We start from the raw sequence: 97,249 nt of genomic DNA on the forward strand, positions 1-97,249 counted from the left end.
CGCGCCCCGCCGGGCGGGCGTGCGCGCTCGGCGTGAGCGCGGTGCGGCGCCACGAGCGCGCCCCCGCGGGTCGGGTCCCGGCCGTCGACGCCACCTCAGCCCCCGAGCGCCTGCGTCGCGGTCTGCGCGGCCTGCTCCAGAGCCGGCCCCGGCTCGCCCTGGCCCTGCAGCACCTGCGAGATCGCGGTGCCGATCGACTCGGACAGCTGGACGTACCCGTCGACCGTCGGCCGCGCGTGCTTCGCGTTCGCCATGTTGGCCGCCATCACGTCGAGGCCGGGCATCGCCTTCACCTGGGCCTGGAACTCGGGCGACGAGGTCTCCGAGTCACGCAGGGGCAGGTTGCCGTACGCGACGTTCCAGCGGACGTCCTGCGCCGGGTCCGTCAGCCACCTGACGAGCTCGTACGACCAGTGCGCGCGGTTGGCGTCGTGGTGGTCGAACAGCACCCACAGGTCCGGCCCGGAGACCGTCTCGTGGTTCCCGCCGGTGCCCGGCAGCGGCACGACGCCGTACTTCGTGCCCTTCGTCTGCAGGTCGTAGAGGGTCCACGGGCCGGACGTGATCATCGCGATGCGGTCGCTCGCGAACAGCTCGGCGGCCTTGATGTCGGTCTGGTCGAGGTAGACGCTCCTGTCCTCGACGGCCATGTCGCGCAGGAACGTCAGGGCCTGCACGCCCGGCTCCTCGTCGAAGGTCGCCGTCTTCTGGTCCGCCGAGAGGATCTCGCCGCCGTTCTGCCACAGGTGCGGCCAGAACTGCCACGTCGTCTCCTCGGAGCCCGACACCGAGTAGCCGTACCCGAACGTGTTCGTCGACGTGTCGGTCAGCTGCTTCGCGGCGGCGCGGAAGTCCTCCCACGTCCAGTCCGCCGTGGGGTGCGCGACGCCGGCGGCGTCGAACACCGTCGTGTTGTAGATCAGCGACAGGTTGTCGACGACCGCGGGGAAGCCGATCGTCACGCCGCCGCCGGGCTGGGCGGTCTGCCGGGCGGCGGCGGGCAGCTCGTCCCAGCCGACCGACGGGTCCTTCACCTGCTCGGTGATGTCGAGGGTGCGCTCCGAGCCGGCCAGCTCGCTCGCCCACGAGCCGTAGGCGTAGGAGACGTCCGGGTAGGTGCCGCCCGCGAAGCCCGCGGACAGCTTCTGCAGCAGGTCCTCCGTCGAGGGTGCGCCCGACGAGACGTCGATCGTCACGTTCGGGTGGAGCTTCTCGAACTCGTCGGCCAGACCCTCCAGGATCGTCTCGGCCTCGTCGGCCTGCCCCGTCCACCAGGTCAGCGTGACCTTGGCGTCGGGGTCGAGCGTCGCCGCCCCGGTGGGCGTGCCGCCGGAGCACGCGGCCAGCGCGAGCGCCGAGAGCGCGGCGACGCCGCCGGCGACGGCGATCCGTCTGCGCGTGGGTCGAGGGTGGGACATCGTGACCTCCTCGGTGAGGGTGTGCCGGGGACAGGGTGCTGGGTGTCAGGACAGGACGACGGAACGCGTGAGGTGCCGGGGCGTGTCGGGCTGCAGGCCGCGGCTCTCGGCGAGCGCCACGGCGAAGCGCTGCGCCTGGACGAGCTGGACCAGCGGGTCCGCCTCCGAGGTCTGGACGCGGGCGCCGGTGACCTCGATGTCCGCGACGATCGTCGGGTCCGCCGTGCCGAGGATCGTGACGAGCGAGCCGGGGTGCGCGACGGCGATCGGCCCGTGGCGGTAGTCGAGCACGGGGTACGACTCCGACCAGGCCTGCGCCGCCTCGCGGACCTTCAGCGCCGCCTCCTGCGCCAGGCCGTAGGTCCAGCCGTGCCCCAGGTAGACGACGTGGTCGACGCCGTCGACGGGCACGGGCAGCGGCGCGGCGAGCGCGCGGCGCAGTGCGTCGGGGAGCCCGGTGACGTCCTCGCCGAACGACTGCCGCGCGAGCGCGAGCACGGTCGTGGGGAACCGGGTCTGCACGACGGACTCCTCGTCGGCGAAGTCGAGCACCAGCGCCTCGTCGACCGCCTCGGCGACCGGCGTGCCGGCGACCGCGACGACCGCCGTCGTCGGCGTGCCCGGCGCGACGCGGGTGAGCGCCTCCCCGACCTCGGTCGTGGTCCCGGAGCGGCTGATGACCACGACCCGGTCGTACGGGCGGCCCGGCTGCCACTCGGAGGCGTAGGCGGCGTCGGTGACGCCGAGCCCGGCGCGCTCCCGCAGCACGGCGAGCGACTCGGCGACGAACTCGCTCGTGCCGCACCCGAGCAGCAGGAGCCGCTCCCCCGGCCGCCCGAGGACGTCGCCGACGGACGTCTCGCGCAGGGCGCGCTCCCAGATGTCGGGCTGGCTCGCGATCTCGCGTGCGGTGGTGCTGGTGCTCACGTGGGGTGCCTCTCTGCGACCGGTGCCGACGACTCGACGTCCGTGCTGCCATCGTGGTGAGCGGACTGAGCGGTTCGCAATGAAACTGAACTACTCGCTCACTATTTCTGATCGTTCGCCTCAGCCGAGGTGGAGCAGACGGCGGGCGTTGCCGCGGTAGACCGCCTCGAGCACGTCCGGCGGCAGGTCGAGGCCGCTCACCGTCCACCGTCCCTGGGGCGGCACCGGCTCCCCCGGCGCGTAGTCGAACGCCTCGTCCGCCGTCTCCAGGAACCGGTAGTGCGTCGTCAGCGACGCGTCGTCGAGCGGGAAGACGTCGGTCCCGAACAGGACCCGGTCGGGCCAGCGCTCGACGAGCCGACGGGCACGCCGGGGCTGGCGACCGAGCTCCGCCATCCGGCCCGCGACGTCGACGTGCCAGTTCGGCGCCGCCGCCAGCAGGCGCTCGACCCGGTCGAGGTCCTCCGCGACGCAGCCGACGTGGGCGCCCACGTAGGTGGTCCCCGGGGTCGCCAGCACCAGCGCCTCGAGCGCCCCGAGCAGCCGGTCGAACGACGGGTGCACCGCCCGGTCGCCGAACCACCACTCGGGGTGCTCGCCGAGCTCCTCGACGCGCTCGTTCGTCGCGTCGAGCGGGTCGAAGAAGGCGACCGGGTCGGCGACGTGGATCGTCACGGGCAGGCCCAGCTCACCCGCCAGCGCCAGCGTCCGCACGACGCGCTCGTCGTCGGGCAGGACGAGCGCGCCCGCGGCGTCGCGGTGGTGCAGGCCCAGCGTCTTCCAGACCTTGACGCCACGGGCGCCGCGGCGTGCGGCGTCGCGCAGCTGCCGCGCGAGGCGGGCCTGCGCGTCGTCGGCCGCCAGCACCGACCAGTCCAGCTGGCAGTACGTGACGAACCGGCCGGGGTGCGCGCGGTCGTACCGGTCGAGGTTCGCCTCGAGCTCGTCGCCGAGCATGCCGTCGAGGTTGACGACCGTCTCGACGTGGCGGCGGTCCATGAGCGCGAGGAGCGCGTCCACGTCCGGGGCCGTCCACCCCGGCGGCGTCAGCCAGCGGCCGAGGTGGTTGTGGGCGTCGACGCACGGTGCGGCGGGCACCGGGACGTCGGTCTCCTCGACGACGAGCCGCCGCCGTGGGCGCCAGTCGGCCAGGCGGAGGTCGCTCAGGCCCGGCGTGCCCGTCCCCACCGCCACCGCCTCAGGCCGCCAGCACCACGGCGCACGTGGCGGCGACGGCGTCGGCGACCGCGTCGCGGCCGGCCGCGAGGTACCGGCGCGGGTCGGTGACCCGCTCGTCGTCCCGCAGCACGCGCCGCACCTGCTCGGTCAGCACCACGTTGAGGGCCGTGCCGACGTTCACCTTGCGGATGCCCGCCCGCACGGCCTCCTGCAGCACGTCGTGCGGGACACCGGACGACCCGTGCAGGACGAGCGGCACGGGCACCGACGCGGCGAGCCGCGCCACGAGGTCCAGGTCCAGCGACGCGGTGGCGGTCACCATCGCGTGCGACGAGCCGACGGCGACCGCCAGCCCGTCGACGCCGGTGGCGGCGACGAAGCGCGCGGCCTCGTCGGGGTCGGTGCGGACCCCGGGTGCGTGCGCACCGTCCTTGCCCCCGACCTCCCCGAGCTCGGCCTCCACCCACAGGCCCGCCGCGTGCGCGTCGCGGCCCCACGTGGCGGTGGCGGCGACGTTCTCGTCGTACGCGAGGTGCGCGGCGTCGACCATGACGGACGAGACGCCGTACCGCCACGCGGTGGCGATGCCCAGGCGCAGCAGCGCGGCGTCCTGCACGTGGTCGAGGTGCAGCGCCACCGGCACCGTCGCCGCGGCGCCCAGCTCCTGGCAGGCGGCCAGCAGCGGCTCGTGGTGGCCGTGCCGGTAGCGGACCGCGTTCTCGCTGACCTGCAGGAGGCCGGGCACGCCCGCGCGCTCGAGGCCGGTGACGACGCCCTCCGCGTGCTCGAGGGTGATGACGTTGAAGGCGAGCACCGCCGACCGCGACGCCACGGCGGCGTCCACCAGGTCGCGGGTGCGGGCGAGGGTCACAGCGACCCCGCGGGCAGCGCGGCGCGCAGCGGCTCGGGCAGCAGGTCGCCGTGCGCGGCGACGAGCTCGTCGCACAGCTCCCACACCTGCGCCGGCGTGAGGCTCGACGACGCGTTCGGGTCGACGAGGACGGCCCGCCGGACCAGCCGCGGGTCGCCCGTGCGCGCCGCCTCGACGGCGAGGGCGGCGACGGACAGGTACGTGCGGTTGAGCGCCGCGCACTGCTCGGGCAGCGGCCCCATCGGCACGGGGTGCACGCCGTCCGCGTCCACGGTCGCAGGAACCTCGACGGCCGCGCCGGCGGGCAGGTTGTCGATGAGCAGGCCGCCGCCGGGCGCCGCGTTCGGCACGTTGACGTGGATCTCGCGCGGGGTGCCGGTCAGCACCGAGTGGATCACCTGCGGCGCGTACTCGGTCGCGCCCTCCTCCAGCGGCAGCGGCTCGCCGGCGGCGAGCAGCTCGCGCGTGCGCTCGTACTCGGCCACGTTGTCCCGGCTGATGCCGATGTACTGCAGCGGCTCGATGCGGAACCGCTCGACCTGCGCGTCGTCGTGCAGGAACCACGACAGGTACTCCGAGGAGTGCTCGCTCGTCTCCGTCGGGTAGTAGCCGATCCGGCGGAAGATCTCGACCCGGACCCGCCGCTCGAGCTCGGGGTCGGCCGCGATCCGCTCCCGCAGGCGCGGGTAGAGGTCCTCGCCCTCGTGGGTCCACTGCGTCAGCCACGCCTGGTGGTTGACGCCGTACGCCCGGTACCGGGTCTGCTCGACGTCCAGGCCGACGAGGGCCGCGAGGTCGTGCGCCGTCCAGTACACCGAGTGGCACAGCCCGTAGGTGCGGATGTCGGGCGCGGCGAGCGACGCCCACCACACGTTCATCGCCATCGGGTTCGTGTAGTTGAGGAGCACCGCGTCGGGGCAGACCGCGCGCATGTCGTCGAGGATCGCCGTGAGCACCGGGAACGTCCGCAGGCCGCGGAAGACGCCGCCGACCCCGGTCGTGTCGCCGATCGTCTGGCGCAGGCCGAACCGCGCCGGCAGCTCGAGGTCGGTGATCGTGGCGTCGATCCCGCCGACCTGGATCATGTTGACGACGAACTGCGCACCCTCGAGCGCCGCGCGCCGGTCCAGGCTGGCCCGCACCCGGGCCGGTGCCCCGAGCTGCTCCACCAGGCGACGCGCCGTTCCCTCGGCGACGGCGAGGCGCTCGGCGTCCACGTCGTGCAGGGACAGCTCGAGGTCGAGGTCGCCGAAGCCGAGCAGGTCCGCGACGAGCTGGCGGGTGAACACGACGCTGCCCGCGCCGACGAAGGTGATCGTGGCCATGCGGCGATGATCGACGCGCCTGAGCGAACCGTGCAAGAATTCGTGCACGACTCGACGAAACCGCTCAGTCTGGCTGAGCGAGCACAGGGGGCCACCATGACGGTGCAGGAGATCCCGCACGCGACGTCCCGCAAGCGGTCCGGGCGCATGCTCGCCGTGCTGGACCTGCTGGAGTCACGCGACCACGTCTCGCTGTCCGACCTGGTCCGGGAGCTCGACGTCTCGCCCGCCACGGTGCGGCGCGACCTCGCCGACCTCGAGGAGCAGGGCATGCTCGTGCGGACCCACGGCGGCGCCCGGGCGGCCTCGCGCGCCGAGGTGCCCGTCCGGCTGCGCGACTCCCAGTACCGCGAGGCCAAGCAGCGCATCGCCCGCCGGGCCGCCACGCTCATCCCGCCGGGGCCGTACAGCGTCGCCATCTCCGGCGGCACGACGACCGCCGAGGTCGCCAAGGTGCTCGCGACGCGTCCCGAGCTCGCGATCGTCACGAACGCGCTGACGACCGCGATGGAGATCGCCTCGCGCCCCAACCTCAAGGTCATCCTCACCGGGGGCGTCGTGCGGCCGAGCTCGTTCGAGTCGGTCGGCGTCATCGCGGAGAACACCTTCAACGCCATCAACGTCGGCACCGCGATCCTCGGCACCGACGGCATCAGCGCGTCGGGCGGGGCGACGACGCACGACGAGACCGAGGCGCGCACCAACAGCGCGATGGTCCGGCACGCGCAGCGCGTCGTCGTGGTCGCCGACGGGTCGAAGGTCGGCCGGGTCACGCTCGCGCGCATGGCGGAGATCGACGAGGTGCACGTGCTGGTCACGGACGCGAGCGCGGACCGCGAGGAGCTCGCCCGCATCGAGCGGCGGGGCATCGAGGTGCTCGTCGTCTGAACCGCGGGCGCCGGAGGCGACGAGACCCGCCCGGCGGCGCACCGGGCGGGCCTCGTCGTCGGGCGGGGTCAGCGGCAGGGCTGGAACGTCGAGCCGTCGAGGTCGAGGGAGAAGTTCACCGCGTTGACGTTCAGCGCGTTGGCCTGCGTGCAAAAGCCCGTCGTCCTCTGGTACTCCGCGACGAAGACCGGCTTGCCCGCCTGGACGAACGGCACCAGCAGGTCGCACTCGTCGTACTCGAAGCACTGCTCGTTGAGCGCGCCGTCCGCGTACGGCAGCAGCTGGCGCACCTGGTCGAGGTCGTTCTTCAGCAGCACGCTCATGCCGTACGCGTGGGTGTTGTTGAACAGGAACTGGTTGTAGATCAGCTGGTCGCGCGCCTTGAGCGAGAACCCGGACGCGTTCTGGTAGCCGTCGACGTTGTCCCACTCGACCATGTCGAAGCCCTTGTCCTTGCACATCTGGAGCCGGGCGTTCATGAGGCGGGCGAGCGTGCTGCTCGCCTTCTGGACGTCGCGCACGTCCAGCCACTTCTCCCCCGCCCAGCCGTCGAGGTTCTTGCCCTTGAGCGCCGCGGGGAACTGGCCGGCGTCGGGCCGCCAGTTCTCCCACGAGCCGCCGGACAGGTAGCAGACCGCCTTCTTGCCCGCGGCGTGCACCGCGGCGACGTCGGCCTTCGTGGCGTCGAAGCCGTCGAAGTCCAGCATCTGCACCGCGCGGTACGGCGACTTCGGGACCGACGCGAGCTGCCAGTCCCAGCTCGTGCGGACCGCCGGCTTCCAGGCGCCCGGCGCGGTGACGACCGGTGGGTCGAGCGTCGCTCCCCCCGTGCTGGGCGTGGCGGCGCGCGCGGGCGCGGCGGCGAGGCCGACGGCCACGGCGACGGCGGCCGCGACGAGCGCGGCGGCGAGCGTGGTGGTGCGACGGGCGCGGACGAGACGTAGCGACATGGGTGCTCCCAGGTGTTCGTCGGGTACGAGCGCTGTTCCTCACTCCCGGACCGGTCGCCTCCTCGCGCACCGGACGGGTGGCGGGCGCACGGTGGCGCCCGCCAGCGGACTCGTCGCGGCCACGCTAGCGAGGCCCGGACGAACCGGACCACGGGTCGTGCGCATCCGCTCAGCCCCGCTGAGCGGTGCCGGCGCGGCACGCCAACGGCCGGGCAGCGAGGTGCACCGCCGCGGGGCCCGCGGCTGGCAGGATCGCGGCCATGCAGGTGCGGGGCGACGACGCCACCCTCCCTCGCCGGACCGTGGCCGGCTACGCCCTCGGCTCCGTGGGGACGGGCGGGTTCGGCACCCTGCCCGGCCTGGTCCTCGCGTACTACCTGACCGACACGCTGGGGGTCGCGGCCGGGCTCGCGTCGCTCGTCGTGACGGTCCCGAAGATCTGGGACGTCGTGATCGACCCGTTCGTCGGCGCCCGGTCCGACGCGTCCGCCGCTCGCACCGGGTCCCGCCGGCGGTACCTGCTGGCTGGCGCCCTGAGCCTGCCGCTGCTGTTCGCGGCGGTGTTCGCCGCGCCCGAGGCGCTCGTGGGGCCGGCCGCGGCGGCGTGGGTCGTCGCGACGTTCGTCGCGGCGGCGACGGCGTTCAGCCTGTTCCAGGTGCCGTACATCGCGCTGCCCGCCGAGATCGCGCCCGACTACGCGAGCCGCACCCGGCTGCTCGCGCCGCGCATCGCCGTGCTGGCGCTCGCCATCCTGGCGTTCGGGGCCGGCGGGCCGCTCGTCCGCGACGCCGCGGGCGGCGGCCGGCCCGGCTACGCCGTCATGGGTCTGGTGTGCGGGGTGACGATCGGGCTCGGCATGCTCGCCGCGTGGTGGGGCGCACCGCGCCGGGCGGTGGTGACGGCCGCGGCCCCCGGCGCTCCCGCGGTCGCACCCCGCCCCGCCCGCCGGGGTGACGCGCTGCGCGCCGGCGTCGCCGCGGTGCGGGAGCTGCCGGCCTTCCGGGCGCTGCTCGCCACGTTCGTCCTGCAGGCGCTCGCCACGGGCGCGATGCTCGCCGCGGCGCAGTACGTCGCGACGTACACCCTCGGCTCGCAGGCGGCGGTGACCCTGCTGTTCGCGGCCCTCGTCGCCCCCGCGCTGCTCGTCATGCCGCTCGCCACCCGGCTCGCGGCGCGCGTGGGCAAGCAGCGCGCCCTGGTCGGCGCGTCGGTGCTCTTCGCGGTGGCGGCCCTCGCGCTGCTGCCCGCGCGCACCGCCCCCGGGCCGTGGGTGTACGCGCCCGTCGCGCTCGCGGGCGTCGCGTACGCCGGGATGCAGCTGTACCCGCTCGCGATGCTGCCGGACGTCGCGTCCGTCGACGCTCGCGCGCGCGGGGTCGACCGCGCCGGCGTCCTGAGCGGCGTGTGGACCGCCGGGGAGACCGCCGGCCTCGCGCTCGGGCCGACGCTCGTCCTGGCCCTGCTCGCCGCGACGGGCTTCGTCTCGCGCACGGGCGGCGACGTCGTCGCGCAGCCGGCGTCGGCCCTCACCGGCATCGTCGTCGCGTTCTCGCTGCTCCCGGCGGTGCTCGTCGCGCTCAGCCTCCTCCCGCTCGCCCGCTACCGGCTCACGGCACAGGTCGTGGACGCCCTCGACGACGGCTCCGTGGAGGTCTCGCCGTGACCCGCTCCCCCGACGACGTGCTCGCCGAGCTCGAGGCGCTGCGCGCGGCCGACCCTCCCACCCACGGCGGGCGGGTGCTGTCGTACGTGTACGACCCCGGACACCCCGACCTCGACCGCCTCGCCGAGCGGGCCGCCGCCGCGTTCCTGCCCGTCAACGGGCTCGACCCCACGACGTTCACGTCGGTGGCCGTTCTCGAGCGCGCGCTCGTCGCGCGGGCACGGTCGCTGTTCCACGGCGACGAGGAGGTCGTCGGGTCGGTGACCTCGGGCGGCACGGAGTCCTGCCTCCTGGCGGTCAAGGCGGCCCGCGAGACCTGGCGCGCCGCCGACCCGTCGCGCGCGACGGCCCGCGCCGCGATCGTCCTGCCCACCACCGCGCACCCGGCGTTCCACAAGGCGGCCGCCTACCTCGACCTCGACGTCGTCGCCGTCCCGGTCGGCCCCGACGGACGCGCCGACGCCGCCCGGCTCCTGGCGGCGCTCGACTCGCTCGGCCCGCGCGCGGCCCTCGTCGTCGTCTCGGCGCCCTGCTACCCGTTCGGCGCGCTCGACCCCGTGGAGGAGGTCGCGGCGGGTGCCGTCCGGCGCGGCGTCGCGTGCCACGTCGACGCGTGCCTCGGCGGGTGGGTGCTGCCGTGGTGGGGCGACCTCCCCGCCTGGGACCTCGCGGTGCCCGGCGTGACGTCCCTGTCCGCGGACCTGCACAAGTACGGCTACGCGCCCAAGGGTGTCTCCGTGCTCCTGCACCGGGGCCGCGAGCGGCACGCCGCCCAGTACTTCGCGACGACCGCCTGGCCCGGCTACCCGGTCGTGAACCCGACAGTGCTCGGCTCCCGGGCCGCGGGCGCGATGGCGGCGGCGTGGGCCCTCGGGGAGGTGCTGGGCGACGAGGGCTACGCGGCGCTCGTCGGCCGGGCCCGCTCGGCGACCCGGCGCCTCCGCCAGGTCCTCGACGGCCTCGACGGGGTCCGCGTCGTCGGCGACCCGGTGGGCCCGCTGCTCGCGCTGGCCGCCGACGGCCCGGGCGGCGTCGACCCCTTCCGCCTCGTCGACGCGCTGCGCGGCCGGGGGTGGCTCGCGCAGTGCCAGCCGGCGATGAGGCAGCCCGACGGCACCGTGCTGCCGCGCACCGCGCACCTCACGCTCACCGCCGCGACCGAGGACGTCGCCGAGGAGCTCGCCACCGACCTGGTGCGAGCGGCGGACGAGGTCCGCGGTGCGCCCGCCGCGTCCGGGGACCCGACGCTGGTGCAGCGCGTCCTCACCGAGGGCCTGCCCGACGAGCTCGCGGGCGTCATGGCGACGATCGAGTCGCTGCCCGCGGACGTCGTGCGTCCGGCGCTCGTCCACGTCCTGCAGACGGCGATCGACCCGGACGCCCCGGTCCGGAACGACGTCAGGCCTGGTGAGAGGTCCTCTCACCAGGCCTGAGACGTCGGGCTGACAGGATTTGAACCTGCGACCCCTTGACCCCCAGTCAAGTGCGCTACCAAGCTGCGCCACAGCCCGTCCGGCCCCGTGGGGCCTCGGAAACTCTACCGTACGAGCGCGCCCGTCCCGAACGCCGACGGGACGCGCCGCGCACCCGATACTGGCCGTGTGCCGATCGACGACGCGACCCGCTGCCCGTGCCTGAGCGGCCACCCGTACGGGGACTGCTGCGGGCCGGTGCACCGAGGCGATCGCCTCGCGCCGACCGCCGAGGCGCTCATGCGGGCCCGGTACAGCGCGTTCGCGGTCGGTGACGCTGCCTTCCTGCGCGCGTCGTGGCACCCGAGCACGCGCCCGGCGACGCTCGACCTCGACGACGAGGTGCGCTGGGTGCGGCTGGACGTCCTGGCCACCTCGGCGGGCAGTCCGTTCGACGACGAGGGCGTCGTCGAGTTCGTCGCGCACCACCGCGGTCCGGACGGGCGCGGGTCGCTGCACGAGCGCAGCCGGTTCGTGCGCGAGGACGGGCGCTGGGCCTACGTGGACGGCGACGTGCGCTGACCGCGCTCCTCGCGCGCGGCGTCGGCGGCCTGCTCCTGGCGACGGCCGGCCAGCACGTGCAGCTCGGCGGCGACGAGGACGAGCAGCGCGAGACCCACGACGAGCCCGACGGTGGCGACCCACTCCTGCAGGCGGAACAGGAACGGCTGCGTGACGAGCAGCCCGACGTACAGCGAGCGCCGGTACCACTCGAACGCCCGCTCGCTCGCCCCGCGCCCGGTGACGAGCCCGACGACCGCGAGGACGAGCTGCGCCGCTCCCCCGGCCGCGACGCCGATCGCGGCGAAGCGCGGGCCGGACGAGAGCAGCGCCCACGCGACGGACGCGAGCGCCGCCACGACCACGAGGCCGGCGACGACCGGGCCCAGCCAGCGCGCGTTCGCGAGCAGCTGCCGCGAGCCCCGCGTGACGAGGCGCGTGACGCCACCGACGAGGCTCGGGAGCTCCTGCTCGTCGTCGGGCGCCGCCTCGATGAGGGCGCGTGCCTCCGCGGTGCCCGGGACGTCCTCGTCGTGCGCCGGCACGTGCTCGAGCGCGCGTGCCCGCGCGCGCGGGCTGAACCCGCCCGCGACGCCCGCGACGGCCTCGTCGACGGCGGCCGCGAGCTCCTCGCTGGGGTGGCGCTCCCGGCGGCGCTGCAGCGCCTCGCCCAGCAGCATGAGCACGACCACGACGACGTAGATGAGTGCCGGTGCCGGCTTGAAGAAGTAGTCGTTGTCGGCGGTGAGGAACTTGCCGATCTCGTCGACGAACAGCCCGAAGCCGACGCCGCCGACCACCGCGACGCCCGGGCGCACGACGGGGCCGGAGTACGTGACCGCGAGGACGAGCGCGACGCCCATGAGGAGCCCGCCCCACAGCACGTGCGCGACGTGCAGGCCGCCGCCGCCCACCTGGGGGTAGCCGGACGCCGCGAGCAGCGCGCGGGTGACGAGGACGGTGGCGACCGTGACGGCGACGAACGCCGCGACGTTCGCGGAGCCCCGCGGGTCGCGCGGGAGCCCGACGCGCAGCAGCAGCGGCCGGCGCCGCACGACGCCCGGACCGTGGCCGCGCGAGCCGTCCGTCACCGGCGGCGCTTCTCCCGCACCCGCACGGAGATCGAGATCGGCGTCCCCTCGAACCCGAAGGTCTCGCGCAGACGACGCTCGATGTAGCGGCGGTACCCCGCCTCGATGAATCCCGTCGCGAAGACGACGAACCGCGGCGGGCGGGTCGAGGCCTGGGTCGCGAACAGGATGCGCGGCTGCTTGCCGCCCCGCAGCGGGTGCGGGTGGGCGGCGACCAGCTCGCCGAGGAACGCGTTGAGCCGGCCGGTGGGGATGCGCGTGTCCCAGGACTCCAGCGCCTTCTCCAGCGCGGGCACGAGGCGGTCGGTGTGCCAGCCGGTGCGCGCCGAGACGTTGACCCGCGGGGCCCACTGCACCTGCACGAGGTCCTTCTCGATCTCGCGCTCGAGGTAGTAGCGGCGCTCCTCCTCCATGAGGTCCCACTTGTTGTACGCGATGACGAGCGCGCGGCCGGCGTCGACCACCTGGGAGATCACGCGGGTGTCCTGCTCGGTGAGCGGCTGGGAGGCGTCGAGCAGGACGACGCCGACCTCGGCCTTCTCGATCGCGGCCTGCGTGCGCAGCGAGGCGTAGAAGTCCGCGCCCTTCGTCTGGTGCACGCGACGGCGGATGCCGGCGGTGTCGACGAACGTCCACGGGATGCCGCGCAGCAGGACGAGCTCGTCCACCGGGTCGCGGGTGGTGCCGGCGGTGTCGTCGACGACGACGCGCTCGGTGCCCGCGACCTTGTTGAGCAGCGAGGACTTGCCGACGTTCGGCCGGCCCACGAGGGCGACGCGGCGCGGGCCCTCCGGGATCGGCGTCGCGTGGGCGGACACCTCGGGCAGCACGTCGAGCACGGCGTCGAGCAGGTCACCGGTCCCCCGGCCGTGCAGGGCCGAGACGGGGAAGGGCTCGCCGAGCCCGAGCGACCACAGCGCGTACGCGTCGGCCTCGCCCGCGGGCCCGTCGACCTTGTTCGCGCACAGGACGACCGGCTTGCCGGACCGCCGCAGCAGGCGGACGACCTGCTCGTCGGTGTCCGTGGACCCGACCGTGGCGTCGACGACGAAGACGACCGCGTCGGCGAGCTCGATCGCGACCTCGGCCTGCTCGGCCACGCGCTTCTCGATCCCCGCGACGTCGACCTCCCAGCCGCCCGTGTCGACGAGCGTGAAGCGCCGTCCGGACCACTCCGCCGGGTAGCTCACGCGGTCTCGGGTCACGCCCGGCTTGTCCTCGACGACGGCCTCACGGCGGCCGAGGATGCGGTTGACGAGGGTCGACTTGCCGACGTTCGGGCGCCCCACGACGGCCAGCACGGGCAGCGCGTGGCCCGCGCCCCCGTCGTCGCCGACGACGACGTCGCCGTCGAGCAGGGCCAGGTCCTCGTCGTCGAGCTCGTACTCCGCGAGGCCGGCGCGCAGGGCGCGCTCGCGGTCGGCGTCGCCGGACTCGTCGGGCAGGACGATGACCTCGTCGTCGCCGAGCTCGAGCTCCTCGTCGACGAGCGCCTCGGCGGCGGGGTCGGCGGGAGCGGGCACGGCGGGCTCGTTCGCTGCGGGGTCGGTCATGGGCACCAGTGTCCCAGGCCGCCGACCCGCGGCGCGCCACCCCGGTCAGGCCGTCTCCTCCACGCGCCGCCGCAGCCCGCGCAGCATGCCGCGCGTCATGACGGCGCTGGCCGCGGCGGTGGGCTCCAGCACGGCCCGGACGAACGGCGTCGGCGCGGCGTACCGCTCCCGCACGACGACGCGCGTCGTGCGGTCCCGCCCGGGCCGCAGCACGAAGGACCACGTGAACGCGGGCGCGCCTTCGTCGGGGCTGCGCAGCACGATCCACCGGCCGGGCTCGGCCTCGACCACGCGCAGCGCGACCCGCGGGTGGAGCCGCACCTCGTCGCCGGGCGCGAGGTGCTGCCAGCGCGCGACGACCCTTCCGGCGGACACGATGCGGCAGCCGAACGCGTTCTCCAGCGCGTCGTAGGAGTAGAAGCCGCCGCGTCCCTGCCCGATCTGCACGAGCCACGGCCACACCCGCTCGGGCGTCGCACGGACCGTGACCGCCCGGGTGGCGACGAGCGCCGGCGCGGGCTGCAGCGCGTCGCCCGGCAGCGTCGCGGCGAGCTCGTCCTCGTCCGCGCCCCACTGCAGGTGCCAGGTCCGCACGACGGGCAGCGCAGCAGCGGCGGCCAGCGCGGCGGCGAGGGCGATCTCGCGCGCCGTGGGCAGCGGGATCCGGACGGTGCGGCGCATGCCCCCAGCCGACCACCCGCGTCGGGCCCGCGGCGCAGGACGATCGTCCTGCGCGGTGATCAGCCCGGGCGCTGCGGGTCGTCCGCCGGCAGCTGGACCCCCGAGCGCTCGACGGCCCGGGCGATGACGTCCGCCAGCGCGGTGCGCACCTGCTCGTTCGCGTGCGCGATCGCGGCGCGCCCGGACGTGCCCGCGGGTCGCTCGACGTCGAACGCCGGCCCGAACTCGACGACGAGGCGCCGGCGCGGCGGCGGCACCGCGTTGACCGACTGGCCGGTCCGGCGGGTGCCGAGCACGGCGACGGGCACGATCGCGGCCCCGCCGTTGACCGCCAGCCACGCCGCCCCGGCGCGTGCGCTCGCGACGTCGCCGCGGCCCCGGGCGCCCTCCGGGAACACCGCGACGACGCCCCCCGCCCGCAGCACGTCCCGGCCCGCCGCGAGGGCCGCACGCCCGCCGTCGCCGCGGTTGACGGGGATCTGGCCGGAGCGCCGCAGCAGCCAGCCCACCGGACCGACGAACATCTCCTCCTTGACGAGGACGTGCGCGGGCCGCGGGGCGACGCCGAACAGCACCGGGCCGTCCGGCAGGCCGGTGTGGTTCGCGACGAGCACGACCGGGCCGTCGGCCGGCACGTGCTCCGCGCCGACGACGTCGGTGCGCCACAGGACGTGCGCGAGGAACGCGCCGATGCCACGCGACCATCGCGGGGGCGCGACGAGCGCCGGGCGGCTCGCGCGGACCGCCGCGGCGGGCTGCTCGCTCACCGCCGGCTCAGCCGCGCGCGCGGACGACCGAGAGCACCGCCTCGATCGTCTGCGGCAGGTCGAGCTGGGAGGAGTCCACCGTCACGACGCCGTCGGCGGCGGTGTGGAACTGCACGACCATGGAGTCGTCGGCGTCGCGGCGCAGCACCTGGTCGCGCGTCGCCTCGACGGAGGCGGCGTCCGCGGAGCCGTGCACGTCGAGCGCGCGGCGGGCCAGCCGGGCCTCCTCGCTCGCCGTGAGCAGGACCCGCACGTCGGCGTCCGGCGCGACGACCGTCGTGATGTCGCGGCCCTCGGCCACGATCCCGCGGCCTTCGGAGAACGAGCCCGAGGCCCGCTCGGCGTCGATGGCGGCACGCTGCAGGCGGCGCAGCTCGTCGCGCACCGCGAGGTTCGTCGCGACGGCGCTGACGGCCGCGGAGATCGCCGTCTCGCGGATCGCCGCGCCGACGTCGGTGCCGCCGACGGTGACCGTCGGGGCGGACGGGTCGACTCCCATGACGAGCGGCATCGCCCGCACCGCGTCCGCCACCGCCGGCTGGTCCGCGAGGTCCACCCCGCGGTCCAGGCACCACCAGGTCGCCGCCCGGTACATCGCGCCGGTGTCGAGGTAGGCCAGGCCGAGCGCCCGGGCGACCCCCTTCGAGACGCTCGACTTGCCGGACCCCGAGGGTCCGTCGATCGCCACCACGAGCGCGTTCACCGGGCCAGCCTCCAACCGCGAGCCGTCAGCTCGCTCTCCAGGTGCGCGGCCGCAGCCGGCAGCACCGCGATGTTCGCCATGCCGACCGGGCGGCCGGCGGCGTGCTCGAGCGTGAGGTCCTCGAGGTTGACCCCCGCCTCGCCGACCTGGGTCAGGAGGCGGGCGAGCTCGCCGGGGGTGTCGGGCACCAGCACGGTGACGACGGCGTACTCGCGGTGCGCGCCGCCGTGCTTGCCGGGGATCCGGGCCACGCCGTCGTTGCCGCGCGCGATCGTGTCCGCGATCCGCGCGAGCGCGCCCAGCTCGACGTCCTCCGGGCCGCCGGCGGCGTCCGCGCGGTCGAGCGCGCCGATCACGCCGTCCAGGTCGTCGCGCAGCTCCGCCAGCACCTCGCGGACGGGACCCGCGTTCGCGGCGAGGATCGACGTCCACAGCGCCGGGTCGGACGCCGCGATGCGCGTGACGTCGCGCAGCCCCTGGCCGGCGAGGCCGAGCGCGTCGGGCGCGGTGCCGACGAGCCGGCTGGCGACGAGCGACGCCACGACCTGCGGGACGTGCGAGACGGCCGCCACGGCGGCGTCGTGCGCCGCGGCGTCCATCGTCACGGGGACCGCGCCCAGGTCGACCGCGAGCGAGCGCACGGCGAGCACCGCCTGGTCGGACGACGCACCGGAGCCGACGACGACCCACGGCCGGCCCAGGAACAGCTCCGGCACGGCGGCCGAGGGACCGGAGCGCTCGCGGCCCGCCATCGGGTGCGACCCGACGTAGCGGGTGAGGTCGGCGCCCGCGGCGTGCAGCTCGTCGAGGACGTACCCCTTCACGCTCGCGACGTCGGTGACGACCGCGCCCGGGTGCGCCGCGAGCTCGGCCGCGACGACGTCGGCCGTGACGTCCGGCGGCGCAGCCACCACGACGAGCGCCGGCTCGGGCTCGTCCGCCGTCGCGGGCCGCCCCGCGCCCACGTCCCGGGCCAGGGCCAAGGCGGTGCGGGACGGGTCGTGCAGCACCACGTCGACCCCGTGCGCCCGCAGGCCCAGGCCGACGGACGCGCCGAGCAGGCCCGTGCCGACGACCCGGACGGGCCCGGCGGTCGCAGCGGTCACATCCCCACCTGGGTCATGAGCGATCCGACCTCGGTCTTCGAGAGCACGCGCGTGCGGCCCGGCTTGAGCTCGCCGAGCTTGATCGGGCCGATCTGCGTGCGGACCAGCCGCGTGACCGGGTGACCGACCTCCTCGAAGATCCGCCGCACGACGCGGTTGCGCCCCTCGTGCAGCACGAGCTCGACGAGGCTCGCGTGCGGCAGCGCCTGCACGATGCGCACCGCGTCGACCGCGACGGGACCGTCCTCGAGCTGGACGCCGCGCGTGAGCTGCTGCACCAGCCGGTTCGGCACGTGGCCCTCGACCTCGGCGAGGTACGTCTTCGGGGCGCCGTGCGAGGGGTGCGAGAGCCGGTTCGCGAGCTCGCCGTCGTTCGTCAGCAGCAGCAGGCCCTCGGTGTCCGCGTCGAGGCGACCGACGTGGAAGAGCCGCTCGGTGCGGTCCCTGACGAACTCGGCCACGGTCGGGCGACCGTCCGGGTCGTGCATCGCCGAGACGACGCCCTTCGGCTTGTTGAGCGCGATGGTGACGGCCGACGCGTCGAGCTGCACCCGCATGCCGTCGACGTGGATCACCGCCGTGGCCGGGTCCACCCGGACGCCCAGCTCGAGCACCGGCTGGCCGTCGACGGTCACGCGGCCGTCCGCGATCAGCTGCTCGCACGCGCGCCGCGAGCCGAGGCCGGCGGAGGCGAGCACCTTCTGCAGCCGCACGCCGTCGGGGTCGTGCACGTCCACGGGCTCGGGCGCGGGCGCCCGGCGCGAGGACCGCGGCGGGCCCTGCGGACGGGAGCGCTGACCCGAGGACGCCGACCGCGCCGGGCCCCTGCCCTGGGCGGAGCCCCCGCGTCCTCGTCCCCCACCACGTCGGTCCTGGTTCATCGCACCTCTCCTGAGTCGGCTCCCTCGAGCGCGTCGAAGTCGGGCAGGTACGGCGCGAGGGGCGGCAGCTCGTCGAGGCTCGAGAGCCCCAGCCGCTCCAGGAAGTATCCCGTGGTCGCGTACAGCACCGCACCGCTGCTCGGCTCGGTGCCGACCTCGGCGACGAGACCGCGCGCCGTGAGCGTGCGGACCACCCCGTCCACGTTCACCCCGCGGACGGCCGAGACCTGCCCGCGCGTGACCGGCTGCCGGTAGGCGATCACCGCCAGCGTCTCGAGGGCCGCCTGCGTGAGCCGCGCCGTCTGGCCGTCGAGGACGAAGCGCCCGACGACGTCCGCGTAGGCCGGGGCGGAGTACACGCGCCAGCCCTCGCCGGCACGCCGTAGCTCCCAGCCGCGGGGGCGCCCGCCGCTCGCGCCGCGGTACTCCGCCGCCAGCTCGTCGAGCAGCTCCTCGACGCGCGAGGTCGGCAGCGCGAGCGCCGTCGCGAGCCGCACCGCCGGGATCGGCTCGTCGGCGACCATGAGCACGGCCTCGAGCGCCGCCAGCGCGCCGCCGGGCAGCGCCTCGACGTCGAAGGCGAGCTCGTCCGCGGCGGGCGCGCCCGTGGCCCCGTCGGCGGGCGCGCCGGTGAGCCCGTCGGCGGGCCCACCGGTGGGCCGATCGTGGGGCACGGCGTCGGGCGCGGTGCCCGGCGGCGCGTCGGCCGCGGCGGGAGCCGGGTGGTCGGGGTGCTCGTCGCTCATGCGTGGTCCTCCTGCTGCGCCGCGGCGGCGGCCACGGGGTCGGTGCGGCCGGCGGCCGGTGCCTCGGTGGTCGGGCCGGCGGCGGGCTCCGCGGTGGTGTCGAGCTGGTCGAAGTCGTCGGAGACCTCGACGTCGCCCTCGGCCGCACCCGTCCACCGCACGGTGAGCTCCCCGAGCGGGGTGACCTGGTCGAACCCGACCGCGCCCTCCCGGAACAGCTCGAGCAGCGCGAGGAAGCGCGCGACGACGACGATGGTCGAGCCGGCGTCGCCGACGAGCGCGCGGAACGACGTCGCGCCCGAGTGCCGGAGCCGGTCCACCAGCACGGCGGCCTGCTCGCGCACGCTCACCGGCGGGGCGTGCAGGTGGCTCAGGTCGACCCCCGGCGGCGCCGCCCGGGGCGTGAGCGCCTTCGCGGCCAGCTGCGCGAGCTGGTCCGGGCCGACCTGGAACACGAGCTCGGGCAGGAGCGCGGCCAGCTGCGGCTCGAGCTGCACGACCCGCGGGAACCGGCGCCCCTCGGTCGCCATCCGCTCCGCCAGGTCGCCCGCGAGGCGCTTGTACGCGCGGTACTGCAGCAGCCGCGCGAACAGCAGGTCGCGTGCCTCCAGCAGCTCGAGGTCCTCGGCGTCCTCGACGTCGCCGGACGGCAGCAGCCGCGCGGCCTTGAGGTCGAGCAGCGTCGCCGCGACGACGAGGAACTCGCTCGCGCGCGACAGGTCCCACTCCCGCTCCGCCTGCCGGATGTACCCGATGAACTCGTCCGTCACGCGCGCGAGCGCGACCTCCGTGATGTCGAGCTTGTGCTTGGCGATGAGCCCGAGCAGCAGGTCGAACGGTCCGGAGAAGTTGTCGAGGTGGACCTCGAACCCCTGCGTGCCCCGGGGCGCCGCGTCCGCGCCCGGCCCGGCGCCGGGCGTCCCGAGGGTCGTCGCCCCGTGGTCAGACGGCGCCCCGCCGTCAGGCGGCGTCGCCACGGGCGATGAGCTCGCGCGCGAGCTGCCGGTAGGCGATCGCTCCCGCGTGGGTGGGGGCGTAGCTCGTGATCGGCTCGGCGGCGACCGTCGCGTCCGGGAACTTCACCGTCCGGCCGATGACCGTCTGCAGCAGCGTGTCGCCGAACGCCTCGTGCACCCGGGCGACGACCTCGCGCGCGTGCAGCGTCCGGGCGTCGTACATCGTCGCCAGGATGCCGTCGACCTCCAGGCGGGGGTTCAGCCGGTCCCGGACCTTGTCGATCGTCTCGACGAGCAGCGCGACGCCGCGCAGCGCGAAGAACTCGCACTCCAGCGGGATGAGGACCCCGTGGGCGGCCGTGAGCGCGTTCACGGTCAGCAGGCCCAGGGACGGCTGGCAGTCGACGAGGACGACGTCGTAGTCGTCGAGCGCGGGCCGCAGGACGCGCGCCAGGATCGACTCGCGCGCGACCTCCCCCACGAGCTGCACCTCGGCGGCCGAGAGGTCGATGTTGGCCGGCAGCAGGTCCAGGCCCTCGACGCCCGTCGTGCGCACGACCTCCTCGAGCCGCGCGTTGCGGTCCATCAGCAGGTTGTAGACGGTGAGCTCGAGCTCGTGCGGGTTGATGCCGAGACCGACCGACGCCGCGCCCTGCGGGTCGAAGTCGACCACGAGCACGCGCCGGCCGTACTCGGCCAGCGCCGCCGCGAGGTTGATGGTGGTCGTCGTCTTGCCGACGCCGCCCTTCTGGTTGCACATCGCGATGACCCGCGCGGGGCCGTGCGACGGCAGCGGCGCGGGGACGGGGAAGTCGGGCAGCGGGCGGCCGACGACGTCGACCTGGGGCTGCGTGCTCACCGTGTCGTTGCTCACCGCGCCATCACCACGCCCGACAACCTACCCGAGCACGGGCGCACGACCGCGTGCGACGTCCGGTGTGGCGCCACTCAGAGCGGCAGGAACACGTCGACCGCGATGGCGATCGACAGCAGCGACAGGTACGTGATGGAGGCGTGGAACACCCAGATCGCGTTGAGGCGCCCGCGCTGGGGCTTGTCGGCCCGGCGCAGCAGCGTGATGCACGTCCACAGGAACCACGCACCGAGCGCCGTCGCGACCAGCGCGTACACCCACGTCATCCCGGCGGCCGGGACCAGCAGCAGGCTGCAGGCGATCATCGCGACCGTGTAGCCGATCATCTCGCGGGCGACCTTGGTGTCGGACGCGACGACCGGGAGCATCGGCACGCCGGCCGCCTCGTAGTCGCGGCGGAACTTCATCGACAGCGGCCAGTAGTGCGGCGGGGTCCAGAAGAAGATGACGCCGAACAGCAGGACGGCGGGCCAGCCGATCCCGCCGGTCACGGCCGACCAGCCGATGAGCACCGGCATGCAGCCCGCGGACCCGCCCCAGACGATGTTCTGCGGCGTGCGGCGCTTGAGGATCATCGTGTAGCCGACGACGTAGATGAGGATCGCCGCGGCCGTGAGCCAGGCGGAGACCGGGTTCACCATGACGGCGAGCCAGACGAGCGACACCACGCCGAGCACGAGCCCGAACGTCAGCGCCGCACGCGGGGAGACCTCGCCCGTCACCGTCGGACGGCGCTTCGTCCGGTGCATGACCTGGTCGATGTCGCGGTCGAGGTAGCAGTTCAGCGTGTTGGCCGACCCGGCCGCCGCCGCACCGCCGACGAGCGTCGCGAGCACCAGGCCGATGCTGGGCAGGCCGCCCTCGGCCAGGATCATCGTCGGGATCGTCGTCACCAGCAGCAGCTCGATGACGCGGGGCTTGGTGAGCGCCAGGTACGCGCCCGCCCGCTTGCGCAGCGCCGCCAGCCGGTCGACGGGAGCCGGGGGGGCGGCAGCCCCGGTCGTGGCGCTCTCCCCCGGGGTCGTCGACGTCGGCGTGGCCGCCGCCCGGGCGGACGCGGCTCCGTCGAGCGACAGGGGGGTGGAGAGGCGCACGCGCTGCGGCTCCGTTCGTCATCGGGGGTGCTGCAGCCATGCTACGGCCTGCGCCCCGCCGCAGGCCGCCGCGACGTGTGAGATCGGTCGCGTCGGGACCTGCGTCCCTTCCGCGGCGCGGTGACGTGCGGCATGGGAGCCGCGGCGGGTCCGGTGCGCCCCCGTCCTCGCATGGTGGGCGCTCGCCTCGCGCCCCACCGGGCGCGCTATAGGCTCGCTGAGGACGGTTCCGCAGACGAACCCACCCCGGCGACGAGCCGGCCGCGACCCCGCGCCGGCACCTCTGCGACGACGACGGGTGCGCGGCGGCCCCGACCCCGACGAGCCCTCCCGCGGGCGGTCGGCCCAGGTCTGACACGGCACCCGGTGCACGACGCCCGGGTGGGAATGAGGTGCGGTGAACGCGAAGGCTCCCCTGGCTCGGACGGTCGGCTGGACCGATCTCGACGTGCGTGCGGTCGACACCGTGCGCGTGCTCGCGGCGGACGCGGTCGAGAAGGTCGGCAACGGGCACCCGGGCACCGCGATCAGCCTCGCGCCCGCGGCGTACCTGCTCTACCAGAACGTCCTGCGCCACGACCCGACGGACACCCACTGGCTGGGTCGCGACCGCTTCGTCCTCTCCGCCGGGCACAGCTGCCTGACGCAGTACATCCAGCTCTACCTCGGCGGCTTCGGGCTCGAGCTCGAGGACCTCCAGGCGCTGCGGACGTGGGGCTCGAAGACGCCGGGCCACCCGGAGTACAAGCACACCGAGGGCGTCGAGATCACGACCGGCCCGCTGGGCCAGGGCCTCGCGTCGGCCGTCGGCTTCGCGATGGCGCAGCGCCGCGAGCGGGGCATCCTCGACCCCGACGCCGCTCCCGGCACGAGCCCGTTCGACCACTACACCTTCGTCATCGCGTCCGACGGCGACCTGCAGGAGGGCGTGACCAGCGAGGCGTCGTCCATCGCGGGGACGCAGGAGCTCGGCAACCTCATCGTCCTGTGGGACGACAACCACATCTCGATCGAGGGCGACACGGAGATCGCGTTCACCGAGGACGTGCTCGCGCGCTACGAGGCGTACGGCTGGCACGTGCAGTTCGTCGACTGGACCGCCGGCGGCGAGTACCGCGAGGACGTCGACGCCCTGGCGGCCGCGATCGAGGCGGCGAAGGCCGTCACCGACAAGCCGTCGTTCATCGGGCTGCGCACGCTCATCGCGTGGCCGACCCCCGGCAAGACCGACGACCACTCGTCCCACGGCTCGAAGCTCGGCACCGACGCGGTCCGCGGCCTCAAGGAGCTGCTCGGCTTCGACCCCGACCGGACGTTCGAGGTCTCCGACGAGGTGCTCGCGCACACCCGGTCGCTCGCCGACCGCGCCCGCGAGGCCCGCGCGACGTGGCAGGAGGGCTTCGACGCCTGGGCCGCCGCGAACCCGGAGAAGAAGGCGCTGCTGGACCGCCTGCAGGCGCGCGAGCTGCCTGCGGGCTGGGAGGACGCCCTGCCGGTGTTCGAGGCCGGCAAGGCCGTCGCCACCCGCGCCGCGTCCGGCAACGTGCTCTCGGCGATCGGGCCGGTGCTGCCCGAGCTCTGGGGCGGCTCGGCGGACCTCGCGGGCTCGAACAACACGACCATGAAGGGCCAGCCGTCCTTCCTGCCGGCGAAGCGCTCGACGCACGAGTTCGCGGGCGACGAGTACGGCCGGACGCTGCACTTCGGCATCCGCGAGCACGGCATGGGCGCGATCCTCTCCGGCATCACGCTGCACGGGCTCACGCGCCCCTACGGCGGCACCTTCCTGCAGTTCGCCGACTACATGCGCGGCTCGGTGCGGCTCGCCTCGCTCATGGGCGCCCCCGCCGTCTACGTGTGGACGCACGACTCGATCGGCCTCGGCGAGGACGGCCCGACGCATCAGCCCGTCGAGCACCTCACCGCGCTGCGCGCGATCCCGGGCCTCACCGTCGTCCGGCCGGCCGACGCGAACGAGACTGCGCAGGCCTGGAAGGCGATCCTCGAGCACACGTCCGGCCCGGTCGGCCTCATCCTCACCCGGCAGAACGTGCCCACGTTCCCGCGCGGCGAGGACGGCTTCGCGGGCGCGGAGGGCGTCGCGCGCGGCGCGTACGTCCTGCTCGAGGCCAGCACCGGCACCCCCGAGGTCATCCTCGTCGGCACCGGCTCGGAGGTGCAGCTCGCGGTCGAGGCGCGCGCGGTCCTCGAGAGCGAGGGTGTCCCGACGCGCGTGGTCTCGATGCCGTCGTTCGAGTGGTTCGCCGAGCAGGACGACGCGTACCGCGAGTCGGTGCTCCCGGCGTCCGTGCGTGCCCGGGTGTCCGTCGAGGCGGGCATCGCCATGTCGTGGCGGGGCGTCGTCGGCGACGCGGGCCGCAGCGTCTCGCTCGAGCACTTCGGCGCCTCGGCGGACTACGAGACGCTCTACCGCGAGTTCGGCATCACGGCGGAGGCCGTCGTGGCCGCGGCCCGCGAGTCGCTCGCCGCCGCCGGCGGCGCCGGCGCCCCGACGGGCTCGGAGGCCGCACCGACGAGCACGGGCACGGGAGACCAGCAGGCCTGAGCGCACGGTCGAGACGGGCCGGCTCCAGCCCGGCCCGGGTAGGAGGGGAACCACGATGACCACGAGCACCACCCCGCTGGGCCGGCTCGTCGAGGCGGGCGTCGCCGTCTGGCTCGACGACCTGTCCCGTGAGCGGCTCCGCACCGGCAACCTCGCGCAGCTCGTCGAGAAGGGCGTCGTGGGCGTCACGACCAACCCGACGATCTTCGCCTCGGCCCTGGCCAAGGGCGACGCGTACGACGAGCGGCTGCGCGAGCTCGCCGCCCGCGGCGCGGACGTCGACCAGGCCGTGTTCACGATCACGACCGACGACGTCCGCGAGGCGGCCGACGTGCTGCGGCCGGTCTACGACCGCACGGACGGCGTCGACGGGCGCGTCTCGATCGAGGTGGACCCGCGCCTGGCGCGGGACACGCAGGCGACGATCGAGACCGCCCGGTCGCTGTGGACGACGGTCGACCGTCCGAACGTCTTCATCAAGATCCCCGCGACGGTCGAGGGCCTGCCGGCGATCACCGCCGTGCTGGCGGAGGGGATCAGCGTCAACGTGACGCTGATCTTCTCCCTCGAGCGCTACCGCGCCGTGCTCGACGCCTTCCTGGCCGGCCTGGAGCAGGCGAAGGCCAACGGGCACGAGCTGGCCCCGATCGCCTCGGTCGCCTCGTTCTTCGTCTCGCGCGTCGACGCGGCCGTGGACCCGCTGCTGGACGGCATCGGCACGCCCGAGGCGGCGGAGCTGCGCGGCAAGGCGGCGATCGCCAACGCCCGGCTCGCGTACGGCGTCTACGAGGAGGTCGTCGCGAGCGAGCGCTGGAAGGCGCTCGCCGCCGCGGGGGCGCACCCGCAGCGTCCGTTGTGGGCGTCGACGGGCGTGAAGGACAAGGCGTACCCGGACACGCTCTACGTCGACGAGCTCGTCGTCGCGGGCGTCGTCAACACGATGCCGGAGGCGACGCTCGACGCGGTGGCCGACCACGGCGGCGACGGCTCCGACACGGTCACCGGGCGGCAGGCGGAGGCCGGCGAGGTGCTCGAACGGCTCGGGGCGCTGGGCATCCGCATCGACGACGTGACGGAGCAGCTCGAGGTCGAGGGCGTCGACAAGTTCGAGAAGAGCTGGGCGCAGCTGGTCGAGACGGTCCGCGACGGGCTCTCGTCCGCCGACGAGGCCATCGCCGGGACCGCCCGGTGAGCCCCGCGAAGGTGGCGGAGGGGAGCAACCCCCTCCGCGATCCTCGTGACCGCCGGCTCCCCCGCATCGCCGGGCCCTGCGGGCTCGTCATCTTCGGCGTCACCGGCGACCTCGCGCGCAAGAAGCTCATGCCGGCGATCTACGACCTGACGAACAGGGGGCTGCTGCCGCCGGGGTTCGCGCTCACCGGGTTCGCCCGCCGCGACTGGGCGGACCAGGACTTCGCGGAGATCGTCCACGACGCCGTCAAGGAGCACGCGCGCACGCCGTTCCGCGAGGCGACGTGGCGCCAGCTCTCCGAGGGCATCCGGTTCGTGCAGGGGTCCTTCGACGACGACGACGCGTTCGACCGGCTGCGGGAGACCGTCGAGGACCTCGACACCCGCCGTGGCACGGCGGGCAACCACGCGTTCTACCTCTCGATCCCGCCGAGCTCGTTCCCGGTCGTCTGCAAGCAGCTCGCCCGCTCGGGCCTGTCGCAGCCGCAGGAGGGCACGTGGCGGCGCGTCGTCATCGAGAAGCCGTTCGGGCACGACCTCGCCAGCGCCCGGGAGCTGCAGGAGATCGTCTCGAGCGTCTTCCACCCGGACGACATCTTCCGGATCGACCACTACCTCGGCAAGGAGACGGTGCAGAACCTGCTGGCGCTGCGGTTCGCCAACCAGCTGTTCGAGCCCATCTGGAACGCCAACTACGTCGACCACGTGCAGATCACCATGGCCGAGGACATCGGCATCGGCGGCCGCGCGGGCTACTACGACGGCATCGGCGCGGCGCGCGACGTCATCCAGAACCACCTGCTCCAGCTGCTCGCGCTCACCGCGATGGAGGAGCCGGTCTCGTTCTCCGCCTCCGACCTGCGCGCCGAGAAGGTGAAGGTGCTCTCCGCCGTGCGGCTGCCGCGCGACCTCGGGCGGCACACCGCCCGCGGGCAGTACACGGCGGGGTGGCAGGCCGGCGAGAAGGTCATCGGCTACGCGCAGGAGGAGGGCTTCAACCCGAGCTCCACGACGGAGACGTACGCCGCCATCCGGGTGGACATCGACACCCGCCGCTGGGCGGGCGTGCCGTTCTACCTGCGCACCGGCAAGCGCCTGGGCAAGCGCGTCACGGAGATCGCGGTCGTCTTCAAGCGGGCGCCGCACCTGCCGTTCGAGTCCACCTCGACGGAGGAGCTCGGCAAGAACGCTCTCGTCATCCGCGTCCAGCCCGACGAGGGCGTCACGCTGCGGTTCGGCGCGAAGGTGCCCGGCACGCAGATGGAGGTCCGCGACGTCACGATGGACTTCGGCTACGGCCACGCGTTCACCGAGGCGTCCCCCGAGGCGTACGAGCGGCTGATCCTCGACGTGCTGCTCGGCGACCCGCCGCTGTTCCCGCAGAACGAGGAGGTCGAGCTCTCCTGGAAGATCCTCGACCCGATCACGTCGTACTGGGCGTCGAAGGGCAAGCCCGACGAGTACCCCGCCGGGACGTGGGGGCCGCCGTCGGCGGACGAGATGATGGCGCGTGACGGCCGGTCCTGGAGGATGCCGTGATCATCGACATGCAGGACACGACGACCCGGGACGTCGCGAAGCGGCTGCTGGTCGAGCGGGACGAGGGCGGCGCCGTCGCCCTGGGCCGGGTGCTGACCCTGCTGGTCGACACGGGCACGCACGACCCCGAGCACGCGATCGAGGCGGCGAACGACGCGAGCCGGGAGCACCCGTGCCGCGTGATCGTCGTCGCCCAGGACACCGAGAGCCGGGCCGAGCGCATCGACGCCCAGATCCGGCTCGGCGGCGACGCCGGCGCGAGCGAGGTCATCGTCCTGCGCCCGTCGGCGCCCGTGATGAAGCACCTCGACACCCTCGTCATGCCGCTGCTGCTGCCGGACGCGCCGATCGTCGCGTGGTGGCCGTTCGAGCCGCCCCCGGCGCCGTCCGAGCACCCGCTCGGTCGCATGGCGCAGCGACGGATCACCGACACGTCGCAGGCGGCGCACCCCGGCAAGGCGCTGCGCCAGCTCGCGGGCGTGTACGCCGAGGGCGACACGGACCTGTCGTGGACACGCGCGACGCTGTGGCGGGGGCTCATCGCGTCCACGCTCGACCAGCCGCCGTTCGAGCCGGTGCGCAAGGCGTACATCTCCGGGGAGAGCACGCACACGTCGGTCGACATGGTCGCGGCGTGGTTCGCGCAGACCCTGCGCTGCCCGGTGCAGGTCGAGCGGTTCCCGGACGCGCCGGCGATCACGCAGGTGCGGCTCGAGCGCGCCAGCGGTGACATCGTGCTCGACCGCCCGGACGGCAAGACCGCCGCGCTGCACCAGCCCGGCCAGCCGGAGCACCGGATCGCGCTCCCCATCCGCCGCCTGCGCGAGTGCCTCACCGAGGAGCTGCGACGGCTGGACCCCGACGAGGTCTACGGCGAGGTGCTCCGCAAGGGCCTGGCCCGCCTGGACGCGCAGTGAGCCGCGCCGCGATGCCCCCGGTCTCCCGCGACGTGCTCGTCCACCCCGACGCGGGCACGCTCGCGCACGCCACGGCGGCCAGGCTGCTCACCCGCCTCGTCGACGTGCAGTCGCACCGCTCCCCCGTGCACCTCGTCGTGACGGGCGGCAGCGTCGGGATCGCGACCCTTGAGGCCGTCGCCCAGTCCCCGGCGCACGCGGCGGTCGACTGGTCCCAGGTCCACGTGTGGTGGGGCGACGAGCGGTTCGTGCCCGCGGGCGACCCTGACCGCAACGAGACGCAGGCGCGCGAGGCCCTGCTGGACGCGCTCGGTGCGGCCCTGCCCACCGGGAACGTCCACCCGGTCCCCGCGCAGGACGACGACGTCACCGACCCCGACGTCGCTGCCGACGCCTACGCCGGCGAGCTCGCCGCCTTCGCGGCGGCGGGCGCCGAGGTGCCCGCGTTCGACGTCCTGCTGCTCGGGATGGGGCCGGACGGCCACGTCGCCTCGCTGTTCCCCGGCCACGAGGCGCTCGGCACGGTCGGGCGCCCGACCGTCGGCGTCGAGGGGTCGCCCAAGCCGCCGCCGCGCCGGGTCTCGCTGACGTTCGAGGCGATCGCGCAGGCGCGCGAGGTCTGGGTCGTCGCCGCCGGCGAGGAGAAGGCCGCCGCCGTCGCGCGCGCCCTCGCCGACGACCCGGACACGCCGGCCGCGCGGGTGCACGGGACCGAGCGCACGCTCTGGCTCGTCGACGTGGCCGCCACCGGCGACGTCCCGACGAGCGAGCCGGACGGCACCCCGGAACCGACGAGCTGACCGAGGGAGGCACCGTGGAGGAGACGCCCGGGGCACGGGACTGGACCGCGGTCGACCGGTACTTCGAGGCGCTGGTCGCGCCCGACGAGGCCGTGCGGGCCGCCGCCGTCGCGCAGCAGGCGGGCGGGCTCCCCGACATCGCCGTCGCCCCGAACCAGGGCAAGCTGCTCCACCTGCTCGCGGCCGCCACCGGCGCCCGCCGCGTGCTCGAGATCGGCACGCTCGGCGGGTACTCCACCCTCTGGCTCGCACGGGCGCTTCCCCCCGACGGCCGGGTGACGACCCTGGAACTCGACCCCGCCCACGCCGCGGTCGCCCGCTCCTCGTTCGAGCGGGCCGGCGTGGCCGACCGGGTCGACGTCGTCGTCGGGCCGGCCCTCGCCTCGCTCGACGCGATGGTCGAGGACGGGACGGAGCCGTTCGACCTGGCGTTCGTCGACGCCGACAAGGAGAACCTGGCGCCCTACGTCGAGCGCTGCCTCGCGCTCCTGCGCCCGGGGGCGCTGATCGTCGTCGACAACGTCGTGCGCGAGGGCGCCGTCGTGGACGCCGCGCACCCGGACCCGCGGGTGCAGGGCGTGCGCCGCATGGTGGAGCTGCTCACCGGCCACCCCCGGCTCGACACGACGGTCGTCCAGACGGTCGGCACGAAGGGCTGGGACGGCTTCGCGCTCGCGCGCGTCCTCCCCTGAGGAGGGCGTCCACCTTCGCCGGGACGCGCACGCCCCCGCCGGTGAACGGCGGGGGCGTGCGGACGTCGGTGCGGCGGCTCAGCCGCCGCGGCGGGCGCGCAGGGCCGCAAGGGCCTCGTCGAGGATGGCCGCGCCGTCCTCGTCGGAGCGGCGCTCCTTCACGTACGCGAGGTGCGTCTTGTACGGCTCGTTGCGCACGGGCGCCGGCGGGTTCTCCCGGTCCTGCCCGGCGGGAAAGCCGCAGCGGGGGCAGTCCCACGTGGCGGGGGCCTCCTCGGACGCCTCCTCCGCGAAGCTCGGGCGCGTCTCGTGCCCGTTGGCGCACCAGTAGGAGATCCAGATGCGCGGAGCGGCGTCACCGCGCTCCGCCTCCCCCATCGGTCCGGCCCCGACCCTGGAACCTCGGATTGCGCTCCCGCTCGCCACGATTCAGCCCCTCACTCCGCCGAGACGCGCTCGACGAGCCCGAGCAGCACGATGACGGCGGTCCAGACCAGCGCGACGCCCACCGTGATGCGGTTCAGGTTCCGCTCCGCGACGCCCGAGCTGCCGGCGCTGCTCGTGATGCCGCCGCCGAACATGTCGGAAAGGCCGCCACCCTTGCCCTTGTGCAGCAGCACGAGCGGGATCAGGAGCAGGCTGGTGAGCACCAGCAGCACCTGCAGGGTGATCTTCAGAGCAGTCACAGGACGTTCCTCACACGGGTGGACGCGGATCGCGGTACAGGGTAGGCGACGCGGAGGCACGGAAGCCACCACGGCGCGCGCGTCGCGGCCCGGCGACCACCGCTGCGAGGTGGGCGCCGGGCCGCGACGGGTGCTCAGCGGGCCGGGCGGAAGGTCACAGGCCGACGGCGTGCGACTGGTACCGCGCGATCTTCGCGAACTCCTCGGGGTCGAGCGAGGCGCCGCCGACGAGCGCGCCGTCGACGTCCTCCTTCGCCATGATCGCCGCGACGTTCGACGACTTCACCGAGCCGCCGTAGAGGATGCGCGTGGCGTCCGCGGTCGCCTGGTCGTAGAGCTCCACCAGGCGGGCACGGATGGCCGCGGCCATCTCCTGCGCGTCCTCGGGCGTCGCGGTCTCGCCGGTGCCGATGGCCCAGACGGGCTCGTAGGCGATGACGAGCGTGGCGACCTGCTCGGCCGTCAGGTCGGCCAGCGCGCCCTCCAGCTGCAGCAGCGTGTGCTGGACGTGCGCGGCGGCGCGACGCGTCTCCACGTCCTCGCCGATGCACAGGATCGGGACCAGTCCCTGCCCGAACGCGGACTTGAGCTTCGCGTTGACGAGCGCGTCCGACTCGCCGTGGTGCTCGCGGCGCTCGCTGTGCCCGACGACCGCGTACGTGCAGCCGAGCTTGGCGAGGAACACCGGCGAGATCTCACCCGTGTACGCACCGGACTCGTGCGCCGACACGTCCTGGGCGCCGTAGACGATCTCGAGCTTGTCGGCGTCGACGAGCGTCTGGACGCTGCGCAGGTCGGTGAACGGCGGGATCACGGCGACCTCGACGGCCGCGAAGTCGTGCTTGCCGTCCTTGAGCGTCCACGCGAGCTTCTGCAGCGTGTGCGTCGCCTGGAGGTGGTCCAGGTTCATCTTCCAGTTGCCCGCCATGAGCGGGGTGCGGTTCGCCACGGGTCAGTCCTCCAGAACTGCGATGCCGGGGAGGGTCTTGCCCTCGAGGAACTCGAGGCTGGCACCGCCGCCGGTCGAGATGTGGCCGAACTTCGCCTCGTCGAAGCCGAGCGTGCGCACGGCCGCTGCCGAGTCGCCGCCGCCGACGATCGTGAAGGCGCCGTTCGCGCCGGCGTCGACGAGCGCCTGCGCGACGGCCTTCGTGCCGCCCGCGAACGCCTCGAACTCGAACACGCCGGCCGGGCCGTTCCAGACCACGGTCTTCGCGTCGGTGATCTTGGAGGCGAAGAGCCGCTCCGACTCGGGGCCGATGTCGAGGCCGATCTTGCCGTCCGGGATCGCGTCCGCCGCCACGACGGCCACCGGGGTGTCCGCCTTGAACTCGTCGCCCACGCGGATGTCGACCGGCAGGACGATCTCCACGCCGTCCTTCTCGGCCTGCGCGAGGTAGCCCTTGACCGTCTCGACCTGGTCCTCCTCGAGCAGCGAGGCACCCACGGAGTGGCCCTGGGCCGCGAGGAACGTGAAGAGCATGCCCCCGCCGATGACGAGGCGGTCCGCCTTCGTCAGCAGGTTCGAGATGACGCCGAGCTTGTCGGACACCTTCGAGCCGCCGAGGACGACGACGTACGGGCGGGCCGGGTCCTCGGTCGCCTTGCGCAGCGACTCGACCTCGGTCAGCACGAGCTTGCCGACGGCGTGCGGCAGCGCCTGCGCGACGTCGTAGACGGACGCCTGCTTGCGGTGCACGACGCCGAAACCGTCCGAGACGAACACGTCGGCGAGCTGCGCGAGGTCCGCGGCGAGCGAGGCGCGCTCCGCGTCGTCCTTCGACGTCTCGCGCGGGTCGAAGCGGATGTTCTCGAGCAGGGCGATCTCGCCGTCCTGCAGCGCCGCGACGGTCTCCTTCGCGGACTCGCCGACGGTGTCCTGCGCGAGCGCGACCGGCTGGCCGAGCAGCTCGCCGAGGCGGGCCGCGACGGGCGCGAGGGAGTAGCGGTCCTCCGGCGCGCCCTTGGGGCGGCCGAGGTGCGCGGCGACGACCACGCGCGCGCCGGCGGCGAGCAGCGCCTGCAGCGTCGGCAGGGCCGCGCGCACGCGGCCGTCGTCGGTGATCGTCGTGCCGTCGAGCGGCACGTTGAAGTCGGATCGGACGAGCACGCGCGTGCCGCGCAGGTCGCCGAGGTCCTCGATGGTCTTCATGGTCTCCTACCTAGCGGTCCCGGCGACGGCGCCGGGGAAGAGGTCCTGCAGGGTCGTGCGACGGGGCGTCCGTGGTGTCCACGGCCGCCCGGAGACGACGACGTCCGCGTGCGCCGGGGCCGGTGGCCGGGGCGCACGCGGACGCATCACGTCGACGGGCTGGTCGTCAGAGACGCTCGCCCACGTAGGACGTCAGGGCGACGAGGCTGTTCGAGTAGCCCCACTCGTTGTCGTACCAGGAGACGACCTTGACCTGGTCGCCGATGACCTTCGTCAGCTTGCTGTCGAAGATGCTCTGGTGCGGGTTCGTCACGATGTCGGACGAGACGATCTCGTCGTCCACGTACTCGAGGACGCCCTTGAGCGGGCCCTCCGCCGCCGCCTTCACCGCGGCGTTGACCTCGTCCACCGTGACCTCCTTGGAGGCGGTGAAGGTGAGGTCCGTCGCCGAGCCCGTGATGACCGGCACGCGCAGCGCGTAGCCGTCGAGCTTGCCCTTGAGCTCGGGCAGCACGAGGGCGACCGCCTTGGCGGCGCCCGTCGAGGTCGGGACGATGTTCTGCGCGGCCGCGCGGGCACGACGCAGGTCGCGGTGCGGGCCGTCCTGGAGGTTCTGGTCACCCGTGTAGGCGTGGATCGTGGTCATGAGGCCACGCTCGATGCCGATCGAGTCGTTCAGCGCCTTCGCCAGCGGGGCGAGGCAGTTCGTCGTGCAGGACGCGTTCGAGATGATGTGCTGCGTCGCCGCGTCGTACTGCTCGTGGTTCACGCCGACGACGAACGTGCCGTCCTCGTTCTTGGCGGGCGCCGAGATGATGACCTTCTTCGCGCCGGCGTCGAGGTGCGCCTTCGCCTTGGTCGCGTCCGTGAAGAAGCCGGTGGACTCGATGACGATGTCCGCGCCCAGCTCGGCCCACGGGAGGTTCGCCGGGTCGCGCTCGGCCAGCGCACGGATGTTCTTGCCGTCGACGATGATGTTGTCGTCGTCGAAGTCGACCGAGAGCGGGAACCGGCCCAGCACCGTGTCGTACTTGAGCAGGTGCGCCAGCGTCTTGTTGTCGGTGAGGTCGTTGACACCGACGATCTCGATGTCCGCGCCCGACTCCACGATGGCCCGGTAGAAGTTCCGGCCGATGCGGCCGAAGCCGTTGATGCCGACCTTGATGGTCACGTGCCCTCCTCGGCAGCGCCGACGGGGTCGGCGCACACATTGATGACGGTGTTCGCACGCCGCTGTGCGTCCGGGCGTCGCGGGCGCGCCACGTGGTCAGCACGTGACGCGCTCATGACGTTCGGATGGCTTGAGCCTATACCCGTGATCTTGCGCCCGCGGTCCAGAGGTCCTAGAGCGAACAGCCGTTCCACGTGCTGGGATGCCCGGTACCGGGGGTCGCGGGAACGCCGCCGGAGCGCGTCCGGGCGGGCGTCAGAGGTCGAGCAGGTCCGCGGAGAGACCCGCCTCGGTGTCGGGGATCCCGAGCTCCGCGGCCCGCTTGTCGGCCGTCGCCAGGAGGCGCCGGATCCGCCCGGCGACCGCGTCCTTCGTGAGGTTGGGCTGGGCGAGGCGGCCGAGCTCCTCCAGCGAGGCGTCCTTGTGCGCCAGGCGCAGCTCGCCGGCCTCGCGCAGGTGCGCGGGCAGGTCGTCGCCGAGGATCTCGAAGGCCCGCTCGACCCGCGCGCCGGCGGCGACGGCGGCCCGCGCGGAGCGGCGCAGGTTCGCGTCGTCGAAGTTGGCGAGCCGGTTCGCGGTGCCCCGCACCTCCCGGCGCACGCGCCGCTCCTCCCAGACCAGCATCGTCTGGTGCGCGCCGAGCCGGGTGAGCATCGCGGAGATCGCGTCGCCGTCGCGGATGACGACGCGGTCCACGCCGCGCACCTCGCGCGCCTTCGACTGCACGCCGAGGCGCCGCGCGGCGCCGACGAGCGCGAGCGCCGCCTCCGGACCGGGGCAGGTGACCTCGAGGGACGACGAGCGACCGGGCTCGGTCAGCGAGCCGTGGGCGAGGAAGGCCCCGCGCCAGGCCGCCTCCGCCTCGCCGACGCCCGCCGAGACCACCTGCGGGGGAAGCCCTCGCACCGGCCGGCCCCGGTTGTCGAGCAGGCCCGTCTGGCGGGCCAGCGACTCGCCGTCCTTGACGACGCGCACGACATAGTGGCTCCCCCGGCGCAGGCCGCCGCCCGAGACGACGATGATCTCGCTGTCGTGGCCGTAGACGTCCGCGATCGCCGTGCGCAGGCGGCGCGCGGCGGCGCCGGTGTCGAGCTCCGCCTCGATGACGATCCGGCCCGAGATGATGTGCAGGCCCCCGGCGAACCGCAGCGTCGCGGAGACCTCGGCCTTGCGGTACGAGGTCTTGTCCACCTTCAGACGAGCGAGCTCGTCCTTCACCTGTGCCGTCAGAGCCATGGGCGTCATCCTGCCATTCGGCCGCACCGCGCGGGACCGGTCCGCGGGGCGATCATCCGCGCCGGCCGACGTCCCCCAGGAAGCCCTCGACGACGTCGCGGTAGGCCGCCGCGAGGCGCAGCGGGTCGTGCTGCGACGTGCCGTCGCCGCGCCCGACCTGGCGCAGCAGGACGCGCGCTCCGAGGGCGTCGGCGCTGGTCAGCAGCGCGTCGACGTCGTCGACGGTGGTGGGGTCGGCGATGACCGCGTCGACGCGCAGGTCGGGCGCGTAGCGCGTCAGCACGTCGAGGTAGGCGTGCGCCGCCATGCCCGCCGTCTCGCCGTTCTCCTCGGGCGAGAGGTTGAGCGTGACGATCCGCCGCGCGCTCGTCGTGACGAGCGCCTCACGCAGCTGCGGCACGAGCAGGTGCGGCAGCACGGACGTGTACCAGGACCCGGGGCCGAGGACGACCCACTCGGCGTCCCGCACCGCCGCCACGGCCTCCGGGCACGCGGGCGGGTCCGCCGGCTGCAGGCGCACCCGCTCGATGTCGACCGACACGGCGACGTGGCTCTGCCCCTGCACGACGGCCGTCGAGCCGTCGCGCCGGACGTCCGCCTCGATGCCCAGCGGGACCGCGGCCATCGGCAGCACCCGCCCGCGCGCGCCGAGCAGGCGACCGACCCAGTCCAGCCCGGCCACCGGGTCGCCCAGCAGCTCCCAGAGGGCGACGATGAGCAGGTTGCCGACCGAGTGCCGGTCGAGGTCGCCGTCGGTGCGGAAGCGGTGCTGGAGCACGTCGCGCCACGTCCGGCCCCAGTCGGAGTCGTCGCACAGCGCGGCCAGGGCCATGCGCAGGTCGCCGGGCGGCAGGACGCCCAGCTCGTCGCGCAGCCGGCCGGACGAGCCGCCGTCGTCAGCCACCGTCACGACGGCGGTGATCCGGTCGGTCATGAGCCGCAGCGCCGACAACGACGCGGACAGCCCGTGGCCGCCGCCCAGCGCGACGACCGACGGCGCGAGCGAGCGGCTGCCCGGCGAGGGCGGTGGGGCGCCCGGGCCGGTCGGCTGGCCCACGGCGCTCACTCCTTGCCGAGGTCGCGTGCCGAGACGGTGACCCGGTGCCCCGCGTCGCGCAGCCGCGCCGCGATGGCCTCGCTGACCGCGACCGAGCGGTGCTTGCCGCCGGTGCAGCCCACCGCGATGGTCACGTAGCGCTTCTCCTCGTCGAGGTAGCCCGCGAGCACGGGCTCGAGCGCGTCGACGTACCGGTCGACGAACACCCGGGCGCCCGGCAGCCCGAGGACGTAGTCGCGCACCGGCGCGTCCCGGCCGGTGAGGTGGCGCAGCTCGGTGATCCAGTACGGGTTGGAGAGGAACCGCACGTCGACCACGTGGTCGGCGTCCAGCGGGATGCCGTACTTGAAGCCGAACGAGAGCAGCGAGATCCGCAGCGTGTCGGCCTCGTCGCCCGCGACCGTCGCGCGCACCTCGCGCGCCAGGTCGTGCACGTTGAGCTCGGAGGTGTCGATCACCGTGTCGGCGCGCTCGCGGACGTCCGCGAGGATCGCGCGCTCCTCGGCGATGCCGTCGAGGATCCGGCCGTCGCCCTGCAGCGGGTGCGGGCGGCGCACCTGCTCGAACCGCCGCACCAGGACCTCGTCCGAGGCGTCGAGGAAGATGATCCGGTGGTCGATGCCCGCGTCGCGCAGCTGGTCGAGCACGTGCACGAGGTCGTTGAAGTAGCTGCGCGCGCGCACGTCCACCACCGCCGCGACGCGCTCGGCGCGCGTGCCCGCCGGGCCGCTCGTCAGCATGCCGACGAGGTGGACGAGCATCTGGGCGGGCAGGTTGTCGACGACGTACCAGTCGAGGTCCTCCAGGACCGCGGCCGCGCGGGTGCGTCCGGCGCCGGACATGCCGGTGATGACGATCAGCTGCGGCTGCTGCAGCCGCGGACCCTCGGTCGCGGCCTCGATCGCGGGGATGCCGGTGGGGACGGTGATCGGGGAGACCTCGTCGCTCATGCGTCCAGCATGCCAGCCGGGCTCGCGCTCCCGGGCGCGGCGGCGGCGGGCGCGTCCGCCTGCTCCGGCGCCGGGGCCAGGGCCGCGACCACGGCCGCCGCGGTGCGCTGACCCATGCCGGGCACGCTGGCGATCTCCTCCACGCTGGCGGCGCGCAGCCGCTTCACCGACCCGAAGTGGCGCAGCAGGGCCGCCTTGCGGGCGGGCCCGAGACCGGCGACGTCGTCGAGCACCGAGGCCGTCATGCCCTTGCTCCGGCGGCGCCGGTGGGCCTGGATGGCGAACCGGTGCGCCTCGTCGCGCAGCCGCTGGAGCATGTACAGGCCCTCGGACGAGCGCTCCAGGATGACGGGGTACGGGTCGTCGGGGAGCCAGACCTCCTCGAGCCGCTTCGCGAGGCCCACCAGCGCCACGTCCTCGATGCCGAGCTCCGCCAGCGCCGCGGCCGCCGCCGCGACCTGAGGCGGCCCGCCGTCGACGACGACGAGGTTGGGCGGGTACGCGAACCGGACGGGTCGCCCCGTCGTCTCGTCGATCGGCCCCGACCGCAGCGGCACGCCGTCCTCGTCCTCCCCCGCGTCCAGCTCGGGGTCGCGCGACTGCTCGCGCTCGGCGAGGTAGCGCCGGAAGCGGCGCGTGATGACCTCGTGCATCGCCTCGGTGTCGTCGCGGGCGCCCTCCCCGTGCGAGCCGCGCACCGTGAACAGGCGGTACTCGCTCTTGCGCGGCATGCCGTCCTCGAACACGACCATCGACGCCGACTGGTAGGTCCCCTGGTTGTGCGAGACGTCGTAGCACTCGATGCGCAGCGGCGACTGGGCCAGGCCGAGCGCCTCCTGGATCTCCTGCAGTGCCTGGCTGCGCGTCGTCAGGTCCCCGGCCCGCCGGGTGCGGTGCAGCGCGAGCGCGTGCTCCGCGTTGCGCTGCACCGTCTCGGCCAGGGCCCGCTTGTCGCCGCGCTGCGGCACGCGGACCTGGACGCGCGAGCCGCGCAGCCCGGTCAGCCAGGCGCCCACCTGCTCGACGTCGTGCGGCAGCACGGGCACCAGGATCTCCCGCGGCACGGCCTGCTCGTCGTCCACGCCGTAGACCTGCTGCAGCAGGTGCTCGACGAGCGTCGCGTCGTCGAGCTCCTCGACCTTCTCGACGACCCAGCCCCGCTGGCCGCGGATGCGCCCGTCGCGCACGTGGAACACCTGCACCGCCGCCTCGAGCTCGTCCCCCGCCAGGGCGAACACGTCGGCGTCCGTGCCGTCCGGGAGCACGACCGCGTTCTTCTCCATGGCGCGCTGCAGCGTCGCGATGTCGTCGCGCAGGCGCGCGGCCCGCTCGTAGTCGAGGTCGGCCGCCGCGTCCCTCATGCGCTGGGTGAGGCGGCGGACGAACCGCGCCGTGTCCCCCGCCATGAAGTCGCAGAAGTCCTGCGCGAGCTGGTGGTGGTCGTCGGGCGAGATCCGCCCGACGCACGGCGCCGAGCACTTGTCGATGTACCCGAGAAGGCACGGCCGGCCCTGCTGGCGGGCGCGCTTGAAGACGCCCGAGGAGCAGGTGCGCACGGGGAACACGCGCAGCAGCAGGTCGACGGTCTCCCGGATCGCCCACGCGTGCGCGTAGGGGCCGAAGTACCGCGTCCCCTTGCGCTTGGCGCCGCGCATCACCTGGATCCGGGGGTACTCGTCTGCCATCGTGACCGCGAGGTACGGGTACGACTTGTCGTCGCGGTACTTGACGTTGAACCGCGGGTCGAACTCCTTGATCCAGCTGTACTCCAGCGCGAGGGCGGCGACCTCGGTCGGCACCACGGTCCACTCCACCGAGGAGGCGGAGGTCACCATGGTGAACGTCCGCGGGTGCAGGTTCGCCGGGTCCTGGAAGTAGCTGTTGAGCCGCTGGCGCAGGCTCTTGGCCTTGCCGACGTAGATCACGCGCCCGTGCGCGTCCCGGAACCGGTAGACGCCCGGCTGGTCCGGGATCTCCCCCGGGGCAGGGCGGTACGTCGCGGGATCGGCCATGCCACCAGCCTATGTCGGCGTACCGACGCGGCCGGCCCCGCGGCCGGATGGCGAGGCAGTTGCACAACAGTTGTGCACATCTTCTGTGCATGCTTGACTCGCGCCATGAGCACCTCCGAGCCGCAGGGCACCATCCGCCTGGACGCGCACGCGATCCGCGTCCTCGCCCACCCGCTGCGGGCGCGGGCGCTGACCGCCCTGCGGGTGGACGGCCCCGCGACGGCCACCACGCTGGCGGCGCGGCTCGGCACCCACACCGGCGCGACGAGCTACCACCTGCGGCGGCTCGCGTCCGTGGGCCTCGTCGAGGAGACGGGCGAGGGCCGCGGCCGCGAGCGGTGGTGGCGGCCGACGTCGCGGTCGCACTCGTTCTTCGCGAGCGACGTCGAGGACTCCCCCGACGCGCGCGCCTCGCTCACCTGGCTGCGGCTGCACTACCTGGAGCAGCTGGAGGAGCGGGCCGCCCTCTGGTACGCCCACGAGCACGAGCACAACCGGGCCTGGCAGGACGCGGCCGGCACGTCGGACGAGGTGCTCGCGCTCGACGCCGCGGGCACCGCGGCGCTCGTCGAGGAGCTCACCGCGGTCGTCGAGCGGTTCCGCGGCCGGCCGGCCAGCGACGCGGACGACGTGCGCCGGGTGTTCGTCGCGGTCACCGCGCTGCCCGAGGTCGGTCCGGCGCGATGACCGGCCCCGAGACGCCCGCACGCGCAGGCGCGCCGGCGTCGCTGCGCCGGCTGCGCCGCGTCTTCCTCGTCCTCACCGCGCTGCGCTGGCTGCCCGTGGGCCTGACCGTGCCGGTGACGCTGCTGCTGCCGCTCGGCCGCGGGCTGTCGCTGGCGGACGTCGGCGTCGCGATCGCGATGCAGGGGCTCCTCGTGCTCGCGCTCGAGCTCCCCACCGGCGCCCTGGCGGACACGCTCGGCCGACGGCGGGTGCTGCTCGCGGCGGCAGCCGTGGGCGTCGTCGCCACAGGCGTCATCCTGGCCGCGCACACGCTCGCGGCGTTCGCCGTCGGGTGGGCGCTGCAGGGGGTCTTCCGGGCGCTCGACAGCGGGCCGCTCGAGGCCTGGTTCGTCGACGCGGCGCTCGAGCACGGCCCGCAGGCGCGCGTCGACCGAGGCCTGAGCGCCCAGGGCGTCGTGCTCGGCGTCGCGCTCGGCGGCGGCGCGCTCGCCGGCGGGGCGCTCGTCGCGTGGCACCCGGTGGCCGACCGCGACGCGCTGGCCCTGCCCGTCGCGGTGGCGCTCGCGCTGCAGGTGGTGTCCCTGGTCGCGATCGCCTGCCTCATGCACGAGCCGCGCCGCACCGCCGCCGGCGTCCGCGGGGTCGCGCGTGCGGTCCGGTCCGCGCCGGGCGCGGTCCGCGGCGGCCTCGGCCTCCTGCGGCGGGACCACGTGCTGCTGTGCCTCGTGGCGGTCGAGCTCTCCTGGGGCTTCGGGATCGTCGCGTTCGAGACCCTCACCCCGGTCCGCGTGGCCGACCTGCTCGCCGACGACGCGCGCGCGGCGGCCGTGGTGGGTCCCGCGACCGCCGCCGCGTGGCTGGTCTCCGCCGGCGGGGCGGCGCTGCTGCCGTGGTGCAGCCGGCGGTGGGGCGTCGCCCGGTGCGCGATGGCGCTGCGCGTCCTGCAGGGCGCCACCGTCGTGGGCATCGGCCTCGCCACCGGCCTCGTCGGGGTGCTCGCCGCGTACCTCGCTTGCTACGCCGTGCACGGGGCGTCGTCGCCGGCGCACATGACGCTGCTGCACGCGCGGGCCACGGGGTCCGAGCGGGCCACCGTGCTCTCGCTGAACTCGATGGTCGGGCAGCCCGCCGCCGCGCTGGGCTCCGTGGTGCTCACGGCGCTCGCGGGAGCCCGCTCGCTGCCGCTGGCGTTCGTGGTCGCCGGCGCCGTGCTCGCCTCCGCGGCGCCGCTCTACCTGCCCGCCCGCCGCGCTGAGCGCGGCGGCGACGCGGCCGGCGCGCCCGCGGTCCGCACCGGGACGGGCGCGGCGACGGCCCGCTAGCGTGGACGGATGGCGCTCCTGCACTCGTACTCGGTGGACCTGACCTGGACCGGCGCGGGCAGCGTCGGGACCGCGACGTACACCTCGTACGGCCGCGACCACGTGCTGACGGGCGGCGACAAGCCGCCCCTCGCGGGCACGTCGGACCCGCAGTTCCGGGGCGACGCGTCACGCTGGTCCCCCGAGGACCTGCTGGTGGGCGCGCTCAGCCAGTGCCACATGCTGTGGTTCCTGCACCTCGCGGCGGCCGCCGGGGTCGTCGTCGTCGGCTACTCGGACTCCGCGGCCGGCACGATGCGCATCGAGGCGGCGGGCCACGGCCAGTTCCGCGACGTCACGCTCCACCCGCGGGTGGTGGTGCGCGGCGCGGTGCGCGCCGACGGCTCGCCGCTCACGGACGAGCACCTCGCCGACCTCCACCACGCCGCGCACGAGCACTGCTTCATCGCCCGGTCGGTGAACTTCCCGGTGCGGGTCGAGCCCGTGCCGGTGCTGCACGAGACGACCGCCGCCGGCGCCTGACGGCGCCGTCCGTCAGGCGCTCGCGCGCTCCCGCTCCGGCTCGAGCACCTCCGCGAGGAAGCGGCCGGTGTGGCTCGCCTTGACGCCCGCGACGTGCTCGGGCGTGCCCTCCGCGACGACCGTGCCGCCGCCGGAGCCGCCCTCCGGGCCCATGTCGACGACCCAGTCGGCGTTCTTGATGACGTCGAGGTTGTGCTCGATCACGATGACGGAGTTGCCCTTGTCGACGAGCGACTGCAGGACCCCGAGCAGCTTGCGGATGTCCTCGAAGTGCAGACCCGTCGTCGGCTCGTCGAGCACGTAGACGGTCCGTCCGGTCGAACGGCGCTGCAGCTCCGAGGCGAGCTTCACGCGCTGCGCCTCGCCGCCCGAGAGCGTCGGCGCGGGCTGGCCGAGCCGCACGTACCCGAGACCGACGTCCACCAGGGTGCTGAGGTGACGGGAGATGGCCGGCACGGCGGCGAAGAACTCCGCCGCCTCCTCGATGGGCATCGCGAGCACGTCCGCCACGGTCTTGCCCTTGAAGTGCACCTCGAGCGTCTCGCGGTTGTAGCGGGCGCCGTGGCAGACCTCGCACGGCACGTACACGTCCGGCAGGAAGTTCATCTCGATCTTGATCGTGCCGTCGCCGGAGCACGCCTCGCAGCGCCCGCCCTTGACGTTGAACGAGAACCGGCCAGGGGTGTAGCCGCGGACCTTCGCTTCGGTCGTCTCGGCGAACAGGCGGCGCACGTGGTCCCAGACGCCGGTGTACGTCGCGGGGTTCGACCGCGGCGTGCGCCCGATCGGGCCCTGGTCGACGTGCACGACCTTGTCGAGGTTCTCGAGCCCGGTCACGCGCCGGTGGCGGCCCGGCACCTGACGCGCACCGTTCAGCTCGTTCGCCAGCACCGTGTACAGGATGGAGTTCACGAGCGTCGACTTGCCCGAGCCCGACACGCCCGTGACCGCGGTCAGCGTGCCGAGCGGGAAGGACACGTCGACGTTGCGCAGGTTGTGCTCGCGCGCCCCGTGGACCGTGAGCTGCCGTGACCGGTCGACCGGCCGGCGCACCTGCGGCATCGGGATCGAGCGCCTGCCGGACAGGTACGCCCCCGTGATCGACTCGGTGGACGCGAGCAGGCCCTCGAGGTCGCCGGAGTGCACGACCTTGCCGCCGTGCTCCCCCGCACCCGGACCGATGTCGACGATCCAGTCGGCCGTGCGGATGGTGTCCTCGTCGTGCTCGACGACGATCAGCGTGTTGCCCAGGTCGCGCAGCCGCGTGAGCGTGTCGATGAGGCGCCGGTTGTCGCGCTGGTGCAGACCGATCGAGGGCTCGTCGAGCACGTACAGGACGCCGACGAGCCCCGACCCGATCTGCGTCGCGAGGCGGATGCGCTGGGCCTCGCCACCGGAGAGCGTCCCCGCCGGTCGCGTGAGGGACAGGTAGTCCAGGCCCACGTCCAGCAGGAAGCCCAGGCGCGCCTGGATCTCCTTCAGCACCTGCGCGGCGATCGCCCGCTCGCGCTCGCCGAGCTCGAGCGCGTCGAGGAAGTCGCGGGCCTCGCGGATGGGCAGCTCGCAGACCTCGGCGATCGACCGGCCGCCCACCTTGACGGCGAGGACCTCCGGCTTGAGCCGCGCGCCCTGGCAGACGGGGCACGGGACCTCGCGCATGAAGGCCTCGTACTTCTCCTTGCTCCAGTCCGAGTCGGTCTCCTGGTGCCGGCGCTGGAGGAAGGTCAGGACCCCCTCGAACCCGGTCGAGTACTGGCGCTCCCGACCCCAGCGGTTGCGGTAGCGGACCTTCACCTCGTGGTTCTGACCGTGCAGGACCGCGTTCTTCGCGCGCTGCGGCAGCGCCCGCCACGGGGCCGTCATCGAGAAGCCCATGTCGTCGGCGAGCGCCGTCAGGACGCGCTGGAAGTACTCGGCCGACATCTGCGCCCACGGCGCCACCGCACCCTCGGAGAGCGAGAGCTCCTCGTCCGGGACGACCAGCTCGGGGTCGACCTCGAGCCGCGAGCCGATCCCCGTGCACTCGGGGCAGGCGCCGTACGGCGCGTTGAAGGAGAACGTCCGCGGCTCGATCTCGTCGAGCGTGAGCTCGTGGTCGTTGGGGCACGCGCGGTTCTCCGAGAACCGCCGCTCGCGGCCGGGGTCGTCGGCGTCCGCGTCCACGAGGTCGATCACGACGAGGCCGCCGGCGAGGCCCAGCGCCGTCTCGATCGAGTCCGTGAGGCGCTGCTTGACCCCGTCGCGCGCCACGAGGCGGTCGACCACGACCTCGATGTCGTGCTTGAGCTTCTTCTCCAGCGCGGGCGGCTCGGCGAGCTGGACGACCTCGCCGTCGACGCGCGCCCGCGCGAAGCCCTTGGTCTGCAGCTCGCGGAACAGGTCGGCGTACTCGCCCTTGCGGCCGCGCACGACGGGCGCGAGCACCTGGTACCGGGTGCCCTCGGGCAGCTCGAGCAGGCGGTCGACGATCTGCTGGGGGGTCTGCGCCGTCACGCGCTCGCCGCAGACCGGGCAGTGCTGCGTGCCGGCCCGGGCGAAGAGCAGGCGCAGGTAGTCGTAGACCTCGGTGATGGTGCCGACCGTCGAGCGCGGGTTGCGGTTCGTCGACTTCTGGTCGATCGACACCGCGGGCGACAGGCCCTCGATGAAGTCGACGTCGGGCTTGTCCATCTGGCCGAGGAACTGGCGCGCGTACGCGGAGAGCGACTCGACGTAGCGGCGCTGACCCTCCGCGAAGATCGTGTCGAACGCGAGCGAGGACTTGCCCGACCCCGACAGCCCCGTGAAGACGATCAGCCGGTCCCGGGGGAGGTCGAGGTCCACGTTGCGGAGGTTGTGCTCGCGGGCGCCCTGCACCACCAGTCGATCGTTCACGCGCGGAAGTCTACGTTCCGCGACTGACAGTCGCACATCTGTTCGACGTGGGCGAAACGGCCGGCGCCGGCGCGAGCGGGTGCCCGCCGGCCCGCGGGCGGTCATGCTGGGGCCCGATGAACCCCTCCGCCCCCGCCCCCCGTGCCACGCCCCTCGCGACCCCCGACCGGCCCGCGCCCATCGCCGACTACGCCGTGCTCGGCGACGGCAGCACCGCCGCGCTCGTCTCGCTGCGCGGGTCGGTCGACTGGATGTGCGTCCCGCACTTCGACTCCGACGCGTGCTTCGCCGCGCTGCTCGGCGACGCCGGGAACGGCCGCTGGCTGCTCACGGTGCCCGACGCCACGCAGGTCACCCGCCGGTACGTGGACGACTCGTTCGTCCTCGAGACGACGTACGTCGCGCCGACCGGGACCGCCGTCGTCACCGAGACGATGCCCGTGGACGACGAGCGGTGCGACCTCGTGCGCCAGGTGGTCTGCACGGCGGGCCGGGTCGACGTCCTGCACGAGTGGGTCGTCCGGTTCGGGTACGGCGCGGTCGAGCCCTGGGTCAGCCGGCTCGTCGACGAGGACGGCGAGCCCGCCATCCGCGCGATCGCCGGCCCGGACGCGCTCGTCCTGCGGGGCGACGTCCTGCCCGAGGCGACCGACCACCGGCACGAGGGCCGCTTCACGCTGCACGAGGGCGAGCGCGTCGAGCTGGCCCTCACGTGGTTCCCCTCGTGGCGGCCCGTGCCGCGTCGCCGCCACATCGACGCCTTCGTCGAGGACCGCATCGACGCGACCCGAGACGCGTGGGGACGGTGGGCCGGCGTCGAGGGCGGCCCGCGGACCCAGCACGCCGCCGCGGTGCGCTCGCTGCTCGTGCTGCGCCTGCTCACCGACGCGGAGACGGGTGGCATCGTCGCGGCGCCCACCACGTCCCTGCCCGAGCTCGTCGGGGGCGAGCGCAACTGGGACTACCGGTTCTGCTGGCTGCGGGACGCCGCGATGACGCTCGAGGCGCTCGTCGAGTCCGGCTACCGCGACGAGGCGCACCACTGGCGGGACTGGCTGCTGCGCGCGGTCGCCGGCGACCCGGGCGACCTGCAGATCATGTACCGCCTCGACGGCGGCCGGCACCTACCGGAGCGGACGCTGGCCCACCTGGCCGGGTACCGCGGGTCGCAGCCGGTGCGGGTCGGCAACGCCGCGGTCGGGCAGGTGCAGCACGACGTCCTCGGCGAGGTCATGTGCGCGCTCGCCCTCGCCCGGAACGCCGGCCTCGCCGAGGACGGCGACTCCTGGTCCCTGCAGCGCCACCTCGTCGACGACCTCGTCGCCCACTGGACGGACCCGGACCGCGGCATCTGGGAGGTGCGCGGCGAGCCGCAGCGCTTCACGCACTCGAAGGTCATGGCGTGGGCGGCCGTCGACCGTGCGGTGCGGGCCGCGGAGCAGGACGGCCTGCCGGCGCCGTTGGAGCGCTGGCGCGCCGCCCGCGACGCGATCCACGCCGACGTGCTCGCCACCGGCTGGGACGAGCGGCGCGGCACGTTCGTCCAGCACGAGGGCGCCACCCACACCGACGCGGCTCTCCTGCAGGTCGCGATCGTCGGCTTCCTGCCGCCCGACGACCCGCGCCTCGCCTCCACCGTCGCCGCGATCCGCGCCGAGCTCGAGGTCGCGCCCGGTCTGCTGCTCCGCTACCGCAGCGATGTCACGGACGACGGCGTGGCCGGACACGAGCACGCGTTCCTCGCGTGCAGCGGCTGGCTCGCGCACGCGCTCGCGGTCCTCGGGGACGTGGACGAGGCCGAGCGGGTCCTCGCCACGCTCGTCTCCGTGACGAACGACGTCGGCCTGCTCGCCGAGCAGTACGACCCGCGCACGGGCGAGATGACCGGCAACATGCCCCAGGCGCTGTCCCACCTCGCGCTGGTGCGCGCCGCGCACGCCATCGACGTCGCCCGCGGCCTCGTCGCCCCCGAGTCCGCCTGAGCGGCCGGGCGCCCGGACGCGCTCAGTCCGGCAGCGGGCCGAGCACCGACGTCGCGACGGTGCCGTGCGCCGACTCGTCGTCGGACGGGTGGTAGATGCCGGCCAGCACGTCGCGGTAGAGCCGGTTCAGCTCGTTCCCGGTGAAGTACCCGCCTCCCCCGCCGACGCGCAGCGCGAGGTCCACGACGACGCGCGCGGTCTCGGTCGCGCGCACCTTGAGGCCGACGAGCTGCGCGAACCACCGGCTGCCGTGGTCGGCCCGCTCGTCCACGTCGCGCGCGAGGGCGAACACCTGCAGCTCGGCGCCGTCCTGGGCGAGCGCGGCCTCGGCGACCTTCCACCGGATGTCCGGGTCGTGCGCGTACGGCCGCCCGTCGTGCTTGAACGACGTCCGGCGGTGCGCGGCGGCGACCGCGAGCTCGACCGCCCGGCGCCCGACCCCCGTGTACACCGCCGCCAGGAGCGTCTCGAAGACCGCGAAGAGCGCGAAGATGAACGGGTCCGCGCTGGGGCCCGGCGGCAGCGCGCGGTACACCTGGTCGGCGGGCGCGTACGCGCCGTCCAGCACCGTCGTCGCCGACTGGGTCGCCCGCATGCCGAGCGTGTCCCAGTCGTCCTTGGTCGTCACGCCCTCGCGGCCGACCACTCCGTGCACGAGTCGCGGCCCGTCGGGGTGGTCCTCGTCCAGCCCGAAGGTCGCGAGCCGGGTCCACACCGGGCCGAGGGAGGTGAAGATCTTCGTCCCGTGGAACCGGTAGCCGCCGTCGGGCTGCCGCTCCGCGCGCGTGCGGGAGCCGAACATGACGAGGTCGTTGCCCGCCTCCGAGTTGCCGAACGCGAAGACCTCCCCCGCCGCGGCGTCCCGCAGCACGAACCCCACCGAGTCGTCGCCGTGCCCGGCGAGCAGCGCCGCCAGGCCGGTCACGACGAGGTGCATGTTCACCGCGAGGGCCGTCGCCGGCGCGGCGGCCGCCAGCCGCACCTGCTCGCGCGCGACCTCCTCGAGCGTGAGGCCGGCCCCACCGAGCTGCTCGGGGACGAACGCCGTCAGGTACCCCGCCGCCCGCAGGTCGTCGAGGTCGTCGTGGGGGAACGTGTTCTCGCGGTCGTGCGTGGCGGCGCGCTCGTGGACGCGCTCCAGCAGGTCGTCGGTCAGGAGGGTGCGCAGCGTGCGGGCCATGCGGCCCACTGTGCCATCGTCCCGCCCGCCGTCCGGACGCCGATCGCCGCGGGCGAACGCGTCGTCGCGGGTGACACGATGACGCCATGCCGACCTTCGCCGTGCAGTACACCTACGACGAGCGCGCCGACGTGCGCGACCGCGTCCGTCCGGAGCACCGGGCGTGGCTGGCCGGGCGCGCCGACGCCGGCGAGCTCCTCGGCTCCGGGCCCTACGTGGGCGGCGAGCCGGGCGCGCTGCTCGTCTTCCGCACCGCCGACGAGGAGACGCTGCGCACGCTCCTGGCGGCGGACCCGTTCGTTCGGGAGGGCTTCGTCGCCCGGACCGACGTCCGCGCCTGGGACCTCGTCCTGGGGCCCTGGTCGCGGTCCTGACGCCGCGCGGGTCGCCCGCCACCCACCACCTCAGCCCTGCGACGGCTCCGTGGACGGCGTCGCCCGGCGGGCGTCGCGTCGCGTGCGCAGGAGGCTGAGGACGGTCGTCACGCCGAGGATGACGACGATCGCGACGAGCGACAGCCAGATCGGGATCTCGGGCGCCCCCTCGACCGGCTCGCCGCCGTTGATGAACGGCAGCTCGTTGCGGTGCAGCGCCTCGAGCACGAGCTTGACCCCGATGAAGCCGAGCAGGACCGCGAGGCCGTAGTTGAGGTAGACGAGCCGGCGCAGCAGCCCGCCGACGAGGAAGAACAGCTGGCGCAGCCCCATGAGCGCGAACACGTTGGTCATGAGGACCAGGTACGGCTCCGACGTGAGCCCGAAGATCGCCGGGATCGAGTCGAACGCGAACAGCAGGTCGGTCGCGCCGAGCGCCACGAGCACGACCAGCATCGGCGTCATGACGCGCCGCCCGTTCTCGACGACGGTCAGCCGCTCGCCGTGGTACTCCTGCGTCGACGGGAACCAGCGCTGCACCAGGCGCAGGACGAGCGGCGGGGAGTAGTCGTCCTCGTCCGAGTCGCCCTCGCGCGCGACGCGCCACGCCGTGTACACGAGGAACGCGCCGAACAGGTAGAAGACCCAGCTGAACGCCGAGATCACCGCGGCCCCCGCGGCGATGAAGATCCCTCGGAACACCAGCGCGAGGATGATGCCGACGAGCAGGGCGAACTGCTGGTACTGCCGCGGCACGGCGAACCGGCTCATGATGAGGATGAAGACGAACAGGTTGTCGACCGACAGCGAGTACTCCGTCAGCCAGCCCGCGAAGAACTCCCCCGCGTACTGCCCGCCCCACGCGACCCACACGCCGATGCCGAACGCCACGGCGAGCCCGACGTAGAACGCCAGGTAGCGCAGGCACTCGGCGGTCGACGGCACGTGCGGCCGGCGGCCCACCACCGCCACGTCGACGACGAGGACGGCGGCGGCCACCCCGAGGGTCAGCAGCCAGACGAGCGGGTCGACCGTCACGGGGTCACTCCTTCGGGGACGTCGGCCGCGGCGAGGACGAGGGCTGGCCCGGCGCGGCGGGCGGCGCGGCGTCGGCCGAGGTGGCCCCGCCGGGCTCGACCGCGCCGGCGGGCTGGGCGGCACGGTCCTCGCGGCGCGTCGCGAGCAGGCTCGCGACGGTGGCGACGGCGAGCGTGCCGAGGATGACGGTCAGCGACAGCCAGATCGGGATCTCGGGGGCCCACTCGACGGGCTCGCCGCCGTTGATGAACGGCAGCTCGTTGACGTGCAGCGCGTGCAGCAGCAGCTTCACGCCGATGAAGCCGAGGATGACCGCGAGGCCCTGCGACAGGTACACGAGCCGCTCGAGCAGGCCGCCGATGAGGAAGTACAGCTGGCGCAGGCCGAGCAGCGCGAACGCGTTCGCCGTGAAGACGATGTACGGCTCGGAGGTGAGGCCGTAGATCGCGGGGATCGAGTCGAACGCGAAGAGGATGTCGGCGGAGCCGATCGCGACCATGACCACGAGCATCGGCGTGATGAAGCGGCGCCCGTCGATCCGGACGGTGAGCCGGTCGCCGTGGTACTCGTCGGTGGTCGGCACGACGCGCTTGAGCGCGCGGACGGCCAGGCCGTCGCGACGCAGGGCGGCGTCCTGCGCGACGTCGTTGTCGTGGTGCTCCCGCGCGAGCGAGATCGCGGTGTACACGAGGAACGCGCCGAACAGGTAGAACACCCACGAGAACTGCTCGATCGCCGCGGCCCCCGCGAGGATGAACAGCGTGCGCAGCACGAGGGCGATCGCGACGCCCACCAGCAGCACCTTCTGCTGGTACTCCCGCGGCACCGCGAACTTCGTCATGATGATGAGGAAGACGAAGAGGTTGTCGACCGACAGGCTCTTCTCGGTCACGTACCCGGCGAAGTACTCGGCGCCGGGACCCCAGCCCGCGACCATGCCGAGCCCGATGCCGAACACGACGGCGAGGCCGATGTAGACCGCGGACCAGATCGCCGACTCCTTGAAGCTCGGCGCGTGCGGCGTGCGCACGTGGGCGAAGAAGTCGAAGACGATGAGGCCGACGACGACAGCGCCGGTCACGATCCACGCGAGCAGGGAGACGTCCATGGGTGAACCCTTCGGTACAGGCGGACACGTCGAGTACCGAAGGTCTCCCCCACCGGCGCTGGAGGCCGGCCGGTCGCACCGGGACCTGGACGACCAGGAGCCGTGATGACGATGCGAGCGCTTGTGGGGTACTCCCCTTCAACCTGGCGAGCATACGTCACCCGCACCGGGGCGGCAGCGAGACGTCCGCCACGACCCGGTGGGGTCGCCCGTCACTGCAGGCAGAACTCGTTGCCCTCCGGGTCGGTCATGACCACCCAGAACTCGCCCATCTTCTCGCGCTCGTCGACCTGCCGGGCGCCGAGGGCGACCAGCTCCCGGGCCCGCGCGCGGACGAGCTCCGGGCGCTGCGGCGCCTCCACGGCGGCCGCCACGTTGACGTCCAGGTGCACCCGGTTCTTGGCGGTCTTGCCCTCGGGCACACGCTGGAAGAACAGCCGCGGGCCGACGCCCTCCGGGTCGATCACCGCCCACGCGCTGTCCCGCTCCTCGGGCGGCACGCCGACGTGCTCGAGGAACTCCTCCCAGGTCCCGAAGCCGGCGGGCGGGTCCTGCGACCGGTACCCGAGCACCTGGGCCCAGAACTCCCCGAGCGCGCGGGGGTCGTGCGCGTCGAACGTCACCTGGAACTCGACAGCCATCGACGTCTCCTTCGCCGTCAGCGCAGACTCGAGCGCCCCTGCGGCCCGGCGGCGCACCGCGCCACCGGGCGCTCTCAGGCGGTCGCCGCCTGCATCTGCCGGAGCTCCTTCTTGAGCCCCGAGATCTCGTCCCGCAGCCTCGCGGCGAGCTCGAACTGCAGCTCGCCGGCGGCGCCGTGCATCTGGTCGGTCAGGTCCTGGATCAGGTCGGCGAGCTCGCTCGCGGCCGCCCCCGTGAGCCGCGTGCGCTCGTCCCGCGGGACGTTGCGGGATCCAAAGCCCGGCACCGGCGCCTTCCCACGGCTGGACTGGCGGCCGGCCCCGCCCAGCAGCTCCGCGGTGTCGGCGTCCTCGCGCGCGAGCAGGTCGGTGATGTCGCCGATCTTCTTGCGCAGCGGCTGCGGGTCGACGCCGTGCTCCGCGTTGTAGGCGAGCTGCTTCTCACGCCTGCGGTTCGTCTCCTCGATCGCGAGCTCCATCGCCGCCGTCACCGTGTCGGCGTACATGTGCACCTGCCCGGACACGTTGCGGGCGGCGCGGCCGATCGTCTGGATGAGCGACTTGCCGGAGCGCAGGAAGCCCTCCTTGTCCGCGTCGAGGATCGCGACGAGCGAGACCTCCGGCAGGTCGAGGCCCTCGCGCAGCAGGTTGATGCCGACCAGGACGTCGTACTCGCCGAGGCGCAGCTCTCGCAGCAGCTCGACGCGCCGCAGCGTGTCGACCTCGGAGTGCAGGTAGCGGACGCGCACACCCTTCTCGAGCAGGTAGTCCGTGAGGTCCTCGGCCATCTTCTTGGTCAGCGTGGTGACCAGGACGCGCTCGTCGCGCTCCACGCGCTCGTTGATCTCGTGCAGCAGGTCGTCGATCTGGCCCTTGGTCGGCTTCACGACGATCTCGGGGTCGACGAGCCCGGTCGGACGGATGATCTGCTCGACCACGCCGTCGGCCATCGACAGCTCGTAGTCCCCCGGCGTCGCCGACAGGTACACCGTCTGGCCGATCCGCTCGACGAACTCCTCCCAGCGCAGCGGGCGGTTGTCGACCGCGCTGGGCAGGCGGAAGCCGTGCTCCACGAGCGCGCGCTTGCGCGACATGTCGCCCTCGAACATCGCCCCGATCTGCGGCACCGTCACGTGCGACTCGTCGATGACGAGCAGGAAGTCCTCGGGGAAGAAGTCGAGCAGCGTGTTCGGCGCCGACCCCGCGGTGCGGCCGTCGATGTGGCGGGAGTAGTTCTCGATGCCCGAGCACGAGCCGATCTGGCGCATCATCTCGATGTCGTACGTCGTGCGCATGCGCAGCCGCTGCGCCTCGAGGAGCTTGCCCTGCCGCTCGAGCTCGGCGAGCCGCTCCTCGAGCTCGAGCTCGATGCCGCGGATCGCGCGCTCCATGCGCTCGGGGCCCGCGACGTAGTGCGTCGCGGGGAAGATCATCATCTGCTGCTCGGACCGCACGACCTCGCCGGTCAGCGGGTGCAGCGTCGCGATCGCCTCGATCTCGTCGCCGAAGAACTCGATCCGGACGGCCAGCTCCTCGTACATCGGGATGATCTCGACGGTGTCGCCGCGCACCCGGAACGTGCCGCGGGTGAACGCCATGTCGTTGCGGGCGTACTGCATCTGCACGAACCGGCGCAGCAGCTGGTCACGGTCCACCTGGTCGCCCACCGACAGCGTCACCATCCGGTCGACGTACTCCTGCGGCGTGCCCAGGCCGTAGATGCAGCTGACCGACGCGACCACCACGACGTCGCGCCGGGTGAGCAGGGAGCTCGTCGCCGAGTGCCGCAGGCGCTCGACCTCGTCGTTGATCGACGAGTCCTTCTCGATGTAGGTGTCCGTCTGCGCGATGTACGCCTCGGGCTGGTAGTAGTCGTAGTACGACACGAAGTACTCGACCGCGTTGTTCGGCAGCAGCTCGCGGAACTCGGTCGCCAGCTGGGCGGCGAGCGTCTTGTTCGGGGCCATGACGAGCGTCGGGCGCTGCACCTGCTCGATCAGCCACGCGGTCGTCGCCGACTTGCCCGTGCCGGTCGCACCCAGGAGCACGACGTCCTTCTCCCCCGCGTTGACGCGGGCGGCGAGCTCGGCGATCGCCTGCGGCTGGTCGCCCGAGGGCTGGAACTCGGAGACCACCTCGAAGGGCGCGACCGTGCGCTGCAGATCGGTGACAGGACGCATGGCTCCACCGTACGGGGCGGCACCGACACGGACGCCTGGAGGGGCGCTCCGTCCGCTGAGGGCGCAGCCGAGCCCGGGTCAGCCGACGCGTTCGACGAGCTGCACCGGGTGGCCGTCCGGGTCCTCGACGAAGGCCACCGACAGCCGGCCGTCGAGGAACGGGTGCGGGGCGGAGTGCTCGCGCCCGCCCGCCGCCAGGGCGGCGGCGTGCGCCGCGGCGACGTCGTCGGTCCAGAGGGTCACGCACGCGCGGTGGCCGCTCGTCACCGGCGCGATGCCGTGGCTCTCGGCGGCCGGGCCGGGCAGCGCGAGCCCGAGGCCGAACCCTCCGAGCTGCATCTCGATCTTGGCCGGCGCCTCGTCCGGCGCCCGGAACGTCTCCCGGAAGCCGAACGTGCCGTAGAACCGCGCCGCGCGCTCGCAGTCGCCGACGAAGAGGATGACCTGGGGGTCGAACAGCTCCACCCGCGCGACCGTACGCGCCGCCGCGGCAGCCGGCGAGCCGGCCGCGCAGCTCAGTCGCCGGTGACCAGGGTGACGATCGCCTGCGGGTCCTCCGCGAGGACGCCCGAGACGAGCCAGTCCATGTAGACCGTGTAGACCGAGAAGCCGAGGAGCTTGCGGCGCCCCATCGGGACGAGCGACGCGACGCCGCCCTCCTTCGTCTGGAAGCTGTTGATCGCGGTACGGGCGGTCGTGCGACCGGCCGCGCGCTGCGCCTCGACGGTGAAGCGCATGAGCTCCTCCGCCGTGATGAGGTCGTGCAGCGAGAGGCCGACGTCGTTGAGCGTGCGGTTCTGGACGCGCACGCGGCCCGTGTCGTCCCGGACCTTGCCCGCGGCGGCCTCCGCCAGCTCGAGCACACGGCCCGGCGAGAGCGTCGTCCCGATCGAGACGGAAGCGCGCGACTGTGCCGGCTTGGTCATCGTTCCCCCGTCCTTCCGGCGTGGGCGTCGACCGTCGTGGGCGACGCTGCAAGCGGATGATCGTCACTCCGGGCGCGGATGTGGAGTGGATCACACCGCATTCACCTGAACGGGTGACCAGGACGGGGCGCGCCGGCGCGCTACGCCGGGCGGAAGGCGTCCGCCTCGTCCGCACGCTCGACGCTGAGCCGCGCCCACAGGTCGTCGACCTGGGTGCGGAGCTCGGCCTCGCTGCCGGTGCCGTCGAGCACCACGTCGGCGGCGGCCAGTCGCGTCTCGTCGTCGGCCTGCGCCGCCACGCGGGCCTCGGCGTCGTCCCGCGCCATCCCCCGCAGGCGGACGAGCCGCTCGACGCGCAGCAGGGCCGGCGCGTGGACGACCACCACGACGTGGAAGGTGTCGGCCTGCCCGGTCTCGACGAGGAGCGGGATGTCGTGGACGACGACGGCCGCCGGGTCCGCCGCCGCCGCTGCCGCCTCCCGCTCGGCGGACAGCCGCCGCACCACGGGGTGCACGATCGCCTCGAGCCTGCGCCGCGCCTCGTCGTCGGCGAACACCCGCCGGCCGAGCGCCGCGCGGTCGAGCGCGCCCTGGTCGTCCAGGACCTCCGCGCCGAACTCCTCGACGACCGCGTCCAGCCCGACCGAGCCCGGCGCGAGCGCCTCGCGCGCGAGGACGTCGGAGTCGACGACCACCGCCCCCAGCTCGGCGAACCGCCTCGCCGCGACCGACTTGCCGGCCGCGATGCCACCCGTGAGCCCGATGCGCTGCATCCGCCCATCGTGCCGGACCGGGCCGCTCGGCGCGCCCCCGCCTCCGGCGGGGACGCCGACGGGCCGGCCACCCCGGAGGGTGACCGGCCCGTCGTGAGCCTGCCGGCGCGACGTGCGCGCCCGTGGCGTCAGTTGCCCGTGAGCTTCTCCCGCAGGGCGGCGAGCGCCTCGTCGGACGCGAGGGTGCCGGCGGCCTCCTCGGTCGAGGACGAGTAGCTGGCCGGAGCCGGCGTCGAGTCGCCACCGCCGGACGCGGCCTCCGTGTCGGCCTTGACGGCCTCGGTGACCTGCTTGCGGTGCGCCTCCCAGCGCTCGTGAGCGGCCGCGTACTGGGCCTCCCACGCCTCGCGCTGGGCGTCGTAGCCCTCGAGCCACTCGTTCGTGGCCGGGTCGAAGCCCTCGGGGTACTTGTAGTTGCCCTGCTCGTCGTACTCCGCGGCCATGCCGTACAGGGCCGGGTCGAAGTCCTCGGAGGTCGGGTCGAAGCCCTCGTTCGCCTGCTTCAGCGACAGCGAGATGCGGCGACGCTCCAGGTCGATGTCGATGACCTTGACGAAGACGTCGTCGCCGACCTGCACGACCTGCTCCGGGATCTCGACGTGGCGCACGGCCAGCTCCGAGATGTGGACGAGGCCCTCGATGCCGTCCTCGACGCGCACGAACGCACCGAACGGGACGAGCTTCGTGACCTTGCCGGGCACGACCTGGCCGATGGCGTGCGTCCGGGCGAACGCCTGCCACGGGTCCTCCTGCGTCGCCTTCAGCGACAGCGAGACGCGCTCGCGGTCGAAGTCGACGTCGAGCACCTCGACCGTGACCTCCTGGCCGACCTCGACGACCTCGGACGGGTGGTCGATGTGCTTCCAGGACAGCTCGGACACGTGGACCAGACCGTCCACGCCGCCGAGGTCGACGAACGCACCGAAGTTGACGATCGACGAGACGACACCGGGCCGGACCTGGCCCTTCTGCAGCGTCTGCAGGAAGGTCGAGCGGACCTCCGACTGCGTCTGCTCGAGCCACGCACGGCGCGACAGGACCACGTTGTTGCGGTTCTTGTCGAGCTCGATGATCTTCGCCTCGATCTCCTTGCCGACGTACGGCTGGAGGTCGCGGACGCGACGCATCTCGACGAGCGAGGCGGGCAGGAAGCCGCGCAGACCGATGTCGAGGATGAGGCCGCCCTTGACGACCTCGATGACGGTGCCGGTGACGACGCCGTCCTCCTCCTTGATCTTCTCGATCGTGCCCCACGCGCGCTCGTACTGCGCACGCTTCTTCGACAGGATCAGACGACCCTCCTTGTCCTCCTTCTGGAGGACAAGGGCCTCGACCGCGTCGCCGACCTTGACGACCTCACCCGGGTCGACGTCGTGCTTGATGGACAGCTCGCGGGAGGGGATGACGCCCTCGGTCTTGTAGCCGATGTCGAGCAGGACCTCGTCGCGGTCCACCTTGACGATGGTGCCCTCGACGATGTCGCCGTCGTTGAAGTACTTGATGGTGGCGTCGATCGCGGCGAGGAGGTCCTCGGCCGTGCCGATGTCGTTGACCGCGACCTGCGGCGTGGCGGGCTTCGCGGGGGTGGAGATGCTCATGTAGGGATGGGCTCCGATGCGGACAGGAAGTAGGACGGGCAGATGGCGTGCCGGGACCGGCACGTGGATGGAGATGGTCGACGCCGAGTTCTTCGTCCCTGGACCCGCCGCCCAGCCGGCCGGTGACCGGCAGGGCTGAACGAGCATCACGACGAGGGCGCGCGGCGCCGCCGACCACCTTATCCGGGGCCGTGCGGGCGGGTCAAAGCGCGCGGGCGCCGCCCGGGCGTCCGAGCGCGGGCGGCGCTCAGGCGAGCGCGCTCGCCACCTGCAGCAGGTCGCCGGGCACGTGCTTGACCTTGCCGGCCACGTCCGCGATCGGCACGAGCTCGACCTCCTCGCCCCGCAGCGCCGTCATGACGTTCGTCCGGCCCGCGGTCACCGCGTCGATCGCCGCCATGCCGAAGCGCGAGCCGAGGATGCGGTCCTGCGCCGTGGGGATCCCGCCGCGCTGGACGTGCCCGAGGACCGTCACGCGCGTGTCGAACCCGGTGCGCTGGGCGATCTCGGCCTTGAGCCGCTCGCCGATCGCGCCCGCGACGATCTCGCCGAACTGGCCGACCTCGGTCTCGTACTCCATCGCCGTGCCGGGGGCCGGGATCGCGCCCTCCGCGACGACGATGATGGAGAAGCTCGCGTGCGCCCGGTGCCGGTGCCGCAGGAACTTCTCGATCCGCTCGATGTCGAACGGCTCCTCCGGGGCGAGCACGATCTCCGCGCCGCCCGCGATGCCGCTCGTCACCGCGATCCAGCCCGCGTGCCGGCCCATGACCTCGACGATCATCACGCGGTTGTGGGACTCCGCCGTGGTGTGGATGCGGTCGATCGCCTCCGTCGCGATCGTCACCGCCGTGTCGAACCCGATCGACGCGTCGGTCCCCCACACGTCGTTGTCGATGGTCTTCGGGATGCCGACGACCGGCACGCCGGCCTCGGCCACCTTGCTGGCGGCGTGCAGGGTGCCGTCGCCGCCGATGCAGATGAGCGCGTCGATGCGCTCCGCCTCGAGCGTCTGCACGACGGCGTCCAGCCCGCCGTCGTTGCGGTGCGGGTGGAACCGCGCGGTGCCGAGCAGCGTGCCGCCCTGCGACAGGACGTTGCGGATGTCCCCGCGGCCCAAGGGCCGCACGTCGCCGTCGACGACGCCCTTCCAGCCGTTGCGGAAGCCGATGATCGAGTGGCCGTACTGGCCCTCGCCCCGCTTGACGACGGCACGGATGGCGGCGTTCAGCCCGGGGACGTCGCCGCCGCCCGTGAGCAGTCCGACTCGCACGAAGAGCTCCTTCGGTGGGGTGCTGGGGTGCCGCGTCGCGCGTCGTCGGGCGAGCAGTGCCGCCAGCCTAGCCACCGTCCCGCGGGCCGAGGTGCACCTTCCGTCCGGGCCCGGCACGCCACACTGGTGGTATGGACGACCGCCTCGCCAGCGCCGGCTACGAGCACGTCCCCGACGACGCCGGCGGCACCGCGGCGCAGGGCTGGTGGGACGCGAACGCGGCGGAGTACCTCGCGGAGCACGGGCGGTTCCTCGGGCCCGCCGACTTCTGCTGGTCGCCCGAGGGTCTGCGCGAGGGGGAGGCGCGGCTGCTCGGCGACCTGCGCGGCCGGCGCGTGCTCGAGGTCGGCGCCGGCGCGGCCCAGTGCTCGCGGTGGCTCGTCTCGCACGGCGTCGACGCCGTCGCCTCGGACGTCTCGGCCGCGATGCTCGCGGCGTCGCGCGCCTACGACGAGGACACCGGGCTGCGCACGCCCTGCGTCCAGGCAGACGCCCGCGCGCTGCCGTTCGCGGACGCGTCGTTCGACGTGGTGTTCACCGCCTACGGCGCGCTGCCGTTCGTGCCGGACGCCGGGCGCGTGCACGTCGAGGCCGCGCGCGTGCTGAGGCCCGGGGGCACCTGGGCGTTCTCCGTGACGCACCCGGTCCGCTGGGCGTTCCCCGACGACCCCGGCGAGAGCGGGCTCACCGCCACGCGGTCCTACTTCGACCGGCGGCCGTACGTCGAGCGCAGCGAGGCCGGCCGCGTCCTGTACGCGGAGTACCACCGCACGCTCGGCGACCACGTCGCCGACCTCGCCGGCGCGGGCTTCGTGCTCGAGCGGCTCGTCGAGCCCGAGTGGCCGGAGGGCCACACCCGCACGTGGGGCGGGTGGAGCGCGCTGCGGGGCGCCCTGCTGCCGGGCACCGCGGTCTTCGTCTGCCGCCTGCCCGCCTGACGGCGGCGCCGGGTGGCGGCGGCCCGGGGTGCCGGGCCGCCGCCACCGGGGCGCTCAGTGCACCGTCGCCTTCTCGGCGCCCGCGCCGGTGAGCGAGCGGACCTCCATCTCGGCGAACTTCTCCGGGTGCGGCTTCTCCTTCGACAGCAGCGTCCCGACGATGCCGAGCAGGAACGCCAGCGGGATCGTGATGAGGCCCGGGTTCTCCAGCGGGATGACCGCGAAGTCGATGCTGGTGTCCCGGATCATCGACAGGCTCTTGCCCGTCGCCGGGTCGACCTTGCCCGACACCACCGGCGAGAACGTGATGAGGACCAGGCAGGAGATGAGCCCGCCGTACATGCTCCACAGCGCACCGGAGGTGTTGAACCTCTTCCAGAACAGCGAGTAGAGGATCGTCGGCAGGTTCGCGCTGGCCGCCACGGCGAAGGCGAGGGCGACGAGGAACGCCACGTTCTGCCCGTTGGCGAAGATGCCGCCGATGATCGCGAGGATGCCGATGACGATCACGGTGATCCGGGCGACCCGCACCTCGCCGTCGGGCTTGACCTGCCCGCGCTTGATGACCGAGGCGTAGATGTCGTGCGCGAACGACGTCGCGGCCGTGATCGTCAGGCCCGCCACCACCGCGAGGATCGTCGCGAACGCGACCGCCGAGATGATGCCGAGCAGGACGGTCCCGCCGAGCTCGAACGCCAGCAGCGGCGCCGCCGAGTTGACGCCGCCCGGCGCCGCCTTGATGACGTCGGGGCCCACGAGCGCGCCGGCGCCGTACCCGAGCACCAGGGTGAACAGGTAGAAGATGCCGATGAGCCAGATGGCCCACACGACGGAGCGACGCGCCTCCTTGGCGGTCGGCACCGTGTAGAAGCGCATGAGCACGTGCGGCAGCCCGGCGGTGCCGAGGACGAGCGCCAGCGCGAGCGAGAGGAAGTTGAGCTGGCTCGTCGGGGTGGCGCCGTACTGCTTGCCGGGGCCGAGCAGCGCCTCGCCGCCCTCGCCCGCCTTGTCGACGGCGCCCTGCAGCAGGTCGGACAGGTTGAAGCCGAACTTCGCCAGCACCCACACGGTCATGACGCCGGCGCCGGCGATGAGCAGCACCGCCTTGATGATCTGCACCCAGGTCGTGCCCTTCATGCCGCCGATGAGCACGTACAGGATCATCAGCGCGCCGACCACGGCGATGACGACGCCCTGGCCCGCGACGCCCTCGATGCCGAGCAGCAGCGCGACGAGGCCACCCGCACCCGCCATCTGCGCGAGCAGGTAGAAGAACACGACGGCGAGCGTGGACAGCGCCGCCGCCATCCGCACCGGACGCTCCTTGAGCCGGAACGAGAGCACGTCGGCCATCGTGAAGCGGCCGGTGTTGCGCAGGAGCTCCGCCACGAGCAGCAGCGCGACGAGCCACGCGACGAGGAACCCGATCGAGTACAGGAAGCCGTCGTAGCCGTTGATCGCGATGGCGCCGCAGATGCCGAGGAACGACGCGGCGGACAGGTAGTCCCCCGCGATCGCCGTGCCGTTCTGCGGGCCGGTGAACGAGCGGCCGGCGGCGTAGTAGTCGGCCGCCGTGCGGTTGTTGCGCGAGGCCCGCAGCACGATGACGAGGGTCACGAGCACGAACGCGGCGAAGATCGCGATGTTGACGACGGGGTCGCCGACCTTCTCGGTCGTCGTGGCGGCGGTCACGAGGCCGCTCATGCGACCTCACCCCCGTCGACCGTGCCCTCCTCGATGTGCCGGCGCAGGCGCTCGGCCACGGCGTCCTGCCGGTTGTTGGCCCAGCGGGCGTAGATCATCGTGATCGCGAACGTCGAGACGAACTGGCCGAGCCCGAAGAGCAGGCCGACGGTGATGTTCCCCCACACCTTCGTCGACATGAAGTCGTGCGCGTAGTTCGCCAGCAGGACGTAGACGAAGTACCACACCAGGAACAGCGCGGTCATCGGGAAGACGAAGTTCCGGAACCGCCTGCGCAGCGCCTGGAACTCCTCGGAGCGTTGGACTCTCTGGTAGTCGGTCTCGAACTCGCCGACGGTGTCGGTCATACCGCCTCCTCGGTCTCGCAGTGGCCTCGTTGCCACCGCGCACACTCTGGCGCATGACTGCGGCACCTCGCCACGCATCACCCGAAATCGTTATCGACCAGGAGACGACGGGCGAATCGCCCGTGCTGCGGAACGTGACCGGTCGGCGCCCATCGCGTGACTCCGCGGCTCGGACGCCGGGCATCGCGCGCCGGCGGCCGTCAGTGCCCGGCGGCGTGCCAGCTCGCGCCGACGCCCACCGAGACGTCGAGCGGGACGTCCAGCGGGCCGTCGGGCAGGCCGTCGCCGGCCGCGCCCATCCGCTCGCGCACCAGCGCCTCGACCTCCTCGCGCTCCCCGGGCGCCACCTCGAGCACGAGCTCGTCGTGGACCTGGAGCAGGAGGCGCGAGCGCAGCCCCCGGCGGACGAGCTCACGGTCGACCCCGAGCATCGCGACCTTGATCAGGTCGGCGGCGCTGCCCTGGATCGGCGCGTTGAGCGCCATGCGCTCGGCGGCCTCCCGGCGGATGCGGTTGTCGCTCACGAGGTCCGGCAGGTAGCGCCGGCGGCCCAGCACCGTGGCGGTGTAGCCGGTCGCGCGGGCCTGGTCCACGACCCCCGTCAGGTAGTCGCGCACCCCGCCGAACCGGGCGAAGTAGTCCTGCATGAGCGCCGACGCCTCGCCCACCTCGACCGCGAGCTGCTGGGACAGCCCGTAGGCCGACAGCCCGTACGCGAGTCCGTAGCTCATCGCCTTGATCTTGGAGCGCTGCGCGGGCGTGACGGCGTCGGTCGGGACCCCGAACACGCGGGAGCCGACGTAGCTGTGCAGGTCCTCCCCCGAGCGGAACGCGGCGATGAGACCCTCGTCGCCGGACAGGTGCGCCATGATCCGCATCTCGATCTGCGAGTAGTCGGCCGTCAGCAGCGTCTCGTAGCCGCCGCCCACGACGAACGCGCGCCGGATCTGGCGGCCCGCGTCCGTCCGCATGGGGATGTTCTGCAGGTTCGGGTCCGTCGAGGACAGGCGCCCCGTGGCCGCGATCGTCTGCTGGAACGTCGTGTGGATCCGTCCGTCGGGCGCCACGGAGCGCAGCAGGCCCTCGACGGTCTGGCGCAGGCGGATCGCGTCCCGGTGCGCGAGCAGGTGCTCCAGGAACGGGTGCTGCGTGCGCGCGAACAGGTCGGTCAGCGCGGCGGCGTCGGTCGTGTAGCCGGTCTTGATCCGCTTCGTCTTGGGCATGCCGAGCTGGTCGAACAGGATCTCCTGCAGCTGCTTGGGCGAGCCCAGGTTCACCTCCCGGCCGATCACCGCGAACGCCTCCGCGGCGGCCTCGTTGACGACGCCGTCGAACTCGCGCTCGAGGCCGCTCAGGTACTCGACGTCGATCGCGATGCCGGTGCGCTCCATCCGCGCCAGCACGTCCTCCAGCGGCAGCTCCAGGTCCGTCAGCAGCGCGGTCGCGCCGCGGTCCGCGACCTCCTGCCCGAGCACCTCGACGAGGTCGCGCACCGCGGCGGCGCGCACGGCCGCCCGGCGGCCCTCGTCGGAGCCGTTGATCTCGAGGTCGAGCGCGCCCTGACCGGCCGAGCTCGCGTCGTCGGCGGCCAGCTCCCGCCGCAGGTACCCGATGGCGAGGTCCGACAGGTCGTAGGCGCGGCGGTCGGGCTGGCACAGGTACGCCGCGAGCTCGGTGTCGAAGGCGACGCCCTGCAGCGTCAGACCACGCCCCGCCAGGGCGTGCCACGCCGTCTTGGCGGCGTGCAGCGCCTTCGGCTCCTGCGCCGAGGCGAGCCACGCGGCGAGCGCCGACTCGTCGACCGGGTCGATCTCGCCCAGGTCGTACACCGCCGCCACGCCGTCCGCGTCGGCCAGCGCGACGCCCCACGCGTCGCCACCGGCGGGCGCGCCGGACCCGCGCACGTCGACGCCGAGCACCTGCCCGGCGCGCTCCTGGAGCCAGCGGCCGAGGGCCCCCGGCGCGAGCGCGGCGACGTCGGCGAGGCCGCCGGCCACCGGCTCGGCGGGCTGCCCCTCGTCGGGCAGCATCGCGAACAGGCGGTCGCGCAGCGTCCGGAACTCGAGCTCGTCGAGGATCGTGTGCAGGGCCTGGCGGTCCCAGGGCCGCGCCTCGAGGTCCTCGGGACCGAGCGGGAGCTCGAGGTCCGTGACGAGCGCGTTGATCCGCCGGTTGAGCTGGACCTGCTCGAGGTTCGCCCGCAGCTGCTCCCCCGCCTTGCCCGGCACCTGGTCGGCCGAGGCCACGACGCCCTCCAGCCCGCCGTACGTGGTGATCCACTTGGCCGCGGTCTTCGGCCCGACCCCCGGGATGCCGGGCAGGTTGTCGCTCGTCTCCCCCACGAGGGCCGCGAGGTCGGGGTAGCGCTGCGGCGGCACGCCGTACTTGGCCTCGACCGCCGCCGGGGTCATGCGCGACATCTCGGAGACGCCGCGCACGGGGTAGAGCACCGTCACGGCGTCGCCGACGAGCTGGAAGGCGTCCCGGTCGCCGGTGCAGACGAGCACCTGCATGCCCTCCGCGACCGCCTGCGTCGTGAGGGTCGCGAGGATGTCGTCCGCCTCGTACGCCGGCTTGGTGAGGACGGGCACGTGCATCGTCGCGAGGACGCGCTGGATGACGTCCACCTGGCCGCGGAACGGCTCGGGCGTCGCGTCGCGGTTCCCCTTGTAGGCCTCGTACTGCTCGGTGCGGAAGGTGGTGCGACCGAGGTCGAACGCGACCGCGACGTGGGTCGGCTCCTCGTCCCGCAGGAGGTTCGCGAGCATCGAGACGAAGCCGAAGACGGCGTTCGTGGGCTGTCCCGTCGAGGTCGCGAACTTGTCGACCGGGAGCGCGAAGAACGCGCGATACGCCATCGAGTGGCCGTCGATCAGCAGGAGGCGGGCGGGCCGGCTGGGGGCGGACGACGGACGTGCTGGCTGTTCGGCGCTCACGGGTGCCAACCTATCTGCCATGTCCGACACCTCGACCGCGGCCCTGCGCACCCTGTCCCTCGACGGGACCCTCATCGAGCGGATGGGGATCGAGATCGTCGCCCTGTCCGCCGAGCGCGCGGTCGGCACCATGCCGGTCGAGGGGAACACGCAGCCGGCCGGCCTCCTGCACGGCGGCGCGAGCGCGGTGCTGGCCGAGACGCTCGGGTCGTTCGCCGCCTACCAGCACGCCGGCCCGGGCCGGGCCGCCGTCGGCATCGAGCTGAGCGCCACGCACCACCGCTCGGCACGCTCGGGCGTCGTCACGGGGACCGCGACGGCGGTCCACCTCGGCTCCACGCTGGCGAGCTACGAGGTCGTCGTCGAGGACTCCGACGGCCGGCGGCTGTGCACCGCGCGGCTCACGTGCATGCTGATCGACGCGCGCGGCTGATCCGCCGCGACCGTCCGGCCCGCGTCGCGCACCTGGCGGCGCCGGGCGATCAGGTCCTCCAGGCCGCGGCCCCGCGCCCGCCGCGCCGGCTCGTTCGTCGCGGCGACCGCGTCGGACGCGAGGCGACGCTGCAGCGAGGCGACCGACACGACCCGGTGCGAGGCCGCCGGCGCGAAGCCGACGCGCGCCAGGAAGCGCTGCATCCCGCGCGAGCCCGGCAGCGGCGAGGCGAACATCTCCGTCGCGCCCGCCTCCTCCGCGGTCGCCACCGCGCCAGCGAGTAGCGCGTGGCCCAGCCCTCGGCGGCGGGCGTCGGGGTGCACGAACACGGCCTCGATGTTGAGCATCGCCTGGTCGGTGAACGGGCCGGGCCCGACGACGCGCGCGATGAGCAGCCCGCAGACCTGGTCGTCGAGGGTGCCGACGAGCAGCCGGCCCTCCGGGAACGAGATGAGGGCGCCGAGCTGGTCGCGCAGGCGGTCGGCGTCGTCCGTGCACAGCTGCCCCCCGACAGCGGCCTCACGACGACCCACCAGGCACAGCTCCGTCAGCGCGGCCAGGTCCTGCGGCCGGGCCGGGCGGGCATGAACTCCAGGACGCACGGGCTGCGACCTCCTGTCGGACGGGGGGATCCGGTCGGTGCGCCACCTCTGCCCGCGATGGCTCCGGACGATCATGGACCAGGCGACGGCGTCCTGCCTACCCCTGCAGGTCACGCCCTGGGACGACGGAGTCCACACCTTGGATACGGCCACGATGTGGTCACGATCGCATGACTTTCGTCCCGGACACGTCCGCGGACTCGCCAATCGTGAAACCCACAGGACACAATCCCTGCCTATCGTCCTGCCACCCGGCAGGGTGGACCTGCCGAGCGGCACCGTCGCCCTCGTCCCGAGGGCATCCAGCGGCGTCCCTCACGAACGGACGGAGGTACGGGTTGCGACCCGTCGACACGGTGGTCAGGCCCTTGCGGCCGCCCCGCACCCTCGTCGCTCTCCTCGCGGCGGCCCTGGCCGTCCTGGCGACACTCGTCATCACCGCCGTCCCGGCCGGCGCGGCCGCCACGCCGTGCGAGCCCGACGACACGACCGCGTGCCTCAACATCACGGTCACGGAGCCCGGCTCCGGACCGGTCGCCGGCGTGGAGCTCACCGTCGAGGGGCAGGGGCAGGACGTCTCCGTCACCACGGGCGACAACGGCCGCGCCAGCGTGCCGCTCACGACGGCCGGCGACTACACCGTCACGGTGGACGAGGCGAGCCTCCCGTCCGGCAAGGGCCTGCTGCACCCCGAGGCCAACCCGGCGACGGTCCCCGTCGTGCTGGGCCGCTCCGCGGGCCGGATCGTGCAGGTCGGCGACCCGTCCGACGCGCAGCCCGGCAGCGGCGGCGGCGCCTCCGCCACGCCCGGCGCGACGTCCGCCCCCGGCGCGACGGCGCAGCCCACGGACGAGGCCGGCACCGGCACCGAGGCCTCAGCCGGTCCCGGCACCAACCGGTACGCCCAGCTCGTCCTCGCGGGCACGGTCTTCGGGCTGCTGCTCGCGCTCGCGTCGCTCGGCGCGAACCTCATCTACGGCACGACCGGCCTGTCCAACTTCGCGCACGGCGAGCTCGTCACGCTCGGCGGGATGACGGCGTTCATGGCCGTGCAGTGGTGGGACCTGCCGCTGTGGCTCGCGATCGTCGTCGCGACCGCGGCCGGCGCGCTCGCCGGATGGCTCCTCAACCGGTTCATCTTCGCGCCCCTGCGGCGCCGGGGCGTCGGCGTGACGCAGCAGATGATCGTCACGATCGGCCTCGCGCTCGCGCTGCTGTCGACGTACCTGTTCATCTACGGCGCGCAGCCCGTGCCGATCGTCTCCGGCATCTCGACCCGCATGCAGATCGGCCCCGTGCAGATCTCCGCGCAGTCGCTCGTCTCGGTCGCGATCGCGGTCGTCGTGCTGGCCGCCGTGGCGTTCACGCTGTCGCGGACCCGGCTCGGCCGCGCGACCCGCGCCGTGTCGGACAACCCCGCGCTCGCCGCGGCGACCGGCATCAAGGTCGAGTCGATCATCACCCGGGTCTGGATCGTGTCCGCCGCGCTCGCGTCGCTCGGCGGCGTGCTGCTCGCGCTGTACCTCAACACGACGCGGTTCAACTTCGGCTCGACGCTCCTGCTGCTCATGTTCGCGGCGATCACCCTCGGCGGGCTCGGCTCGCCGGCGGGCGCCGTGCTCGGGGCGCTCGTCATCGGCCTCGTCGTGGAGCTGTCCACGCTGTTCCTGCCGAACGACATGCGCTACGCGAGCGCGCTCGTCATCCTCATCCTCGTCCTGCTGATCCGGCCGCAGGGCATCCTCGGACGCGCCGAGCGCATCGGCTAGCGGGAGTCGTCGACATGGACCTCGGACAGCTCTTCACCAACGTGCTCAACGAGATGACGGGACCGACCGCCATCGCGTACGCGCTCGCCGCGATCGGGCTCAACATCCACTTCGGCCTCACGGGCCTCATCAACATGGGCCAGGCCGGCTTCATGCTGCTCGGTGCGTACGGGTTCGCCATCACGACGATCGAGGGCGGCCCGCTGTGGCTCGCGTTCCTCGTCGCGGTCGCGGCCGCCGTCGTCTTCGCGCTGCTGCTCGGCCTGCCGACCCTGAAGCTCAGAGGCGACTACCTCGCGATCGTCACGATCGCCGCCGCGGAGATCGTCCGGATGATCGGACGCTCGACAGCCCTGACCGAGCTCACCGGCGGGTCGGAGGGCCTCACCGGCAACTCGTTCAAGCACACCTTCCAGGACGCGTCGCCGTTCCCCGACGACCGCTGGACCCTCGGCCCGCTCACGCTCGCGACGAACACCTCCAACAGCTGGTGGCTGCGCATCGTCGGCTGGGCCGTCGTCGCTCTCGCGTGCCTGTTCGTCTGGCGGCTCATCCGCTCCCCGTGGGGCCGCGTGCTCAAGGGCATCCGCGAGGACGAGGACGCCGTGCGCGCGCTCGGCAAGAACGTCTACTCCTACAAGCTCCAGGCGCTCGTCCTGGGCGGCGTGTTCGGCGCGCTGGGCGGCATCGTGTTCGTCCTGGCGAGCTCCGTGCAGGCCGACTCGCTCGGCCGTCCGGTCACGTTCAACACCTGGACCATCCTGCTGCTGGGCGGTGCCGCCACGGTGCTCGGGCCGGTGCTCGGCTCGCTGCTGTTCTGGGGCGCGCTCATCTTCGTGCGCGGGCTGCTGCGCGGCGTCGTGCCCGACGGCTCGCTCACCGTGCAGCAGATCGAGCAGGTGGGCTGGGTGCTGGTCGGCATCACGCTGATGCTGCTCATCGTGTTCCGACCCCAGGGCATCCTGGGCGACAAGAAGGAGCTGGCGATCAATGCCCGTTGACATGCCGGTCCAGGACGTCGTCGAGCAGGCCCGGCGCGGCCTCGCGTCGGTCGAGCACGTCCCCGGGTCCGCCAAGCCGGACGCGCTGCTCGTCGCCGACGGCGTGCGCCGCAGCTTCGGTGGCGTCAACGCGGTCGACGTCGAGCACCTCGAGGTGCAGCGCCACGTCATCACCGCGCTCATCGGCCCGAACGGGGCCGGCAAGACGACCTTCTTCAACCTCATGACGGGCTTCGACAAGCCCGACGCCGGGCGGTGGGTCTTCGACGGCAGGACGCTCGGCGGGGTCTCCGCCTCGCGCGTGGCGAAGGCCGGCATGGTCCGCACCTTCCAGCTGACCAAGGCGCTCGCCCGCATGACCGTGCTGGAGAACATGCGCCTCGGGGCGCGCGAGCAGCCCGGCGAGAACCTGTTCGCGGCGCTCGTGAAGCCGCTGTGGGCGCCGCGCGAGCGGGAGATCACCGACAAGGCGATGCAGCTGCTCGAGCGCTTCAAGCTCGACACCAAGAAGGACGACTTCGCCGGGTCCCTGTCCGGCGGTCAGCGCAAGCTGCTGGAGATGGCGCGCGCCCTCATGTCCGACCCGCAGCTCGTCATGCTCGACGAGCCGATGGCCGGCGTGAACCCCGCGCTCACCCAGTCGCTGCTGGGGCACATCACCGACCTGCGCGACTCGGGCACGACCGTGCTCTTCGTCGAGCACGACATGCACATGGTCCGGCACATCTCCGACTGGGTCGTCGTCATGGCGCAGGGCCAGGTCGTGGCGGAGGGGCCGCCGGCCGACGTGATGGCCGACCAGGCCGTCATCGACGCCTACCTGGGCGCGCACCACGACACCGACCTCGGCGACGACGCGCTGCTCGACGAGGGCGGCGCGATCGACGCGGAGGCCGAGGCCGAGGCGGACGCCGAGATCGAGGAGAAGCCGTGACCGAGACCACCGCCCCCGCGCTGCACCGCGGCGCCCCCGCGGGCGAGCCGCTGCTGCACGCCGACGAGCTCGTCGCCGGCTACCTGCCCGGCGTCAACATCCTCAACGGGTGCTCGCTCGTGCTGCACCCCGGCGAGCTCGTCGGGATCATCGGGCCCAACGGCGCCGGCAAGTCCACGCTGCTCAAGGCGCTGTTCGGGCTCGTCGCGATCCGGGAGGGGTCGCTGACGCTCAAGGGCGAGAGCATCACGAACCTGCGCGCGGACTCCCTCGTCAAGCGGGGCGTCGGCTTCGTGCCGCAGACGAACAACGTGTTCCCCTCGCTCACGATCGAGGAGAACCTGCAGATGGGCGTCTACCAGACGCCGCAGAAGTTCTCCGAGCGCCTGGACGTCGTGCTCAACCTGTTCCCCGAGCTCGTCAAGCGCCGCAAGCAGCGGGCCGGCGCGCTCTCGGGCGGCGAGCGGCAGATGGTCGCGATGGCCCGGGCCCTCATGCCCGAGCCGTCGGTGCTCCTCCTGGACGAGCCGTCGGCCGGCCTGTCGCCCGTCCGGCAGGACGAGGCGTTCCTGCGGACGCGCCGGATCAACAAGGCCGGCGTGTCCGTCGTGATCGTCGAGCAGAACGCCCGCCGGGCGCTGCAGATCTGCGACCGCGCGTACGTGCTCGACCAGGGGCGCAACGCGTACTCCGGCCCGGGCCGCGACCTCATGAACGACCCGAAGGTCATCGAGCTGTACCTGGGCACGCTGGCGGCCGACGTGGACGCCGCGCGCGCCGCCGACGAGCACGGCGGTCCCGGGGTGCCCCCGACGGCCTGAGCGCTCCCCCGGCCCGCGCCGGCACCACCGAGGCCCCGACCGCCCTCCACGGCGGTCGGGGCCTCGTGGCGTGCGGGCCCGCGGCCGGCGGTCCACGTCAGGAACCCGCGGGCGCCGGCCACGCCGACGCACGAGGGCCCCCGGAGCGCTGCTCCGGGGGCCCTCGCGTCCAGCGTCAGGTCAGCCGATCATCCGGCCGGGACCTCGCCCTCCTCGGAGCGGCTGAAGGTGTAGGTGTTGTCGGCACCGAACTTGTAGATGCCGATGAACGCCGACGACGGGTCGTTCTTCTCGTTGAACGGGCCGACACCGGACGCCGACGTGTAGTCGATGTCCTTGCCGTCCGCGACGAGCTTGGAGCACTCCTCCCAGCCGGTGCACTCGGTGCCACCGTTCGCGCCGGAGACCGCCGCCATGTTCTTCTGGATCGTCGCCCCGTCGGACGCGCCGCCCTTGAGCGCGGCGAGCGCGACCAGCATGGTGGCGTCGTACGACTCGGGGCCGTACGAGTAGTCCTTGAGGTCGGGGTCGACGCCGAGCATGCGCTGCTGGAACTCCTCCGACGGGTAGGCGCCGGGCAGCGTGCCCTGCGCGTCCGTCAGCGTGCCCTCGGGGAAGCCGGTGTCGCCCTCGGTGCCGAAGTTCTGCAGGTTGCCGTCCACGAAGTAGGTCTTGCTCATGTCCCACTTCTGGGCCGCGAGCTCGCGCACGATCGCCGGGGTCTGGTCGGTGAAGGCCAGGACCACGATGGCGTCGGGCTTCTTCGCGATGGCGTCGCCGACGATCGTCGCGAAGTTCGTCTCGGCCGGGTCGAACTCCTGGCCCTTGGCGCCGTAGACGATCGAGCCGCCCGCGCCCTCGACGACGCCCGCGACGACGTCGCGCAGCGACGTGCCGTACGAGTCGTTGAAGACGAGGATGCCGACGTTGGACGCACCGTCGGAGACGACGAGGTTGCCCAGCACGTCACCCTGGACGGTGTCCGGCGGCGCGGTACGGAAGTAGAAGTCCGAGTACCCCGAGAGGTCGGTCGCGGTGTTCGCCGGGGAGACCTGGACGATGCCGGCCCCCGTGATGTCGTCGATGACGTTGAGCGTCACCGAGGACGAGGCGGCGCCGATGATCGCCGACACGCCAGCGCTGATGAGGCTCTGCGCGGACGCGGTGGAGACCGAGGCGTTCTGCGCGTCGGACGAGTCGGTGTGCGTGACCTTGACGTCGGCCCCGAACAGGCCGCCCGCGTCGTTGATCTCCTTGACGGCGAGGTCGACACCGGCGATCTCGGGCGGGCCCAGCTGCGCGAGCGAGCCGGTGACGGGGAGCAGCGTGCCGATGTGCAGCGGCTCGCCGCTCGCACCACCGCCGCCGCTGGTCTCGCCACCGCCGGGCTCGCCGGAGCTCGAGCAGGCGGTGAGGGCCAGAGCCAGCGCGCCGGCGACGGCGAGGCCCCGTCCTGCGTGTGTGGAACGAATCATGCGTGGTACCCCTCTGTGAGCACTGCACCCACCGGGCCCAGGCACGGGCCGCGGCGATGTGGCGCGAACGTACTCATGGTTTGTGTCCGCCATGTGAATGGCAACGTCTCGCCCTGATGTCGTTGCGCAGTTGTTACCGACGGGTCGCTCAGGGGCCCTTCGGCACGACCGAACCGGTGCGACGGTCATGACAGCGCTGGTGAAACGGTCACCCGAACGAGTGCTTCCGCGGGCCGAGATCCCGGCGCCCGGCCTCCGAGACGCGCGTCCGCCGCCGGGCGGTCGCAGGCCGTGCCCGGCATGATCGGCGGGTGCGCCTGGCGACCTTCAACCTCCTGCACGGCATGTCCCCCGCCGACGGCCGCGTCGACCTCGACCGGTTCGCCGCCGCCGTCCGCTCGCTCGACGCCGACGTGCTGGCGCTGCAGGAGGTCGACCGCGGCCAGCCGCGCTCGCACCGCGCCGACCTCACCGCCCTCGCCGCCGAGGCGGCGGGCGCGACGGACGCCCGGTTCGCCCCGGCGATGACCGGCGGCCCCGGCGTGTGGCGTGCCGCTCTCGGGCCGGTGCGGGGGGTGCCGCAGTACGGGATCGCGCTCGTGAGCCGCCACCCGGTGACGGCGTGGGACGTGTGGCGGCTGCCCCGCCGGCGGACGTGGACCCGGGAGCCGGGCTCGCGCCTGCCGCGGCCGCGCCGGGACGAGCCGCGCGTCGCCCTCGTCGCGCACGTCGACGCACCCGAGGGCCGGCTCACGGTCGTCGCGACCCACCTGGCGTACCTGCGCGGCCACAGCGGCCAGCAGCTCGCCTACCTGCGCGACCGGGTCGCCGACCTCCCGCGACCGCTCGTGCTGCTCGGCGACCTCAACCTGGGGCTCCCCGGCGTGCTCGAGACCTCGGGCCTTCGGACGCTCGCCGACGTGCCGACCTTCCCGGGCCACGCTCCCCGGACGCAGATCGACCACGTGCTCGTGGACGGGCCCGTCGAGGCGGTGTCCCCCGCCCGTGCCGTCGACACCGGCGTGTCGGACCACCGCGCGCTCGTCGTCGACGTCACGCTCGGCTGACCAGCACCCGGCCCGGCCGGTCGCGGACGCCGCCGGAGGACCGGCGGGGTCAGAAGGTCAGGACCCGTTGCCGACCTGCTCGATGACCGCGTCGGCCACCTCGCGCATCGTGAGACGGCGGTCCATCGACGTCTTCTGGATCCAGCGGAACGACTCGGGCTCGGTGAGGCCCATCTTCGTCATGAGCAGCCCCTTGGCCCGGTCGACGCGCTTGCGGGTCTCGAACCGCTCGGCCAGGTCGGCCACCTCGGACTCCAGCGCGGAGATCTGCGCGTAGCGCGAGATGGCGATCTCGACGGCCGGCAGCAGGTCCGCCGGGCTGAAGGGCTTCACGACGTACGCCATGGCGCCGGCGTCCCGGGCGCGCTCGACGAGCTCGGTCTGCGAGAACGCGGTCAGCAGGACGACCGGCGCCAGGTGCGCCTTGCCGATCCGCTCCGCGGCGGAGATGCCGTCGAGCACCGGCATCTTGACGTCCATGACCACGACGTCGGGCTTGAGCTCCGTCGCCAGCGCGACCGCCTGCTCGCCGTCACCGGCCTCGCCGACGACCTCGAACCCGGCCTCCCGCATCGTCTCGACGACGTCCATGCGGATGAGCGCCTCGTCCTCGGCGACGACCGCGCGGCGCGGCGGGCGCGCAGCGGCGGGCTTCTGCTCCTGCGGAGCAGCGACGGCGTCGAGGTCGAGCTCGGCGGGCGTCGACGGTTCGGTGCTGGCGTCCTTGGTCACGGGCACATCGTAGTGGGACGGGGCCCCGGCGCGTCCGACGCGTCCCGGGGATTCCCTGTGAGGCGGACCACGCGCGGCCGCGGGACGGGGAGCCGGCCGGGCCGGCGATATCCTGCCGACCTGGCCCCGATAGCCCAACCGGCAGAGGCGTTCGGCTCAAACCCGATCCAGTGTGGGTTCGAATCCCACTCGGGGCACCACCGCGCCGCGGCGGCACGGTCCGCCCGGGCCGTCGCGTCGGACCTGTGGTGCACGCCAGTCATCGGTGGTATGCCGGAACCTTCGGCCGTCGTCACCGAGGAGTCGCCGTGAGCGCGTCCTGGACCTCCCGCCGTCTGGCCGCGCTCGCCGCGGCTGCCGCCCTCGTCGTTGCCGGCGGCGCGACCCCCGCCTCCGCGCACCCCCGACCAGCCGACAAGGTGCCCGTCGCCGTCGGGACCGGCGGGGCCGTCGCGACGGTGGACGCCGACGCGACCCGCGTCGGGCTGGACGTGCTGCGCCGGGGCGGGAACGCGGTCGACGCCGCCGTCGCGGCCGCGGCGACCCTGGGGGTCACGGAGCCGTTCTCGTCCGGCATCGGGGGCGGCGGCTTCTTCGTCTACTACGACGCCGCGACCGGACGGGTCCGGACGATCGACGGCCGGGAGACCGCGCCGCAGGCGATGCAGGCGGACGCGTTCACCGAGGACGGCGTGGCGCTGCCGTTCGCCGAGGCCGTCACGTCCGGGCTGTCCGCCGGCGTGCCCGGGACACCGGCCACGTGGGAGACCGCGCTGCGCCGCTGGGGCACCCTCGACCTGCGCTCCGCGCTGCGCGGGGCGACGCAGGTCGCGCGGCGCGGGTTCGTCGTGGACCGGACGTTCGCGGACCAGGTCGCGCAGAACTCCGCGCGCTTCGCCGCGTTCCCCTCGACCGCGCGCCTCTACCTCCCGGGCGGCGCGGTGCCGGAGGTCGGGTCGCGGCTGCGCAACCGCGACCTCGCCGACACCTACGACCTGCTCGCACGGCACGGCTCCCGGGCGCTGTACACGGGGCCGCTGGCGCGCGACATCGTCCGCACCGTGCAGCGCCCGCCCGTCGCGGCCGACAGCACGCTCGACGTGCGGCCGGGGCTGCTCGAGCTGCGCGACCTCGCGGCGTACCGCGCGATCCTGCGCGAGCCGACGCACGTGCGCTACCGCGGCCTGGACGTGTTCTCGATGGCACCGCCGTCGTCCGGGGGCTCGACCGTCGGCGAGGCGCTCAACATCCTCGAGACGAGCGACCTGGGCGCGCTGCCCGCCGTCCAGGCGCAGCACCGCTACCTCGAGGCGAGCGCCCTCGCGTTCGCGGACCGCAACCGGTTCGTGGGCGACCCGGCGTTCGTCGACGTGCCGCTGCGCGAGCTGCTGTCCGACGGGTTCGCCGCCGAGCGCGCGTGCCTCGTCGGCGCGACGGCCGCGACGAAGCCCGTCGCGCCGGGCTCGCCGGACGGGGACTACGCGGGCTGCCCCGCGCCGGGCACCGCCGGGCGCGCCGGCTCCGACGGCCAGTCGACGACGCACCTCACCACCGCCGACCGGTGGGGAAACGTCGTGTCGTACACGCTGACGATCGAGTCGCTGGGCGGCAACGGCATCGTGGTGCCGCACCGTGGGTTCCTGCTCAACAACGAGCTCACGGACTTCAACTTCACGGACACGCAGGGCGGCCACGACCCGAACCTGCCCGGGCCAGGCAAGCGCCCGCGCAGCTCCATGGCGCCGACGATCGTGCTGTCCCACGGCCGGCCGGTGCTGGCGGTCGGCTCGCCCGGCGGCGCGTCGATCATCACCACGGTCCTGCAGGTTCTCGTCAACCGCGTCGACCTCGGGATGGACCTTCCCGCAGCGATCGCCGCCCCGCGCGCCTCGCAGCGCAACAGCCCGTCGGTCCAGGCCGAGCCGGCGTACCCGCGCGCGGCGCTCGCGGCGCTCGGGCACACGTTCACGGACACGCCCGAGATCGGCGCGGCCACCGGGATCGAGCTCCTGCGCGACGGCCGGCTGCTCGCCGCGGCCGAGCCGGTCCGCCGCGGCGGCGGCAGCGCGGGCGTCGTGCGCGAGCGCGGCCCGCACGGCGGCTAGGGGCACGCACCCCGCGCCACCCGTGCGGCCCGACCAGGGCCGCACGGGTGGCACTGGTCGTGGCGTGGCCCGGGGGCGCCTATGCTGCGCAGGACGACGCCCGATGGACGAGGAGGCCTCATGGCCGCGACGTCGGGCCGTGTGGCCGACTCGGACGACGCCGTCCTCCCGGCGCCGGCAGGTGCTCCTGAGACGATGGCCGCGCAGGCGGACCGGGTGCGGTGGCAGCTCGCCGTGACCGCCGGCGGCGTGGGCACCTTCGACTGGGACCTGCTCACGGGCCGCCTGGACTGGGACGACCTCCTGCTCGAGCTGTTCGGCCTGGAGCGCCACGCGTTCGGGGGCACGATCGAGGCGTTCAACGCCGCCCTGCACCCGGACGACATCCCCCGCGTCACGGACGCGCTCCGGGACGCCGTCGCGACGTGCTCCGCGTACGTCGCCGAGTACCGCGTCGTGCGCCCGGACGGCACGGTGCGCTGGGTGAAGGCGCGCGGGGTGGCGCTGCCCGGCCCCGACGGCCGCGCGCAGCGCGTGCTCGGCGCGGCGTACGACACGACGGTCGAGCGCGAGGGCGACGCGCGGGTCCAGCGGCTGCTGGAGACGATGACGAACGCGTTCTTCCTGCTCGACCGCGACTGGCGGTTCGCGCTGCTCAACACCGCCGCGGAGAAGATGCTGCAGGCGCCGCGCGCCGAGCTGCTCGGCCGCGTGGTGTGGGACGCGTTCCCGGCCGCCAAGGACTCGCCGTTCGAGGAGCAGTACACCGGAGCCGTCCGCGACGGCCACGCGCGCGCCTTCGAGGCGTACTACCCGGCTCCGCTCGAGCGGTGGTACGACGTCCGCGCCTGGCCGGGCCCGGACGGCCTGTCCGTGTTCTTCGACGACGTGACGGCCCGACGGGCCGCCGAGCACGAGGCGCGCTCCGCGCGGGCGTCCGCGGAGGCGGCGTCGCGTCGCCTCTCGATCCTGGGGGCGCTCGGCGACGACCTCAGCTCGACGCTGGAGACGGAGGAGGCCGTCGCGCGGCTTGCCCGGCACCTCGTCCCGGCGTTCGGCAGCTGGTGCCTCATCACGCTGTCCGAGGACCAGCGGCACCTGCGGGACATCGGGAGCTGGCACGCCGACGCCCGCCTGCGCGCCACGGTCGAGCGGTACGCGGCGCTGCGGATCGACTCTCTCGCGCCCACCTCCTACCTGTTCGAGGCGCTGCGCACCGGCCGGCTCGTCCCCGTGCCGGACGCGACCGAGTCGATCACCTCGGTGCTCAGCGGGCACGCGCGCGACGTGCTGCACGAGCTGGCCCCCCGGACCGCGTACGCCGTGCCGCTGCGGGCGCGGAACCGGACCGTCGGCGCCATGACGCTGTTCCTCGACGCCGACCACCCCGACCTGGACGACGACGACCTCGGCCTGCTCGTGCAGCTGGCCGACCGCGCGGGGCTGGCGCTCGACAACGCCCGGCTGTACCAGCGTCAGCGGGAGATCGCGGTGACGCTGCAGCGCTCGCTGCTGTCGTCGCCCGCGCAGCCGGCGGGGCTCGACGTCGTCGTCCGCTACGTGGCCGCCGCGGAGGTGGCCCAGGTCGGCGGCGACTGGTACGACTCCTTCGTCCAGCCGTCGGGCGCGCCCATGCTCGTCATCGGCGACGTGATGGGGCACGACACCCCGGCCGCCGCCTCGATGAGCCAGCTGCGCACGCTCCTGCGGGGGGTCGCGCAGACCGCCGTCACCTCCCCCGCCCAGACGCTCACGGCCCTCGACACCGCGGCCGTGGCGCTGTCCGTGGACGCGATGGCGACGGCGGTCGTCGCCCGGCTCGAGGACGCGGACCCGGCCGACGGCGGTGCCCGGCGCCTGGTCTGGTCGAACGCGGGCCACCTCCCGCCGGTCCTGCTGCTGCCCGACGGCGGAGTGGAGGAGCTCGTCGGCGAGGGCCCCGGGCTGGTGCTCGGCCTCGACCCCCGGGCGCCGCGGTCGGACAGCTCCCGGCCGGTGCCCCCCGGCTCGGTCGTGCTGCTGTACACCGACGGCCTGGTCGAGCGGCGCGGGGAGCACCTGCGCACCGGCATCGAGCGGCTGCTCGCCACGGTGCGCGACGCGGCACGCGGCGGCGTGCGGTCGCGGGGCGACCTGGACGCGCTCGTCGACGAGGTGCTCGCGCGGCTGAGCAGCCCCGAGCCGGGCGACGACGTCGCAGTCCTCGCGTTCCGCCTCGCCGACGAAGCGGATGCCTGAGCCCGGACCCCTGCCGGCGTCGCTCGCGCGCGTCTGGTCCCGAGCGCCGCGGTGGGTCGCGGCGTCCCTGGCGTCCCTGGGCGTGCTGGTCGGCGTCCTGCTCGTCCTGCACCCCTTCACGTCGCTCGCGGTGCTGCTCCTGCTCGTCGTGGTGGGGCTCCTCGCCGACGCGCTGACGACCGCCCTCGCCGCGCCGCGGCCGTCCGGGTGGGCGCTGCGCGTCACGTCGCGTCTCGCGGCCGCGGTGGCCCTGGCCGCGTGGCCGGCGCCGTCGGTCCGGGTGCTCGCCGTGGTCGTCGGGGGCGTGCTCGTCGTGGACGGCGTCACGGACGTGCTGCGCGCCGTCCGCCCCGGCCAGCCGGCGGGCTGGCACCTGGCCGTGCACGGCCTCGCCACGGTGCTGCTGGGGCTCGTCGCCCTGGCCTGGCCGGACGTGACGGTGGTCGTCGTCGCGGTCGCGTTCGGTGCCGCGACCGTCGTGCTGAGCGCCCGGCAGCTGCGAGGGGCCCGGCAGCCGGAGAACGCCGCTCGCCGTCCCCCGCGCCCGCGCCCCGCCTGGCGCCGGCACGCGGGCGTGGTGGCCGAGCTGGTAGGAGCGCTGGCGCTCGTGCTGCTCGGCGCCGCGCTGGCGCGGGCGACCCCGGTGCCCGACGCCTTCTACGCGGCGCCCGCGCGACCGCCCGCCGCCCCGGGCGCCCTCCTGCGGGCCGAGCCGTTCGTGCGGGACGTGCCGGACGGCGCCCGCGCCTGGCGCATCCTCTACACGACGACCCGGGACGAGGGCGTGCCGGCCGTCGCGAGCGCGATCGTCGTGACCCCGGAGCGTCCCGGCGGGCCGACGCCCGTCGTCGCGTGGGCGCACGGCACGACGGGGGCGGCCGAGGGGTGCGCGCCCTCGCTCCTCGACGACCCGTTCGAGGCGGGCGCCCTGTTCGTGCTGGACCGGGTCGTCGCCGAGGGCTGGACTCTCGTGGCCACCGACTACACCGGGCTCGGGACCGCCGGCCCCCACCCGTACCTGATCGGGCAGGGCGAGGCCCGCTCGGTCCTCGACTCGGTGCGGGCGGCTCGCGCGCTCGACGGCGTGCGTCTGACCGGCGACACGGTCGTGTGGGGGCACTCGCAGGGCGGGCACGCCGCGCTGTGGACCGGGCAGCTGGCCCCGGCGTACGCGCCGGACGTCCCGCTCGTCGGGGTGGCGGCCCTGGCGCCCGCGGCGAACCTCCCCGCGCTGGTCGAGCGGCTGGACGACGTGCGCGCCGGCGGGATCTTCGCGTCGTACGTGATCTCGGCGTACTCGGCGGCCTACCCCGACGTCGACGCGTCCGTCGTGCGCCCGACGGCGCGCCTCGTCGTGCAGGAGATGGCGGGTCGGTGCCTGGGCGAGCCGGGCGTGCTCGTGTCGGTCGTGACGGCGCTCGCGCTCGACCGGGACGTCTGGCACCGCGACCCGACGACCGGGGCGCTCGGCGCCCGGCTGCGGGAGAACGTGCCGGCCGGGCCGTCGGGGGTGCCTCTGCTCGTCGCGCAGGGAGGCGCCGACAGCCTCGTGCTGCCCGCGGGCCAGGACGAGTGGGTGGCCGCACGCTGCTCGTCCGGCGGCTCCGTCGACTACCGCACCTATCCCGGCCGCGGGCACGTCGAGCTGGTCGAGGCCGGCTCCCCCGCCGTGACCGAGCTGGTCGCCTGGACCCACGACCGGCTCGCGGGCGCCTCCCCTCGTGACACCTGCTGACGCCCCGGGCGACGCGGGTGCGCCCCGCACGGGGACCGTCCGCGTGGGATCAGGCCCGGGCGCGTCCCCGGCGCTAGGTTCGGGGCGTGCCTCCTCGCCGTCCGACCCCGCCGGCGCCGGCGGAGGGCGACTACCGCGAGGTGCGGCACCGCCGCGGGCTGCTCGACGTCCGCGCGATCGTGCTGTGGCTCGCCGTCGTCGTGGCGGGCCTGGGTTTCGCGACCGTCGCCAGCGGCACCATGTCCGGGCTCGCCGACGACGTGCGCGCCGGTGCGGGCCGCCTGCCCCACCCGCTGTTCACCGTTGTCCTCGTGGTGGTGCAGGTCGTCTACCTCGCGGTGCTGACGGTGACGCCGCTCGTCCTGGTGGTGCTGCGGCGCTGGGGCCTGCTCGCCCGCGGCGCGCTGGCGCTCCTGCTCGCGCCGACAGCCTTCGCGCTGGTGGGCCTGCTGCCCGCCGTGCGCTCGTCCGCACCCGTCGCGCCCCAGGGCGAGGACCTGCTGCGCCTCGTGCGCGTGGACTGGCCGCCGACGTCGGCGCTCGCGTCCGCGACCGCGCTGACCGTCGCGACGACCGGGCGCCTGCCCCGCCGCTGGCGCCGCGCGGCCTGGACGCTGCTCGTCGCCCTCGTCGTGCTCCGGGTGGTGACCGCCTCGTCGGCGCCGCTGGACGTGGTGCTCGCGGTCGGCGTCGGCGGGACGGTCGGAGCCGCGCTGACGCTCGCCCTCGGCCGCACCGAGCAGGAGCTCACCCCGACCGGGGTCCGGCGCGTGCTCGAGGGGGCCGGCATCGAGGTGCTGGACCGCCCCGTCGAGCGCGAGGCCGCCGTCCCGACGCTCCTCGTCGCGACGGGCGAGGGCCCGGTCGAGGTGCGCGTCCACAGCGACGACCGGTGGCGCGGGCAGCTGGGCAAGACGTACCGGCGCCTGCGCTGGCGGGACGTGGGCGACGACGTCGCGGCGCGGACCCCGACGCAGGCGGTGGCCGCCGAGGCCGCGGTGCTGCTGCTGGCCGGCTCCGGGGGGTGCGCGTGCCCCGGGTCCGGGCGGTCGCCCGCGCGCCGCGCGGCGAGGCCGTCCTCGCGGTCGAGGCGCCCGAGCTGCTGCCGCTCGACGAGGTCGACGAGCTCGACGACCGGACGCTCGACGAGGCCTGGCGGCAGGTCGCGCTCCTGCGGGCCGCGCGGGTCGCGCACCGGGACCTGCACCTCGGCGTCCTGGGGGTGGACGGCCGCGGCGAGGTGTGGCTGACCGGGCTCGAGGACGGCCTGCCCGCGGCGGACGACGCCACGCTCGGCTGGGACGTCGCGGAGCTGCTGGCGTCCTCGGGCGTCGTCGTCGGGCCGCAGCGGGCCGTCGCGGCGGCGGTGCGCGCGCTCGGGCCGGACGTCGTCGCCGACGCGCTCCCCCGGCTCGTCCCCGCCGGCCTGTCGTCGCACACGCGCGGCGCGCTGCGGGCCACGCCCGACGGCGTCGCGCCCGTCGTCGCGGAGGTCGTGCGCGTCACCGGCGCCGACGAGCCCGACGTGGAGACCGTCGCCCGGTTCCGGCCCCGCACGCTGGTGACCGCGGCGCTCCTCGTCGTGGCGATGTACTTCCTGGCGCCCCAGCTCGTCGACCTGCCCACCACGCTGCGGCAGCTCGACGGCGTCAGCTGGTGGTGGGTGCCCGCCGTGCTCGCCGCCTCCGCCGCGACCTACGTCGGCGCCGCGCTCGGGCTCGCGGGCGGCACGCCCGGCCGCGTCCCGGTCGGCCAGGCCGGCGCGGTGGCCCTCGCCTCGTCGTTCGTCGCGACGTTCTCGCCGCCGGGCGTGGGCCAGGTCGGGCTCAACATCCGCTACCTGCAGAAGCGCGGCTACCCGACGCCGGTCGCCGTCTCCGCCAGCGCCGCCAAGGAGGCCGCGGTCCTCGTGGCGCACCTGGTCCTCCTCGTCACGTTCGCCGTGCTGGCCGGCTCGAGCGGGGCGCTCTCGCAGGAGCTGGACCGCCTGCCGCCCGGGCACGTCGTCGCGGGCGTCGGAGGCGCGGTGCTCGCGGTCGTCGGCGTCGCGCTGGTCGTGCCGCGCGTGCGCGCGCTCGTGCGGGACCGGCTCGTCCCCGCCGTCCGGGCCTCGGTCGACGCCATGCGCGAGGTCGCACGCAGCCCCCTCAAGCTCGTCATGCTGCTCGGCGGCGTGACGCTCCTGCCGCTGGGCTTCGCCGCCTGCCTGTGGTTCTCCGTGGAGGCGCTGGGCGCCCACGCCGGCTTCGTCCCCGTCGCGCTCGTCTCGCTGACCGCCGGCGCGGTCGCCACCGCGGCGCCGACGCCCGGCGGCCTCGGCGCGGTCGAGGCGGTCCTCCTCGGGGCGCTCACCGGCATCGGCGTCGCGTCGGGCACCGCCCTCGCGGCCGTGCTGCTCTACCGGCTCGCGACGTTCTGGCTACCGATCGCGCCAGGCGCGCTCGCGTTCCGGTCGCTCACCCGCCGGTCCGTCCTGTAGCGGTCCCTGGGGCGCCGGGCGCCCCGGTTCCGGCACGGCGACGTCGTCGAAGACGTCCGCCAGCGCGTGCAGGTAGGCGACGAGCGGCCGGCGGGCCTCCGCCGGGACGGCACGCGCGGCGTCCGCCATGCCGGCGTGCATCGGCGTCAGCCGCTCGCGGATCTCGTCGTGCGCGTGCGGGGTGGCGACGAGGCGGACGGCTCGCCGGTCGTCCGGGTCCTGCTCGCGGCGCAAATGACCTGCGGCCACGAGGCGGTCGACCAGCTTGACCGTCGAGGCCGTCGTGATGCCGAGCCGGTGCGCGACGTCGTGCGGGTGGACGGCGCGACCGGCGCGCTCCCCCGCCACCACGACCTGCAGCGCGGCGAGGTCGCGGACGTTCATGCCCATGCCGGCACTCGTCCGGCGGCGCATCGCCTCGTCGGCCCGGCGCAGGCGGCGCACGGCCTCGAGCACGTCCGTCACCGACGGGTCGTCGGCGTACCAGTAGGACGGGCCCTCGCTCACCGGTCGATCCTAGGGCCAACATTCACTAGTCTGGCTAGCGATCGGGGATCTGACCCCGCCTTCGACGACAGGGAGCCCCCGTGCACGACGAGGTCGTCCTCCTCGCCCCCGACGGGCAGCCCGTCGGCACGGCGCCGCGCGGCACGGTGCACGGGTCCCGGACCCCGCTCCACCTGGCCTTCTCGTGCCACGTCACCGACGAGCGCGGCCGGCTGCTGGTGACGCGGCGCGCGCTCGGCAAGCGCAGCTGGCCCGGCGTCTGGACGAACGCGTTCTGCGGCCACCCGCTGCCCGGGGAGACCCTGCCCGACGCCGTCGCCCGCCGCGCCCGCGACGAGCTCGGCGCCGAGGTCACCGACCTGCACCCGTGGCTCCCCGACTTCCGCTACGAGGCGGTGGACGCGCACGGCGTCCACGAGAACGAGGTGTGCCCCGTCTGGGGCGCACGGCTGCAGGGCGACCTCGACCCCCACCCCGACGAGGTCGCCGACCACCGCTGGGTCGAGCCGGCGGACCTCGCCCGCGCGCTCGACGCGACGCCGTGGGCGTTCAGCCCCTGGCTCGTGCTGCAGGCGCGCGAGCTCACCGCCGCGGGACGCTGGGCGCCCGCCGAGGCCAGGACGGCCTGAGTGCGCGCCCTGGACGCGGTCCTCGGGGCACCCGGGCAGGCACCCGCCTCCGGCGCCGAGTTCCGTGCGCTGGCCGAGACGCTGCGGATGAGCGTCGGCGGCGGGCGTGGGCTCCGTCCCCGGCTGGTCCGTGCGTCCTACGCCGCCTTCGGCGGCACCGACGACGCGCTCGCCGGCGCGCTGGCCGACGCGGTCGAGCTCCTGCACACGGCGTTCCTCGTCCACGACGACGTGCTCGACGGCGACGAGGTGCGCCGCGGCCGGCTCAACACCATCGGGGCGTTCCGCCGCCGCGCCGACCACCAGGGTGCCGAGCCGACCGCCGCGGCCGCGTACGGCGACGCCGCGGGCATCCTCGCGGGCGACCTCGCGCTCGCGGGGGCCGTCGCGGCGGTGGGCGGGCTCGACGTCGACGCCCCCGCGCGGGCCGAGCTCCTCGCCCTGGTGCTCACGAGCATCCGCACCACCGCCGACGGCGAGCTGGCGGACGTCCACCACGGGCTCGGGATGCGCGTGCCCACGCTCGACGAGGCCCTCGCCACCGCCGAGAACAAGACCGCCGCGTACACGTTCCGGCTGCCGCTCGTCGGTGGCGCCCGGCTCGCCGGCCCGCTCACCCCGAGCACCCTGGCGCGGCTCGAGCTGCTGGCACGGCACCTGGGCCTCGCCTTCCAGCTCGCCGACGACCTCGACGGGGTGTTCGGCGACCCCGCGGTCACCGGCAAGAGCCGGCTCGGCGACCTGCGGGAGGGCAAGCGCACGCCGCTGCTGTGCCACGCGAGCACGACGCCCTCCTGGGCGCGCATCGCGCCGCTCGTGGGCGACCCGGCTCTGGACGAGGACCGGGCCGCGCTCGTGCGCACCGAGCTCGAGGCGGCCGGCTCGCGCCGCTTCGTGGAGGACCTCGCCCACCGTCATCTCGACGACGCGCTACGGCTCGCCGACGCCCTCGGGCTCGCCGACGCCGTGCGCGACGTGCTGGACCTGCCCTCACCCGCGGTGGTGGCGGCAGCCTCCTGAGCCCTCCCTGCGCCGGTGGTGTCCAGCAGCGGGCACCGCGGCCGGCCGAGGGGGTGCCGGCGGGTGTCGAGCAGCGGCACGGCCGTCGGCCGAGGACGGGACGACGACGGGCGCGCACCCCGCAGGGTGCGCGCCCGTCGTCGGAGCCCGTCGGCGTCAGGCGACGCGGCCGCCCGAGGCGTTCTCGTCGTCGCCGATCTTGTGCACGACGATCGAGTTCGTCGACCCGACGACGCCCACCGGCGTGCCGGCGACGACCACGACGTAGTCGCCGATCTCGGCCAGGCCGTTGGCGCGCAGCGTCGAGTCCACCTGGCTCACCATCTGGTCGGTGTCCTCGACCTTCGGCACCTGGTACGTCTGCACGCCCCAGCTGAGCGAGAGCCGGTTGCGCACCGACTCGACCGGCGTGAACGCCAGCAGCGGGATCGCGGAGCGCAGGCGGGACATGCGGCGGGCCGAGTCGCCGGACTGCGTGAACGTCACCAGGTACTTGGTGCCGAGCGCCTCGCCGATCTCCGCGGCGGCACGCGTGATGGCCCCACCACGGGTGTGCGGCGTCGAGCCGAGCGGAGCGATGCGCTCGCGGCCGAGCTCCTCGGTCGCCTCGATGATCCGGGCCATCGTCCGGACCGTCTCGATCGGGTACGCACCCACGCTCGTCTCGCCGGACAGCATGACCGCGTCGGCCCCGTCCAGGACGGCGTTCGCGCAGTCGGACGTCTCGGCGCGCGTCGGGCGCGGGTTCGTCGTCATGGACTCGAGCACCTGCGTCGCCACGATGACGGGCTTGGCCATGCGGCGGGCCATCTCGACGGCGCGCTTCTGGACGAGCGGCACCTGCTCCAGCGGCAGCTCGACGCCCAGGTCGCCGCGGGCGACCATGATGCCGTCGAACGCGGCGATGATCTCGCTGAGGTTCTCGACCGCCTGCGGCTTCTCGATCTTGGCGATGACCGGGACGACCCGGCCCTCCTCCTCCATGATCTCGCGCACCCGCTCGTAGTCGGCCGCGTTGCGGACGAACGACAGCGCGATGAAGTCGCAGCCCTGGGCGAGGCCCCAGCGCAGGTCCGTCTCGTCCTTGTCGCTCAGCGCCGGCACGGACACCGCGACGCCCGGCAGGTTGAGACCCTTGTTGTTCGAGACCGGGCCGGGGACCTCGACGCGCGTCACGACGTCGTTGCCCTCGACGGCCACGACGCGCACGAGCACCTTGCCGTCGTCGATGAGGATCGGGTCGCCGGGGCTGACGTCACCCGGCAGGCCCTTGAACGTCGTGGAGACGCGCTCCTTGGTGCCGTCGATGTCGTCGGTCGTGATCGTGAAGGTGTCGCCCACGGCGAGGTCGTGCTTGCCCTCGACGAACCGGCCGAGGCGGATCTTCGGACCCTGCAGGTCGACGAGGACCGCGACGGAACGACCGGACGTCTGCGCCGCCTGGCGGACGTTCGCGATGACCTTGGCGTGCTCCTCGGGCTCACCGTGGCTGCGGTTGATGCGAGCCACATCCATGCCGGCGTCCACCAGGGCCTGGATCTGATCGAGCGACTCCGTCGCGGGACCCAGGGTGCAGACGATCTTTGCTCTACGCATGACGACGAGCCTATGCCTTTCGAGTGGAACTTCTCGGGGTACGAAGTCCCCGGGAAGCGGTGCCCCGGGGCGGTAGTGCTCAGGGACGCATCGCCACCGTGGACGCCGTGACCGGTGCGGGGAGCTCGGTGCTCCCCGACAGGTACGTGTCGACGGCGGCCGCTGCCGCTCGTCCCTCCGCGATCGCCCAGACGACGAGGGACTGCCCTCGTCCGGCGTCACCGGCGACGAACACGCCGGGCACCGTGGTGGCGAAGTCGTCGCTGCGCCGCACGGTGCCGCGCTCCGTGAGCTCGACCCCCAGCTGGGCGGTGAGCGCCGACGTCTCCGGGCCGGTGAAGCCCATCGCGACGAGCACGAGGTCCGCGGGGATCTCACGCTCGGTGCCGGGGGTCGGCACGCGCCGGCCGTCCGGGAGGTACTGGGTGACCGCGAGGCGCAGGCGCTCGACCTTCTCCTCGCCCACGAACTCGACCGTCGAGGCGAGGTAGGCGCGCTCGCCGCCCTCCTCGTGCGAGCTCGACACCTCGAACAGGATCGGGTCCGTCGGCCACGGCTGGTGCGCGGGGCGCTCCTGCGGCGGCCGCTTGCCGATCGCGAGGGTGGTGACGGACGCGGCGCCCTGCCGCAGCGCGGTGCCGAGGCAGTCGGAGCCCGTGTCGCCGCCGCCGATGATGACGACGTGCTTGCCCTCGGCCGTGATCTGGCCGGGCACGGGCTTGCCGGCCACGACGGCGTTCGCCTGGTGCAGGTACTCCATCGCGGGGTGCACGCCGGCGAGGTCGTTGCCGGGCACCCGCAGCTCGCGCGGGACGGTCGCGCCCGTCGCGACGACGATCGCGTCGTAGCGCGCCTGCAGCTGCTCCCAGGTGACGTCGCGGCCGATCTCGACGCCCGGCCGGAACCGGGTGCCCTCGGAGGACATCTGCTGCAGCCGGCGGTCGATGTGCAGCTTCTCGAGCTTGAAGTCCGGCACGCCGTAGCGCAGCAGGCCGCCGATCTCGTCGTCCCGCTCGTACACGGCGACCGTGTGGCCCGCACGCGTCAGCTGCTGCGCGGCGGCGAGCCCGGCGGGGCCCGAGCCCACCACGGCGACCGTGTGACCGGTGAGGCGCTGCGGCACCTGCGGGTGCACGAAGCCGCGGTCGAACGCCTCGTCGATGATCGAGACCTCGACGTTCTTGATCGTCACGGGCGGCTGGTTGATGCCCAGCACGCAGCTCGACTCGCACGGCGCCGGGCAGATCCGACCGGTGAACTCGGGGAAGTTGTTCGTCGCGTGCAGCCGCTCGATCGCGTCGGACCACTGCCCGCGCCACACGAGGTCGTTCCACTCCGGGATGAGGTTCCCGAGCGGGCAGCCGTTGTGGCAGAACGGGATGCCGCAGTCCATGCAGCGGCCGGCCTGCTCCTTGAGGAACGGCTGGCCGGCCTCGCGGTGGGCGTGCACGTCCTTCCAGTCGCGCAGCCGCACCTCGACGGGGCGGTTCGGCGGCAGCTCGCGCTCCCGCACCTTCAGGAACCCGCGGGGGTCAGCCACGCGCCACCTCCAGGATCTGGTCCCACACGCCGGGGCGCGACGGGTCGAGGCCGTCGGCCTCGGCCTGCGCGAGCGCCTTGCGCACGCGGGCGTACTCGGTGGGCATGAGGCGCGTGAACCGGCCGCGTACGGCGGCCCAGTCCTCGAGCAGCTGCCCGGCGACCGGGGAGCCGGTCTCGTCGTGGTGCCGTCGGACGAGCTGCTCGATGAGCGCCGCGTCCTGGTCGTCGAGCGGCTCGAGGGCGAGCTCGCCGCTGCGCACCGCGTCGGTGTTGACGAGCGCCGGGTCGAGGTCGAGGACGTACGCCGTCCCGCCCGACATGCCGGCGCCGAAGTTGCGCCCGGTCCGGCCGAGGACGAGCACGGTGCCGCCCGTCATGTACTCGCAGCCGTGGTCGCCCACGCCCTCGACGACGAGCGTCGCGCCGGAGTTGCGCACCCCGAACCGCTCGCCGACCAGGCCGCGCAGGAAGATCGCGCCGCTCGTCGCGCCGTAGCCGATGACGTTGCCCGCGATGACGTTCTGCGGGCTCGACAGGACGGCGTTGCGGTCCGGCCGCACGACGACGAGGCCGCCCGACAGGCCCTTGCCGAGGTAGTCGTTCGCGTCGCCGTACAGGCGCAGCGTGACGCCCGACGGCAGGAACGCGCCGAACGACTGCCCCGCCGACCCGGTGAGCTCCACCTCGATCGTGCCCTCGGGCAGACCGGCGCCGCCGAAGCGCTTGGTGACCTCGTGGCCGAGCATCGTGCCGACGGTGCGGTTGACGTTGCGGACCGGCAGCGAGATCCGCACCGGCTCGCGCCGCTCGAGCGCGTCCTGCGCGAGCGCCACGAGCTGGTTGTCGAGCGCCCGCTCCAGGCCGTGGTCCTGGTCGCGCACGTGGTGCAGCGCGGAGCCGGGCGCCGGCTCGGGCACGGCCAGGACGGGGGCCAGGTCGAGGCCCTCCGCCTTCCAGTGGTCCACCGCCGCTCGGGTGTCGAGCACCTCGACGTGGCCGACGGCCTCCTCGATCGAGCGGAAGCCCAGCTGGGCGAGCAGCTCGCGCACCTCCTGCGCGATGAACTCGAAGAACGTCACGACGAACTCGGGCCGGCCCGTGAACCGCGCCCGCAGCTCCGGGTTCTGGGTCGCGACGCCGACCGGGCAGGTGTCGAGGTGGCAGACGCGCATCATGACGCAGCCCGAGACGACGAGCGGCGCGGTCGCGAAACCGAACTCCTCGGCCCCGAGGAGCGCGCCCACCACGACGTCCCGGCCGGTCTTGAGCTGGCCGTCCACCTGCACGACCACGCGGTCGCGCAGGTCGTTGAGGACGAGCGTCTGCTGCGTCTCGGCGAGCCCGATCTCCCACGGGGTGCCCGCGTGCTTGAGCGACGTCAGCGGGCTCGCGCCCGTGCCGCCGTCGTGCCCCGAGATCAGCACCACGTCGGAGTACGCCTTGGCGACGCCCGCCGCGATGGTCCCGACGCCGAACTCGCTCACGAGCTTGGTGTGGATCCGCGCGCGGGGGTTGGCGTTCTTCGCGTCGTGGATGAGCTGCTTGAGGTCCTCGATCGAGTAGATGTCGTGGTGCGGCGGCGGCGAGATCAGCCCCACGCCGGGCGTCGAGTGCCGCGTGCGCGCGACCCACGGGTACACCTTGTGACCCGGGAGCTGGCCGCCCTCGCCGGGCTTGGCGCCCTGCGCGAGCTTGATCTGGATGTCGTCCGCGTTCGTCAGGTACTCGCTCGTGACGCCGAACCGGCCCGACGCGATCTGCTTGATGGCCGACCGCCGCCGCGGGTCGTGCAGGCGCTCCGGGTCCTCGCCGCCCTCGCCGGTGTTCGACTTGGCGCCGAGCTCGTTCATCGCGATCGCGAGCGTCTCGTGCGCCTCGGCCGAGATCGAGCCGTAGGACATCGCGCCCGTCGAGAACCGCTTGACGATCTCGCTCACCGGCTCGACCTCGTCGACCGGCACCGGCGGCCGCAGGCCGTCCTTGAACGTGAGCAGGCCGCGCAGCGTCATGAGGCGCGACGACTGGTCGTCCACGCGGTTCGTGTACTGCTTGAAGATGTCGTACTGCCGCGTCCGCGTGGAGTGCTGCAGGCGGAACACCGTCTCCGGGTCGAACAGGTGGTCCTCGCCGTCGCGGCGCCACTGGTACTCGCCGCCGATCGCGAGGCGCTGGTGCGCCTGGCGGTTGCCGGAGGCGGGGTACGCGTCGGCGTGCCGGGCGGCGACCTCGGCCGCGATGACGTCGAGGCCGATGCCGCCCAGCCGGCTCGTCGTGCCGGTGAAGTACCGCTCGACGAGCGCGTGCGAGAGCCCGACCGCCTCGAACACCTGCGCGCCACGGTAGGACGCGATCGTCGAGATGCCCATCTTGGACATGACCTTGAGGACGCCCTTGCCGAGCGCCTTGATGAGGTGCGCGACCGCCTTCTCGGGCCCGACGCCCGGCAGGTAGCCGCTGCGCGCCAGGTCCTCGACGGTCTCCATCGCCAGGTACGGGTTCACCGCCGCGGCGCCGTACCCGATGAGCAGCGCCACGTGGTGCACCTCGCGCACGTCCCCCGCCTCCACGACGAGCGAGATCTGCGTGCGGGTGTGCCGGCGCAGCGTGTGGTGGTGCACCGCCGAGAGCAGCAGCAGCGACGGGATCGGCGCGAGGTCGGCGTCCGAGTTGCGGTCCGAGAGGATGACGAAGCTCGTCCCGTCCTCGATCGCGCGGTCGACCTCCGCGAAGATCTCCTCGAGCCGGGCCTGCAGCGCCTCTCCCCCGCCGGCGACCGGGTACAGGCCGCGGATCGTCGTCGAGCGGAAGCCGTGCCGTGGCTCCTTGGCGACGTGGACGATCTTGGCGAGCTGGTCGTTGTCGAGCACCGGGAACGGCAGGATCAGCTTGCGGGCGTGCTCCGGGCCGTCCTCGAGCAGGTTCGGCTCCGGGCCGATCGCGCCGCCGATCGACGTCACGAGCTCCTCGCGGATCGCGTCGAGCGGCGGGTTCGTCACCTGGGCGAACATCTGCGTGAAGTAGTCGAAGAGCAGCCGCGGCCGCGTCGAGAGCACGGCGACGGGCGTGTCGGAGCCCATCGCGCCGAGCGGCTCCGCGCCGGTGGCGGCCATGGGCGTGAGCAGGACCTTGAGCTCCTCCTCCGTGTACCCGAACGCCCGCTGGCGCCGGCGGACGGAGGCGGCGGAGTGCGCCACGTGCTCGCGCTCCGGCAGCTGCTCGAGGAAGACCGAGTTCTCCTGGACCCACTGCGCGTACGGCCGCTGCGCCGCGAGCTGCGCCTTGATCTCGGAGTCCTCGACGATCCGCCCCTGGCCGGTGTCGACGAGGAACATGCGACCCGGCTCCAGGCGGCCCTTCGCGACGACCGTCGCCGGGTCGAGGTCCAGCACGCCGGCCTCGGACGCGCAGACGACGAGGCCGTCCTCGGTCACCCAGTACCGGCCCGGCCGCAGCCCGTTGCGGTCCTGCACGGAGCCGATGAGCGTGCCGTCGGTGAACGTCATCGCCGCCGGGCCGTCCCACGGCTCCATGAGCGTCGAGTGGTACTCGTAGAACGCGCGCCGGTCGGGGTCCATCTGGGCGTGGTTCTCCCACGCCTCGGGGATCATCATCATCACCGCGTGCGGCAGCGACCGGCCCGCCAGGTGCAGCAGCTCGAGCACCTCGTCGAAGCTGCCGGAGTCCGACCCCCGCGGGGTACAGACGGGCAGCAGCGGCGCCAGGTCGCCGATGGCCTCGCTGCGCAGCGTGCCCTCGCGCGCCGCGACCCAGTTGCGGTTGCCGCGGACCGTGTTGATCTCGCCGTTGTGCGCGATGAGGCGGAACGGCTGGGCCAGCGGCCACGACGGGAAGGTGTTCGTCGAGAACCGGGAGTGCACCAGCGCGATCTCGGTCGCGTACCGGGGGTCCGAGAGGTCCGCGAAGAACGGCTCGAGCTGGCCCGGCGTCAGCATGCCCTTGTAGGTGAGCGTGCGCGACGAGAGCGACGCGAAGTACGTGCCGAGCTCGCGCTCGGCGCGGCGGCGCAGCCGGAACGCCCGGCGGTCGAGGTCGATGCCCGCGAGCTCGCGCGACGGGTCGGCCACGACGAGCTGGCGGAACACCGGCATCGAGGCCTGGGCCGTCGGCCCGACGAGGTCGGCGGTGACGACGACGTCGCGCCAGGCGAGGACGTCGAGCTTCTCCTCCGCGGCGATCGCCTCGACGCCCTGGACGACGCGCGCGCGCTCGTCCGCGTCGACCGGCAGGAACGCCATGCCGATGGCGTACGACCCGACGGGCGGCAGGTCCGCGTCGACGACGTCGCGCAGGAACGCGTCCGGGATCTGGGTGAGGATGCCGGCGCCGTCACCGCTGTCCACCTCGGCCCCCACCGCACCGCGGTGGTCGAGGTTGAGCAGGGCCGTCAGGCCGGCGTCGACGATGTCCCGCCCGGGCGTGCCGCGCAGGGTCGCGACGAACGCGAAGCCGCACGCGTCGTGCTCGGACGAGGGGTCGTAGAGACCGCCGGTCACCGAACCGTGCGTACCGGGGTGTGCGGGCGTCGCCGACATCTGCACCGTCCTCACGTGCCGCGACGGGGGCGTCGAGGCATGGCAACGAACTGGGGGAAAGGTGGGACGTCGTCGGCCCGAGTGTGGCGACGATACAGCCCGTTAACATGGCGGGTCATCACGCACCACGTGGAGTGGCTCACACCTGCTCACGGTCAGCGAGCGAGGTCCGAAGCCCCTTCCTCGTCGTCCTGCGTGGCGGGGGGTTCCAGCAGGAGGGTCGTGTCGCGACCGGGATGGCGGCGGCCGACCACCACGAACGCTACCAGCGCGCCGAGGAACGCCAGGATGGACGTCCAGACGTTGATCCGCAGCCCGAGGAAGCCGTGCGCCGGGTCGATCCGCAGCATCTCGATCCAGAGCCGGCCGGACGTGTAGACCATGACGTAGAGCCAGAACACGCGGCCGTGGCCGAGCTTGAAGCGCCGGTCCGCCCAGACGAGCAGCGCGGCGCCCGCGAAGTTCCACACCATCTCGTAGAGGAACGTCGGGTGGTAGAGCGTGCCCGCCGGGTCACCCTGCGGCCGGTGCGCGTCGTCGATCTCGAGCCCCCACGGCAGGGTGGTGGGGCCGCCGAACAGCTCCTGGTTGAACCAGTTGCCGAGCCGGCCGATGCCCTGCGCGACGAGCAGCCCCGGCGCCAGCGCGTCGGCGAACGGCGCGAGCCGCACGCCCTGGCGGCGTGCGCCGATCCAGGCGCCGACCGCGCCGAGCGCCACCGCGCCCCAGATGCCGAGGCCGCCCTCCCAGATGGCGAACGCCTTCCACGGGTCGCCGCCCGCACCGAAGTACGCGTCCGGGGACGTGATGAGGTGGTACAGCCGGCCGCCGACGATGCCGAACGGCACCGCCCAGAACGAGATCTCGAGGACCGTGTCGGGGTCGCCGCCGCGCTCCGCCCACCGGCGCCGCGAGATCCACAGCGCGACGAGGATGCCGGCGAGGATCGCCAGCGCGTAGGCGCGCAGCGGCACCGGGCCGAGGTACCAGACCGACTGGCCGGGGCTCGGGATCGACGCGGCCAGGGCCGCCGCCACGCCGCTCACGCCTGACCTCCTCGCGCCTCGCGGACGCCGGCCGCCAGGTCGGCCGCGAGGCCGGCCAGCGCCCGGCGGCCCGCAGCCGGGTCCTCCGCCTCGAGCAGCAGCCGGACGAGCGCCGAGCCCACGATGACGCCGTCCGCGTACCGGCCGACCTGCGCGGCCTGCTCGCGCCGCGACACGCCCACGCCGACGCACACGCGGGCCGCGCCCGCCGCCCGGGTGTCGGCGACGAGCTGCTCGGCGCGTGCGCCCACGGTCGCCCGCTCCCCCGTGACGCCCATCGTCGACGCGGCGTAGACGAACCCGCGCGAGGCGGCGGCCGTCGAGGCGAGGCGCTCCGGGGTCGAGCTCGGCGCGACGAGGAACACCCGGTCGAGGCCGTGCGCGTCGGAGGCGGCCCGCCAGTCCGCGGCCTCGTCGGGGATGAGGTCGGGCGTGATCAGCCCGGCGCCGCCCGCGGCGGCGAGGTCGCGCGCGTAGGCCTCGACGCCGTAGCGCAGGACGAGGTTCCAGTACGTCATGACGAGCACGGGGACGCCGAGGTCCGCCAGCTGCTCCACCGCGGTGATCGTGTCGCGGACGCGCGTGCCGCCGCCGAGAGCGACGTCCGCCGCGCGCTGGATCACCGGCCCGTCCATCACGGGGTCGCTGTACGGCATGCCGAGCTCGACGACGTCGACGCCCGCGTCGACCATCGCCCGCACGGCGTCGACGGACCCCGCGAGGGTCGGGAAGCCGACCGGGAGGTAGCCGACGAGCGCCGGACGGCCCTCCTCGGCGAGCGCGTCGAGGCGCGCACCGGTCGTGGACACGACGGTCGTCGTCACAGCTGCTCGCTCTCCTGGGTCTGCACCACGGGCTCGTCCTCGATCAGGCCGAACCACGCCGCCGCCGTCGCCACGTCCTTGTCGCCGCGGCCCGACAGGTTCACCAGCAGCACCGGCTCGTCGGACCAGCCACGCGCCTCGCGCCCGAGCTGGATCGCCCCGGCGAGGGCGTGCGCGGACTCGATGGCCGGGATGATGCCCTCGGTCCGGCACAGCAGGCGGAAGGCGTCCATCGCCTCGGTGTCGGTCACGGGGCGGTACTGCGCGCGCCCGATGTCGTGCAGCCACGCGTGCTCGGGCCCGACGCTCGGGTAGTCCAGCCCCGCCGAGACCGAGTGGCTCGGCAGCGTCTGGCCGTCGTCGTCCTGCAGCAGGTACGACTTCGCCCCGTGCAGCACACCCGGCGCGCCGCCGGAGAAGCGCGCAGCGTGCCGGCCGGACGCGACGCCCTCGCCGCCGGCCTCGAAGCCGAACAGCCGCACGTCGGGGTCGTCGAGGAACGCGTTGAAGATGCCCATCGCGTTCGAGCCGCCGCCGACGCACGCCGCCACCGCGTCGGGCAGCCGGCCGATCTCGTCGAGGAGCTGCGCACGCGCCTCCTCGCCGATGATCTTGTGGAAGTCGCGCACCATCTCGGGGAACGGGTGCGGGCCGGTCACGGTGCCCAGCAGGTAGTGCGTCGTCTCGACGTTCGCGACCCAGTCGCGCAGCGCCTCGTTGATCGCGTCCTTGAGCGTGCGGGTGCCGATCGTCACCGGGACGACCTCCGCGCCGAGCAGCTGCATCCGGGCGACGTTGAGCGCCTGGCGGCGCGTGTCCTCCTCGCCCATGTAGATCGTGCAGTCGAGGTCCAGCAGCGCCGCCGCGGTCGCCGTCGCGACGCCGTGCTGGCCCGCGCCCGTCTCGGCGATGACACGCCGCTTGCCCATCCGCTTCACCAGCAGCGCCTGGCCGAGGACGTTGTTGATCTTGTGCGAGCCGGTGTGGTTGAGGTCCTCGCGCTTGAGGAACACGCGCACGCCCTCGCCGACGTGCTGCGCGAACCGCGCGACCTCCGTGAGCGGGCTCGGGCGCCCGGTGTACGTCCGGTGCAGCCGGGCCAGCTCCCGGCCGAAGGCGGGGTCGGTGAGGGCCTTGTGGTACTCGGTGTCGAGCTCGTCCAGCGCCGCGATCAGCGCCTCCGGGACGAAGCGGCCGCCGAAGTCACCGAAGTAGGGGCCCTGGTGGGCGCCGAGCGGACCGCCGGCCTGCAGGACGTCGCGCAGGTCGGGCGAGCTCGCCGGGCCGCCGACGGTGGGGCGTCCGCTCACTGGCGCACCGCCCGCAGCGACGGGTGCGCGCCCGCGGCGACGAGGTCGGCCACGGACTGGCGCGGGGCGTCGTCGGTGACGAGCGCCTCGCCCACGAGGACGGCGTCGGCGCCGGCGCGCGCGTAGTCCATGACGTCGTGCGGGCCGCGCACACCGGACTCGGCGACCTTGACGACGTCGGACGGGATGGCCGGCGCGACCCGGGCGAAGGTGCCCCGGTCGACGTCGAGCGTCTTGAGGTCGCGGGCGTTGACGCCGATGACGCGGGCGCCCGCGTCGACCGCACGCGCCACCTCCTCGGTGTCGTGCACCTCGACGAGCGCCGTCATCCCGAGCGAGTGCACCCGCTCGACGAGCGACTCGAGCACCGTCTGCTCGAGCGCGGCGACGATGAGCAGCACGAGGTCCGCGCCGTGCGCGCGCGCCTCCCACACCTGGTACGGCGTGACGACGAAGTCCTTGCGCAGCACCGGGATGTCGACCCGCGCGCGCACCGCGTCCAGGTCCGCCAGCGAGCCGTTGAAGCGGCGCTGCTCGGTGAGCACGGAGATGACGCTGGCGCCACCCTTCTCGTACTCGGCCGCGAGCGACGCCGGATCGGTGATCGGCGCCAGCGAGCCGCGGCTCGGGCTCGACCGCTTCACCTCGGCGATCACCGTCACGGCGTCCTCGAGCCGCAGCCGGCCCAGGCACTCGATCGCCGACGGGCGCCGCTGGGCCTTCTCCTTGAGCTCCGCCAGCGGCACCGCCGCCTCCCGGACGGCGAGGTCCTCCCGGACGCCCGCGACGATGTCATCGAGCACCGTCACCGACACTCACCCCGCTCCCCGCTGCGCGCCCGCGCTCGACTCGGCACGGGCTGGTTCGTCCGACCCATCGTAGAGGGGCCCGCTCGTGACCCCGGACACAGCCCGGAAGGTGGGACGAACCGTCCCTGCCGAGGCCCCGGCCCGCGTGCCTCGCGCCCGTGCGTCAGCGCCGCGGCGTCACGGCCCGAGCACGCCCCCGGTGGCCGGCAGGTTGCGCAGCAGACCGAACACGACCGTGACCGCCAGCAGCACGACGCCCAGCACGGGTGGCACGCGCACCGGGCGACCCGCCCGCCGGCGGACCGCCCACGCGAGCCACGCCGCGACCACCAGCGGCACGAGGGCCACCCACAGCGGGTTCGACGCCCACGCACCCGCCACGTCGCCGTGCAGCAGGTCCCACGTCGCCCGCAGGCCGCCGCACGCCGGGCACGCCCAGCCGGTGAGCGCCAGGGACGGGCACAGCCCCCAGCTGCCGGGCCGGTGCGGGTCGCGGACCGCGACGAGCGCCAGCGCCCCGGCGACGGCCGCCGCGACCGTCGCGGGCGGGGTCCACCAGGCCGCCCGGTCGCCGGCGGCCCTGGCGTCCCTGCGCTGCACGCCCGAGCCCCGCGCGATCGTCAGGTGGAGCCGGTCAGTACGAGTACGAGTCGTACCCGGTCGAGGAGAACGCCCCGACGGCGAGCAGCACGCCGAAGAGCAGGACGCCGGCGACGCTCAGGCCGACGGCCACCCACCCCAGCACGAGTCCGGCCGTCGCCATGCCGCGGTTGTTCGCGCGTCCCTCGTCGGCGGCGCGCTGCGCCTTGCGGCCGAGGATGATCGCCGGGATCCCGGTGAGGAACATGCAGGACAGCACGAACGACGCGATGCCCAGCACCAGCGCCCAGATGCCCAGGTCGTTCTTCTCGGTCGACCCGAAGCCCGGCTGCGCGTACGGGTACGGCGACCCGTACTGCGGCGCCCCGTACTGCGGCTGGGCGGCGCCGTACTGCGGTGACCCGTACTGCGGTGACCCGTACTGGGGAGCGCCGTACTGCGGCGCTCCGTACTGCGGCGACCCGTACTGCGGCCCGCCCTCGTGCGGCTGCCCGGACGGAGCCCCCGCGGCACCCTGCTCCGGCCCCGAGGGCTGCGCTCCGGCGCCCGGCGACGACGGGGACGCGGGCTGGGCGCCGCCGTCACCGCCCGTGGGCGCGGCGTACGGGTCGTGGGGCTCGGAGGTCGACATGCTGCTCCATCGGTCGGTCACGGACGGGACGGCGCACCGGCCGTCCGGCCGCCGGGGCTCATGGTGCCAGCCACGGGGCCAGCACAGGCACGTTGCGCGCCACCCAGTACACGCAGATCGCCACGAGCACCCCCCAGATCACCCAGGCGGGTGCCAGGCGGGCCCGTGGCGCGCCCGTGGCGGCGCGGCGCCACCAGGCCAGCCCCGACAGCACGAGGTACGGCACGGCCAGCACGAGCGCGGGGTTCATCCCCCACGCCCCCGCGACGTCGAGGTGCGCGAGGTCGTGCACCGCGCGCAACGAGCCGCAGCCCGGGCAGTACAGGCCGGTGAGCCACAGGAACGGGCACGTCGGGTAGTGCCCCGGCTCGTGCGGGTCGACGGTGGCCACGACGAGGACCCCCGCCAGCGCGACCGTCGTCGCGGCGAGCGGCGCGGCCACGCGGCGCAGCAGCCCGTGCCCGGACGCGGCAGCCGCCCCGGACCCGACGCCGGGGGCGTCGGTCGGGGCGGCTGCCGGGGTCACGTCGGAGGGGTCGGTCAGTAGCCGGTCGTGCTGCTCTGCGACAGGACGCCCGCGAAGACGAGGGCCAGGTAGATGCCGCCGACGACGACGCCGGCGATGGCGGACCAGATCGCGAACTTCTTCGCCTTGTCGGCGGAGGCCTGCGCGCCCGCGACGTCGCCCATCTGCCACTTCGAGTTCACCTGCGTCGAGAAGACGATCGACGCGATGCCGAGCGGCAGGCAGCACAGGACGGTCGAGAGGATCGCCCAGACGAGGTAGTTGTTCGGCGGCGGGCCGGCGGGCTGCTGGTAGCCACCCGCGGGGTACGGGCTCGCCGACGGCGGCGGGCCGTACTGCGAGCCGCCGTACTGCGGCGCGCCGTACTGGGGCGGCTGCGGGGAGCCGTACTGCGGCGCCTGCGGCGGCTGCTCACCCGAGCTGCCGGGCTCCTGCGGCGATCCGTAGGGGTTCTGCGGGTCGTTCGGCGTCGACATCGATCCTCCGAGGGGTACGGCCGGCGTGGCCGGTCGGGACACGACGCGACGGGAACGCGCCGAGTGGTGCGGGTCCTGCTGGCTCCGGGACGGTCAGTGGCCGCCGGAACGGGCCTGGCGCGCCTTCGTGGCCTCGCCGCCCTGGCCGTGGCCCGCGAGCCGCAGCAGGCCGCCGACGACGAGCCCCGCGACGATCACGCCGAGGCCGACCACGAACAGCGGGATCTGCGCCAGCGCGACCGCGACGGAGGCGACGAGGGCACCCACGAGGATCATCCACACGGTGACCCACGCGGCGGTCGTCTTGCCGTGGTTCGTCGGCGGGGCCGAACGGGGAAGGTTGACGGTCTCCGTCCGGGTCGCGTTCTGCGCGCGGTGCGCGAGCGAGCTGTCAGCCATGGGGATGGTGCCTTTCCTGGTGCGTCGCGATCACCCTAGCGGACCTGCCGCCGGCCCGACCGTCGTGGCCGCCTCCGCCGCGCACCGTGTCGGGCGGGCGGGCGGCGCCGGCCGTCACGACGGGTCGTCGCCGCGCGAGAGGGCGTCCCAGTCGTCGCGCTCGTCGGGCTCCGCCGCACCCGCCGCAGGACGAGCGGACGGCTGCTCGTGCCCCCGCGTCGACCCCCACGACCGCGACACCCGCACGAACCACACCGCGAGCAGCACGTCGAGGACCCCGACCGCCACGGCGGCCCAGGGCGCGACGCCGACCGTGACGGGCCCCGACCCGCCGACCCCCGTCGCGGCGAGCACCACGGGCCGGACGGCAC

86 protein-coding genes and 2 tRNA genes are annotated in these 97,249 nt (G+C 74.1%); 30 read left to right on the forward strand and 58 right to left on the reverse strand.

From position 1 onward, the window contains the following. Positions 1–95: 95 nt before the first annotated feature. The 5 genes from HGCM_RS12650 to HGCM_RS12670 all read right to left on the reverse strand — a co-directional run bounded on the left by HGCM_RS12650 (position 96) and on the right by HGCM_RS12670 (position 5,720). Positions 96–1,418 carry an ABC transporter substrate-binding protein gene (locus HGCM_RS12650; RefSeq protein WP_019137203.1) on the reverse strand — a complete coding sequence of 441 codons (1,323 nt, stop codon included), beginning with the start codon at positions 1,416–1,418 and terminating at the stop codon, positions 96–98. A gap of 45 nt (positions 1,419–1,463) precedes the next feature. Further along, positions 1,464–2,345: an SIS domain-containing protein gene (locus tag HGCM_RS12655; RefSeq protein ID WP_019137204.1), complete on the reverse strand. Its 882-nt coding sequence runs from the start codon at positions 2,343–2,345 to the stop codon at positions 1,464–1,466. A gap of 120 nt (positions 2,346–2,465) precedes the next feature. Further along, positions 2,466–3,533, reverse strand: a complete 1,068-nt coding sequence (locus HGCM_RS12660) for an amidohydrolase family protein (RefSeq protein ID WP_019137205.1) — start codon at positions 3,531–3,533, stop codon at positions 2,466–2,468. 10 nt (positions 3,534–3,543) lie between these two features. Beyond that, on the reverse strand, positions 3,544–4,395 hold the full coding sequence (locus HGCM_RS12665; RefSeq protein WP_019137206.1) for a class II fructose-bisphosphate aldolase: 852 nt from the start codon (positions 4,393–4,395) through the stop codon (positions 3,544–3,546). Further along, positions 4,392–5,720: an alpha-glucosidase/alpha-galactosidase gene (locus tag HGCM_RS12670; RefSeq protein ID WP_019137207.1), complete on the reverse strand. Its 1,329-nt coding sequence runs from the start codon at positions 5,718–5,720 to the stop codon at positions 4,392–4,394. The genes HGCM_RS12665 and HGCM_RS12670 overlap by 4 nt, the downstream gene beginning before the upstream one ends. A gap of 96 nt (positions 5,721–5,816) precedes the next feature. Here HGCM_RS12670 and HGCM_RS12675 point away from each other — a divergent pair, with 96 nt between their 5' ends. Then, positions 5,817–6,608, forward strand: a complete 792-nt coding sequence (locus tag HGCM_RS12675; RefSeq protein ID WP_019137208.1) for a DeoR/GlpR family DNA-binding transcription regulator — start codon at positions 5,817–5,819, stop codon at positions 6,606–6,608. 68 nt (positions 6,609–6,676) lie between these two features. On the opposite strand, the gene HGCM_RS12680 is transcribed toward HGCM_RS12675, so the two are convergent. Then, positions 6,677–7,558: an endo alpha-1,4 polygalactosaminidase gene (locus tag HGCM_RS12680; protein ID WP_019137209.1), complete on the reverse strand. Its 882-nt coding sequence runs from the start codon at positions 7,556–7,558 to the stop codon at positions 6,677–6,679. 260 nt (positions 7,559–7,818) lie between these two features. Between HGCM_RS12680 and HGCM_RS12685 the strand changes: the two genes are divergently transcribed. Both HGCM_RS12685 and HGCM_RS12690 read left to right on the forward strand, forming a co-directional pair. Next, positions 7,819–9,222, forward strand: a complete 1,404-nt coding sequence (locus HGCM_RS12685; RefSeq protein ID WP_019137210.1) for an MFS transporter — start codon at positions 7,819–7,821, stop codon at positions 9,220–9,222. Then, positions 9,219–10,655 (forward strand): pyridoxal phosphate-dependent decarboxylase family protein, encoded by a 1,437-nt coding sequence (locus tag HGCM_RS12690; RefSeq protein ID WP_019137211.1) that lies wholly within the window; start codon positions 9,219–9,221, stop codon positions 10,653–10,655. Before HGCM_RS12685 ends, HGCM_RS12690 begins: the two co-directional genes overlap by 4 nt. A gap of 4 nt (positions 10,656–10,659) precedes the next feature. Here HGCM_RS12690 and HGCM_RS12695 read toward each other — a convergent pair. Beyond that, a tRNA-Pro gene (locus HGCM_RS12695) sits at positions 10,660–10,733 on the reverse strand. A 90-nt stretch (positions 10,734–10,823) separates the two neighbouring features. Between HGCM_RS12695 and HGCM_RS12700 the strand changes: the two genes are divergently transcribed. Further along, on the forward strand, positions 10,824–11,216 hold the full coding sequence (locus HGCM_RS12700) for a YchJ family protein (protein ID WP_019137212.1): 393 nt from the start codon (positions 10,824–10,826) through the stop codon (positions 11,214–11,216). Here HGCM_RS12700 and HGCM_RS12705 read toward each other — a convergent pair. From HGCM_RS12705 to HGCM_RS12755, 11 genes are all read right to left on the reverse strand, one after another. Further along, the gene (locus HGCM_RS12705) at positions 11,192–12,286 is read right to left on the reverse strand and encodes a hypothetical protein (RefSeq protein ID WP_019137213.1); all 1,095 of its coding nucleotides are present in this window, start codon (positions 12,284–12,286) and stop codon (positions 11,192–11,194) included. The genes HGCM_RS12700 and HGCM_RS12705 overlap by 25 nt on opposite strands. Then, complete coding sequence (gene der / locus HGCM_RS12710; protein WP_019137214.1) at positions 12,283–13,839, reverse strand: ribosome biogenesis GTPase Der; 1,557 nt, start codon at positions 13,837–13,839, stop codon at positions 12,283–12,285. Before der ends, HGCM_RS12705 begins: the two co-directional genes overlap by 4 nt. Positions 13,840–13,884: 45 nt before the next feature. After that, complete coding sequence (locus tag HGCM_RS12715; protein WP_019137215.1) at positions 13,885–14,520, reverse strand: hypothetical protein; 636 nt, start codon at positions 14,518–14,520, stop codon at positions 13,885–13,887. A 59-nt stretch (positions 14,521–14,579) separates the two neighbouring features. Further along, positions 14,580–15,287 carry a lysophospholipid acyltransferase family protein gene (locus HGCM_RS12720; RefSeq protein WP_019137216.1) on the reverse strand — a complete coding sequence of 236 codons (708 nt, stop codon included), beginning with the start codon at positions 15,285–15,287 and terminating at the stop codon, positions 14,580–14,582. Between the two features lie 7 nt (positions 15,288–15,294). Further along, on the reverse strand, positions 15,295–15,990 hold the full coding sequence (cmk, locus tag HGCM_RS12725) for a (d)CMP kinase (protein ID WP_019137217.1): 696 nt from the start codon (positions 15,988–15,990) through the stop codon (positions 15,295–15,297). Next, the gene (locus HGCM_RS12730; protein ID WP_019137218.1) at positions 15,987–17,096 is read right to left on the reverse strand and encodes a prephenate dehydrogenase; all 1,110 of its coding nucleotides are present in this window, start codon (positions 17,094–17,096) and stop codon (positions 15,987–15,989) included. Before HGCM_RS12730 ends, cmk begins: the two co-directional genes overlap by 4 nt. After that, a complete protein-coding gene (locus tag HGCM_RS12735) occupies positions 17,093–17,827 on the reverse strand; it encodes a pseudouridine synthase (RefSeq protein WP_370906332.1) in 735 nt (244 codons plus the stop codon). Before HGCM_RS12735 ends, HGCM_RS12730 begins: the two co-directional genes overlap by 4 nt. Before the next feature lie 146 nt (positions 17,828–17,973). Next, entirely contained in the window at positions 17,974–18,723 is a 750-nt protein-coding gene (scpB, locus tag HGCM_RS18275) for an SMC-Scp complex subunit ScpB (RefSeq protein ID WP_019137220.1), read from the reverse strand. Beyond that, the gene (locus tag HGCM_RS12745) at positions 18,720–19,700 is read right to left on the reverse strand and encodes a segregation and condensation protein A (RefSeq protein WP_019137221.1); all 981 of its coding nucleotides are present in this window, start codon (positions 19,698–19,700) and stop codon (positions 18,720–18,722) included. Before HGCM_RS12745 ends, scpB begins: the two co-directional genes overlap by 4 nt. After that, on the reverse strand, positions 19,684–20,553 hold the full coding sequence (locus tag HGCM_RS12750; RefSeq protein ID WP_019137222.1) for a ParA family protein: 870 nt from the start codon (positions 20,551–20,553) through the stop codon (positions 19,684–19,686). The genes HGCM_RS12745 and HGCM_RS12750 overlap by 17 nt, the downstream gene beginning before the upstream one ends. Positions 20,554–20,627: 74 nt before the next feature. Then, positions 20,628–21,647 carry a heme o synthase gene (locus HGCM_RS12755; RefSeq protein WP_019137223.1) on the reverse strand — a complete coding sequence of 340 codons (1,020 nt, stop codon included), beginning with the start codon at positions 21,645–21,647 and terminating at the stop codon, positions 20,628–20,630. A gap of 397 nt (positions 21,648–22,044) precedes the next feature. On the opposite strand from HGCM_RS12755, the gene tkt reads away from it, so the two are divergent. From tkt to HGCM_RS12785, 6 genes are read left to right on the forward strand one after another with little or no spacing between them, the layout of a single operon-like run. Then, entirely contained in the window at positions 22,045–24,213 is a 2,169-nt protein-coding gene (gene tkt / locus HGCM_RS12760) for a transketolase (protein ID WP_019137224.1), read from the forward strand. Between the two features lie 55 nt (positions 24,214–24,268). Beyond that, positions 24,269–25,405, forward strand: a complete 1,137-nt coding sequence (gene tal / locus HGCM_RS12765) for a transaldolase (protein WP_019137225.1) — start codon at positions 24,269–24,271, stop codon at positions 25,403–25,405. Beyond that, positions 25,402–26,943: a glucose-6-phosphate dehydrogenase gene (zwf, locus tag HGCM_RS12770; protein WP_019137226.1), complete on the forward strand. Its 1,542-nt coding sequence runs from the start codon at positions 25,402–25,404 to the stop codon at positions 26,941–26,943. The genes tal and zwf overlap by 4 nt, the downstream gene beginning before the upstream one ends. Beyond that, positions 26,940–27,860, forward strand: a complete 921-nt coding sequence (locus HGCM_RS12775; protein ID WP_019137227.1) for a glucose-6-phosphate dehydrogenase assembly protein OpcA — start codon at positions 26,940–26,942, stop codon at positions 27,858–27,860. The genes zwf and HGCM_RS12775 overlap by 4 nt, the downstream gene beginning before the upstream one ends. Further along, positions 27,857–28,660 (forward strand): 6-phosphogluconolactonase, encoded by an 804-nt coding sequence (gene pgl / locus HGCM_RS12780; RefSeq protein ID WP_019137228.1) that lies wholly within the window; start codon positions 27,857–27,859, stop codon positions 28,658–28,660. Before HGCM_RS12775 ends, pgl begins: the two co-directional genes overlap by 4 nt. Before the next feature lie 14 nt (positions 28,661–28,674). After that, positions 28,675–29,352 (forward strand): O-methyltransferase, encoded by a 678-nt coding sequence (locus HGCM_RS12785; protein ID WP_019137229.1) that lies wholly within the window; start codon positions 28,675–28,677, stop codon positions 29,350–29,352. Positions 29,353–29,430: 78 nt separating this feature from the next. Here HGCM_RS12785 and HGCM_RS12790 read toward each other — a convergent pair whose 3' ends face one another. The 9 genes from HGCM_RS12790 to uvrC all read right to left on the reverse strand — a co-directional run bounded on the left by HGCM_RS12790 (position 29,431) and on the right by uvrC (position 38,616). Next, the gene (locus HGCM_RS12790; protein ID WP_040399107.1) at positions 29,431–29,778 is read right to left on the reverse strand and encodes an RNA polymerase-binding protein RbpA; all 348 of its coding nucleotides are present in this window, start codon (positions 29,776–29,778) and stop codon (positions 29,431–29,433) included. Positions 29,779–29,789: 11 nt separating this feature from the next. Further along, on the reverse strand, positions 29,790–30,038 hold the full coding sequence (gene secG / locus HGCM_RS12795) for a preprotein translocase subunit SecG (protein WP_019137231.1): 249 nt from the start codon (positions 30,036–30,038) through the stop codon (positions 29,790–29,792). Positions 30,039–30,192: 154 nt separating this feature from the next. Further along, positions 30,193–30,987: a triose-phosphate isomerase gene (tpiA, locus tag HGCM_RS12800; protein WP_019137232.1), complete on the reverse strand. Its 795-nt coding sequence runs from the start codon at positions 30,985–30,987 to the stop codon at positions 30,193–30,195. Positions 30,988–30,990: 3 nt separating this feature from the next. Further along, entirely contained in the window at positions 30,991–32,190 is a 1,200-nt protein-coding gene (locus HGCM_RS12805) for a phosphoglycerate kinase (protein WP_019137233.1), read from the reverse strand. A gap of 166 nt (positions 32,191–32,356) precedes the next feature. Then, positions 32,357–33,361: a type I glyceraldehyde-3-phosphate dehydrogenase gene (gap, locus tag HGCM_RS12810; protein ID WP_019137234.1), complete on the reverse strand. Its 1,005-nt coding sequence runs from the start codon at positions 33,359–33,361 to the stop codon at positions 32,357–32,359. Between the two features lie 255 nt (positions 33,362–33,616). Then, positions 33,617–34,597, reverse strand: a complete 981-nt coding sequence (whiA, locus tag HGCM_RS12815) for a DNA-binding protein WhiA (protein ID WP_019137235.1) — start codon at positions 34,595–34,597, stop codon at positions 33,617–33,619. Positions 34,598–34,649: 52 nt separating this feature from the next. After that, positions 34,650–35,654: a gluconeogenesis factor YvcK family protein gene (locus HGCM_RS12820; protein ID WP_019137236.1), complete on the reverse strand. Its 1,005-nt coding sequence runs from the start codon at positions 35,652–35,654 to the stop codon at positions 34,650–34,652. Positions 35,655–35,659: 5 nt separating this feature from the next. Next, a complete protein-coding gene (gene rapZ, locus HGCM_RS12825; RefSeq protein ID WP_019137237.1) occupies positions 35,660–36,604 on the reverse strand; it encodes an RNase adapter RapZ in 945 nt (314 codons plus the stop codon). After that, positions 36,601–38,616, reverse strand: coding sequence for an excinuclease ABC subunit UvrC (gene uvrC / locus HGCM_RS12830; protein WP_019137238.1), 2,016 nt, complete (start codon positions 38,614–38,616; stop codon positions 36,601–36,603). The genes rapZ and uvrC overlap by 4 nt, the downstream gene beginning before the upstream one ends. A gap of 105 nt (positions 38,617–38,721) precedes the next feature. Here uvrC and HGCM_RS12835 point away from each other — a divergent pair, with 105 nt between their 5' ends. The 3 genes from HGCM_RS12835 to HGCM_RS12845 are packed head-to-tail and all read left to right on the forward strand — an operon-like array spanning position 38,722 to position 41,147. Further along, a complete protein-coding gene (locus HGCM_RS12835) occupies positions 38,722–39,303 on the forward strand; it encodes a winged helix-turn-helix domain-containing protein (protein WP_019137239.1) in 582 nt (193 codons plus the stop codon). Continuing rightward, the gene (locus tag HGCM_RS12840; RefSeq protein ID WP_019137240.1) at positions 39,300–40,625 is read left to right on the forward strand and encodes an MFS transporter; all 1,326 of its coding nucleotides are present in this window, start codon (positions 39,300–39,302) and stop codon (positions 40,623–40,625) included. The genes HGCM_RS12835 and HGCM_RS12840 overlap by 4 nt, the downstream gene beginning before the upstream one ends. 9 nt (positions 40,626–40,634) lie before the next feature. Further along, the gene (locus HGCM_RS12845) at positions 40,635–41,147 is read left to right on the forward strand and encodes an OsmC family protein (protein ID WP_019137241.1); all 513 of its coding nucleotides are present in this window, start codon (positions 40,635–40,637) and stop codon (positions 41,145–41,147) included. A gap of 12 nt (positions 41,148–41,159) precedes the next feature. On the opposite strand, the gene uvrA is transcribed toward HGCM_RS12845, so the two are convergent. Next, positions 41,160–44,021 (reverse strand): excinuclease ABC subunit UvrA, encoded by a 2,862-nt coding sequence (uvrA, locus tag HGCM_RS12850; protein ID WP_040399108.1) that lies wholly within the window; start codon positions 44,019–44,021, stop codon positions 41,160–41,162. Positions 44,022–44,137: 116 nt separating this feature from the next. Between uvrA and HGCM_RS12855 the strand changes: the two genes are divergently transcribed. Then, entirely contained in the window at positions 44,138–46,003 is a 1,866-nt protein-coding gene (locus HGCM_RS12855) for a glycoside hydrolase family 15 protein (RefSeq protein WP_019137243.1), read from the forward strand. Between the two features lie 22 nt (positions 46,004–46,025). Here HGCM_RS12855 and HGCM_RS12860 read toward each other — a convergent pair whose 3' ends face one another. Continuing rightward, positions 46,026–47,183, reverse strand: coding sequence for an acyl-CoA dehydrogenase family protein (locus HGCM_RS12860; RefSeq protein ID WP_026075460.1), 1,158 nt, complete (start codon positions 47,181–47,183; stop codon positions 46,026–46,028). A gap of 86 nt (positions 47,184–47,269) precedes the next feature. Between HGCM_RS12860 and HGCM_RS12865 the strand changes: the two genes are divergently transcribed. Beyond that, complete coding sequence (locus HGCM_RS12865) at positions 47,270–47,557, forward strand: YciI family protein (protein WP_019137245.1); 288 nt, start codon at positions 47,270–47,272, stop codon at positions 47,555–47,557. 30 nt (positions 47,558–47,587) lie between these two features. Here HGCM_RS12865 and HGCM_RS12870 read toward each other — a convergent pair whose 3' ends face one another. The 9 genes from HGCM_RS12870 to HGCM_RS12915 all read right to left on the reverse strand — a co-directional run bounded on the left by HGCM_RS12870 (position 47,588) and on the right by HGCM_RS12915 (position 57,094). Continuing rightward, positions 47,588–48,595 (reverse strand): TerC family protein, encoded by a 1,008-nt coding sequence (locus HGCM_RS12870; RefSeq protein ID WP_019137246.1) that lies wholly within the window; start codon positions 48,593–48,595, stop codon positions 47,588–47,590. A 4-nt stretch (positions 48,596–48,599) separates the two neighbouring features. Continuing rightward, positions 48,600–49,703 (reverse strand): TerC family protein, encoded by a 1,104-nt coding sequence (locus HGCM_RS12875; protein WP_019137247.1) that lies wholly within the window; start codon positions 49,701–49,703, stop codon positions 48,600–48,602. A gap of 212 nt (positions 49,704–49,915) precedes the next feature. Beyond that, positions 49,916–50,344 (reverse strand): VOC family protein, encoded by a 429-nt coding sequence (locus HGCM_RS12880; protein WP_019137248.1) that lies wholly within the window; start codon positions 50,342–50,344, stop codon positions 49,916–49,918. A 74-nt stretch (positions 50,345–50,418) separates the two neighbouring features. Next, entirely contained in the window at positions 50,419–52,524 is a 2,106-nt protein-coding gene (gene uvrB / locus HGCM_RS12885; RefSeq protein ID WP_019137249.1) for an excinuclease ABC subunit UvrB, read from the reverse strand. A 78-nt stretch (positions 52,525–52,602) separates the two neighbouring features. Then, positions 52,603–52,989 (reverse strand): VOC family protein, encoded by a 387-nt coding sequence (locus HGCM_RS18910; protein WP_019137250.1) that lies wholly within the window; start codon positions 52,987–52,989, stop codon positions 52,603–52,605. A 50-nt stretch (positions 52,990–53,039) separates the two neighbouring features. After that, positions 53,040–53,450: a hypothetical protein gene (locus HGCM_RS12900; protein WP_019137251.1), complete on the reverse strand. Its 411-nt coding sequence runs from the start codon at positions 53,448–53,450 to the stop codon at positions 53,040–53,042. 140 nt (positions 53,451–53,590) lie between these two features. Continuing rightward, entirely contained in the window at positions 53,591–54,223 is a 633-nt protein-coding gene (coaE, locus tag HGCM_RS12905) for a dephospho-CoA kinase (RefSeq protein WP_019137252.1), read from the reverse strand. Between the two features lie 128 nt (positions 54,224–54,351). Beyond that, positions 54,352–55,821 carry a 30S ribosomal protein S1 gene (gene rpsA / locus HGCM_RS12910; RefSeq protein WP_019137253.1) on the reverse strand — a complete coding sequence of 490 codons (1,470 nt, stop codon included), beginning with the start codon at positions 55,819–55,821 and terminating at the stop codon, positions 54,352–54,354. 247 nt (positions 55,822–56,068) lie between these two features. After that, a complete protein-coding gene (locus HGCM_RS12915; RefSeq protein ID WP_019137254.1) occupies positions 56,069–57,094 on the reverse strand; it encodes a 6-phosphofructokinase in 1,026 nt (341 codons plus the stop codon). A 131-nt stretch (positions 57,095–57,225) separates the two neighbouring features. On the opposite strand from HGCM_RS12915, the gene HGCM_RS12920 reads away from it, so the two are divergent. Then, entirely contained in the window at positions 57,226–58,032 is an 807-nt protein-coding gene (locus tag HGCM_RS12920; RefSeq protein WP_019137255.1) for a class I SAM-dependent methyltransferase, read from the forward strand. 54 nt (positions 58,033–58,086) lie between these two features. Here HGCM_RS12920 and HGCM_RS12925 read toward each other — a convergent pair whose 3' ends face one another. The 3 genes from HGCM_RS12925 to polA form a co-directional block, all read right to left on the reverse strand. Then, positions 58,087–59,736 carry a monocarboxylic acid transporter gene (locus HGCM_RS12925; RefSeq protein WP_019137256.1) on the reverse strand — a complete coding sequence of 550 codons (1,650 nt, stop codon included), beginning with the start codon at positions 59,734–59,736 and terminating at the stop codon, positions 58,087–58,089. Next, positions 59,733–60,083: a DUF485 domain-containing protein gene (locus HGCM_RS12930; protein WP_019137257.1), complete on the reverse strand. Its 351-nt coding sequence runs from the start codon at positions 60,081–60,083 to the stop codon at positions 59,733–59,735. The genes HGCM_RS12925 and HGCM_RS12930 overlap by 4 nt, the downstream gene beginning before the upstream one ends. A gap of 200 nt (positions 60,084–60,283) precedes the next feature. Continuing rightward, positions 60,284–63,040 carry a DNA polymerase I gene (gene polA, locus HGCM_RS12935; protein ID WP_026075461.1) on the reverse strand — a complete coding sequence of 919 codons (2,757 nt, stop codon included), beginning with the start codon at positions 63,038–63,040 and terminating at the stop codon, positions 60,284–60,286. On the opposite strand from polA, the gene HGCM_RS12940 reads away from it, so the two are divergent. Then, positions 63,039–63,452, forward strand: a complete 414-nt coding sequence (locus tag HGCM_RS12940) for a PaaI family thioesterase (protein WP_019137259.1) — start codon at positions 63,039–63,041, stop codon at positions 63,450–63,452. The two genes, polA and HGCM_RS12940, sit on opposite strands and share 2 nt — an antisense overlap. Here HGCM_RS12940 and HGCM_RS12945 read toward each other — a convergent pair. Then, positions 63,368–64,054: a GNAT family N-acetyltransferase gene (locus HGCM_RS12945; protein ID WP_026075462.1), complete on the reverse strand. Its 687-nt coding sequence runs from the start codon at positions 64,052–64,054 to the stop codon at positions 63,368–63,370. The two genes, HGCM_RS12940 and HGCM_RS12945, sit on opposite strands and share 85 nt — an antisense overlap. Before the next feature lie 368 nt (positions 64,055–64,422). On the opposite strand from HGCM_RS12945, the gene HGCM_RS12950 reads away from it, so the two are divergent. The 4 genes from HGCM_RS12950 to HGCM_RS12965 are packed head-to-tail and all read left to right on the forward strand — an operon-like array spanning position 64,423 to position 68,579. Next, positions 64,423–65,823, forward strand: coding sequence for a branched-chain amino acid ABC transporter permease (locus tag HGCM_RS12950; RefSeq protein WP_019137261.1), 1,401 nt, complete (start codon positions 64,423–64,425; stop codon positions 65,821–65,823). Between the two features lie 14 nt (positions 65,824–65,837). Further along, a complete protein-coding gene (locus HGCM_RS12955) occupies positions 65,838–66,824 on the forward strand; it encodes a branched-chain amino acid ABC transporter permease (RefSeq protein WP_019137262.1) in 987 nt (328 codons plus the stop codon). A 1-nt stretch (position 66,825) separates the two neighbouring features. Then, entirely contained in the window at positions 66,826–67,758 is a 933-nt protein-coding gene (locus tag HGCM_RS12960) for an ABC transporter ATP-binding protein (RefSeq protein ID WP_019137263.1), read from the forward strand. After that, positions 67,755–68,579: an ABC transporter ATP-binding protein gene (locus HGCM_RS12965; protein ID WP_019137264.1), complete on the forward strand. Its 825-nt coding sequence runs from the start codon at positions 67,755–67,757 to the stop codon at positions 68,577–68,579. Before HGCM_RS12960 ends, HGCM_RS12965 begins: the two co-directional genes overlap by 4 nt. 188 nt (positions 68,580–68,767) lie before the next feature. On the opposite strand, the gene HGCM_RS12970 is transcribed toward HGCM_RS12965, so the two are convergent. Then, the gene (locus HGCM_RS12970) at positions 68,768–70,054 is read right to left on the reverse strand and encodes an ABC transporter substrate-binding protein (protein WP_019137265.1); all 1,287 of its coding nucleotides are present in this window, start codon (positions 70,052–70,054) and stop codon (positions 68,768–68,770) included. Between the two features lie 311 nt (positions 70,055–70,365). Here HGCM_RS12970 and HGCM_RS12975 point away from each other — a divergent pair, with 311 nt between their 5' ends. After that, the gene (locus HGCM_RS12975; protein ID WP_019137266.1) at positions 70,366–71,121 is read left to right on the forward strand and encodes an endonuclease/exonuclease/phosphatase family protein; all 756 of its coding nucleotides are present in this window, start codon (positions 70,366–70,368) and stop codon (positions 71,119–71,121) included. Between the two features lie 57 nt (positions 71,122–71,178). Here the strand turns inward: HGCM_RS12975 and HGCM_RS12980 are convergent, their stop codons facing one another. Continuing rightward, a complete protein-coding gene (locus HGCM_RS12980; protein ID WP_019137267.1) occupies positions 71,179–71,853 on the reverse strand; it encodes an ANTAR domain-containing response regulator in 675 nt (224 codons plus the stop codon). A gap of 123 nt (positions 71,854–71,976) precedes the next feature. Between HGCM_RS12980 and HGCM_RS12985 the strand changes: the two genes are divergently transcribed. From HGCM_RS12985 to HGCM_RS20490, 6 genes are all read left to right on the forward strand, one after another. Continuing rightward, positions 71,977–72,053: transfer RNA gene (locus tag HGCM_RS12985), tRNA-Leu, on the forward strand. Between the two features lie 108 nt (positions 72,054–72,161). Continuing rightward, positions 72,162–73,958 carry a gamma-glutamyltransferase gene (gene ggt / locus HGCM_RS12990; protein WP_019137268.1) on the forward strand — a complete coding sequence of 599 codons (1,797 nt, stop codon included), beginning with the start codon at positions 72,162–72,164 and terminating at the stop codon, positions 73,956–73,958. A gap of 120 nt (positions 73,959–74,078) precedes the next feature. Beyond that, a complete protein-coding gene (locus tag HGCM_RS12995) occupies positions 74,079–76,196 on the forward strand; it encodes a SpoIIE family protein phosphatase (RefSeq protein ID WP_019137269.1) in 2,118 nt (705 codons plus the stop codon). Next, positions 76,189–77,931 (forward strand): lipase family protein, encoded by a 1,743-nt coding sequence (locus tag HGCM_RS13000; RefSeq protein ID WP_019137270.1) that lies wholly within the window; start codon positions 76,189–76,191, stop codon positions 77,929–77,931. The genes HGCM_RS12995 and HGCM_RS13000 overlap by 8 nt, the downstream gene beginning before the upstream one ends. An 86-nt stretch (positions 77,932–78,017) precedes the next feature. Continuing rightward, positions 78,018–79,181, forward strand: a complete 1,164-nt coding sequence (locus HGCM_RS20485; RefSeq protein WP_026075465.1) for a hypothetical protein — start codon at positions 78,018–78,020, stop codon at positions 79,179–79,181. Positions 79,182–79,519: 338 nt separating this feature from the next. Next, a complete protein-coding gene (locus HGCM_RS20490; RefSeq protein WP_246119511.1) occupies positions 79,520–80,410 on the forward strand; it encodes a lysylphosphatidylglycerol synthase transmembrane domain-containing protein in 891 nt (296 codons plus the stop codon). Here HGCM_RS20490 and HGCM_RS13015 read toward each other — a convergent pair. After that, positions 80,351–80,917 (reverse strand): MarR family winged helix-turn-helix transcriptional regulator, encoded by a 567-nt coding sequence (locus HGCM_RS13015; protein WP_019137272.1) that lies wholly within the window; start codon positions 80,915–80,917, stop codon positions 80,351–80,353. The genes HGCM_RS20490 and HGCM_RS13015 overlap by 60 nt on opposite strands. Before the next feature lie 80 nt (positions 80,918–80,997). On the opposite strand from HGCM_RS13015, the gene idi reads away from it, so the two are divergent. Continuing rightward, the gene (gene idi / locus HGCM_RS13020; RefSeq protein ID WP_019137273.1) at positions 80,998–81,546 is read left to right on the forward strand and encodes an isopentenyl-diphosphate Delta-isomerase; all 549 of its coding nucleotides are present in this window, start codon (positions 80,998–81,000) and stop codon (positions 81,544–81,546) included. Next, positions 81,547–82,566: a polyprenyl synthetase family protein gene (locus HGCM_RS18285; protein ID WP_019137274.1), complete on the forward strand. Its 1,020-nt coding sequence runs from the start codon at positions 81,547–81,549 to the stop codon at positions 82,564–82,566. It begins immediately after the preceding gene. 156 nt (positions 82,567–82,722) lie between these two features. Here the strand turns inward: HGCM_RS18285 and pyk are convergent, their stop codons facing one another. The 13 genes from pyk to HGCM_RS13090 form a co-directional block, all read right to left on the reverse strand. After that, the gene (gene pyk, locus HGCM_RS13030; RefSeq protein ID WP_026075466.1) at positions 82,723–84,162 is read right to left on the reverse strand and encodes a pyruvate kinase; all 1,440 of its coding nucleotides are present in this window, start codon (positions 84,160–84,162) and stop codon (positions 82,723–82,725) included. Between the two features lie 79 nt (positions 84,163–84,241). Next, positions 84,242–85,702, reverse strand: a complete 1,461-nt coding sequence (locus tag HGCM_RS13035) for a glutamate synthase subunit beta (RefSeq protein WP_019137276.1) — start codon at positions 85,700–85,702, stop codon at positions 84,242–84,244. Beyond that, positions 85,695–90,257 (reverse strand): glutamate synthase large subunit, encoded by a 4,563-nt coding sequence (gene gltB, locus HGCM_RS13040; protein WP_026075467.1) that lies wholly within the window; start codon positions 90,255–90,257, stop codon positions 85,695–85,697. The genes HGCM_RS13035 and gltB overlap by 8 nt, the downstream gene beginning before the upstream one ends. Before the next feature lie 155 nt (positions 90,258–90,412). After that, entirely contained in the window at positions 90,413–91,303 is an 891-nt protein-coding gene (gene lgt / locus HGCM_RS13045) for a prolipoprotein diacylglyceryl transferase (protein WP_019137278.1), read from the reverse strand. Continuing rightward, the gene (gene trpA, locus HGCM_RS13050) at positions 91,300–92,127 is read right to left on the reverse strand and encodes a tryptophan synthase subunit alpha (RefSeq protein WP_019137279.1); all 828 of its coding nucleotides are present in this window, start codon (positions 92,125–92,127) and stop codon (positions 91,300–91,302) included. Before trpA ends, lgt begins: the two co-directional genes overlap by 4 nt. Beyond that, the gene (gene trpB, locus HGCM_RS13055; RefSeq protein ID WP_019137280.1) at positions 92,124–93,437 is read right to left on the reverse strand and encodes a tryptophan synthase subunit beta; all 1,314 of its coding nucleotides are present in this window, start codon (positions 93,435–93,437) and stop codon (positions 92,124–92,126) included. The genes trpA and trpB overlap by 4 nt, the downstream gene beginning before the upstream one ends. Continuing rightward, complete coding sequence (trpC, locus tag HGCM_RS13060) at positions 93,434–94,246, reverse strand: indole-3-glycerol phosphate synthase TrpC (protein WP_026075468.1); 813 nt, start codon at positions 94,244–94,246, stop codon at positions 93,434–93,436. Before trpC ends, trpB begins: the two co-directional genes overlap by 4 nt. A gap of 177 nt (positions 94,247–94,423) precedes the next feature. Further along, positions 94,424–94,846: a DUF2752 domain-containing protein gene (locus tag HGCM_RS13065; protein WP_019137282.1), complete on the reverse strand. Its 423-nt coding sequence runs from the start codon at positions 94,844–94,846 to the stop codon at positions 94,424–94,426. A gap of 34 nt (positions 94,847–94,880) precedes the next feature. After that, positions 94,881–95,477, reverse strand: coding sequence for a DUF4190 domain-containing protein (locus HGCM_RS20550; protein WP_019137283.1), 597 nt, complete (start codon positions 95,475–95,477; stop codon positions 94,881–94,883). 58 nt (positions 95,478–95,535) lie between these two features. Further along, complete coding sequence (locus HGCM_RS13075) at positions 95,536–96,003, reverse strand: DUF2752 domain-containing protein (protein WP_019137284.1); 468 nt, start codon at positions 96,001–96,003, stop codon at positions 95,536–95,538. A 14-nt stretch (positions 96,004–96,017) separates the two neighbouring features. Continuing rightward, positions 96,018–96,479 (reverse strand): CD225/dispanin family protein, encoded by a 462-nt coding sequence (locus HGCM_RS13080; RefSeq protein WP_019137285.1) that lies wholly within the window; start codon positions 96,477–96,479, stop codon positions 96,018–96,020. Positions 96,480–96,572: 93 nt separating this feature from the next. Next, complete coding sequence (locus HGCM_RS13085) at positions 96,573–96,878, reverse strand: HGxxPAAW family protein (RefSeq protein WP_019137286.1); 306 nt, start codon at positions 96,876–96,878, stop codon at positions 96,573–96,575. Between the two features lie 114 nt (positions 96,879–96,992). Next, a partial coding sequence (locus HGCM_RS13090) for a Trp biosynthesis-associated membrane protein (RefSeq protein WP_040399111.1) occupies positions 96,993–97,249 on the reverse strand: 257 nt, incomplete at its 5' end.

This window comes from Cellulomonas massiliensis JC225, from assembly GCF_000312005.1.
GTDB lineage: Bacteria > Actinomycetota > Actinomycetes > Actinomycetales > Cellulomonadaceae > Cellulomonas > Cellulomonas massiliensis.

Excerpts from the sequence above, each read along its gene's own strand:
- uvrC (WP_019137238.1), bottom strand. The coding sequence starts at position 38,616 with ATGGCCGATCCCGCGACGTACCGCCCTGCCCCGGGGGAGATCCCGGAC.
- HGCM_RS20550 (WP_019137283.1), bottom strand. The coding sequence starts at position 95,477 with ATGTCGACCTCCGAGCCCCACGACCCGTACGCCGCGCCCACGGGCGGT.
- whiA (WP_019137235.1), bottom strand. The coding sequence starts at position 34,597 with ATGGCTCTGACGGCACAGGTGAAGGACGAGCTCGCTCGTCTGAAGGTG.
- HGCM_RS12920 (WP_019137255.1), top strand. The coding sequence starts at position 57,226 with ATGGACGACCGCCTCGCCAGCGCCGGCTACGAGCACGTCCCCGACGAC.
- uvrB (WP_019137249.1), bottom strand. The coding sequence starts at position 52,524 with ATGCGTCCTGTCACCGATCTGCAGCGCACGGTCGCGCCCTTCGAGGTG.
- gltB (WP_026075467.1), bottom strand. The coding sequence starts at position 90,257 with ATGTCGGCGACGCCCGCACACCCCGGTACGCACGGTTCGGTGACCGGC.
- HGCM_RS12925 (WP_019137256.1), bottom strand. The coding sequence starts at position 59,736 with ATGAGCGGCCTCGTGACCGCCGCCACGACGACCGAGAAGGTCGGCGAC.
- HGCM_RS12995 (WP_019137269.1), top strand. The coding sequence starts at position 74,079 with ATGGCCGCGACGTCGGGCCGTGTGGCCGACTCGGACGACGCCGTCCTC.
- HGCM_RS13080 (WP_019137285.1), bottom strand. The coding sequence starts at position 96,479 with ATGTCGACGCCGAACGACCCGCAGAACCCCTACGGATCGCCGCAGGAG.
- HGCM_RS12650 (WP_019137203.1), bottom strand. The coding sequence starts at position 1,418 with ATGTCCCACCCTCGACCCACGCGCAGACGGATCGCCGTCGCCGGCGGC.
- HGCM_RS13085 (WP_019137286.1), bottom strand. The coding sequence starts at position 96,878 with ATGGCTGACAGCTCGCTCGCGCACCGCGCGCAGAACGCGACCCGGACG.
- polA (WP_026075461.1), bottom strand. The coding sequence starts at position 63,040 with ATGGCAGATAGGTTGGCACCCGTGAGCGCCGAACAGCCAGCACGTCCG.
- HGCM_RS12855 (WP_019137243.1), top strand. The coding sequence starts at position 44,138 with ATGAACCCCTCCGCCCCCGCCCCCCGTGCCACGCCCCTCGCGACCCCC.
- HGCM_RS12845 (WP_019137241.1), top strand. The coding sequence starts at position 40,635 with ATGGCGCTCCTGCACTCGTACTCGGTGGACCTGACCTGGACCGGCGCG.
- HGCM_RS13000 (WP_019137270.1), top strand. The coding sequence starts at position 76,189 with ATGCCTGAGCCCGGACCCCTGCCGGCGTCGCTCGCGCGCGTCTGGTCC.
- HGCM_RS12685 (WP_019137210.1), top strand. The coding sequence starts at position 7,819 with ATGCAGGTGCGGGGCGACGACGCCACCCTCCCTCGCCGGACCGTGGCC.
- HGCM_RS12960 (WP_019137263.1), top strand. The coding sequence starts at position 66,826 with ATGCCGGTCCAGGACGTCGTCGAGCAGGCCCGGCGCGGCCTCGCGTCG.
- HGCM_RS12805 (WP_019137233.1), bottom strand. The coding sequence starts at position 32,190 with ATGAAGACCATCGAGGACCTCGGCGACCTGCGCGGCACGCGCGTGCTC.
- HGCM_RS12680 (WP_019137209.1), bottom strand. The coding sequence starts at position 7,558 with ATGTCGCTACGTCTCGTCCGCGCCCGTCGCACCACCACGCTCGCCGCC.
- pyk (WP_026075466.1), bottom strand. The coding sequence starts at position 84,162 with ATGCGTAGAGCAAAGATCGTCTGCACCCTGGGTCCCGCGACGGAGTCG.
- HGCM_RS12860 (WP_026075460.1), bottom strand. The coding sequence starts at position 47,183 with ATGGCCCGCACGCTGCGCACCCTCCTGACCGACGACCTGCTGGAGCGC.
- HGCM_RS12675 (WP_019137208.1), top strand. The coding sequence starts at position 5,817 with ATGACGGTGCAGGAGATCCCGCACGCGACGTCCCGCAAGCGGTCCGGG.
- HGCM_RS12835 (WP_019137239.1), top strand. The coding sequence starts at position 38,722 with ATGAGCACCTCCGAGCCGCAGGGCACCATCCGCCTGGACGCGCACGCG.
- HGCM_RS12865 (WP_019137245.1), top strand. The coding sequence starts at position 47,270 with ATGCCGACCTTCGCCGTGCAGTACACCTACGACGAGCGCGCCGACGTG.
- rpsA (WP_019137253.1), bottom strand. The coding sequence starts at position 55,821 with ATGAGCATCTCCACCCCCGCGAAGCCCGCCACGCCGCAGGTCGCGGTC.
- HGCM_RS12940 (WP_019137259.1), top strand. The coding sequence starts at position 63,039 with ATGTCCGACACCTCGACCGCGGCCCTGCGCACCCTGTCCCTCGACGGG.
- HGCM_RS12970 (WP_019137265.1), bottom strand. The coding sequence starts at position 70,054 with ATGATTCGTTCCACACACGCAGGACGGGGCCTCGCCGTCGCCGGCGCG.
- HGCM_RS12715 (WP_019137215.1), bottom strand. The coding sequence starts at position 14,520 with ATGCGCCGCACCGTCCGGATCCCGCTGCCCACGGCGCGCGAGATCGCC.
- HGCM_RS12930 (WP_019137257.1), bottom strand. The coding sequence starts at position 60,083 with ATGACCGACACCGTCGGCGAGTTCGAGACCGACTACCAGAGAGTCCAA.
- coaE (WP_019137252.1), bottom strand. The coding sequence starts at position 54,223 with ATGCAGCGCATCGGGCTCACGGGTGGCATCGCGGCCGGCAAGTCGGTC.
- HGCM_RS12875 (WP_019137247.1), bottom strand. The coding sequence starts at position 49,703 with ATGGACGTCTCCCTGCTCGCGTGGATCGTGACCGGCGCTGTCGTCGTC.
- HGCM_RS20490 (WP_246119511.1), top strand. The coding sequence starts at position 79,520 with ATGTACTTCCTGGCGCCCCAGCTCGTCGACCTGCCCACCACGCTGCGG.
- der (WP_019137214.1), bottom strand. The coding sequence starts at position 13,839 with ATGACCGACCCCGCAGCGAACGAGCCCGCCGTGCCCGCTCCCGCCGAC.
- HGCM_RS12955 (WP_019137262.1), top strand. The coding sequence starts at position 65,838 with ATGGACCTCGGACAGCTCTTCACCAACGTGCTCAACGAGATGACGGGA.
- HGCM_RS12670 (WP_019137207.1), bottom strand. The coding sequence starts at position 5,720 with ATGGCCACGATCACCTTCGTCGGCGCGGGCAGCGTCGTGTTCACCCGC.
- HGCM_RS12840 (WP_019137240.1), top strand. The coding sequence starts at position 39,300 with ATGACCGGCCCCGAGACGCCCGCACGCGCAGGCGCGCCGGCGTCGCTG.
- HGCM_RS12880 (WP_019137248.1), bottom strand. The coding sequence starts at position 50,344 with ATGGCTGTCGAGTTCCAGGTGACGTTCGACGCGCACGACCCCCGCGCG.
- tal (WP_019137225.1), top strand. The coding sequence starts at position 24,269 with ATGACCACGAGCACCACCCCGCTGGGCCGGCTCGTCGAGGCGGGCGTC.
- rapZ (WP_019137237.1), bottom strand. The coding sequence starts at position 36,604 with ATGAGCGACGAGGTCTCCCCGATCACCGTCCCCACCGGCATCCCCGCG.
- scpB (WP_019137220.1), bottom strand. The coding sequence starts at position 18,723 with ATGAGCGACGAGCACCCCGACCACCCGGCTCCCGCCGCGGCCGACGCG.
- HGCM_RS12900 (WP_019137251.1), bottom strand. The coding sequence starts at position 53,450 with ATGACCAAGCCGGCACAGTCGCGCGCTTCCGTCTCGATCGGGACGACG.